107 protein-coding genes, 2 tRNA genes and 1 riboswitch are annotated in these 115,343 nt (G+C 37.5%); of the genes, 55 read left to right on the top strand and 54 right to left on the bottom strand.

Annotated features, from left to right (window positions below):
• Positions 1–86: 86 nt before the first annotated feature.
• The gene (gene grxD, locus HX124_RS02010; protein ID WP_107007778.1) at positions 87–428 is read right to left on the bottom strand and encodes a Grx4 family monothiol glutaredoxin; all 342 of its coding nucleotides are present in this window, start codon (positions 426–428) and stop codon (positions 87–89) included.
• A gap of 167 nt (positions 429–595) precedes the next feature.
• On the opposite strand from grxD, the gene HX124_RS02005 reads away from it, so the two are divergent.
• A complete protein-coding gene (locus HX124_RS02005) occupies positions 596–1,807 on the top strand; it encodes an aspartate aminotransferase family protein (protein WP_286381784.1) in 1,212 nt (403 codons plus the stop codon).
• 134 nt (positions 1,808–1,941) lie between these two features.
• On the opposite strand, the gene HX124_RS02000 is transcribed toward HX124_RS02005, so the two are convergent.
• From HX124_RS02000 to surE, 3 genes are all read right to left on the bottom strand, one after another.
• Positions 1,942–2,874: a LysR family transcriptional regulator gene (locus tag HX124_RS02000; RefSeq protein WP_107007780.1), complete on the bottom strand. Its 933-nt coding sequence runs from the start codon at positions 2,872–2,874 to the stop codon at positions 1,942–1,944.
• A gap of 94 nt (positions 2,875–2,968) precedes the next feature.
• Positions 2,969–3,823: a peptidoglycan DD-metalloendopeptidase family protein gene (locus HX124_RS01995; RefSeq protein WP_286381783.1), complete on the bottom strand. Its 855-nt coding sequence runs from the start codon at positions 3,821–3,823 to the stop codon at positions 2,969–2,971.
• A gap of 107 nt (positions 3,824–3,930) precedes the next feature.
• A complete protein-coding gene (gene surE / locus HX124_RS01990) occupies positions 3,931–4,713 on the bottom strand; it encodes a 5'/3'-nucleotidase SurE (protein ID WP_286381782.1) in 783 nt (260 codons plus the stop codon).
• 220 nt (positions 4,714–4,933) lie between these two features.
• Between surE and HX124_RS01985 the strand changes: the two genes are divergently transcribed.
• From HX124_RS01985 to pal, 5 genes are all read left to right on the top strand, one after another.
• Positions 4,934–5,437 (top strand): MCR_0457 family protein, encoded by a 504-nt coding sequence (locus tag HX124_RS01985; RefSeq protein WP_286381781.1) that lies wholly within the window; start codon positions 4,934–4,936, stop codon positions 5,435–5,437.
• A 135-nt stretch (positions 5,438–5,572) separates the two neighbouring features.
• Positions 5,573–6,721 carry a D-alanyl-D-alanine carboxypeptidase PBP5/6 gene (gene dacC / locus HX124_RS01980; RefSeq protein ID WP_107007784.1) on the top strand — a complete coding sequence of 383 codons (1,149 nt, stop codon included), beginning with the start codon at positions 5,573–5,575 and terminating at the stop codon, positions 6,719–6,721.
• Between the two features lie 99 nt (positions 6,722–6,820).
• Positions 6,821–7,369 carry a gamma carbonic anhydrase family protein gene (locus HX124_RS01975; protein ID WP_286381780.1) on the top strand — a complete coding sequence of 183 codons (549 nt, stop codon included), beginning with the start codon at positions 6,821–6,823 and terminating at the stop codon, positions 7,367–7,369.
• Positions 7,370–7,507: 138 nt separating this feature from the next.
• Positions 7,508–8,791: a Tol-Pal system beta propeller repeat protein TolB gene (tolB, locus tag HX124_RS01970; RefSeq protein WP_107007786.1), complete on the top strand. Its 1,284-nt coding sequence runs from the start codon at positions 7,508–7,510 to the stop codon at positions 8,789–8,791.
• Between the two features lie 65 nt (positions 8,792–8,856).
• Positions 8,857–9,417, top strand: coding sequence for a peptidoglycan-associated lipoprotein Pal (gene pal, locus HX124_RS01965; RefSeq protein WP_107007787.1), 561 nt, complete (start codon positions 8,857–8,859; stop codon positions 9,415–9,417).
• A gap of 71 nt (positions 9,418–9,488) precedes the next feature.
• Here pal and HX124_RS01960 read toward each other — a convergent pair whose 3' ends face one another.
• Positions 9,489–9,674, bottom strand: coding sequence for an NF038105 family protein (locus HX124_RS01960; protein WP_107007788.1), 186 nt, complete (start codon positions 9,672–9,674; stop codon positions 9,489–9,491).
• 179 nt (positions 9,675–9,853) lie between these two features.
• On the opposite strand from HX124_RS01960, the gene HX124_RS01955 reads away from it, so the two are divergent.
• From HX124_RS01955 to HX124_RS01925, 7 genes are all read left to right on the top strand, one after another.
• Positions 9,854–10,828: a class 1 fructose-bisphosphatase gene (locus HX124_RS01955; protein ID WP_286377735.1), complete on the top strand. Its 975-nt coding sequence runs from the start codon at positions 9,854–9,856 to the stop codon at positions 10,826–10,828.
• Positions 10,829–10,923: 95 nt separating this feature from the next.
• Positions 10,924–11,700 carry a TrmH family RNA methyltransferase gene (locus HX124_RS01950; protein ID WP_107007789.1) on the top strand — a complete coding sequence of 259 codons (777 nt, stop codon included), beginning with the start codon at positions 10,924–10,926 and terminating at the stop codon, positions 11,698–11,700.
• A gap of 160 nt (positions 11,701–11,860) precedes the next feature.
• The gene (locus HX124_RS01945) at positions 11,861–12,475 is read left to right on the top strand and encodes an RNA polymerase sigma factor (protein ID WP_171405105.1); all 615 of its coding nucleotides are present in this window, start codon (positions 11,861–11,863) and stop codon (positions 12,473–12,475) included.
• Positions 12,468–12,794, top strand: a complete 327-nt coding sequence (locus tag HX124_RS01940; RefSeq protein WP_107007791.1) for a hypothetical protein — start codon at positions 12,468–12,470, stop codon at positions 12,792–12,794. The genes HX124_RS01945 and HX124_RS01940 overlap by 8 nt, the downstream gene beginning before the upstream one ends.
• Positions 12,784–13,194: a DUF3106 domain-containing protein gene (locus HX124_RS01935; RefSeq protein ID WP_107007792.1), complete on the top strand. Its 411-nt coding sequence runs from the start codon at positions 12,784–12,786 to the stop codon at positions 13,192–13,194. Before HX124_RS01940 ends, HX124_RS01935 begins: the two co-directional genes overlap by 11 nt.
• Before the next feature lie 121 nt (positions 13,195–13,315).
• Positions 13,316–14,869 carry a DUF4139 domain-containing protein gene (locus tag HX124_RS01930; protein ID WP_286381779.1) on the top strand — a complete coding sequence of 518 codons (1,554 nt, stop codon included), beginning with the start codon at positions 13,316–13,318 and terminating at the stop codon, positions 14,867–14,869.
• The gene (locus HX124_RS01925) at positions 14,869–15,600 is read left to right on the top strand and encodes a hypothetical protein (RefSeq protein WP_286381778.1); all 732 of its coding nucleotides are present in this window, start codon (positions 14,869–14,871) and stop codon (positions 15,598–15,600) included. Before HX124_RS01930 ends, HX124_RS01925 begins: the two co-directional genes overlap by 1 nt.
• A gap of 57 nt (positions 15,601–15,657) precedes the next feature.
• On the opposite strand, the gene cysN is transcribed toward HX124_RS01925, so the two are convergent.
• Both cysN and cysD read right to left on the bottom strand, forming a co-directional pair.
• Positions 15,658–17,271 (bottom strand): sulfate adenylyltransferase subunit CysN, encoded by a 1,614-nt coding sequence (cysN, locus tag HX124_RS01920; protein ID WP_286381777.1) that lies wholly within the window; start codon positions 17,269–17,271, stop codon positions 15,658–15,660.
• A gap of 114 nt (positions 17,272–17,385) precedes the next feature.
• A complete protein-coding gene (gene cysD / locus HX124_RS01915; protein ID WP_286381948.1) occupies positions 17,386–18,294 on the bottom strand; it encodes a sulfate adenylyltransferase subunit CysD in 909 nt (302 codons plus the stop codon).
• A gap of 148 nt (positions 18,295–18,442) precedes the next feature.
• Between cysD and HX124_RS01910 the strand changes: the two genes are divergently transcribed.
• On the top strand, positions 18,443–18,886 hold the full coding sequence (locus tag HX124_RS01910) for a GNAT family N-acetyltransferase (protein ID WP_286381776.1): 444 nt from the start codon (positions 18,443–18,445) through the stop codon (positions 18,884–18,886).
• Between the two features lie 407 nt (positions 18,887–19,293).
• Here the strand turns inward: HX124_RS01910 and HX124_RS01905 are convergent, their stop codons facing one another.
• A complete protein-coding gene (locus HX124_RS01905) occupies positions 19,294–20,751 on the bottom strand; it encodes a capsule assembly Wzi family protein (RefSeq protein ID WP_286381947.1) in 1,458 nt (485 codons plus the stop codon).
• Positions 20,752–20,933: 182 nt separating this feature from the next.
• Here HX124_RS01905 and HX124_RS01900 point away from each other — a divergent pair, with 182 nt between their 5' ends.
• Positions 20,934–21,449 (top strand): DUF2059 domain-containing protein, encoded by a 516-nt coding sequence (locus tag HX124_RS01900; RefSeq protein WP_286381775.1) that lies wholly within the window; start codon positions 20,934–20,936, stop codon positions 21,447–21,449.
• Positions 21,450–21,501: 52 nt separating this feature from the next.
• On the opposite strand, the gene lysS is transcribed toward HX124_RS01900, so the two are convergent.
• Complete coding sequence (gene lysS, locus HX124_RS01895) at positions 21,502–23,028, bottom strand: lysine--tRNA ligase (protein WP_286381774.1); 1,527 nt, start codon at positions 23,026–23,028, stop codon at positions 21,502–21,504.
• A gap of 119 nt (positions 23,029–23,147) precedes the next feature.
• Between lysS and HX124_RS01890 the strand changes: the two genes are divergently transcribed.
• A complete protein-coding gene (locus HX124_RS01890; RefSeq protein ID WP_286381773.1) occupies positions 23,148–23,852 on the top strand; it encodes a hypothetical protein in 705 nt (234 codons plus the stop codon).
• Positions 23,853–24,033: 181 nt separating this feature from the next.
• On the top strand, positions 24,034–24,525 hold the full coding sequence (locus HX124_RS01885) for a YqiA/YcfP family alpha/beta fold hydrolase (RefSeq protein ID WP_107007802.1): 492 nt from the start codon (positions 24,034–24,036) through the stop codon (positions 24,523–24,525).
• 50 nt (positions 24,526–24,575) lie between these two features.
• Here the strand turns inward: HX124_RS01885 and HX124_RS01880 are convergent, their stop codons facing one another.
• Positions 24,576–25,112, bottom strand: a complete 537-nt coding sequence (locus HX124_RS01880; protein WP_107007803.1) for an adenine phosphoribosyltransferase — start codon at positions 25,110–25,112, stop codon at positions 24,576–24,578.
• A gap of 585 nt (positions 25,113–25,697) precedes the next feature.
• Here HX124_RS01880 and rubA point away from each other — a divergent pair.
• The 4 genes from rubA (at position 25,698) to oxyR (ending at position 29,044) form a co-directional block, all read left to right on the top strand.
• A complete protein-coding gene (rubA, locus tag HX124_RS01875) occupies positions 25,698–25,862 on the top strand; it encodes a rubredoxin RubA (protein WP_065994895.1) in 165 nt (54 codons plus the stop codon).
• Positions 25,863–25,937: 75 nt separating this feature from the next.
• Entirely contained in the window at positions 25,938–27,128 is a 1,191-nt protein-coding gene (locus HX124_RS01870; RefSeq protein ID WP_286381772.1) for an NAD(P)/FAD-dependent oxidoreductase, read from the top strand.
• 55 nt (positions 27,129–27,183) lie between these two features.
• Positions 27,184–28,122, top strand: a complete 939-nt coding sequence (gene estB / locus HX124_RS01865; protein ID WP_107007805.1) for an esterase EstB — start codon at positions 27,184–27,186, stop codon at positions 28,120–28,122.
• 13 nt (positions 28,123–28,135) lie between these two features.
• The gene (gene oxyR / locus HX124_RS01860) at positions 28,136–29,044 is read left to right on the top strand and encodes a LysR family transcriptional regulator OxyR (RefSeq protein WP_107007806.1); all 909 of its coding nucleotides are present in this window, start codon (positions 28,136–28,138) and stop codon (positions 29,042–29,044) included.
• Between the two features lie 82 nt (positions 29,045–29,126).
• Here oxyR and ppk1 read toward each other — a convergent pair whose 3' ends face one another.
• Positions 29,127–31,202: a polyphosphate kinase 1 gene (gene ppk1 / locus HX124_RS01855; protein WP_286381771.1), complete on the bottom strand. Its 2,076-nt coding sequence runs from the start codon at positions 31,200–31,202 to the stop codon at positions 29,127–29,129.
• 125 nt (positions 31,203–31,327) lie between these two features.
• On the bottom strand, positions 31,328–32,002 hold the full coding sequence (gene mtgA, locus HX124_RS01850) for a monofunctional biosynthetic peptidoglycan transglycosylase (RefSeq protein ID WP_286381770.1): 675 nt from the start codon (positions 32,000–32,002) through the stop codon (positions 31,328–31,330).
• Positions 32,003–32,077: 75 nt separating this feature from the next.
• On the opposite strand from mtgA, the gene HX124_RS01845 reads away from it, so the two are divergent.
• Entirely contained in the window at positions 32,078–32,887 is an 810-nt protein-coding gene (locus tag HX124_RS01845) for a rhomboid family intramembrane serine protease (protein WP_107007809.1), read from the top strand.
• Between the two features lie 84 nt (positions 32,888–32,971).
• On the opposite strand, the gene HX124_RS01840 is transcribed toward HX124_RS01845, so the two are convergent.
• Positions 32,972–35,491 (bottom strand): ABC transporter permease, encoded by a 2,520-nt coding sequence (locus tag HX124_RS01840; protein WP_286381769.1) that lies wholly within the window; start codon positions 35,489–35,491, stop codon positions 32,972–32,974.
• Positions 35,485–36,237, bottom strand: a complete 753-nt coding sequence (locus HX124_RS01835; RefSeq protein WP_286381768.1) for an ABC transporter ATP-binding protein — start codon at positions 36,235–36,237, stop codon at positions 35,485–35,487. Before HX124_RS01835 ends, HX124_RS01840 begins: the two co-directional genes overlap by 7 nt.
• A gap of 72 nt (positions 36,238–36,309) precedes the next feature.
• Between HX124_RS01835 and HX124_RS01830 the strand changes: the two genes are divergently transcribed.
• Positions 36,310–36,897 (top strand): arylesterase, encoded by a 588-nt coding sequence (locus HX124_RS01830; RefSeq protein ID WP_502872802.1) that lies wholly within the window; start codon positions 36,310–36,312, stop codon positions 36,895–36,897.
• A gap of 49 nt (positions 36,898–36,946) precedes the next feature.
• Here the strand turns inward: HX124_RS01830 and HX124_RS01825 are convergent, their stop codons facing one another.
• On the bottom strand, positions 36,947–37,534 hold the full coding sequence (locus tag HX124_RS01825; protein ID WP_286381767.1) for a TetR/AcrR family transcriptional regulator: 588 nt from the start codon (positions 37,532–37,534) through the stop codon (positions 36,947–36,949).
• A gap of 150 nt (positions 37,535–37,684) precedes the next feature.
• Here HX124_RS01825 and HX124_RS01820 point away from each other — a divergent pair, with 150 nt between their 5' ends.
• The gene (locus HX124_RS01820) at positions 37,685–38,887 is read left to right on the top strand and encodes an MFS transporter (protein WP_286381766.1); all 1,203 of its coding nucleotides are present in this window, start codon (positions 37,685–37,687) and stop codon (positions 38,885–38,887) included.
• A gap of 65 nt (positions 38,888–38,952) precedes the next feature.
• On the opposite strand, the gene thrH is transcribed toward HX124_RS01820, so the two are convergent.
• Positions 38,953–39,570, bottom strand: coding sequence for a bifunctional phosphoserine phosphatase/homoserine phosphotransferase ThrH (thrH, locus tag HX124_RS01815; RefSeq protein ID WP_107007815.1), 618 nt, complete (start codon positions 39,568–39,570; stop codon positions 38,953–38,955).
• A gap of 198 nt (positions 39,571–39,768) precedes the next feature.
• Between thrH and HX124_RS01810 the strand changes: the two genes are divergently transcribed.
• Together HX124_RS01810 and HX124_RS01805 are read left to right on the top strand one after the other, a co-directional pair.
• The gene (locus HX124_RS01810; RefSeq protein ID WP_286381765.1) at positions 39,769–40,500 is read left to right on the top strand and encodes a phosphoadenylyl-sulfate reductase; all 732 of its coding nucleotides are present in this window, start codon (positions 39,769–39,771) and stop codon (positions 40,498–40,500) included.
• Between the two features lie 183 nt (positions 40,501–40,683).
• Positions 40,684–42,075, top strand: a complete 1,392-nt coding sequence (locus HX124_RS01805) for a WS/DGAT/MGAT family O-acyltransferase (protein ID WP_107007817.1) — start codon at positions 40,684–40,686, stop codon at positions 42,073–42,075.
• Between the two features lie 66 nt (positions 42,076–42,141).
• Here the strand turns inward: HX124_RS01805 and HX124_RS01800 are convergent, their stop codons facing one another.
• The 6 genes from HX124_RS01800 to HX124_RS01775 all read right to left on the bottom strand — a co-directional run bounded on the left by HX124_RS01800 (position 42,142) and on the right by HX124_RS01775 (position 46,906).
• Positions 42,142–42,315, bottom strand: coding sequence for a PA1571 family protein (locus HX124_RS01800; protein WP_171405102.1), 174 nt, complete (start codon positions 42,313–42,315; stop codon positions 42,142–42,144).
• A gap of 128 nt (positions 42,316–42,443) precedes the next feature.
• Positions 42,444–43,898, bottom strand: coding sequence for a ribonuclease G (gene rng / locus HX124_RS01795; protein ID WP_107007819.1), 1,455 nt, complete (start codon positions 43,896–43,898; stop codon positions 42,444–42,446).
• Positions 43,899–43,938: 40 nt separating this feature from the next.
• Positions 43,939–44,505 (bottom strand): Maf family nucleotide pyrophosphatase, encoded by a 567-nt coding sequence (locus HX124_RS01790; RefSeq protein WP_286381764.1) that lies wholly within the window; start codon positions 44,503–44,505, stop codon positions 43,939–43,941.
• Entirely contained in the window at positions 44,493–44,990 is a 498-nt protein-coding gene (gene mreD, locus HX124_RS01785) for a rod shape-determining protein MreD (protein WP_286381763.1), read from the bottom strand. The genes HX124_RS01790 and mreD overlap by 13 nt, the downstream gene beginning before the upstream one ends.
• Positions 44,977–45,834, bottom strand: a complete 858-nt coding sequence (gene mreC / locus HX124_RS01780) for a rod shape-determining protein MreC (RefSeq protein ID WP_107007822.1) — start codon at positions 45,832–45,834, stop codon at positions 44,977–44,979. Before mreC ends, mreD begins: the two co-directional genes overlap by 14 nt.
• A gap of 31 nt (positions 45,835–45,865) precedes the next feature.
• Positions 45,866–46,906, bottom strand: coding sequence for a rod shape-determining protein (locus tag HX124_RS01775; RefSeq protein ID WP_107007823.1), 1,041 nt, complete (start codon positions 46,904–46,906; stop codon positions 45,866–45,868).
• Between the two features lie 134 nt (positions 46,907–47,040).
• Here HX124_RS01775 and gatC point away from each other — a divergent pair, with 134 nt between their 5' ends.
• From gatC to HX124_RS01750, 5 genes are all read left to right on the top strand, one after another.
• A complete protein-coding gene (gene gatC / locus HX124_RS01770; protein ID WP_107007824.1) occupies positions 47,041–47,355 on the top strand; it encodes an Asp-tRNA(Asn)/Glu-tRNA(Gln) amidotransferase subunit GatC in 315 nt (104 codons plus the stop codon).
• Positions 47,356–47,405: 50 nt separating this feature from the next.
• Positions 47,406–48,884, top strand: a complete 1,479-nt coding sequence (gene gatA, locus HX124_RS01765) for an Asp-tRNA(Asn)/Glu-tRNA(Gln) amidotransferase subunit GatA (RefSeq protein WP_286381762.1) — start codon at positions 47,406–47,408, stop codon at positions 48,882–48,884.
• Positions 48,884–50,359 (top strand): Asp-tRNA(Asn)/Glu-tRNA(Gln) amidotransferase subunit GatB, encoded by a 1,476-nt coding sequence (gatB, locus tag HX124_RS01760; RefSeq protein WP_286381761.1) that lies wholly within the window; start codon positions 48,884–48,886, stop codon positions 50,357–50,359. The genes gatA and gatB overlap by 1 nt, the downstream gene beginning before the upstream one ends.
• A 73-nt stretch (positions 50,360–50,432) precedes the next feature.
• A complete protein-coding gene (locus HX124_RS01755; protein ID WP_286381760.1) occupies positions 50,433–51,281 on the top strand; it encodes a hypothetical protein in 849 nt (282 codons plus the stop codon).
• A 392-nt stretch (positions 51,282–51,673) separates the two neighbouring features.
• On the top strand, positions 51,674–52,405 hold the full coding sequence (locus tag HX124_RS01750; RefSeq protein ID WP_286381759.1) for a carbonic anhydrase: 732 nt from the start codon (positions 51,674–51,676) through the stop codon (positions 52,403–52,405).
• 61 nt (positions 52,406–52,466) lie between these two features.
• Here the strand turns inward: HX124_RS01750 and HX124_RS01745 are convergent, their stop codons facing one another.
• The 8 genes from HX124_RS01745 to HX124_RS01710 all read right to left on the bottom strand — a co-directional run bounded on the left by HX124_RS01745 (position 52,467) and on the right by HX124_RS01710 (position 57,957).
• Positions 52,467–52,850, bottom strand: a complete 384-nt coding sequence (locus HX124_RS01745; protein ID WP_286376182.1) for a lysozyme inhibitor LprI family protein — start codon at positions 52,848–52,850, stop codon at positions 52,467–52,469.
• Positions 52,850–53,374 carry a hypothetical protein gene (locus HX124_RS01740; protein ID WP_286381758.1) on the bottom strand — a complete coding sequence of 175 codons (525 nt, stop codon included), beginning with the start codon at positions 53,372–53,374 and terminating at the stop codon, positions 52,850–52,852. The genes HX124_RS01745 and HX124_RS01740 overlap by 1 nt, the downstream gene beginning before the upstream one ends.
• A gap of 104 nt (positions 53,375–53,478) precedes the next feature.
• Entirely contained in the window at positions 53,479–53,931 is a 453-nt protein-coding gene (locus HX124_RS01735; RefSeq protein ID WP_286381757.1) for a DUF6985 domain-containing protein, read from the bottom strand.
• Positions 53,909–54,427 carry a tetratricopeptide repeat protein gene (locus tag HX124_RS01730; protein ID WP_286381756.1) on the bottom strand — a complete coding sequence of 173 codons (519 nt, stop codon included), beginning with the start codon at positions 54,425–54,427 and terminating at the stop codon, positions 53,909–53,911. The genes HX124_RS01735 and HX124_RS01730 overlap by 23 nt, the downstream gene beginning before the upstream one ends.
• Positions 54,428–54,549: 122 nt before the next feature.
• Positions 54,550–55,572 carry an ABC transporter substrate-binding protein gene (locus HX124_RS01725; protein WP_286381755.1) on the bottom strand — a complete coding sequence of 341 codons (1,023 nt, stop codon included), beginning with the start codon at positions 55,570–55,572 and terminating at the stop codon, positions 54,550–54,552.
• Positions 55,569–57,377: an allophanate hydrolase gene (gene atzF / locus HX124_RS01720; RefSeq protein WP_286381754.1), complete on the bottom strand. Its 1,809-nt coding sequence runs from the start codon at positions 57,375–57,377 to the stop codon at positions 55,569–55,571. The genes HX124_RS01725 and atzF overlap by 4 nt, the downstream gene beginning before the upstream one ends.
• A gap of 15 nt (positions 57,378–57,392) precedes the next feature.
• Positions 57,393–57,827, bottom strand: a complete 435-nt coding sequence (locus HX124_RS01715) for a CopG family ribbon-helix-helix protein (RefSeq protein ID WP_286376188.1) — start codon at positions 57,825–57,827, stop codon at positions 57,393–57,395.
• The gene (locus HX124_RS01710; protein WP_286381753.1) at positions 57,820–57,957 is read right to left on the bottom strand and encodes a hypothetical protein; all 138 of its coding nucleotides are present in this window, start codon (positions 57,955–57,957) and stop codon (positions 57,820–57,822) included. Before HX124_RS01710 ends, HX124_RS01715 begins: the two co-directional genes overlap by 8 nt.
• A gap of 328 nt (positions 57,958–58,285) precedes the next feature.
• Between HX124_RS01710 and HX124_RS01705 the strand changes: the two genes are divergently transcribed.
• Together HX124_RS01705 and HX124_RS01700 are read left to right on the top strand one after the other, a co-directional pair.
• Positions 58,286–59,017, top strand: a complete 732-nt coding sequence (locus tag HX124_RS01705) for a sulfite exporter TauE/SafE family protein (protein WP_286381752.1) — start codon at positions 58,286–58,288, stop codon at positions 59,015–59,017.
• Positions 59,018–59,142: 125 nt separating this feature from the next.
• Complete coding sequence (locus HX124_RS01700) at positions 59,143–59,502, top strand: hypothetical protein (protein WP_107007837.1); 360 nt, start codon at positions 59,143–59,145, stop codon at positions 59,500–59,502.
• A gap of 48 nt (positions 59,503–59,550) precedes the next feature.
• On the opposite strand, the gene HX124_RS01695 is transcribed toward HX124_RS01700, so the two are convergent.
• The gene (locus HX124_RS01695) at positions 59,551–60,141 is read right to left on the bottom strand and encodes a 1-acyl-sn-glycerol-3-phosphate acyltransferase (protein WP_286381751.1); all 591 of its coding nucleotides are present in this window, start codon (positions 60,139–60,141) and stop codon (positions 59,551–59,553) included.
• Between the two features lie 402 nt (positions 60,142–60,543).
• Between HX124_RS01695 and HX124_RS01690 the strand changes: the two genes are divergently transcribed.
• Positions 60,544–61,026, top strand: coding sequence for a copper resistance protein NlpE (locus HX124_RS01690; RefSeq protein ID WP_286381750.1), 483 nt, complete (start codon positions 60,544–60,546; stop codon positions 61,024–61,026).
• 94 nt (positions 61,027–61,120) lie between these two features.
• On the opposite strand, the gene HX124_RS01685 is transcribed toward HX124_RS01690, so the two are convergent.
• Entirely contained in the window at positions 61,121–62,725 is a 1,605-nt protein-coding gene (locus HX124_RS01685) for an isocitrate lyase (RefSeq protein WP_286376193.1), read from the bottom strand.
• Between the two features lie 633 nt (positions 62,726–63,358).
• On the opposite strand from HX124_RS01685, the gene HX124_RS01680 reads away from it, so the two are divergent.
• Positions 63,359–64,348: a LysR family transcriptional regulator gene (locus HX124_RS01680; protein ID WP_107007841.1), complete on the top strand. Its 990-nt coding sequence runs from the start codon at positions 63,359–63,361 to the stop codon at positions 64,346–64,348.
• A 127-nt stretch (positions 64,349–64,475) separates the two neighbouring features.
• Positions 64,476–65,798, top strand: a complete 1,323-nt coding sequence (gene paeA / locus HX124_RS01675; RefSeq protein ID WP_107007842.1) for a polyamine export protein PaeA — start codon at positions 64,476–64,478, stop codon at positions 65,796–65,798.
• Positions 65,799–65,858: 60 nt separating this feature from the next.
• On the opposite strand, the gene HX124_RS01670 is transcribed toward paeA, so the two are convergent.
• Both HX124_RS01670 and HX124_RS01665 read right to left on the bottom strand, forming a co-directional pair.
• The gene (locus HX124_RS01670; protein WP_107007843.1) at positions 65,859–66,362 is read right to left on the bottom strand and encodes a hypothetical protein; all 504 of its coding nucleotides are present in this window, start codon (positions 66,360–66,362) and stop codon (positions 65,859–65,861) included.
• Between the two features lie 293 nt (positions 66,363–66,655).
• Positions 66,656–67,648 carry an NAD(P)H-quinone oxidoreductase gene (locus HX124_RS01665; RefSeq protein WP_286381749.1) on the bottom strand — a complete coding sequence of 331 codons (993 nt, stop codon included), beginning with the start codon at positions 67,646–67,648 and terminating at the stop codon, positions 66,656–66,658.
• Between the two features lie 122 nt (positions 67,649–67,770).
• Between HX124_RS01665 and HX124_RS01660 the strand changes: the two genes are divergently transcribed.
• On the top strand, positions 67,771–68,100 hold the full coding sequence (locus HX124_RS01660; RefSeq protein WP_107007845.1) for a thioredoxin family protein: 330 nt from the start codon (positions 67,771–67,773) through the stop codon (positions 68,098–68,100).
• Positions 68,101–68,104: 4 nt separating this feature from the next.
• On the opposite strand, the gene HX124_RS01655 is transcribed toward HX124_RS01660, so the two are convergent.
• The 3 genes from HX124_RS01655 to glyA all read right to left on the bottom strand — a co-directional run bounded on the left by HX124_RS01655 (position 68,105) and on the right by glyA (position 70,355).
• Complete coding sequence (locus HX124_RS01655) at positions 68,105–68,377, bottom strand: hypothetical protein (protein ID WP_286381748.1); 273 nt, start codon at positions 68,375–68,377, stop codon at positions 68,105–68,107.
• Between the two features lie 154 nt (positions 68,378–68,531).
• The gene (gene rnk / locus HX124_RS01650; protein WP_107007847.1) at positions 68,532–68,936 is read right to left on the bottom strand and encodes a nucleoside diphosphate kinase regulator; all 405 of its coding nucleotides are present in this window, start codon (positions 68,934–68,936) and stop codon (positions 68,532–68,534) included.
• A 165-nt stretch (positions 68,937–69,101) separates the two neighbouring features.
• Positions 69,102–70,355, bottom strand: coding sequence for a serine hydroxymethyltransferase (gene glyA / locus HX124_RS01645; protein ID WP_107007848.1), 1,254 nt, complete (start codon positions 70,353–70,355; stop codon positions 69,102–69,104).
• Between the two features lie 715 nt (positions 70,356–71,070).
• Here glyA and HX124_RS01640 point away from each other — a divergent pair.
• Both HX124_RS01640 and HX124_RS01635 read left to right on the top strand, forming a co-directional pair.
• Positions 71,071–71,772, top strand: coding sequence for a 3'-5' exonuclease (locus HX124_RS01640; protein WP_286381747.1), 702 nt, complete (start codon positions 71,071–71,073; stop codon positions 71,770–71,772).
• Positions 71,773–72,028: 256 nt separating this feature from the next.
• Entirely contained in the window at positions 72,029–72,382 is a 354-nt protein-coding gene (locus HX124_RS01635) for a hypothetical protein (RefSeq protein WP_286381746.1), read from the top strand.
• Between the two features lie 458 nt (positions 72,383–72,840).
• On the opposite strand, the gene HX124_RS01630 is transcribed toward HX124_RS01635, so the two are convergent.
• A tRNA-Arg gene (locus tag HX124_RS01630) sits at positions 72,841–72,913 on the bottom strand.
• Between the two features lie 187 nt (positions 72,914–73,100).
• On the opposite strand from HX124_RS01630, the gene HX124_RS01625 reads away from it, so the two are divergent.
• The 9 genes from HX124_RS01625 to HX124_RS01585 all read left to right on the top strand — a co-directional run bounded on the left by HX124_RS01625 (position 73,101) and on the right by HX124_RS01585 (position 81,375).
• Positions 73,101–74,036, top strand: a complete 936-nt coding sequence (locus HX124_RS01625; protein WP_286376199.1) for an ABC transporter ATP-binding protein — start codon at positions 73,101–73,103, stop codon at positions 74,034–74,036.
• Positions 74,033–74,806, top strand: coding sequence for an ABC transporter permease (locus HX124_RS01620; protein WP_107009557.1), 774 nt, complete (start codon positions 74,033–74,035; stop codon positions 74,804–74,806). Before HX124_RS01625 ends, HX124_RS01620 begins: the two co-directional genes overlap by 4 nt.
• A complete protein-coding gene (gene queF / locus HX124_RS01615) occupies positions 74,806–75,630 on the top strand; it encodes an NADPH-dependent 7-cyano-7-deazaguanine reductase QueF (protein ID WP_286381745.1) in 825 nt (274 codons plus the stop codon). Before HX124_RS01620 ends, queF begins: the two co-directional genes overlap by 1 nt.
• Positions 75,631–75,653: 23 nt before the next feature.
• Positions 75,654–76,304 (top strand): hypothetical protein, encoded by a 651-nt coding sequence (locus tag HX124_RS01610; RefSeq protein WP_107009559.1) that lies wholly within the window; start codon positions 75,654–75,656, stop codon positions 76,302–76,304.
• Positions 76,305–76,523: 219 nt separating this feature from the next.
• The gene (locus HX124_RS01605; RefSeq protein ID WP_107009560.1) at positions 76,524–77,372 is read left to right on the top strand and encodes a metal-dependent hydrolase; all 849 of its coding nucleotides are present in this window, start codon (positions 76,524–76,526) and stop codon (positions 77,370–77,372) included.
• 229 nt (positions 77,373–77,601) lie between these two features.
• A complete protein-coding gene (gene rodA, locus HX124_RS01600) occupies positions 77,602–78,744 on the top strand; it encodes a rod shape-determining protein RodA (protein ID WP_286376203.1) in 1,143 nt (380 codons plus the stop codon).
• Positions 78,745–78,814: 70 nt separating this feature from the next.
• The gene (gene mltB / locus HX124_RS01595) at positions 78,815–79,780 is read left to right on the top strand and encodes a lytic murein transglycosylase B (protein ID WP_373431838.1); all 966 of its coding nucleotides are present in this window, start codon (positions 78,815–78,817) and stop codon (positions 79,778–79,780) included.
• Positions 79,781–80,063: 283 nt separating this feature from the next.
• Positions 80,064–80,675, top strand: a complete 612-nt coding sequence (locus HX124_RS01590; RefSeq protein WP_286381744.1) for a septal ring lytic transglycosylase RlpA family protein — start codon at positions 80,064–80,066, stop codon at positions 80,673–80,675.
• 253 nt (positions 80,676–80,928) lie between these two features.
• A complete protein-coding gene (locus HX124_RS01585) occupies positions 80,929–81,375 on the top strand; it encodes an Mpo1 family 2-hydroxy fatty acid dioxygenase (RefSeq protein WP_107009564.1) in 447 nt (148 codons plus the stop codon).
• A 246-nt stretch (positions 81,376–81,621) separates the two neighbouring features.
• On the opposite strand, the gene HX124_RS01580 is transcribed toward HX124_RS01585, so the two are convergent.
• Entirely contained in the window at positions 81,622–82,170 is a 549-nt protein-coding gene (locus tag HX124_RS01580) for a DUF3465 domain-containing protein (RefSeq protein ID WP_286381743.1), read from the bottom strand.
• A 69-nt stretch (positions 82,171–82,239) separates the two neighbouring features.
• Here HX124_RS01580 and HX124_RS01575 point away from each other — a divergent pair, with 69 nt between their 5' ends.
• A complete protein-coding gene (locus HX124_RS01575; protein ID WP_286381742.1) occupies positions 82,240–82,845 on the top strand; it encodes a hypothetical protein in 606 nt (201 codons plus the stop codon).
• 58 nt (positions 82,846–82,903) lie between these two features.
• Here HX124_RS01575 and tsf read toward each other — a convergent pair whose 3' ends face one another.
• Together tsf and rpsB are read right to left on the bottom strand one after the other, a co-directional pair.
• Entirely contained in the window at positions 82,904–83,782 is an 879-nt protein-coding gene (gene tsf / locus HX124_RS01570; protein WP_286376206.1) for a translation elongation factor Ts, read from the bottom strand.
• Between the two features lie 142 nt (positions 83,783–83,924).
• Entirely contained in the window at positions 83,925–84,677 is a 753-nt protein-coding gene (gene rpsB, locus HX124_RS01565; protein ID WP_107009568.1) for a 30S ribosomal protein S2, read from the bottom strand.
• A 218-nt stretch (positions 84,678–84,895) separates the two neighbouring features.
• Between rpsB and map the strand changes: the two genes are divergently transcribed.
• The 3 genes from map (at position 84,896) to HX124_RS01550 (ending at position 87,408) form a co-directional block, all read left to right on the top strand.
• Positions 84,896–85,723 (top strand): type I methionyl aminopeptidase, encoded by an 828-nt coding sequence (gene map / locus HX124_RS01560; RefSeq protein ID WP_286381741.1) that lies wholly within the window; start codon positions 84,896–84,898, stop codon positions 85,721–85,723.
• Positions 85,724–86,057: 334 nt separating this feature from the next.
• Entirely contained in the window at positions 86,058–87,284 is a 1,227-nt protein-coding gene (locus HX124_RS01555) for an MFS transporter (protein WP_107009570.1), read from the top strand.
• Positions 87,277–87,408 carry a hypothetical protein gene (locus tag HX124_RS01550; RefSeq protein WP_286381740.1) on the top strand — a complete coding sequence of 44 codons (132 nt, stop codon included), beginning with the start codon at positions 87,277–87,279 and terminating at the stop codon, positions 87,406–87,408. Before HX124_RS01555 ends, HX124_RS01550 begins: the two co-directional genes overlap by 8 nt.
• Positions 87,409–87,480: 72 nt before the next feature.
• Here HX124_RS01550 and HX124_RS01545 read toward each other — a convergent pair whose 3' ends face one another.
• Together HX124_RS01545 and sthA are read right to left on the bottom strand one after the other, a co-directional pair.
• Positions 87,481–88,578, bottom strand: a complete 1,098-nt coding sequence (locus tag HX124_RS01545) for an AAA family ATPase (protein ID WP_286381739.1) — start codon at positions 88,576–88,578, stop codon at positions 87,481–87,483.
• A 121-nt stretch (positions 88,579–88,699) separates the two neighbouring features.
• Positions 88,700–90,115: a Si-specific NAD(P)(+) transhydrogenase gene (gene sthA, locus HX124_RS01540; RefSeq protein ID WP_107009572.1), complete on the bottom strand. Its 1,416-nt coding sequence runs from the start codon at positions 90,113–90,115 to the stop codon at positions 88,700–88,702.
• 255 nt (positions 90,116–90,370) lie between these two features.
• Between sthA and lipA the strand changes: the two genes are divergently transcribed.
• Positions 90,371–91,384 carry a lipoyl synthase gene (gene lipA / locus HX124_RS01535; RefSeq protein ID WP_286376209.1) on the top strand — a complete coding sequence of 338 codons (1,014 nt, stop codon included), beginning with the start codon at positions 90,371–90,373 and terminating at the stop codon, positions 91,382–91,384.
• A 79-nt stretch (positions 91,385–91,463) separates the two neighbouring features.
• Here lipA and uca read toward each other — a convergent pair whose 3' ends face one another.
• The 5 genes from uca to HX124_RS01510 all read right to left on the bottom strand — a co-directional run bounded on the left by uca (position 91,464) and on the right by HX124_RS01510 (position 99,210).
• Positions 91,464–95,081: an urea carboxylase gene (uca, locus tag HX124_RS01530; RefSeq protein ID WP_286381738.1), complete on the bottom strand. Its 3,618-nt coding sequence runs from the start codon at positions 95,079–95,081 to the stop codon at positions 91,464–91,466.
• 2 nt (positions 95,082–95,083) lie between these two features.
• The gene (locus HX124_RS01525) at positions 95,084–95,737 is read right to left on the bottom strand and encodes an urea amidolyase associated protein UAAP2 (RefSeq protein ID WP_286381737.1); all 654 of its coding nucleotides are present in this window, start codon (positions 95,735–95,737) and stop codon (positions 95,084–95,086) included.
• Between the two features lie 18 nt (positions 95,738–95,755).
• Positions 95,756–96,505, bottom strand: coding sequence for an urea amidolyase associated protein UAAP1 (locus HX124_RS01520; RefSeq protein ID WP_286381736.1), 750 nt, complete (start codon positions 96,503–96,505; stop codon positions 95,756–95,758).
• Between the two features lie 26 nt (positions 96,506–96,531).
• Positions 96,532–96,629, bottom strand: a riboswitch (guanidine-I (ykkC/yxkD leader).
• A 359-nt stretch (positions 96,630–96,988) separates the two neighbouring features.
• A tRNA-Ser gene (locus tag HX124_RS01515) sits at positions 96,989–97,078 on the bottom strand.
• Between the two features lie 98 nt (positions 97,079–97,176).
• Positions 97,177–99,210 carry an NADPH-dependent 2,4-dienoyl-CoA reductase gene (locus tag HX124_RS01510; RefSeq protein WP_286376386.1) on the bottom strand — a complete coding sequence of 678 codons (2,034 nt, stop codon included), beginning with the start codon at positions 99,208–99,210 and terminating at the stop codon, positions 97,177–97,179.
• A gap of 241 nt (positions 99,211–99,451) precedes the next feature.
• On the opposite strand from HX124_RS01510, the gene HX124_RS01505 reads away from it, so the two are divergent.
• Complete coding sequence (locus HX124_RS01505) at positions 99,452–100,279, top strand: hypothetical protein (protein ID WP_286381735.1); 828 nt, start codon at positions 99,452–99,454, stop codon at positions 100,277–100,279.
• A gap of 50 nt (positions 100,280–100,329) precedes the next feature.
• On the opposite strand, the gene dld is transcribed toward HX124_RS01505, so the two are convergent.
• From dld to HX124_RS01480, 5 genes are all read right to left on the bottom strand, one after another.
• Positions 100,330–102,021, bottom strand: coding sequence for a D-lactate dehydrogenase (dld, locus tag HX124_RS01500; RefSeq protein ID WP_286381734.1), 1,692 nt, complete (start codon positions 102,019–102,021; stop codon positions 100,330–100,332).
• A 153-nt stretch (positions 102,022–102,174) separates the two neighbouring features.
• A complete protein-coding gene (gene lldD / locus HX124_RS01495; RefSeq protein ID WP_286381733.1) occupies positions 102,175–103,329 on the bottom strand; it encodes an FMN-dependent L-lactate dehydrogenase LldD in 1,155 nt (384 codons plus the stop codon).
• Positions 103,330–103,332: 3 nt separating this feature from the next.
• On the bottom strand, positions 103,333–104,076 hold the full coding sequence (gene lldR / locus HX124_RS01490) for a transcriptional regulator LldR (RefSeq protein ID WP_286381732.1): 744 nt from the start codon (positions 104,074–104,076) through the stop codon (positions 103,333–103,335).
• A 31-nt stretch (positions 104,077–104,107) separates the two neighbouring features.
• The gene (lldP, locus tag HX124_RS01485) at positions 104,108–105,778 is read right to left on the bottom strand and encodes an L-lactate permease (protein WP_286381731.1); all 1,671 of its coding nucleotides are present in this window, start codon (positions 105,776–105,778) and stop codon (positions 104,108–104,110) included.
• Positions 105,779–106,259: 481 nt separating this feature from the next.
• Positions 106,260–107,171 (bottom strand): DMT family transporter, encoded by a 912-nt coding sequence (locus HX124_RS01480; RefSeq protein ID WP_286381730.1) that lies wholly within the window; start codon positions 107,169–107,171, stop codon positions 106,260–106,262.
• A gap of 166 nt (positions 107,172–107,337) precedes the next feature.
• Between HX124_RS01480 and HX124_RS01475 the strand changes: the two genes are divergently transcribed.
• Positions 107,338–108,189, top strand: coding sequence for a LysR family transcriptional regulator (locus tag HX124_RS01475; protein ID WP_286381729.1), 852 nt, complete (start codon positions 107,338–107,340; stop codon positions 108,187–108,189).
• A gap of 46 nt (positions 108,190–108,235) precedes the next feature.
• Here HX124_RS01475 and HX124_RS01470 read toward each other — a convergent pair whose 3' ends face one another.
• Complete coding sequence (locus HX124_RS01470; RefSeq protein ID WP_286418648.1) at positions 108,236–115,339, bottom strand: Ig-like domain-containing protein; 7,104 nt, start codon at positions 115,337–115,339, stop codon at positions 108,236–108,238.
• Positions 115,340–115,343 lie beyond the last annotated feature (4 nt).

The raw sequence follows: 115,343 nt of genomic DNA, 5'->3' as shown, positions 1-115,343 counted from the left end.
ATCCAATTGAATATGATCATTATATTGACATCAAAATACATATTATAAAAAAAGCACCTTACGGTGCTTATTCACATCTTCAGCAATTAAGCTTCTGGTGCTGGGCTATACTGTTCAACAAGTGCTTTTAACTCACCATTTTGGAACATTTCTAGCATAATATCGCTTCCACCGATCAACTCGCCATTGATCCATAATTGTGGAAATGTAGGCCAATTTGCAATTTGTGGCAAAGTTGCGCGAATATCTTGATTTTCCAAGATGTTTACATAAGCAAATGGACGACCAATTTGGCTAAGTGCTTCTACTGCACGTGCAGAGAAACCACATTGTGGGAATTGTGGTGTACCTTTCATGTAAAGTAACACTGCATGTTTAGCAATTTGATCGCGAATTAACGCTTCTGTATCACGTACTTGTTCAGTCATTGATTAAATCCTCAACTCATCTGCCTGCATTATACCTAAATCCATCATAAAGAGTATGACTTCAAGATTATTTCCAATTTTATTTGTATTTGGGCTTTAAATCTGTGTCATATTTTGCTTATATAAACTTTTATTTTTTACTTCTCAGACAAAGAAAAGAGTTCGTCATGAATAACGTTACGCTCGCTCCAATACAACCTGATCAACCTTCACATTTGATGCCTGTATTTAGCCGTCAACCGATCAGCTTTGTGCGAGGACGAGGCTCTTATCTATATACAGAAGATGGCACAGAATATTTAGATGCGCTTACAGGTATTGCTGTATGTGGTTTAGGTCACGCACATCCTGTACTTGCAGAAGCAATTGCAGAACAAGCGGCAATCTTGATTCATACCAGTAATATTTACGAAGTGCCTTGGCAAACGGCTGCTGCACAAAAACTTGCTGAAGTTTCAGGCATGGAAGAAATTTTCTTCTCAAATAGTGGTGCAGAATCAAATGAAGGTGCAATTAAAATTGCGCGTAAATTTGGTCATTTACAAGGGATTGCCAATCCTAAAATTATTGTTGCTGATCACTCTTTTCATGGTCGTACTTTAGCAACACTTTCTGCAACAGGTAACAAAAAAGTTCAAGAAGGCTTTGCTCCTTTGGTTGAAGGTTTTATTCGTGTTCCATTTGGTGATGTAGAAGCGATTGAAGAAGCTGCAATCAACAATCCTGACATCGTGGCTATTTTAGTTGAACCGATTCAAGGTGAAGGTGGTGTCAATACAGCACCTCAAGGTTTTAGCTATTTAGAAGATATTCGCCAGATCTGTAATCAACACAACTGGTTAATGATGCTCGATGAAGTGCAAACAGGTAATGGTCGTACGGGTCAGTATTTTGCGTATCAACACACAAATATTATTCCAGATGTTCTCACCACTGCTAAAGGTTTAGGGAATGGCTTCCCGATTGGCGCTGTGATGACTCAAGGGCGTGGCGTTGGTGTACTGACAGCAGGTAATCATGGTTCAACTTATAGTGGTACACATTTAGGTTCACGTATTGTTTATACTGTGATTGATTTGATCCAAAAAGAAAATATTGTGGCAAATGCTGCTGAAATTGGTCAGTATTTAGTGGAACAATTCCGCACTCAGCTTGCAGAACAACAAGTCACTGTGCGTGGTTTTGGTATGATGATTGGTATTGAATTACCAAAAGACTGTGGTGATCTGGTCAATATTGCACGCGATGAACACAAGCTGATCATCAATGTCACTTCTGGCAATGTTGTCCGTTTACTGCCTGCGCTCAACATGAATAAAGAACAAGCGGATGATCTTATTCAACGCTTAGTGCCTGCAATTAAAGCATTTCTTGCCTAAATAAAATCAGATAAATCAATGAGTATCTTCGTGATACTCATTTTTTATGCCTAAAAAAACCGAGCTATTTAAATAACTCGGTTAATTTGCTAATGAGTGATGCACTTATAAAAAATAAAACTTAATTATAATAATCAAGAAGCTTCTTGATAAATACGCCCACCGGGTAATTGACTAAAATACTGTTTTAAAGCATCTAAACAACGATGAATTTTCATTGGTTGTTGTTCACGTTTCAATGTCATTGCATTTAAAGTAAAGGTTGGTAATTTCCAATCTGGTAATACTTCAACCAATGTCCCATTCATTAACTCTTTTTGTACATCTAAATATAAAATTCGCGCAATACCATGTCCATTTTGACATAAAGATTTCGCAACAAATACATTATTGGTTTGTAAACGATTCTGCATTTCTACATGAATGTTTTCACCCGATACTGCATGCTGAAAAGCAAAACTTTGGTAATTTTTCATGATATTAACAGGAATTAAATCATGATTAATTAAATCTTCAGGACGTGCAATTGGTGCAGTTTGATTCAAATAACTTGGTGATGCCACCAACACTTGGTCAACACGTGCCAATGGTATTGCAGTTAAATTATTCGAATCTTCTTCTTTTGCACACATGCGAATTGCAATATCAATACGCTCTTGAATTAAATCAATAAATTGATTATCTGCTTCAAAATGTACCATCAATCCGCGATGTGCAGACATCCAATGAGACAAAGCAGGAACAACATGCGTCGCACCTAATTCAGGTGTGGTTGCAATACGTAATTCACCGACTAAATCATCTCTCAATTCATTAATACGAATTTTACCGCGCTCTGCTGCTGCGAGCATTTCTTGGCAACTATGAAAAAAGGCTTGACCAGCTTCTGTTAAACTCAGTTTACGTGTAGAACGATGAAGCAGAGTTACTTCCATTTCTTGTTCTAGGGATCGAACTTGCTGACTAACGGCACTGGTTGTGATGCCAAGCTCGCGCGCAGCACCACTGAATGAGCTTTTTTCAACGACACAAGCAAATACACCCATCGCTCGAAGTTGATCTAACATAAATTTCCCTCTGAAATTATGAGATGCTTCACACTTTTTGTTAAAAGCAACTCATTGTATTATACGAAGAAAATATATATTTGCATTAAATAAATTAGACAGATGGTAAAATATTTGCTGGATTAATCGGTTTTCCATCTAAACGAATTTGAAACTCTAGCATAGTTTGGGTAGCACCAGATGAGCCCATTTCCGCAATTTTCTGACCAACCGTGACATTATCGCCACTTTTCACTAAAATTTTACTGTTATGAGCGTAGGCTGTTATATAACCATTAATATGTTTAACTAAGACTAAATTACCATATTCTTTTAGACCATCGGCAGCATAAACCACCTGCCCAGCCGCAGCAGCAACAACTGGATCACCGACATTGCCACCAAAACGAATACCTTTAATATTTTGAGCTAAATTATAGTTAGCAATCACAGCACCATTAGATGGTTTAACCCAAACCAAACCATTTGATGCTACAGTTGTTGGCGTTGTGGTGCTTGGAACTGTTGGTGTTACAGGAATAACTGGTGTTGGCGTTACAGGCTTAGCTGTTGTTGTGGTCTGGTTACCTGGTAGAGTAATTGTTTGACGTTGAATACCTGTATCAGTATTACTTAATGCTTGTGTAGCTGGTCGATTATTATTTGTACTATTTGATTTTTTTAGACGAATAGATTGATTCACATAAATACGATATGGCGGTGCAATATCATTCATTTCAGCAACACTGATATAACTTAAGCCATAACGTGCAGCAATACCACTCAATGTATCACCTGAACGCACAGTATAATAATCAGGTGCATTCGCATAGCGAACAGGGTTATTAATTTGTGGTTTTGACGCACAACCTGTCATGACTAAAGTAGTAATCACAGCGGAAGATAAAACGATGGCATTTATCCAGCTTTTAGGTGATAGATAAAGTTGCTGTGATCGTAACGAAAGCATTGATTTCTTTCTCCAGAAATAGTGTTAAGTTGTATAAGATTAGCAAAAAAGCCAAGCTTTTTAAGGTTTAGCTCAGCTTTTTCACAAACTTATAACATAGAGCTCATTTAGCGCTTTTCAGGGTGTAATAACTGTTGTTGTAAGTGATTTAAAACACTGTAATTGGTTGCATCCATTTGGATGGGTGTAATACTGACATAGCCATTTGCGACTGCGAAAAAATCAGATTGAATATCTAAGTCATTTTTCTTAGGATCAGTAACCGCTTCCCCTGCTAAACCAATCCAATACACTTGACGCCCACGTGGGTCAACCTGACTGGTGATTGGTTTAGACTGGATACGTCTTCCTTGATATGTAACTTGAGCACCTTTTAATTGTTGTACATCAGGAATATTAATATTTAAAATGTGACGTTCTGGCAAAACAGGAATACCTTGAGCAATAAAGTCGTGTACCCACTGTGCTGCAACTGCATAATCTTCTGGGTTGAGATAAGAACGGACATTACTGCCTGCTAATGACACTGCAATTGCTGCTTGCTTCATTAAACGACCTTCAAATGCAGCTCCCACTGTACCTGAATATAAAACATCATCACCAAGATTCGCGCCACTATTAATCCCACTGACAACCAAATCAAATTCAAAATCAAATAAACCATTCATTGCCAAGTAAACACAATCTGCTGGCGTACCATTTACTGCCCAAACATCTTGTGTGACCTGTACAGGTCGCAGTGGTCGATCTAAAGTCAATGCGCTAGAAAATCCACTACGTTCACTTTCAGGAGCCACAATAACAACACGTCCTAAAGGTCGTAAAGCTTGTGCTAAGGCTTGGATTCCGGGTGCAAACACACCATCATCATTGGCAATTAAAATATTCACTCAATTTCTCTTCAATTTAAACGGACAATATTGCTGATTCATCTTAGCAAAATATGACCGATTATTTTGATTTACACAGATTTAAGCGAGTTAAAACTTCGCTGTTATTACTAATACTACTAAAAACGTTACTAAATAAGCATTCGCTAAAAAATGGGATCTAATTTGTATACTGTGTTGTATTCATGTACCCAAGCTGATGTCAAATTTTCACCAAAAGATGTTATTTTATTTAAATCCAACATCTTCAATACATTTTCTCTATTTTATTTTCATAGAATACGTTTATTCTAGTCAAATCATTAAGTTAACAAGGCTCATTATGCGTACTCTTTTTAAAACTTTTGCTCTGGGGATTTTATCTACTTCTATTGCTATGCCTTATGCATTTGCAGCCGATCAAACAAAAGAAGACGCTCATGATGAAAAAATTGAAGTCACACAGGTCAATGTGACAGATCAAGAATTAGCAGCAATCTATGTACTTTCAGATATTTGCTCAAAATTAGTGAAAGATAAAGATGCCTTTGATGCAGGCTATCAACGCCTTTTAAAAGACTTTATTCCTGATGCTGCTGACCCAGAAGCAACAATTAAAAAATTAGTGAAAGAAAAATCTTTTAAAAGCATCTTAAAAGAAGCTCAAGGTGATGCTAAAAAAGCTGGAAAAGAAGCAAACACAGGTGTTTGTGAAGATGTGCTCAACTATCAACCACAAAACTAATTGACCCAATCGACAAGCAACGAATTAGTTACAAATCCTATGAAATAAGCCGACTTACCCCATAGAAGTCGGCTTTGCTTTGTCCTAAAATGCTAGGCTCTTTTCGTGCTCGTACAAAGATTGGAACTACCTAGAATGACCCCAAAAAGCGCCCTCGCTGCATTGTTACTCTTTCCTTCATTTTCCTATGCAGCAACTGTTTTATCCAATCCACCAGAATTAAATAATAAATCCTATGTTTTGATGGACTATGAGACAGGGCAAATCCTTGCATCTAAGAATGAAAATGAAAAACTCGCTCCTGCATCAATGACAAAAATGATGACGAGTTACATTATTGAACAAAAACTACTCAAAGGTGACCTTACAGAAGACGAAAAGGTTCGTATGAACGAATCGGCTTGGTGTCGTGGTAGCAGCACAGAGTCATGTATGTATGTTCCTTTAAATGGCACAGCAACTGTACTTGAAATGCTGCGTGGCATTATTATCCAATCAGGTAATGATGCATCAAAAGCAATGGCTGAGCATATTTCTGGTAATGAAGGTACATTTGTACATGAAATGAACCAAGAAGCTAAACGTATTGGCATGAGCAATACAAGTTTTATTAATGCAACAGGTATGCCAGCTGAAGGTCATTATTCAACTGCAAAAGACATGGCAATGCTTGCCAAACATATTATTCACGATAGTTCAAAATATTATCCAATTTATTCAGAAAAAGAATTTACTTTTAACGGCATTAAACAAGGTAACCGTAATGCCCTTTTATATACTGACCCAAGTGTAGATGGCTTAAAAACAGGTCATACCAATGAAGCAGGTTTCTGCTTAACGACTTCAGCAAAACGCGGTCCAATGCGATTAATTTCAGTGATTTTTGGCGCACCATCAATGAATGAACGCGCATCACAAACACGCGAATTACTCTCTTGGGGTTATTCAAACTTTGAAACTGTTAATGTACAACCTGCAAACCAAGTCATGGCAAAAGCCAAAGTCTATTTTGGTAAAGAAAGTGAAGTACAAGTAGGTTTACCTGAAGCATTTAATGTCACTATGCCAAAAGGTCAAGCCAATGCCATTAAAACGCAAATCTCAGTTCAACCGAACTTAAATGCACCACTGCAAAAAGGACAAGTGATTGGTAAATTGACTGCTACGCTCAATGGCAAAGTCATTACTGAAAAACCTTTAGTTGCAATAAATGCGGTTGAAGAAGCAGGCTTTTTTGCACGTATGATTGACCATATTAAAATGTTCTTTAGCAACTTATTTTAATTTTGTTTAAATGTCATCAAAAAGAAGCATTCATGTCTAGGATATGAATGCTTTTCTTTTATACTGCACTTGGTAAATTTTACGCGTGTAAAAAATCTTATGAAAAAAAATATTCGTGGTTATTTAGAACATCATCCTAAGATTGACTCAACCTGTTATATCGATGACTTAAGCGTGGTTATAGGTGAAGTAAGCTTAGCAAAAAATGTATCCGTTTGGCCATTTGCTGTGATTCGTGGTGATGTCAATGCCATTAAAATTGGACAAAATAGCAATGTTCAAGATCATTGCATGTTACATGTAAGCCATAAAAAAGACAGCAAGCCAAATGGTTCGCCTTTAATTATTGGTGAAGATGTTACTGTTGGGCATCATGTCACTTTACATGGTTGTAAAATTGGTGATCGTGTATTAATCGGTATTAATACCGTCGTACTTGATGATGTGATCATTGAAGATGATGTCATGATCGGTGCGGGTAGTTTAGTTCCTCCACGTAAAGTTCTAAAAAGTGGCTATCTTTATGTAGGCAGTCCAGTCCAACAAATACGACCACTGACTGAAGCAGAAAAAGAATTTTTACCCTATTCAGCTCGACATTATGTCAAAGTTGCACAAAATTACTTAGATCAGGAAAATGAAAAATAAAGTCTATAATTTTCAAAGTTCCTAGTAATATTTCATTGAACATTCATAATTACATGCTTTATATAGATTAAAATCATGTCTTTATGCTACAAAGCTATTCATAGTTAAAATATCAATATTTTGAGTACATGAACACCCATGAAAATGACGCCTAAACACTTACTCGGTTTGGCAGTAATAATGGCTTTTAGCCCTGCCTTTGTCACCACGACATATGCACAATTGCATTTAGAAATTGCTAAAGCACCAGAAGAAGCACCCAAAATTGCTATTCTGCCATTTGGTAATGATCAAACAATTTATCCTATTGTAGAAAATGACTTAAACCGCTCTGGGCGTTTTAGTAGTGCATCAAAAAACCTTCCTGCAACAGCAAGCTTAAATAATATTAATGCAGAAGCATGGAAAGCGAGTGGCGTTCCTTATGTGGTTGTGGGCGATACTAAAACCAACCCTGATGGTTCATTAGCAGTACACTACCAACTCTACGATGTCGAAAAACAACAATTCTTACTCAATGAATTATTAACTGTGCCTGCATCACGTTTACGCTCCGCAGCACATATGATCTCTGATGCGATTTATCAAGCTCTGACAGGTATCAAAGGTGATTTTAGTGGACGTATTGCCTATGTGCTACGTAACCCTGCCACACCTGAGCAACGCTATACCTTACAAATCGCTGACACAGATGGCGAACAACCAAAAACTATTTTGACATCACGTGATCCAATTTTATCACCTGCTTGGACACCTGATGCACAAAAAATTGCGTATGTTTCTTTTGAAACTAAACGCCCTGCGATTTATGTACAAGACCTTGCTACAGGGCAACGTGAAAAATTTGCAAGCTTCCGTGGTTTAAATGGTGCTCCAAGCTTCTCACCAGATGGTAAATTCATGCTCTTTACTGCGTCTATGCATGACAATCCTGAAATTTATCAAATGGATTTAGAAACTCGTCAAGTTAAACGCATGACCAATGATAGTGCGATTGATACCGAAGCACGCTATGCCCCAGATGGTAAATCATTTATCTTTACCTCTGACCGCGGTGGCTCAGCACAAATTTATCGCTATAACTTAGCAGATGGTACAACCAAACGCTTAACGTTCCGTGGTGCATTTAATGCACGAGGTTCTTTAAGTGCGGATGGTAAATATGTTGCACTTGTACACCGACCATCTGGTAGTAACTATAAAGTTGCGATTCAAGAAATCTCAACAGGTATCACAAACATCTTGACGCCTACCAGTCTAGATGAATCACCAAGTTTTTCTCCAAATGGACAAATGGTGGTTTATGCAACACGTGAAGGCTCACGTGGATTATTATCGATCATGTCAACAGATGGTCGTTTCCGCATGAACTTACCAAGTGAACAAGGTGAAGTTCGCGAACCTGCATGGGCACCTAAATAATTCAAATATAGATGTTTTTATTTCAATAATGCGGTAAATTTTAAAATAACTTTATGGAGTTAACAATGAATACGATTAAATATTTAGCACTACCTTTACTTGCAGTAAGCTTAGTCATGACAGGTTGTGCAAACCGCAAACCAACCACTGACGCCAATGCAACAACAAACCCAAATAGCGTCAATACAAGTGGTTTAAGTGAAGATGCTGCATTAAATGCTCAAAACTTAGCAGGTGCATCTTCAAAAGGTGTTACTGAAGCAAATAAAGCTTTTCTTGCAAAACGTGTGGTTCATTTTGACTATGACAGCAGTGATCTTTCAAATGAAGACTATCAAACACTTCAAGCACATGCTCAATTTTTAGTTGCAAATGCAAACTCTAAAATTGCTTTGACAGGTCATACAGATGAGCGTGGTACACGTGAATATAACATGGCACTCGGTGAGCGCCGTGCAAAAGCAGTACAAAGCTATTTAATTACCAATGGTGTTAATGCAAGCCAATTAGAAGCTGTAAGTTATGGTAAAGAAATGCCAATCAATGCAGGTCATAATGAAGCAGCTTGGAAAGAAAACCGTCGTGTAGAATTAAACTATGAAGCGGTTCCTCCACTTTTAAAATAATTTTAAATCTCATTTAGAATTATTTATTCCCAATTAAAAATGCCCATTATGATCATGGGCATTTTTATAAGCTACGCTTTTGATTCCTCAGGCTTGGGGCTTTGCATGGACTCGATAAGATCATGCTTATTGAACTTTTTATATTCAGGTTTTGCTTCGTAATCCTTCCAAGCGTCCTTCACATTTTCGGCACTAATTTCATTTAAATCAATACCATCAGTTGGCGTTGGAGTCGCTTCAAACTTTTGTACGGTCATATGAGTGCTCCTTTACTCTATTCTTCTGTATCTTCAACATAACAGTTTATAAAATACTTGCAAGCGTAAAAATATGACAAATAATGCAGGATAATTTTTATTTTGAGTCAAACTCATCTAAAATAGCCGAATTGTTTAATTTGTTAGAAAATTATCGCTTTTATTGGAGCAGCTTTGCTATGTCAAATCGTACTTTATCCCAGTACTTAGAACAACAACAAGGGAATTTAACACCTGAACTTGCTGATGTTATCGAAACTATTGCTAACACTTGTAAATCTATTGACCAACTTCTTCAAAAAGGTGCATTGGCAGGTGTTTTAGGTAGTGCACAACACGAAAATGTACAAGGCGAAGAGCAAAAGAAACTCGATGTTATTTCTAACGATTATTTAATTGATGCGTTAAAAAATAACAAAAATGTGGGCGGTTTAGCTTCTGAAGAACTTGATGAATTTACCCCTGCACAAGATAATGGTCAATATTTAGTCTTATTTGACCCACTTGATGGTTCAAGTAATATTGATATCAACATGTGCGTAGGTACAATTTTTTCTATTTTACCCGCTAAAAATGCCGTAACCCAAGCCGAAGATTTCATGCAAGCAGGTACACAACAAGTTGCTGCAGGTTATGTGCTCTATGGTCCATCTACCATGATGGCATTAACTGTAGGTGCTGGTACTGTATTCTTTACATTTAACCCTGAAACTCAACAATTCCTCTTAACATCTGAAAATATTCAAGTTGCAGAAGAGACTAAAGAATATGCGATTAATGCATCAAATCAACGCCACTGGGAAGCACCAGTAAAACGTTATATTGAAGAATTACAAGCAGGTAAAACATCTGTTCGTGAAAAAGATTTCAATATGCGTTGGGTTGCATGTATGGTAGGTGACATTCATCGTATTCTTTGCCGTAGTGGTATTTTCTTATATCCATACGATACTAAAGATCCGAAAAAAGCAGGTCGTTTACGTTTAATGTATGAAGCAAACCCGATGAGTATGCTTGTAGAGCAAGCAGGTGGCGCATCTACAACAGGTCGTGTTCGTATTTTAGAGATTCAGCCAACTGAACTCCATCAACGTGTACCTGTCGTGATTGGTTCAAAAAATGAAGTCGATTTAGTGACTCATTACCACAACTGATTTTTATATTTTACTCTCTTACTTTAAGGGAGTAAGTCCATTCAGGGGTTGTCGCAATTGCACAACCCCTACTTACATTTATTGGATGCACTCCCATGCCAACCATTTTTCTAGAATCTCGTGACAATCCCAAAATCAAACACTTACGTGGATTAATCGAACAGAATACTTACCGTAAGAAACAAGGTCAGACTGTACTTGAAGGCACCCATTTGTGTCTTTCTTGGCTAGAAAAAAACCGTAAAATCAAATCAATTTTCACCACTGAACATGCACTTGAACACGAAGATTTTGTAAAGATTACAGAATATTATCAAGGTGTTATTTTTGTAGTCAGCGAAGTTTTATATAAAGATTTAAGTACTTTAGGTACCACTTTAGCATGTTTAGCTATTGTAGATTTACCGACATCTACACAAGCTTTAAATTTTACTGAAGACACCCTCATTTTGGAAAATGTACAAGACCCTGGAAATGTCGGTACATTACTACGCTCTGCCGCAGCAGCAGGTATTGAACAAATCGTATGTACCAAAGGTTCAGCTTCACTCTGGTCACCACGTGTTTTACGTGCAGGAATGGGTGCTCATTTCTCCTTACACACCTATGAAAATATTGTCTTAGAAGACATTCTAAAACAATTTAAAATTCCCGTTTATGTCACAAGCTCTCACGAGTCAGAAAGCTTATACAGCAAAAACTTACGCTCACAATGCGTGTGGATTTTAGGAAATGAAGGTCAAGGTGTTTCAGAATTTGCCTTGCAACATGCTCAAGCTGTCACCATCCCACAACCAGGTGGACAAGAATCACTCAATGTTGCCATTGCAGGTTCGGTATGTTTCTTTGAAATGGTACGTCAACGACTTTAATTCGTTAATTTATTTTATTGATTTGCCTTTCATCTTCAAAAATCCTTTAAACTGATAAAAATAATTGTTTTTATGTGTCAACCCATCAGAGTTTTTAAACGTTATATAGATAGGTTTATAAAATAATGGTGGGTACCCAATGACGGGATTTTCCATCTCTATGGATTTAGCGCCAAAGAAGTCACAGTCTGAAACAGCCGCTGCTCTAAAGAGTACTGCTGAACAACGCCTGAAGTTTTTTATGCAGGATGTGACAGGTCGTGCCTTAGTAATGATGGAAAGTGCAACACAGGGGCATAATGGCATCGCGATGGACTTAGTCCAAGAAGCTTTTATTTCACTGCACAAATCTTATGCTGAAAAATCCACTGAAGAATGGTATCCCCTATTTTATACGATTTTAAACAACAAGTTACAGGATTGGCGTCGTAAAGAAGCTCGTCGTGCTTCACCTTTTTCATTATTTCGTAAAGTCAGCTTAGACAATGATGATGAAGAAGCAATGGACATCGTCGATGAGTCAACACCAAATCCATTACAGTTTTTAGATCAAGACCTTACGATTGAAGAAATTCAGGAAGCGATTAGTCGCTTACCTGTGCGTCAGCAACAAGCATTTATGTTACGTGCATGGGAAGGTTTTGATACCCAAACCACAGCATCTATCATGAATTGCACAGAAGGTAGCGTTAAGACCCATTACCATAGGGCGATTCAAGGATTGAGAACTACGTTATCGCATTTAAATCCTTATGGAGGATCATCGGATGAATAATGATGATTTTACAAAACAAGTCACATCCAAGTTAGACGGGCTTGCACATAATCATCGCAATAAAGCAGTTGTGATGAACAATGTCCTTGATCATATTCAAGACAAATCAACGTCTCGTTATGACAACTGGAAAATGACAGGTTTTGCTCTAGCAGCAGCATTGACAGGTATTATTGTTTTACCAAATGCGTTCGATACTAAACCAACAAGCCCAACTCAACAGCATGTTGCTGTGAGTCCTAAACTTTCACCGCAAATGATGGAAGATTTAGAAATGTTATCAGTTTTTGGTGAGGATAAAAATTCCCATGGCAGCTAAAAAATTAGTTTTGGCTTTTTGTGCTATCGGTTTTTTGCAAACAAGTTTTGCTGGCTTAGAGCGTTTTTGGATTTTTTCCAAAGATACGACCACTCAAGCCAATGATACATGGGACTCTCTTTCTGATGATGAGCAACGTGCATTAATTAAACGCTATCAAAACCTCAAGGAAATTCCTGAAGAGCAAAGTATTGCCTTACAACAAAAAATGGATTGGTTTACGCAACTTCCAGATGAAGAAAAACAAAAAATGCGTGAAGTATGGCAACAAATGAGCAGTACTGAACGCAATGAAATGCGTCAAAAAATGCAAAAAGCCGAAACAGCAGGACAACGTAATGAATTACGAACTGAATATATTCAAAAATACCTTTCTGCCGTAAATTCAACTGCACACTAATTCTAAGCCTCATTTTGAGGCTTTTTCATTTTTTTGTATAATCTAATTCAAAAGTAACGTGCTTATTATATTTTATAGGCTATTTAGCTAATTTTAATTTATTCCTATATAGAGATAAAACATGAAAATTAAACCAATAGTCTATTTCAGCCTATTAAATTTACCTATTTCTATGGTTTTTGCTTTAACGCTTACTGATGCACCCATTTCCAATGTCACGCTTTATCCAAACACAGCAAAAATTGAGCGTAACATTCCCGTAAAATCTGGGGAAAATATTGTCACACTACAAGGTCTTGCTGCAAATTTTGATATTTCTCAATTACAATATCAAACTGAAAATAATATTGAGGTAAATGCTGTTTCTCACCAAGACAGTGCCTTAGATAAGCCTTCAGGTGCTGAGTCTCGTGAATTAAAAACTCAAATAGAACAGATTGAAAATAAAATCGCAGAACAAAACTCTATTATTCAAGCAGCCGAGTTACAAAATAATTTCTTAACAAATCTAACAAAAGGCTCTGCCAATAAAGTACGAAAACAGGCTTATGACGCTTTTATTGCGATTGACCAAGCCAAAGCTGAAAAAGTGAAACTTGAGCAACGACTACAGGAATTAAGACAAGATTTAGCAGCCGTTGGAGATCATCAATTTAAACAACGCAGCCTTAAGTTTTATGTCAAAGCACCACAAAATGGTGTAATTAAAATGAGTTATTTAGTACCTTATGCGCGCTGGCAACCCATCTATAAAGCTGAACTTGATACACAGACCAAACAAGTAAAACTCACACGCATGGCTATGATTGCACAAAAAACAGGAGAGGATTGGTCAAATGTCAAATTAACGCTTTCTACCGCCACACCACAAGGCTATGTACAGCAATTAACACCACAAAACTGGTGGGTAGATTATTATGAGCCTCAGCCCATTCGTGTCACGCCTTTCAATGCAGGATATTCATTTCAAGAAGCTGCCATGCCTGCACCTGTTGCTAAACTTTCCAACACTCAAGACTCTTTAGCGCAAGAACCACTATTTCCGCAATTTCAGGCAAACAATTTAAACCTGAGCACCGAGTTTCGTTCCGATACGCAAACTACAATTTATAGCAGTCAGCAACAAATTTATTTACCTTTAAGTAGTGAAAGCTTTCCTGCCAAACTTTCTCTTTGGGTCATTCCAAAACAAAGCCAAAAAGCTTCTATGATTGCTAGTATTGCAAAACTTGATGATCATTTACCTCATGGTTTAGTCAAATTATATCGTGATGGTGATTTTGTTGGTGAACGCCAATGGCAAAATGGGACTTCTGATCATTTAGAAATAAGCTTTGGTACAGATGATCAAATTAAAATTCATGTGATTGATTTATCAGATCAAAAAAGACCTGTTGCAGATGCTAAGTTTCAAACCGTTCAAAAGCAACAATATAGCATTGAGAACTTACACCCTTACCCTGTTCAACTGACTATATTTGAAGCTGAACCGCAAAGTCGCAATGGAAAATTAATGACGCATTCAACCTATCAACCACAGCCAAATCATACAACGTGGCAAGGTCAACCCAATATTAACCAATGGAATGTTGAATTAGCTTCAAAACAAAAATTTAATTTAGACCTACAACACCAGTTCACTTATCCAAATAAAGGGAATATATCGGGGTTTTAATGGTTAATCAGATATCAGAAGACCCCAAAACAGAAAAAGAATTTTCGATTGAGATAATGTTTATTATTTTTCTCATTTTTATTGGGTTTTTCTTTCAAAATCTTGCCTTTAACGAACTAAAACAAGCGATGTTTATATATGAATATCATCAGGTTAAAGATTGGAAAACAGTTAAACTGTCTGATGATTTATTTGAGTTAAAATATAATCATTCAGGAATGAATGCACGTAAAGAAACCCCAACATTTTCAATTTATGACCCTCAACTCAAAAAATATGTCATAAAAAAACAATATTCATATCTTCAGGCAAATCTTATCTATGATGCTCAATCTATATACCCTTTAAATAGTAAGACAACATATAAGTTAGATCATGCGCTATTTATAACCACCGATCAAAAAAGTGTAGTTGATCCAACCAGACCTATTATACTTTTTGTACGAGGAGAATTATTACTTGAAGATGGTCATGTTTTAACAGTTCAGGCGAATGATTATTTGCCATCATCAAAAGCCAAAGCTAAAATTCAATTGCAACGTCAATTATTCTTCTTTTTTATACCAACAAATATTTTATTCGCAACACTTTCAGTGTTTTTTTGTTTATACCAAAATTTCAAGGAAGATGGGGTGGATATCATCTGCTTTGCAATGACAGGTATTGCACTTTTTTATCTAGGATTTATCTCTATTTCTAAAGTCATTATTCCATGGATGAAGTTGACTTAATCATTTATGAAAATAAAAAACCCGCCTAAGCGGGTTTTCTTAACTCAATTCAAGCTATTACAGACGAACCAATTCCACAATTTTCTCAGCCAATTCTTCTGCTGTGTCCTGAGCAAAAGTAACATCCGTACCTTGCTCAACATCTGTTACAACCACGACACCTGTCTGACGCAACAAAGCAACCTGTTCAACTGTTAAACCTGCTTTAGCGATTGCCACTACACCTTGTTGAATCAACAAACTTTCAAGTGCTTGTGCTTGCTCCAATGCTTTAGTAGTCACCGTTACAGCAGCAGGTTTCTGACCTAAACGTGCAGCACGTGCTTCCGCAGTCACAGGCTCATCATGTGCAGCCCATTCCACTGCCGCCTCAACCATACCTGCGCCAACCGTCACGTTGCTTAAACGATCAATGAAGATAAAAGAACCTGTATAACGGCTGTCCTGATAACGGTCAAACAATACGGGTGCATCAAACTCGATTTCAACATCTGCAATTGCATTTAGATCAAGTTGATCGACCTGAGTTTTTTCCAAAGTATTCACATTGGTACGGTAGTTAATTTTCTCAACTTTCGCAGGCACAGTTTGTGTACCAATTTTGATGTTATATAACTTACCGACCACCAAAGGCTGGTCTGCCATCCACACCACGGTTGCACGTACAGAACGTGATAAAGATGGTTGCTCACCTGCTTTCACCAAGACATTACCACGTGAAACGTCGATTTCATCATTCAACGTTAAGGTTACTGCTTGACCTGCAATCGCATGATCCAGATTGCCATCAAAGGTCACTATTTCTTTTACCGTCGATTTCTTACCTGAAGGTAAGGCAACGATTTCATCACCCACTTTCACAGAACCCAAAGCAATCGTACCGCAGAAACCACGGAAGTCGAGATTTGGACGGTTGACATATTGCACAGGAAAACGGAATTCATGTGCGCTGGTATCACGCGAAATTTCAACAGTTTCCAAAGTTTCCATCAAGGTTTGACCCTTGTACCATGGTGTATTTGCAGACTTGTTGACGACGTTATCACCGTTCAACGCCGAAATTGGCGAGAAAATGATATTGGCAGGCTTACGATCGCCCAATTGGTTGACGAAAGTATTGTATTCGTCCTGAATTTCGTTGAAACGTGCTTCAGAGAATTCAACCAGATCCATTTTATTGATCGCAACCACAATATTACGAATACCGAGCAGGCTCGCAATATACGTATGGCGACGGGTCTGGGTTTGTACGCCATATCGCGCATCAATCAAAATAATCGCAAGGTCAGCCGTAGATGCACCAGTCGCCATGTTGCGGGTATATTGCTCATGCCCCGGAGTATCGGCAATAATGAACTTACGTTTTTCTGTGGAGAAATAACGATACGCAACATCAATGGTAATCCCCTGCTCACGTTCAGCTTGCAGACCATCTACAAGTAACGCCAAGTCAGGTGCATCACCTGTCGTACCGACTTTTTTAGAGTCACGCGTCACGGCTTGTAATTGATCTTCATAGATCAATTTTGAATCGTAAAGCAAACGACCAATTAAAGTCGATTTACCATCATCCACATTACCGCAAGTTAAGAAGCGTAATAAGTCTTTATTTTCGTGCTGTTTTAAATACGCCAAGATATCTTGGCTAATCAATTCTGATTGATGAGACATTGCTCAAAGCTCCACATATTCTTTAGAAATCGGTTTCTTTTAATCCCCCTGTATCCCCCTTTTTCAAAGGGGGAAATTCTCCTCTCTTTTCTAAAGAGAGGTCGGGAGAGATTCTTAGAAATAACCTTCCTGCTTTTTCTTTTCCATCGAGCCAGCTTCATCATGGTCGATCATACGACCTTGACGCTCAGAACTCGTTGCCAAAAGCATTTCCTGGATAATTTCAGGCAATGTGTCTGCTGTAGACTCCACCGCACCTGTCAATGGATAACAGCCTAAAGTACGGAAACGTACCGATTTCATTTGTGGAACTTCACCTTCTTTCAGGCGCATACGTTCATCATCCACCATGATCAGCGTGCCATCACGTTCAACCACAGGACGTTCAGCAGCCAAATACAATGGCACTAAAGGAATGCTCTCTTGGTAAATATATTGCCAGATATCCAGCTCGGTCCAGTTCGACAATGGGAATACGCGAATGCTTTCGCCTTTGTTCACTTTACCGTTATAAAGATTCCAAAGTTCAGGACGTTGATTTTTTGGATCCCAACGATGTTTTGAGTCACGGAAAGAGTAAACACGCTCTTTGGCACGAGACTTTTCCTCGTCACGACGCGCACCACCAAATGCAGCATCAAACTGATATTTATCAAGTGCTTGTTTTAAGCCTTGAGTTTTCATAATGTCGGTATATTTTGAGCTACCATAATCAAATGGGTTTACATTGGCATCTTTACCTTCTTTATTTTGATGCACAATCAAATCAAATCCGTGTTGTTTTGCCATATTGTCACGGAATGCAATCATGTCTTTGAACTTCCAGCCTGTGTCGACATGCAACAGTGGGAATGGAAGTTTAGCAGGATAGAATGCTTTTAAAGCAAGATGCAGCATAACCGCTGAGTCTTTCCCGATCGAGTAAAGCATGACTGGGTTTTCAAACTCAGCAGCAACTTCACGGATAATATGAATACTCTCAGCTTCAAGCTGTTTGAGATGAGTAAGTCTTTCCTCAGATATAGACATTGACAGCACCAGCTCACAAAAAGGTGTACTTATTACACATATTAAAATTTATATTCATTATAATGATTTACACTTGAGTTCTTTTGCTTGTTTTTTTATATTGATATATAAAAACATCATAAACAAAATACTTGAGTTCATTATGACCGCACAGATTATACCTCTAGAAGAAATTAATTTCGAACAATGGCTTCCACTTTGGCAAGGTTATTTAAACTTTTATAAATCACAACTGACAGATGAACAAATAAGATTATCTTGGAAGCGCATCACAAATCCTGAACAAGCAGATATGTTTGGTTATGCGATTCAAATTGAGGGTCAAGTGGCAGGTTTTGTGCACTTAATTTCCCATATGAGTATGTGGACAGATTTACCTTATTGCTATTTACAAGATTTGTATGTCAATGAGCAGTTTAGAAATCAAGGTTTAGCACGTCAACTGATTGAACATAGTTATAGCGTCTGTGCTGGAAAATTTGATCGTATTTATTGGCTGACTCAAGAATCCAATATCACAGCTCAATATCTATATGATCGTATCGCCAACAAAACAGGGTTTATTCAATATAAAAAGGCATTATAAAAATGATTTTGAATTTTTTATCTATAAATTCTTGCTTTTATACGGCTAAATCAAAATAAAAAAAGCTTATCTCTGGAGATAAGCTATAAAAACGATTAGAAATATAATTTAGCGATTATATTCCTAATGGTAGGAATACTTCTTTATGGTCAGAAAGAAGTCTTTTCATATTAAGCGATCTATTTTTTTCATCTACTCCCTAAATAGGGATATAAATTCAAAATATTAAAAAAAAGCCTATTTTTTCAAATAGGCTATAAAACGATTAAAAATATAATATTTAAATTATATCTTTAATGGTAGGAATTACTTCTTTATGGTCATTTAAAGAAGTCTTCACAGTTTAAATGACTTTAGCTCTGCCAAGTATCCCTGAGTTCAGGTATTTCTTGGCATTTAATGAACAATTAATAACCAAAAATTGCTTTATCTAAAGGAATTTCCACACCAACCGATGCACCTGCATCATTCCCTTGATGATCTGAATCACTTACCCAAGCATTAATTTTTAAAGGCACAGTCGGTTTTAAATAATGTGTCCAAGTTAAATCAAGTGCTTTAATTTTATCATCTTCTGGGAAAGCGACATTGGTTAAACGATTTGATTGATTTACTTTAGCAAAAATCGCACGACCACTTAGACGATTCATAAGATCAAAGCGAATGTCACCACCGACTGAGACCATTTCACCATCGCCACCCATCGCATGACCTAAAGAAAAACCATGCTGATAATATCCATCTTTATAAATGTGATGGTTATAAGAAATGCCTTTTGCATCACCATTTGTTTCGGTGTTCGCCCATTCAGCATAAACTTGGAATGGCATATCTTTATAAGATGAAGAATAATCTGCACCCGCTAAATACATTTTTTTAGAGGGTAATAAACCAGCTTCATCTTCACCAATAAATTGCCCATACAAGCTCATCGGAACATTAGCCAATTGTTGTAAATTCAAACGAGCATCAAAACCTGCCAATTGGTTTGATGCATTTCCTTCTCCTGAACAGCCTTGTGCATTACATTCGTTATCTTTACCAACAAAAGCATTCCAGTAAGCTTTTGCACTCCCAGGCTGACCTTCACCATCAATTTGGAAAGTACGTGATGCACCTAACTCTAAATAAGGTAAAGGCTGTGCAGTTAAACGTAAACCCACTAAATTCGTATCTGGTACTGCTTTATAATCATCTAAGCGACCTACAAATGCTTGATATTGCCAAGGTCCAATCCAAGACAACCATTTCGATTCAAAGGCATTTTGTTCCGCACGTTGTGCAGTAAAGCCATAAACAGGACGACTGGCATCACCACGAATCAAACTACCATCATGTCCAGGTCCCCAATACGTTGGAATTTGACCTGCAATGACCCATTGGTTGAATAATTTTCCTGCAAGATAAGAACCTTCAACGTTCACATCTTGTCCATTATCAATTTGCGGGTCTTTCTCACCAGTTACACGTAATTTCGCATCCCAGTTTTCACCACCTGCATTCAACTCCAATGAAGCAGCATATTGTGCTTTTTGGTTATCACCAAAAGCTTGTGGAATATTTTTTTGATCTGTTTCAGCAAATAAACCAACTTTTGCCATTTGGTTATCTGCTTTTAATGCATTTTGAATCGAGTCAATCACTTTTTGTTGTGTATTGTCAGAAACTTTTGCTTGAGATAAAGCGCGCTGAATTTCATCACCACTCATTGGCCAAGTTGATGTGCTAATTTGAATCACACCTTGTTGATTTAACCAGTTTAAATCTGTACGAATATCTTCATTATTGAGCACTAAACCTTGTGCAAAAACGGGCAAAGACAAACTTGCTAACACGGCAGCATATAAGGATTTCTTTAAAAACATGCGCATTTATTCTCTAGACATTGCTGCGCTCCACCTTAGTTTTTTTCACATTTTTTTTCAATGGTGAAACTGTTTTATTACAATATTTTAACAAGTATCATAAAAAGCTCAATTAATATTGAGTTCTCTACGCTCAATCTATAAATCTAATTGAGTAAAATATAATGATAGGTATAAAAATAATGTTAACCGAGAAATTTAAAATGAAGAAGAAAATGCACCTTTGGGTACTATTTTTAATTTTACTGACAACGCAACAAAGCTTCGCTGTGCCAGCTTCTAATGCGTCTATTGAAGAACTCTTAAAAATCACAAAAACGGAACAACTTATTGAGCAAACTCAAAGCCAAGTTCTCCCTGTCATGCAAGAAAGTATGAATCAATCTCTTGAAGCACAAGGTGTCAAAATAACAGATAAGGAAAAAACTAAAATAGACCAGTATTTAAAAGAAAGTAATACATTGATCTTAAATGAACTGAACTGGAAAACGCTGAAAGGCGATTTTATTCAAATTTATGCAGACACATTTGACCAAGAAGAAGTCGATGGCTTGATCGCTTTTTATAAAACACCTGTGGGACAATCAACAATTGAGAAAATGCCTTTAGTGATGAATAAATCAATGCAACTCATGCAAGTTAAAATACAACAATTAATACCTAAAATTATGAATAATTTAGATAAAAACCTAAAATAGACCTCATAAAAAAGCCGCTGAGTTCAGCGGCTTTTTCTTGCATAGCAAAAAATTAGTTTTTGTGACGCATATGTGGGAACAAAATCACATCACGAATACTCGGTGCATTAGCAAATAACATCACCAAACGGTCAATCCCGATGCCTTCACCTGCTGTCGGTGGCAGACCATATTCAAGTGCTTCAACGAAGTCTGCATCATAATGCATCGCTTCATCATCACCTGCATCTTTTTCAGCAACCTGTGCTTGGAAACGTTCCGCTTGATCAATCGGGTCATTTAACTCAGAGAAACCATTTGCCAACTCACGACCGCCAATGAAGAATTCAAAACGATCTGTGATATGTGGATTGTCATCATTACGACGTGCTAATGGTGAAGTTTCCGCAGGATATTCAGTAATGAAAGTCGGTTGACGAAGTTTAGTTTCAACAGTTTCTTCAAATACGATGGTTTGCAACTTACCTAAACCAAAACCAGGTTTCACTTGCTCTTTCAGTTCATTTTTAACGAAGTCTGCAAGAAAATCACGATCACCGACATTTTCAGAAGTGAACTGTGGATTGTTCTCAAGAATGGCATCAAACATTGAAATTTTCTTGAATGGACCTTTGAAGCTATATACTTCTTCGCCATAAGGAACATCGGTTGAACCCAAAATATCAATTGCCAGTTTTTCCAGCATATTTTCAGTCAATTCCATCAAATCTTTATAATCTGCATAAGCTTGATAGAATTCGATCATGGTAAATTCTGGATTATGACGTGTTGAAACCCCTTCATTACGGAAGTTACGGTTAATTTCAAATACACGTTCAAAACCACCAACAACCAAACGTTTTAAGTAAAGCTCAGGTGCAATACGTAAAAATAATGGCATATCCAATGCATTATGATGTGTTTCAAATGGACGTGCAGACGCACCACCTGGAATCACATGCATCATTGGCGTTTCGACTTCCATATAGCGTTCATTGGTCAAAAATGCACGAATACCTGCAACCACTTTGGCACGGATTTCAAAGGTTTTACGTGTTTCTTCATTCACAATTAAGTCTAAATAACGTTTACGATATTTTGCTTCTGTGTCAGATAAACCATGAAACTTGTCTGGAAGAGGACGTAAAGACTTAGTTAATAACTCAAAATGTTCGATATGAACATATAAGTCACCCTTACCAGAACGACCAATATACCCTTCTACAGCAATAATATCGCCAAGGTCTAAGCTCTTAATCGTTTCTAATACTTCTGGTGCAAGCTCTTTACGTGCAACATAAAGTTGAATACGCCCAGTCATGTCTTGGATCACAATAAATGACCCACGATTCAACATTACACGTCCTGCAACTTTTACATATACATGTTCGCCAGCTTCGATTTGTTCTTTAGTTTGATCAGCGAATTGATCTTGTAAGTCTTGTGCGTAATGCTCACGCTTAAAGGTATTTGGCCATGGGCTAACACCTGTTTCCTTGGCGTGATCTTGAATTTGCTTTAACTTGGCATGACGCTGTGCAATTAAATCGTTTTCGGAAATGTGTTGTTCAGAAGTCGATTGAGCGTTATGTTGCGTCATCTCTGCCTCAAATTTTAATCAATAAACGGAAGTTGCATAGCATAGCAGATTTACAACATAATAAGCAGCATACAATCACAGCTATTTCTAATTAAAGCCAAATTAAGCATCAAAACTCTATGTTAAAATTCAATTTTATTCTTATTTTACTCTTTTCTTTTTGTCCATTTAGTTTTGCTACTGAACACGATAACCACATTCAAACACTTTCTTCTGAGCCGAATATACGTACTTTAAAAATCATTGAACATACCAATTTAGATACACAAAATTATATTTGGCAATTTGAACTCACGCTAAATACTCAGGAAAAAACGATTACTTATACTTTATTGAACCCTAGCCCCAAATGGACAGTTTTAAATCAACGAGCTTCCGAACTTGCTCAAAACTATACTTATGAAAAACTCGAAAACTTAAATCAAAGCGAAAATAAAAATGCAAATAATGACCCAACAATTCAATCTTTGCCTGTTTATCACCTGAATATACGTTTTCCTCAAGGCATTGCTTGGAAAAAACAACCCCGTTTTCAACGCTTAGCAGATGCCTCAGCAAGACTGTGCAAACTTCAGCCAAATGATGCAAACTATGAAAGTGCAGTTATTCATAAAAATCGTAGTTATACCTTTAACACACAGCTTTATATGCATGCGAATGGTCAAGTAAATTATGTTGATTTACTCAATCCATCTTCTAACCCACAGCTAAATCAACTGATTTACAAAGAATTAATTTCTTCACAATTTCAACCTTTTAATGAAAATGGAGTTCCAGCAAGCTTTAAAGCAGAACAACCTATATTATTAGTATGCCCAGATTAATAAACAACCAAGAATTCTGCAAAATAGAAAGTTTTGAACATCTGTCTTAGACCAAAATCTAACTATTTTTTTTAAACATGATGCGTACAATAATTCAAGAAATAGTTGAAAAGTAAACTATCCATATAATCCACCTATCTTTGCGAATAAAGACAGTTTTAACTGATAAAAGAATATGTATATGTCAAAAATATTATTTATGCATGGATTGGATTCTTCACGAGATTCAACCAAATTCCATGCTTTAGATGCAGCACAAAAATACTGTATTGATATTGATTATCGTAATTTAAATTACGATACCGTGGCACATTTATATCAAGATATTATTCAAAAAATTCAACCTAAAATTATTATTGGTCATAGTTTAGGTGGCTATTGGGCTTTGAAAATGTCACAGTTATTTCGTATTCCTGCCATTATTGCCAATCCAAGTCTACGACCTGACTTTCGTACAGACTATCATCCAATTACAGAACATGATTTAGAACATGACATTCCACAAACAGCTTATATTGAATTAGGCGATGAAATTTTAGATATGTATCAAACATCAAGCATACTTGAATCCTATATGCACGTTGAAATGATGCAAGGTGGACATCATCGTTTGGCACTACCCGAAAACTTAAATCGCATGCTTGAATATATGCAAAAAACATTTTCTATATAAAAAAAGCCTTGTAAAACAATCTTTACAAGGCTTTTTTTTGATTTTTTTACTTAAGCAGCAACTTCTGGCTTAGATTGCTCATCTAAAACAGACCAAATATTTAAACCTAAATCACCATGTAAACCTTTTAGATCAAGGAAAATACTGGCACCTAACACCGTATGATTACATTTTGTCATCAGTTGTTTTACAGCTTTTAGTGTTCCGCCAGTTGCTAAAACGTCATCAACAATCATCACTTTTTGTGGCTGAATATCTGCTGACATTTCCAAGCGATCTAAACCATATTCTAAGCTATAGCCCACTCCAACCACAGGAGGTGGTAATTTTCCAGCTTTACGTACCAATAACAAACCTTTGCCTGTACGTTGTGCCAATAAACTTGCCAATACAAACCCACGTGCTTCTACAGCAACAAAGCTATCTACTTCAGCCAATTGTGCTTCTGGAATACTTGCAACTAATGCATCAGTCAAAGCTTCAAGATTTTTCATGAATAGTGGTGTTAAATCATAAAAACAAATTCCAGGTTTTGGAAAATCTTGGACAGTACGAATGTGAGACCACAAAGCTGTAGACTTGTTCATAAAGGGAGACTGTAAAATGAAATAATGCTGATATTCTAGCCTGAACCCTACTTTTTTAAAAGCAACTAACACAATGAAAATAAAATCTATTTTTGTAAGTTATTGAATTTACTCATACCATTTATTTAATAAATATTAGCTATATTTTAGTTGAATATTATTATAATAAAAAATACAGAAAAACACTCTTAGACCTTGGTCTAAAATGAGAATTTTCCAATTTTTTATAGACATACTTAGGCTATTTACAAATCCAATTTTTTAAATAGATATTTATTATCTTTAAAAAAATTAAATTAAAACAAAAAATGATTAAAAAAATATTAAAAATCTGATGCTCATAAGTATTTTGTCAGACAATCATGCTATAAATTTGCCCAAACAACATTGCTTTTGTCCTACTCTGCCATTCAGCTTTGCAATTAGTTGGGTAAACTCCAATATTTACTTTACATTCGTTATTGAACTGCGTAAAAATTTATTTGAATATGTACCTATTGCAATGCATATCACTAGAGTCAATGTAGTAGCAAGATTTTTGACTGACAGCATACATACGCCATCTGTCAGATTTTGGAGAGTTAGATGAAAAAATATCAATGCATCGTTTGCGGTTGGATTTATGACGAAGCAGAAGGATGGCCGCAAGATGGCATCGCAGCAGGTACAAAATGGGAAGACATTCCTGATGATTGGACATGCCCTGACTGTGGTGTTTCTAAAGCTGACTTCGAAATGGTAGAAGTATAATCGTTACATGAAAAGACCATGTCCACATGGTCTTTTTTACATTATTGATAATATTAAAATAGGATGGAGAATCATATGCAACCAGTCGTCATCGTAGGTTCAGGAATGGCAGGTTATACCCTAGCAAGAGAATTCCGTAAATTAAGCACAGAACAAGAGCTTGTGATGATTTGCGCAGATGATGCGGTGAATTATGCAAAACCCACCCTTTCCAATGCGCTTGTTGGAAAAAAAGCACCTGATCAAATTGGTTTAGGTGATGCTGAAAAAATGGCAACACAACTCAATATGCGGATCGAAAAAGAAACGTGGGTTAAATCAATTGATGCAGAAAAACACCAACTCACGCTTGAAAAAGATGGAGAAACCTCTATTCAAGCGTACTCAAAGCTCATTTTAGCTGTCGGTGCAAATCCTATTCGTCTTGCGATTGCAGGTGATGGCAGTGATGATATTCATGTTGTAAACTCTTTGATTGATTATCGTGCATTCCGTGAAAGCTTAGACAATTGTGCAACAGGTGACTGTGCTGATAAACGTGTCGTTATTTTAGGTGCGGGCTTAATTGGCTGTGAATTTGCCAATGACTTACAAAATACAGGGCATCAAGTTACAGTGATTGACTTAGCTGCTCAACCTTTAGGTCGTTTATTGCCAAGTCATGTAGCAAACGCATTTAAACAAAATCTTGAAGAATCAGGCATCAAATTTGCATTAGGCACGACGGTTGAAAAAGTTTCAAAAGCTGATCGTGGTTATGTTATTTCTTTAGCAAATGGTCAATCTCTTGCTGCTGATGTCGTGTTATCTGCAATTGGCTTACAACCTAATCTAAATCTTGCTCAAACTGCCAATATTGCAACCAGTCGTGGCGTGATTACCAACACACTTCTTGAAACCAATCAAGCTGATATCTATGCAATTGGTGACTGTGCAGAAGTCAATGGTAGCTTACTTCCATATGTCATGCCATTAATGCAACAAGCACGTGCATTAGCAAAAACCTTAAGCGGTCAAACAACCAATGTACATTATCCAGCGATGCCTGTGGCTGTAAAAACGCCTACTGCACCGCTTACTGTTTTACCTGCACCTGTAGATGTTGAAGTCACTTGGGAGAATGAAGAGTTTGATGATGGTATGTTATCAAAAGCTACAGATACTGAGGGTACTTTACGTGGCTTTGTGCTTTTAGGCGCAACTGCGGGTAAACAACGTTTAGCATTAACCAAACTCGTACCTGACCTGATCCCAGCTTCAGTTTAAAAACGCTTAAATACAAAAGGATATTTTTCAAATATCCTTTTTAGGAAAATAAAAAATGAATAGCGCACTCCAACTACAAAGCTCTCCTTACACATCCTTTATGCAAGAAACCAAAGTCGACTTAGGCAATGGAATACAGTTGCATGTCGAAATGGGGGGAAATCCAGAGCATCCCACAATTTTGCTGATTATGGGTTTGGGTGCGCAAATGCTATTTTGGCCTGATTTTTTTTGTAAATCACTGATTGATCAAGGTTATCAAGTGATTCGTTTTGATAATCGAGATATTGGCTTATCCTCTAAAGTTCGCCATAAAGGTCCACGTTTAAATACCATGAAAATGATGGGGCGTTTTGCTTTTGGTTTACAAAATCAAGGAGCACCCTATAATTTATTTGATATGGCAGACGATGCTGCTTTACTCATTGAGCGCTTAGGACTGGAAAAAATCAACATTATTGGCGCTTCGATGGGCGGGATGATTGCACAAATTTTAGCAGCAAAATATCCTGAAAAAATTGAAAAAATTGGTTTATTATTTACCAGCAATAATCAGCCTTTACTTCCGCCACCATTTCCAAAGCAACTCTTTAGTCTAATAGGTAAACCTGAATCACATGATGAAGAAGGTATTATTAATCACTCTCTGAAAGTTTTTAAGACGATTGGTTCACCTGGTTATTTAAATCAAGTCGAAGCAATGCAGACAGCTCGTAAATTATATCAACGTAGTTATCACCCTGCGGGTGTACTTCAACAGTTTTTAGCAATATTATGTACAGGTTCATTGCTTAAATTGGATAAACAAATCCAAAAGCCAACACTCGTTGTACATGGTTCATGTGACCGTTTACTTCCTCCAAGTCATGGACGAGCAGTAGCAAAAGCAATTGAAGGCGCTAAGTTTGAATTAATTCAAGGAATGGGGCATGATATACCACCGCACTTTATTCCCCAGCTTAGTGGTTTATTTGCGCATCACTTTAAATCATAAACATTAGGACACTATGGCTGCATTACCATCCCTAAGACAGCTGTCATATCTAGTAACACTGTCTGAGACGTTGCACTTTACTGAAGCAGCGCGCCGTTCGTTTGTAACTCAATCTACCCTTTCAGGTGGAATCATGGAGTTAGAGCGTTTATTGGGTGGCGTACTCGTTGAACGTGATCGCCAAAATGTACGTTTAACCCCTCTAGGTGAACAAGTTGTCGCTCGAGCCCGTGTTCTACTCGCCGATGCTCAAGACTTAATGCGTTTGAGTCGTGAAATGAGTGAGCCTCTCACAGGTGATTTGCATCTTGGCATTATTCCAACAATTGCGCCTTTTATTCTTTCACAATTGTTAGAGGAAGTGCATAAGCAACTACCAAAAATTCAATTGCATTTGCATGAAGCTCAGAGTGAAAAAATTGTAGAAAAACTTGAACATGGTAATTTGGACATGATCATGTTGGCTCTCCCTTTTGATACTCGCGGTTTAAAAGTCGCAGAGATTGCAAAAGAGAGTTTATTTTTAGTTTGCAACAAAGCAGATCAAAATGCTCTCAATGCACGCTCATTAGACGATTTAGATCTCTCTCACTTGATGCTTTTAGAGGAAGGTCATTGTTTACGTGACCATACTTTAAGTGCCTGCCCGATTGGCGAGCGTAAAAATGATCATCGTTTAAAAGCGAGCTCATTACCTACACTCGTAGAAATGGTCAATTCAAACTTAGGTTTTACGTTATTGCCTGAAATTGCTGTACATACGCATATGTTAAAAAGCAATGATCAGTTAGTCACCAGACCTATTGAGAATGCCCCTGCTCGTACACTTGCTTTAGTCACACGTAAAAGCACGCCATTACAAAGTGAGTTTGATGTATTGGTGCAAATTTTACAGAAAATCATTGCTGTTGAATTGCACTGATTTTAAATTGATTTTTATGTTAAAAATACAATATCAGTAATAAAAATGGAGCCTTATGACTCCATTTTTTTATGCTTTAATTTTATTTAAAAGCATCAATCAAAACTTGTTGTGCATTATGTAAGGCTTCACCTTCTTTCGGTTCAGCACGCACCCATGTCCCATCCCCTTGCAATAACCATGCTTGTTGATTGTCTTGCAAATAGTTCAGTAAGCCCTGTTGATAAATTCGTTTTTTCAAAGCAGGATCTTCGATTGGGAAGCAAACTTCAACGCGATTAAATAAGTTGCGATCCATCCAATCCGCACTTGAACAATAAATACGTGGGTTGCCATTATTACCAAAGCAATAAACACGCGTATGCTCTAAGAAACGCCCTACAATTGAACGTACACGGATATTTTCAGATAAATTTGGTAAGCCCGGACGCAGACAACAAATTGAACGAATAATTAAATCAACTTGTACCCCAGCTTGCGATGCTTCATAAAGTTTGTTAATGAGTTGAACTTCAGTTAATGCATTCACTTTGACAATAATCTGTGCAGGCTTTCCTACTTTTGCATTGGCAATTTCTTCATCAATATAAGCAACGAGTTGCGCATGTAACGTAAATGGCGCATGTAAAAGTTTCTTCAACTTTGCCATTTTACCCATTCCAGTTAACTCTTGGAAAATACGATGTACATCTTCACACAGCTCTTTATCTGTAGTGAGTAAGCCATAATCTGTATAAATACGTGCATTGGTCGCATGATAGTTTCCTGTGCCTAAATGCACATAACGAACGAGTTTATTATTTTCACGGCGTACCACCAAAATCATTTTGGCATGGGTTTTATAACCCACAATACCATAAACCACCACTGCCCCAGCTTCTTGCAAAACATTTGCAACGGCAATATTTGACTCTTCATCAAAACGTGCACGTAACTCAATTACAGCGGTCACTTCTTTACCATTACGAGCAGCTTCGGCAAGTACTTGTACAATTTCAGAGTCTGCACCACTACGGTATAAGGTTTGTTTAATTGCAAGGACTTGTGGATCACGTGCAGCTTCACGTAATAAATTGATCACAGGTGCAAAAGATTCAAAAGGATGATGTAGTAGAATGTCTTGCTTTTGCATTGCTGCAAAAATATTTTCTGTCTTTTTTAATACTTTAGGAATCGCAGGAATATGTGCATCATAGCGCATATGTGGGCGTTTAAAATTTGAAACCAAACGCGCCAAATTGACAGGTCCATCAACTTTATAAAGTTGTTCTTCTTCTAAATCAAACTCATCTAGCAAATATTCGTAAATATGTTTTGGGCAATTTTCAGTGACTTCCAGACGCACTGCACGACCAAAACGACGAGAGCTTAATTCACCTTTTAATGCTTTTGCTAAGTCTTCGACATCCTCATTTAATGCCAAATCAGCATTTCGTGTGACACGAAATTGATAACAACCCGTTGCCGTCATCCCAGGAAAAAGGTCAGAGACATGTTCATGAATAATGGCAGACAACATGACAAAATGCTCTTTGCCACCTGTTAACTCATCAGGCAAACGCACTACACGTGGTAAAGAGCGTGGTGCAGGAACAACAGCAAGATCAATTTGACGTCCAAAAGCATCTTTTCCTTCAAGTGTCACAATAAAGTTTAAACTTTTATTGACTAAGCGTGGAAATGGATGCGCAGGATCGAGACTAATTGGAGTTAAAACAGGTGCTACTTGTTCTTGGAAGTATTTTTTAATCCATGCTGATTGGGCTGGTGTTAACTCGCCACGGCGTAGAAAACAAATATCTTCTTCACGTAATTTTGGAAAAATTTCTTCATTTAAAATACGATATTGACGCTCAATCGCAGCATGTGCAGTTTTAGAAATAGATTCTAAAACTTGTTTTGGTGTTAAGCCATCAGGACTACGACTTTCATTGCCTAATGTTAACTGTTCCATCACCCCAGCAACACGAATCTCAAAAAACTCATCCATATTACGTGAAAAAATTAATAGAAAATTCATCCGATCCAATAAAGGATGTAAAGGGTCAACCGCTTGTTCTAATACACGTAAATGAAAATCTAAAATAGATAATTCACGGTTAATATAGCGTTCATTATAAGTATATTCAGCTGGAGTATTATTTACTGCGCTATTCATGCAATTCGCCTGCATTTAAAAATCTTTCTATTAGTATGCTTCAATTTTGTGACAATTTCATAAAAAAAAGTGCAAAAAATGCACTTTCCTCTCATAAAAAATACTTTATTTACATATTTTTATCTTTAGTCAGGAATCCGTGTTGCGCGCATATATTTCAAAATAAGTCCTTTACGATAATTGAGCTTACGATCTTCAGGATGTTCTTGATAATACTTCGGGTTCGTCAAGATAGCAGCTAAAAATGCAGCTTGTTCACGTGTTAAGCTTTTTGCACTTTTGCCATAATAATGTCGTGTTGCAGCTTCAACCCCATAAATATGATCGCCAAATTCAACCGAATTCATATAGACTTCTAAAATCCGTTGTTTCGACCACATGCGCTCCATCATAATGGTTGCAATGGTTTCTTGTCCTTTTCGAATATATGAACGGCGATTATAAAAGAATAAGTTTTTTGCGAGTTGTTGTGAAATGGTTGAGCCACCTGCAACAACTTTTTCTTTTTTTATATTGCGTTCTAGTGCGTTTTCAATACCATCCCAGTCAAAACCATGATGGTCTACAAATTTTGCATCTTCCGCAGCAACAATGGCATGTTTAAAATTATCACTAATTTCATCATAATTTTGCCACTGATGTTGAATCGGTTTAAAATCTGATAAATAAGTCCAACGCATAAACATGGTCGTCTCAACATCATGCGTACGCCAATAGACCAAACTCGAGAAAATCCAAAGTTGAATCATGATAAGAATACTGACAATGATTAACAAAGTTCGAACAATAAAGGCTTTCATGTCAGTACCTTACTCCTGAATTTTTTAAAATTCATGCTAAGCTTAAATAAATAAGAATGCACAGAATATAATGTTATGTCAGAAATGCAACAACCTTTCCAAGTTGAACCCCGTCAGCCGATCGGAAAAATCACCTTATTCCTGATTATCATCAATGTGAGCTTGTTTGCTTGGCAAATTCTTTCAGGTGTGAGTATTACTGACCCCACAACTTTAGATGCCTTACGTTGGGGTGCGGATTATGCACCTTTAACCTTTTTAGAAGAACCCTACCGTTTATTTAGCAGCATGTTTTTTCATTTTGGCTTAATGCATTTAGGCTTTAATATGTGGGCATTATATATTTTTGGCGATGTCGCAGAAAAAACCTTTGGCAAATTTTATTTTCTTGGGCTATATCTACTTGCTGGCTTGATGGGTAGTTTGCTCAGTGGCTATCTGGATATTCGCAATAGTTATGCTTTGTTGCAACATGCTGACCCAAGCTTAATTCCTCGTGTTTCTGCGGGTGCATCTGGCGCAGTGATGGGATTAGGAGGAGCTTTAACCTTACTGTCTCTTTTCCCCCCTACAGCAACGCAAAGATTTATTTTAGATAAAAAATCGCTGTTAACAATTTTAGCTGTCAACCTTGCCTTTGGTTTCTTTACGTCTGGCATCAACAATGCTGCACATATTGGCGGCATGATCATGGGTGCTGTTTTGGCATTGTTATGGTATTTCACTCAGCGTCAGCAAGCCAAGCCAATGTTGAATTTCGTCATTTTAATTATTGGACTCGTGATGACTTATAGCTTCTATTTATATTGTCAACACTTGGTTGAGCCACTGACTCCTCTTTGGCAAGAAGCTGTAGCACAAATGCGTAGTCAGTTAAATTTTTAAATTCATTAGACAAAATACGCATTCCCATTTAAAAACCCATTTTACTAAACAGCAAAATGGGTTTTATTTGATTAAAAAAATTTATTAGCTTAATTCTCGCAAACTTTGTAAAGGTGGAATCTCTGATAAATAACTCAAACGATAACGCCCAATCAAAGCACACAACACAGCCATGACGAGCGGTAGCATTAACCAGATCTCCCAATGCAACTGCACAGCCATCTCCATACGATAACTCACAATCGCACTGATCACTTCTGCAAAAATACAAGCAACAAGTCCTGACAATAAACCAATCAAGCCGATCTCTAAACTCATCATATTTTTCAGTTGTCGTTTAGAACTTCCAAAAGAACGTAACAAAGCCACTTCTCTTTTTCGTTCATCCATCAACAAGTTGATACAAGCAATCAGAACCAAAAAACCTGAAAGACTGACTAAAGCTGCCAGTACCGTGACAATTTGCACCAAAACAGAAACTAAGCGTTTAATTTCATCAAAAATCAAAGAAACATCAATAAAAACAGTATTGGAAAACTGTTGAATTAAACTGACCATTTTAGTTTTTTCAGTGGGTGGCACATAAAAACTTCCTAAATAACTACCTGCATTTTCATCCAAAGTTTTTGGTGTAAAAATAAAGAAAAAATTTGGGCTGAAGCTTTGCCATTCAACTGTACGTAAGTTCACAACTTGTGCTTGTAAACGTCCTTCAGGCAAAGTAAAGGTCAGACGATCACCAATTTTAATACCTAATTCTTCAGCCAGTTTTGCTTCAACAGACACTTGTCCAACTTGACTCAGTTTTGCCTCACCTGAAACAATCACATTATCTTGTGGATATTGATCTGTCTGCGTAAGGTTTAACTCTCGTCGCAATGAATTACTTTTTTTCACCAATTCTTCAGAAAAAGCCTGATCATTTTTGGCAACCAAACGTCCTTTCACATTGGGATATAAAGGGGTACTTTTCCAGTGCTGTTGCGCTAATTGCTGCTTAAATGCGTCAAGCTCAAAAGGCGGCAAACCATAAATAAATTGATTAGGTGTACCTTCTGGCAATTGTTGTTGCCAACGCTCTAACAAATCGGTTCTAAGTACTGCTAAAACGGTAATCAGGCTTAGACCTAAAGCTAAAGCAGTAATTTGTAATGCAGTTTGTGACGGCGAGCGTACATAAGCAGACAGTTGATTCCGCATTGATTTTATGGCTTTTAGCGTCATCCAAACCACTGCATATAAAACAGCAGTCAAGCTAATTACCGCTCCCATCACTAGCCCAGTCAGCATGATATTTTCTGTTAGAACTAGACTGAAAATAATTAAACTGATGATGCCAAATGACATCATCAAAGCAATAGAGCGAGCGGATTTTTCTTGTTGGCGAATCACACGAATCGGTGGTGTATTAAGCAACTGCCATAGACTTGGCAAAATAAAACCAATTAAAACAATCGCACTGGTAAAAATCGCAATCGGCAATGGACCAATTAACATTTGTAGCAACGAAAATTGCAACTCCAAACTTGGGATCATCTGCAACATCAATTGCAATAATGAATAGCCCAAAACCAACCCCAAAGCACTACCAATCAACATTGCAATCAAAATCACAACTGCAAGTAAAGCCAAGTAAGTTCGGAAAATTTGCCCCTTACTCGCACCAACACAACGTAACAAAGCAATATGATCTTGGTTTTGTTGCACATAACGTTGACTGGTCAAAGCGATGGCTAAACCACACAGTAAAATTGTTAAAATGTTAGCAAGTTGTAGAAAAGTATCTAAATTTTCAATCGGTTTAAGCAGTCGCGTATTACCCTCTTCTGCACTACGCAGTCTTAAATTACTTTGATCTTCAGTCTCATTTGCATTGTTTTGCAGCACTTGAGCAGACTGGTTGGTTTGTGTATCACTTTGTGAACTTGTATCTTGTTTTTCTTGAGCTTTAAATTGTTTAAACCGCTGTTGATATTGAGCAATTGCAGATTCATCACCACTGAGCAAAAGCCGATATTCAATTCGACTGCCAATTTGAACTGCATTGGTTTGTGCAATGTCAGCTTGGTGAATGATAACCGTCGGTGAAAATGCAGAAAAACCGAGTTCTTGATTCGAGTCATGCGCAATGATGCCTGTGACTTTAAAATGCCCATCTGCGATTTGTACTGAATCGCCCACATTGACCTTAAGTAATTCTTGCGCACGTTTACTCAGCCAGATCCCGCCTTTCTGTAATTGTTTGGCAGGCTGAATTTTTAAATCACCACGCAAAGGAAATGCACCATCAATCGCCTTGACATTGACCATGACAAATTGATCATGCGTTGAAGCCATTGAACCAAACATCGTGACATGTGACTTCTTTAATTTTAATTCATTTGCCGACTCAAGCCACTTCGACTCAATTGGATTTGTATCACTTAATACCAAATCTGCGGCTTGCATTTTTGCCGCTTGTAACGTCACTGCCTGTTGCACTTGATCATTGCTAAACTTTAAAGCAGTCGTTGCACTGATTGCCAAACTCAAAGCAATTATTAACAAGTAAATCCCTGAATTGGCAAAACTCTGTCGCAATAAAGGCTTAAATAAACTCAACATGAGACAGCCTCAACGTGTGAAGGCTGCTGATGCTCAATCAATTGCCCATCTTTAAGTTCAAAGTGACGTTGGCATTGCTTGGCTAAATCAGCATCATGCGTGACCAAAACTAAAGTTGTTCCCATTTCTTGATTTAATTCAAACAATAACTGTTCAATTTCTTGTGCGGTATGTGCATCTAAGTTGCCTGTCGGTTCATCTGCAAAAATAATTTTAGGTGCTGAAATCAACGCTCGTGCAATCGCAATGCGTTGCTGTTCTCCACCTGACAACACTTTAGGTGTTTGCTGACTTTGTCGTTCCAAACCGACTTTTGCCAATAGTTTCAGTGCTTTTTGTTCAGCATCGGCATAGTGAAAATCTGGCTGTAAACGCAAAGGCAACATGACATTTTCAAGTGCAGACAAATGTGGTAATAATTGAAAAGACTGGAAAACAAAACCTATATGTTTTAAACGTACCAATGCGCGTTGTTCTTCATTTAAATGCGTGACTGATTCACCACAAACGGTTAATTGCCCTGAACTGGCTTGGTCTAGAGTGGCAAGGATTCCCAATAATGTTGATTTACCTGAACCTGAACGCCCAGTAATCGCAACTTGCTCGCCTGCTTGAATATTGAGATTTAAATTTTCAAAAATTGTAAGTGTTTGATGTGGAAGTTCAATCTTTTGTGTAAGTTGCTGTGCAGAAATGATCCCTTGTGGCATGATGGGAGAAGTTGAATTATCTTGAACCTTAGACATCATAAAGTACCCTATATGCATATCAAAAAATTGTTAAATTTGAAAATGATGAAAAAATTAACTCATTGTTTAATGTTTAGCATGATCTGTCTGTTACCTGTTAGTAGTTTTGCAAAAAGCATCATGATTTTGGGTGATAGTTTGAGTGCAGGCTATGGCATCAACCCGCAACAAGGTTGGGTCACTTTATTGCAACAGCGTCTTAATCAACAATTTCCAAAGCAACATAAGGTGATCAATGCCAGTGTCAGTGGAGAAACCACCAGTGGTGCTTTGGCTCGTCTACCTAAATTATTGCAAACACATCAACCGAATATTGTAGTGATTGAACTGGGTGGAAATGATGGTTTACGCGGTCAGCCACCACAAATGATTCAGAAAAACTTGGCACAAATGATTCAACAAAGTCAAAAAACCAAAGCCACTGTGATTTTATTGGGCATGAAAATCCCACCAAATTATGGCACTGCGTATAGCACCGCATTTGAAAATAATTACAAAGTATTAAGTCAGCAATACAAAGTAAAAATGCATCCTTTCTTTATGAATGGAATCGCAGGAAATAAAAGTTTGATGCAAAAAGATTTGATTCATCCTAATGCAGTTGCTCAGAAAATTTTACTTGATAATGCCTACCCACTGATAAAAGCTGCGCTGTGATTATTGTTATTTTTGAATAATTCTTCGCTATCTATTGGCTTTATTGAAATCACATCTGATCCTGAGTTTGTAACAATGTTGAAAATGTAAATAAACGTGCCAATAACTGATGAACATAAGCTAATTCAACGTCTTGTTCTGTAAATAAAATTCGATGTAACAAAGGTGCAATCACAATTTCAACAATCAATGAATTATCAATGGTTAACTCATCACGTTGCAACGCACGTACTTGAATCACATCCAATTGCTGAATTAAAAAGCCATAACATTTTCTCGCCAAAGGTGAATCAGTTGAAGCTAAAATATCACTCAACATACTACGCCCAACCGCAGAAGCATATTCTTCAATATATTGCTCAACCCAAGCATAGAGATCTTGTTTAAAACTGCCCAAATCTTCAGGCATGCTGTCTGGATGTAAATGATTAAAAGCAACATCAGCAAGCAATTGGGATAAATCACCCCAACGCCGATAAATCGTTGAAGGTGTCACGCCTGCATGAGCAGCAATCATTGGCACGGTCAATTCTGATGAATCATGCTCCTTCAATAAAGTCTGAACAGCCTCATGTACTGCTGTTTGAATCCGAGCACTTCGCCCACCAGAACGTAAACCTGTAACAACTTTTGTCATATGCAAATCACTACAAATTTATAAATAAAATCAGATCAAATACTTAGACGTTTTTGCAATTATTTAAAAAAAACACTAAAGCTAAATATTTGCGTTTAAGCCAAAATACGTTATAAAAGCAAATAAATTGCTTTTGTATGTGGCTTGATTATGAACAATTCCAATTTTAATCGTCAAGTGACTTCCTTTCAGCTCTCACCGCAAACTGCACTATACACACATACTTTTACGCTTATGCTTTTTATGGCTGCATCAAGTGCGCCAACGCCTTTGTATCGCCTTTATCAGCAATATTTTCATTTTTCTCCTGTTTTGCTTACTTTAATTTTTGCCACTTATGCTTTTACTTTATTGGCTACATTATTGATCGCAGGCTCACTCTCAGACTATATCGGACGTAAGCCTGTTATTTTTCTTGCATTGATTTTAGAAATCATTGCAATGATTATTTTTTATTCAGCTTTTAATATTGAAATGCTGTTCTTTGCACGTGCAATACAAGGCATCGCGACAGCTCTCGCAGCCTCAACATTTGGAGCAGCACTGCTCGACTTAAGTAAAATCCATGGTGCTCTGATCAATAGTATTTCACCAATGCTTGGTATGGCAGCTGGCATGTTTCTCTCGTGTCTAATGCTTCAATTTTCAACATATCCGCTTTTACTGATTTTTGAAATTTTCATTTTGCTATTTGCATCAAGTCTTTGTATCGCATATTTTAGCCCTGAAACCGTTGAACGCCGCATTGGTGCATTGACATCACTAAAACCTAAACTCACGCTTCCACCACAAGCAAAAAAAGCGCTATTCATCGTCAGCCCTGTAAATATTGCAATTTGGATGGTTAGTGGCTTTTTCTTATCCTTAATGCCTTCTTTATTGGCACTTTCTTTTAAAAACCCAAGTGTTTGGTTAAATGGCACAATGTTTATCACGCTTACTGTTTCAGGTGCCATTGGAATTTTATGTTTACGGCAAGCCAGAAATTTATCTATTCTTCTTACAGGTGCATTTAGCCTTATTTTGGGTGCCAGTATCATCCTCATCGGTATCCATCAAACTCAAGCCAGTTTATTATTTTTAGGTGCATGCATTACAGGAATTGGTTTTGGTACAGGTTTTATGGGGGCAATCCGTACTGTGATGCCACTCGCCCAACCTGAACAGCGTGCAGGTTTAATGGCAACTTTTTTTGTCGAAAGTTATTTGGCATTTAGCATTCCTGCAATCATTGCAGGCTACTTTGTAAACCATATCGGTTTGTTGTCGACTGCGAGTATTTATATTGCACTGATTATTTTCTTGTCGAGTATTGCCATGATTTTTAGTATAAAAAATAAAAAACATATATGAAAATCAAAGATATAAAAAAGACGCCGAAACGCCTTTTTTATTTTCCACTTAAATTTAAAAAATAATTAAGCTGGAATGTCACGTACTGAAGCACTACGAATCGCTTCTTTTAATGCTGCATAACCATGAATTGGTGGGAATTGTGGGAATTCACGAATCACATTTTCAGGCGCATCAAATAAGAAACCTTTGTCTGCTTCACCGAGCATCGTGGTATCGTTATAAGAATCACCTGCTGCGATCACACGATAATTCAAACCATGTAATGCTTTTACAGCTTCACGTTTTTGGTCTGGTTGACGTAGTTTATACGCTGTAATCATGCCATTTTCGTCAGTTTCTAATTTATGACAGAAAATTGTAGGCCAACCCAATTGTTGCATTAAGGGATGAGCAAACTCATAGAAAGTATCTGACAAAATGATCAGTTGAAAATGTGTACGCACCCATTCAACAAACTCTTTTGCACCTTCAAATGGTCCCATGTCTGCGATCACAGCTTGAATATCATTCAAACCTAAACCATGTTGTTTAAGAATATTTAAACGTTGTGTCATTAACACATCGTAGTCTGGAATATCACGAGTGGTTGCTTCTAATTCTTTAATGCCCGTTTTTTTAGCAAAATTGATCCAGATTTCTGGAACCAAAACACCCTCAAGATCAAGACAAACGATTTCCATGAGTTTTCCCTAATTTCAGTTTAAAATTTTGGCAGTATCATAGCATTAAAGTTTGACGATTTTGCTGAAAGTTTATAAATCTATTTTCTTCATAACCATAGGAATTAAATTGCTAAGTGAGCTAAACTATTTACATTAAAATGAAAACATTCTGAAAAATTTATATATATAGCTTCAAGCTAAAGCCAGAGGCACATCATGACCGTTATTCCTAGCATTGACCATGTCGATGCACTTGCCGCAGAATATGCAGATAAATCACCTTCTGAAATCCTTGCACTTGCCCTTGCCCAAGAAGGTGAAATCGCGATCTCCTTCTCAGGTGCTGAAGATGTCATATTGATTGACATGGCACATAACCTAGGTAAACCTTTTCGTGTCTTTAGCTTAGATACAGGACGTTTACACGCCGAAACTTATCAATTCCTTGAAACTGTACGTAAGCATTATGGTATTCAAATTGAAATCTGTTTTCCTGAAGCTGAAGTTGTACAAAAGTTAGTGAATGAAAAAGGCTTATTTAGCTTTTATCAAGATGACCATAAAGAGTGTTGCGGTATCCGTAAAGTTCAGCCATTGCGCAAAAAACTTGCAACTTTAGATGGTTGGATCACAGGACAACGTAAAGACCAAAGTCCAGGTACACGTACTGAAATTCCAGTGATTCAAGCTGATGCAGGATTTTCTGGCGAAGGTAAACAACTGATCAAATACAACCCTTTGGCAAATTGGTCGAGTGCAGATGTTTGGAATTATATTCGCATGATGGAAATTCCATATAATCCATTGCATGAAAAAGGCTTTACTTCAATTGGTTGTGAGCCATGTACTCGTGCAGTTTTACCCAACCAACATGAACGTGAAGGTCGTTGGTGGTGGGAAGAAGCAACCCATAAGGAATGTGGTTTACATGCAGGTAACTTAAAATAAGCCGCATGCATATTGGTAAAAAAAAGTCACTCTATTTAGTGGCTTTTTTATTCACTAATCATTCATTAAAATGCTTGGATTTTATCCATTAAATCGTTCTATACTTACTTCTAGGTTATAATTCTAAAACTCAACACTCATGTGCGAGTTGTTGTAAAAATTGCAGTGAGGCAATCCAGAATCATGCGTCCTTTACATCCAATCGATTTTATTTTTTTAAATTTAGAAAAACGTCAACAACCTATGCATGTGGGTGGATTGTTTTTATTTGAAATCCCAGAACATGCACCCTCTACATTTATTCAAGATTTAGTTGCAGATATTCGTAACTCTAAATCTATTCCTGTTCCCCCTTTTAATAACCGTTTAAGTGGATTATTTTGGGATGAAGACGAAGAGTTTGATATTGACCATCATTTTCGCCATATTGCCTTGCCACATCCTGGACGTATCCGTGAACTTTTAGTATACATTTCACAGGAACATAGTGCCTTAATTGATCGTGCAAAGCCGCTTTGGACGTGTCATATCATCGAAGGTATTGAAGGCAATCGTTTCGCGATGTATTTTAAAATCCATCACGCCATGATTGATGGCGTTGCGGGTATGCGTTTATTAGAAAAATCTTTTTCTAAAGATCCAAACTCTAAAACGATTGTACCGCCTTGGTGTATTGAAGGAAAACGTGCCAAACGCTTAAAAGCACCTAAAGTCAGTAAAATTAAAAATATTTTATCAACAATTAAAGGGCAAATTGAGGTCACGCCTAAAGTTACCCAAGAACTGTGTCAAACTATTTTTAAAGAAATGGGAAAAAACCCAGATTATGTTTCTAGCTTTCAAGCACCAAGTAGTTTATTTAATCAACGGGTAAGTTCTTCTCGCCGTTTTGCTGCCCAATCTTTTGAGCTTAATCGTTTTAGAGATATTTCTAAAGCACTCAATGTCACCATTAATGATGTGGTTTTAGCCGTCTGTTCTGGTGCATTACGTGAATATTTAACCACACAAAACGCTTTACCTAGAAAACCATTAATTGCGATGGTACCTGCTTCGCTACGTGATGATGATTCTGATATGAGCAATCGCATTACCATGATTTTAGCAAATCTTGGTACACATAAAGAAAATCCTTTAGAGCGCTTAGATATTATTAAACGCAGTGTACAAAACGCAAAAAATCGTTTTAAACGCATGAATGCAAATCAAATTTTAAATTATAGTGCTTTTGTTTATGGTGCGGCAGGTTTAAATATCGCTTCAGGTATTTTACCTCGACATCAAGCCTTCAATGTCATTATTTCAAATGTCCCTGGACCGCGAGAGCCACTCTATTGGAATGGTGCAAAACTCGATGCCATGTATCCTGCTTCTATTGTCTTAGATGGTCAGGCTTTAAATATCACCATGACCAGTTATTTGGATAAACTAGAGGTTGGCTTAACAGGTTGTCGTAGAGCTTTGCCAAAAATGCAAAATTTATTGACACATTTAGAAGATGAAATTCAAAGGTTTGAACATTTAATTGATCGAACAGATCATTTGGAAGATATTGCCAATTCTGAATTAGCTTAAATCATTTTGAGATCAATATTTTTTAACAAATACCAAGAAAAGAATTAAGGGGCGATAATCTGCCCCTTAATTTTTAACATTTCGACACTGATTTAACAGCTCATGACACATATTAACCACCATATCTTTGGTGATTTTTACTTCTTGACCATTATCATCCAACATCACACATGTATTTTTCGGTTGATTTTCTAATACATGATTCATGTTACGTGTAATTACTTGTTCAGTTGCGCTCATTTTAACCTCACTTGCTAAGACCATAAAGGGAGAAAGTCTTTGGCTACCTTTAAATCTAGTATTGTAAAATCAGCGCAAAAAGTAAAATTTTAGATGTAACAACTGTTTAACGATATCCTGTTACAAAATTAGCTCAAAATGATATCGTATTGCTCTTGCGTGTATAAATTTTCGACTTGGAACTTGATGACACGACTAATAAAATGCTCCAAATCCGCCACAGCTGGTGCTTCCGCCGTCAGTAAACGATCAATTACCGATGGATGTGCAATCACAGTAAAACCACTTTGTGACTCATAGGCACGTGCATATCTCAAAATTTCCCGAAAAATTTCGTAACACACTGTCTCTGCAGTTTTGACATAACCACGACCTTGACAAGTTGGGCAAGATTCACAAAGTAAATGTTCAAGCGATTCACGTGTACGTTTACGTGTCATTTCAACCAAACCCAGTTCTGATACTTGGGTAATTTTGGTTTTAGCATGATCACGTTCAAGCATTTTCTCGAATTGTGTCATGACCTCATCACGGTGCTGTACTTCTTGCATGTCGATGAAATCAATAATAATAATACCACCCAAATTACGCAGTCTAAGCTGACGTGCAATAACTTGTGTGGCTTCCATATTGGTTTTAAAAACAGTGTCCTCAAGTGTGCGCCCACCCACATAAGAACCCGTGTTGATATCTATTGTGGTCATCGCCTCGGTCTGATCTATCATCAGATAACCACCAGACTTCAATGCAACCCGTGTTTGCAATGCCTTTTGAATATCTTCTTCGACATTATATAAATCAAATAATGGACGTTCGCCTGGATAATGCAATAAGCGACTTTGCATGGTAGGCACAAATTCATTGACAAATTCTTGTAACTTCCCATGAATCTCACGTGAATCTACATAAATTTTTGCAGTATTTTCATTTGCCAAATCACGAATCACACGCTGCGGTAATGGAAGCTCTTCAAAAATCAGTGAAGGTACAGCAATAATTTTTTGTTTTTTCTGAATATATTCCCAAAGCTTTGCTAAATAAGCCATATCTTGTGCAATTTCTGCTTCATCCACACCTTCTGCTGCGGTACGCACAATAACGGAACCAGGAAGTTTATGCTCAGCTTGAATACGCTCAATCATCGAACGTAAACGATCACGCTCACCTTCTGACTCAATGCGCTGTGATACACCAATATGATGCCCATACGGCATTAAAACCAAGTAACGGGATGGAATTGAAAGATCAGTGCTCAGCCGTGCACCTTTTGTCCCCAACATATCTTTCATTACTTGAACAGTCAGAATTTGCCCTGTGTGTAATAACTCAAAGACATTGGGTGTAGGTTGGTTGCGTTGCCAAACCATATCATTAATATGTAAAAATGCTGTACGAGACAGTCCAATATCGACAAAAGCGGCTTGCATTCCGGGTAAAACACGTACCACTTTTCCCTTATAAATATTGCCTACAAGACCACGTTTTACTGTACGCTCAACAAATAACTCATTGACTGTACCATTTTGGATTAGCGCCACCCGACATTCCATAGGGGTGACGTTAATCAATAACTCGTCAGACATAACACAACTCAAAACATTATAAAAATTCTTGTTGAAGCAGCTAATTTAATGCCTTAACTGCTTTTAATAACTGTACCGTCTCATGTAAAGGAAGCCCAACAACATTGGTATAACTGCCTTCAATGCGGGTAACATATTGTGCAGCGATTCCTTGAATTGCATAAGCACCTGCTTTGCCTAAAGGCTCTCCTGTTGCCCAATAATATTCCATATCTGCTAGGCTTAATTTTTGTAATTTAACACGTGTTCTTACCACTTGCGTTTCTGATCTTCCAGCCATCGCAACAGAAATGCCCGTTAACACTTCATGTTCATTATTGGACAATAATGACCAAATTTCAAATGCATGCTGTTTAGATTCAGGCTTGCCAATAATTTGACCATTGAATACTAAACTTGTATCGGCTGCAAGTACGATTGCATGAGGCTCATGCATTAAAACAGCTTGTGCTTTGCAAGCTGCTAAACGACTCACATAATTTTCAATGGTTTCATTTTCTAATACGGACTCATCAATATCTGGGCTAAAAATCGTAAATTCCAAGCCCAATTGTTGTAATAGTTCTTTACGTCTAGGGGAACTAGACGCCAGTATTAGATTCGCCATCTTTTTAATAAATAGTAAAGAATTGGCCAGCTAAAAATACTCGCCAGTAAAGGCTGCCAATGTCGAGTTAAAGAAAAACGTACACCAAGCATGGTCTGCGCCATGAGTGTTAACACCAAATGAGCCACAAGGGATAATGTAATAATCACCCATAAATTACTAAAAGTGAGTACGCGCCGTTCACGAATAAAATAACGAGTCAGAAATGCAAGTACAACATAACTGAGCGCATTCATCCCCAAAGGAGCATCTAATAGCAAATCTGTGAATAAGCCCATTGAAAAGGCAAACCACACTCCACACCATGTTGGCTGACACAACACCCAAAACAGTGTAATCAGCAACATAAATAATGGTCGCCATCCAGCATAGGCATAGGAAAGCGGATAAACGACTAAAATTGATCCAATGATTATTGAAATAACAATAATCATAAATGGATCTTTACGCTGTTTATCTGAAGGGAAACTTTTAGCGATCAACATGTGGCTGCTCCATCGCTAGAGAATCTGAAAATAACACCACGACATGATGACCACCCGCAAGTTGTGCCGCTGGTGCAACATCAATGCTGGCAAATTCACCTGAATTATGACGCATGACTTTGGTCACAGAACCCACTAAATATCCTGCTGGAAAATGTTGTCCTAAACCTGAACTATACACTTTATCCCCAACTTTGATATTGGCACTGGTTGGAACATATTCCATTTTTAGGCGACCTAAATCTCCTGTACCCGTCACAATTGCACGCATACCTGAGCGCTCTAAACGTACAGATAATGAATGATCTTTATCTGAAAGCAGCATGACACGGCTACTATGAGGATAGACATTAACAATCTGCCCCATAATCCCTTTATCATCTAGCACAGTTTGCCCAACTCGCAGTTGGCTTGAAGCACCACGATTAATAATAATGATATGACGTAAAGGATCAGCATCAGTTCCAATCACTTCAGCAATTTCCATTCGTCCATCAATAATTAAAGGCGTATCTAATAAGCCACGTAAACGCGTATTTTCCGCAGAAAGTTCTGATAGTTTCTGTAGGCGCACCTGAGCCTGAAGCAATTCCGCTTGCATCGCTGTATTTTCTCGACGCAATTGGGCTTCAGACTTGGTTTGTTGATTCAGCCATTCTTTCGACAAAACGGGATAGCTTGCGAGTGCATAAATAGGATTATATGCTGCATACAAGACATCTCTTGCAGGTTGAATCACATGAGGCATGCGCCAATTAAAAAATAGCACAACCAAACATGTAATCACCGCAATGATAAATGAACGAAAAGATGGCGGTTGTCTTGAAAAAAGATTCGGTTGCACCGCCTCGTCCTTAAACTGAGTCTACTAAAGTTTAGCCTACAAAAAGCATATCATGGTTTGGATTATCAAAGAATTCTAAGACTTTTCCACCGCCACGAGTAACGCAAGTTAGAGGGTCTTCTGCAACAACGACAGGTAAACCTGTTTCTTGTGCAAGTAACTTATCTAAATTACGTAATAATGCACCACCACCCGTCAACACGATACCGCGCTCTGCAATATCTGAAGATAATTCAGGTGGTGTTTGCTCTAATGCAGATTTTACTGCTGAAACAATACTTTGTAGTGGATCTGCAATGGCTTGGCTAATTTCATCTGAAGTCACTGTAATCGCACGCGGTACACCTTCAGCTAAATTACGACCACGTACTTCGATTTCTAAAGTCGCAGCATCAGCAATTGCCATACCTACTTCTTTTTTAATCGTTTCAGCAGTAGTTTCACCGATCACACAGCCATGTGCTTTACGAACATAGTTAATGATTTGTTCATCAAAGACATCACCACCGATACGTAATGAATCTGCGTAAACACAACCTTGCAAAGAAATGATTGCAATTTCAGTGGTACCACCACCGACATCAACAACCATAGAACCACAGGCTTGTTCAACTGGCATCCCCGCGCCAATCGCCGCAGCCATAGGCTCTTCAATTAAACGTACATCTCGCGCACCTGCATTAAATACAGCTTCACGAATCGCACGGCGCTCTACAAGTGTAGATTTGCATGGAACACATACAACTACACGTGGTGCAGGTGGAAATAAACGTTTTTCGTGCACTTTACCAATAAATTGATTTAACATAGTTTCAGTGACTTCAAAATCTGCGATCACACCATCCTTCATTGGACGAATCGCAGAAATATTTGCAGGGGTACGGCCAAGCATTTGCTTAGCATCTAAGCCTACAGCCGCTACAATTTTTTGTGAGCCACTGTGGCGAATCGCCACAACTGTCGGCTCATTTAATATAATGCCCCGTCCTGGTGCATAAATAAGTGTATTAGCAGTACCTAAATCAATGGCAAGATCTGGCGAAAACAAGCCAATTAGTCGTTTTAGAATCACGGGTCGTTCTCAGTTAAACTTTAGTATGGACGCAAGATGGCAACTTTAACTAAATGTGATGCTTTGGACAAGTCAATCGCTTATTATAACGCACGATATTTTAACTTTTTTTAAAACTGATTAGGTGAGACATCATGTCAACTTCAGATGCACAGCAATCTGCAGAGTTAAATGCACAAACTGTTTCAGCAATCGCCAAGCTGGCTCGACTGGAGCTAAATGATGCGCAATCTGCTGAATATGCTCAAAGTTTAAATAAAATTCTTGGAATGATGGAAACGCTCAAAGGTATTGATACCGAAGGTGTTGAGCCTTTAAAAAGCCCTTTTGACAACCCTCAGCCACTACGCGAAGACCAAGTATCTGAAAGTAATCATCGTGAAGAATATCAAGCTGTCGCGCCTGCTGTTCAAGATGGTTTGTATCTTGTTCCTCGTGTGATTGAATAATATTTAATCAGATCAATCTATTTTTAAATTAATCGTAAAGAATTGTTCCCATGACTGATTTACACCGCTTATCTATTCGTGAAATGGCTGAAGGCTTAAAAACCGCTCAGTTTTCATCACGCGAATTGACCCAACACTATTTAAACCGTATCGCAAAAATTGATACCCAAGTTAAATCATATATTACAGTAACGGCTGAACAAGCTTTAGCCCAAGCTGATGCAGCAGATACTGCGATTAAAACAGGCAATGCAACTGTTTTAACGGGTGTACCGATTGCCCACAAAGATATTTTTTGTACCCAAGGCATTAAAACCTCTGCGGGTTCCAAAATGCTCGACAACTTCATTTCACCTTATGATGCAACTGTGGTTGCCAAAGGTAAAACCGCAGGTCTAATCACTTTAGGTAAAGTGAATATGGACGAGTTTGCCATGGGTTCAACTTCTGAAAACCCATTTTATGGCGCAACCAAAAACCCTTGGAACCTGGAACATGTTCCGGGTGGTTCTTCTGGTGGTTCTGCTGCGGTGGTTGCTGCTGATCTTGCCCCTTTTTCTACAGGTACAGATACAGGCGGTTCGATCCGTCAGCCTGCGTCATTCTGTGGTTTAACCGGTTTAAAACCAACCTATGGTCGTGTTTCACGTTTTGGTATGATCGCTTATGCATCATCTATGGATCAAGGTGGTCCAATGGCACGTTCTGCTGAAGACTGTGCTTATTTGATGAATGTCATGGCAGGTCATGATGCCAAAGACTCAACCTCAGTTGAAAAAGACGTTGATGACTATGTTGCCAATTTAAATGCTACAGCAGTTAAAGGTCTGCGTATTGGTATTCCAAAGCAATACTTCAATGTTGCAGGTTTGGATGCAGACGTAAAAGCACGTGTTGAAGAATCTCTTAAAAAATTAGAAGACATGGGCGCAGTTCTGGTTGAGATTGATCTCAACATGACAGAAGCTTATGTTCCAACGTATTACTTAATCGCACCTGCGGAAGCATCTTCAAACTTGTCACGTTTTGATGGTGTGCGTTATGGCTACCGTGCAGAAAATCCTGTTGATTTGATGGATTTATATAAACGCTCACGTTCTGAAGGTTTTGGTACAGAAGTTCAACGCCGTATCTTGATTGGTACTTATGCGTTATCTGCTGGATACTACGATGCGTACTATGTCAAAGCACAAAAAGTTCGTCGTTTAATCCAACAAGACTTCTTAAAAGCATTTGAATCTGTGGATGTGATTGCTGCCCCTTCTGCGCCAACCACAGCCTATAAAATTGGTGCGAACCTCAGCCCAACTGAAATGTACTTAGGCGACATTTATACACTTGCTGTGAACTTAGCAGGTCTACCTGCCATCAATGCACCTGTTGGTTTTGATGCGAACCAACTTCCTGTTGGCTTACAATTGATTGGTCATTATTGGTCAGAATCTCAACTGCTTTCTGTTGTGCATCAGTATCAACAAGCGACTGATTGGCATAGCAAACGTGCGGCAATTGCGGAGGAGAATGCATAATGTCAAAGAATGCAGCTAAACCAAAATCACTCTTGATTCATGGTTGGGAAGTCGTTATTGGGATCGAAATCCATACGCAACTTGCAACAAATTCTAAAATCTTCTCAGGTTCTTCAACCACTTTCGGTCAAGACCCAAATACTCAAGCAAGCCTTGTTGATTTGGCAATGCCGGGTGTATTGCCTGTATTGAATAAAGAAGTGGTTGATCTTGCCATTCGTTTTGGTTTGGGAATCGATGCATACATTGACCAAGCTTCTGTCTTTGCACGTAAGAACTATTTCTACCCTGACTCTCCAAAAGGCTATCAAATCAGCCAAATGGATAACCCGATTGTGGGCTTGGGTCATATCGACATTCAGCTTGAAGATGGCACTGTAAAACGCATAGGCGTAACACGTGCGCACCTTGAGGAAGATGCAGGTAAATCTGTGCATGACCAATTTGACGGTCAATCAGGTATCGACTTAAACCGTGCAGGTACGCCACTGTTAGAAATCGTGTCTGAACCTGATATGCGTTCGGTTGAAGAAGCTGTGGCGTATATTAAAGCGATTCATACGCTTGTGCGCTGGTTAGGTATTTCTGATGGTAACATGGCGGAAGGTTCTTTCCGTGCTGACTGTAACGTGTCTTTGCGTCAACCGGGTGATGAGTTTGGTACACGTTGTGAGTTGAAAAACCTCAACTCGTTCCGTTTCATTGAGCAAGCGATCAATGTTGAAATTGAACGTCAAATGGATATTTTGGAAGATGGCGGTAAGATCGACCAAGAAACTCGTTTGTTTGATCCTGTGAAGATGGAAACACGTTCGATGCGCTCGAAAGAAGAAGCGAACGATTACCGTTATTTCCCTGATCCTGACTTGTTACCTGTGATCATTGCTGATGCACAAATTAAAGCGGCTCGTGCTGAGTTGCCTGAGTTACCTAAAGCTCGTCGTGCTCGTTTTATCGCTGACTTTGGTGTGACTGAGTATGATGCCCACGTTCTGACTTTGACTCGTGAAATGTCTGAATTTTATGAAGATGTGGTGAACGCTGCTGGTGGTGCTGCACAAGGTAAAGTGGCGGCAAACTGGGTGATGGGTGAATTCTCTGCTGCTTTGAACAAAGCGAGCTTAGAACTTGCTGACTCGCCTGTTTCTGCTGAGAAATTGGGCGGTATGGTTGCTCGTATAGTCGATAACACCATTAACGGTAAGATTGCGAAGCAAGTGTTTGGCTTTATGTGGGATGAAGGCAAAACTGCGGATGAGATTATTGCTGAAAAAGGCTTGAAACAGGAAACTGATACAGGTGCGATTGAAGCGATGATTCAGGAAGTACTTGCTGCTAACGAGAAGATGGTTGAAGAATATAAATCTGGTAAAGATAAAGCCTTCAATGGTCTTGTTGGTCAGGTGATGAAAGCCGCAAAAGGTAAAGCTAACCCTGCGCAAGTCAATGAATTAATGAAGAAATTGATTGGTTAATTTATTCTCTAATTAATTGATTTCATGTTATAAAAACCTCACAATTGTGGGGTTTTTATTTTTAGAGAAAATAATGTCTTATTCAATTGTTCCTGAACAACTTAATATTGAATTAATAATTAGTAAAATTAGACTCTTTCGAAATAATTTTCATGAATATGAAAAGACTTTTATTCAATGTAAGTCTGAACAGTATTATTTAACTATACAAGAACGTGTACCACAGCATAGATTTGAATTAGAAGAAATATATGCTAAAGGACGAGATGTCGCTATAGCCGTAAATTCAGATATATATGATATGACTGAGCCTACTATAACTCCTACTCTAAAAAGTTTAGTCGATAATCTAATATATAGTTTAAGCATAAGAAAAAAGCTATCTAAAGATACATATGAAAAGGTAGAAGATCTCTGTCAAAAAATTGATTTTTATGATTGGGCTATTCAAACAATGATTAATACAAATAAAAACATGTGCATTGATATTGATCATATAATTCAAATGTTAGAATTACTCAAACAAACTAAAACTTATCAATTAGAGTCAGGATCACTTGCAATGTCCGATTTAGATAAACAACAAATAGTACCTCAAACCATTCATAATTACTCAGGCTCATTCCAACAAAGTCAGTTTCAAAGTGGTTCAAATAGCACAATGAATATTAATCAAATTAATAATCAAGCATTACAACAAGTGTGTAATCAAATGCGTGAAATTATTGATCAATCAAGTGAAACTCCTGAGACAAAGCAAAATTTAAAAAATATAGTTGCTGAAGTTGAAACAACTAATAATCCATCAACATTTAAAGATGCTTACACAAAATTAACTAGTGCATTATCAAACCACCTAACAATTCTTGGAGCTTTTGGGTCAGCTGGAATTTTAACGGAACTAACCAAATATCTTGGTTAAATATTAATGCATAATCAATTTAATACACGTTGTTCCCTCTCCTTTTAGGAGAGGGTTAGGGAGAGGTGTAAGTCAAATTTTCAGACAATATAAAGACTAAACTCTTATCAAACCAAAACCACCTTAAACACCACACCCTTTTCTTTATTCTCAACCTCGACCCAACCACCATCCCGATATTGCCATTATAAAAAGAAAAATCACGTTATAAATCATAAAACTTTTTCGACTAAATACTCACTTTTAAAATGATGTCTAAAATACCAACATATAAATAAGAAAGTTTTTTAACTCGGTTCTAGCTGACGATTTAAACCACAATTATTTTTGCAGTCATTGCATAAATTTTGCACCATAGACATTCTTATTTTCACTATAATTTCGAGCTAGAAATGAAATTTAAAACTTTAGCGGTTATGACGCTCTTTGCGACTCAAACAATATTTGCTGGTGCAAACTTAGATTGGGGCTATGCAGACCAACAAGCTCCTGCACATTGGGCAAGCCTCAATACAAAATACGCAGCTTGTTCAGGTGTCAACCAATCTCCGATTAATATTGATCAAACTGTAGATGCAGAATTGCCTCCATTGAAATTCAATTATGTCACCACTGCTAAAAGTATTATCAATAATGCACGCACAGTACAAATTAATTTCAACGAAGGCAATTTTTTATCTTTAGACAATAAACAATTTGAACTTAAACAATTCCATTTACATAGCCCAAGTGAAAATACGATTCATGGCAAATCTTATCCAATGGAAATGCATCTCGTACATGCCACTAAAGAAGGCGAATTGACCGTTGTTGCAGTGATGTTTGAAGAAGGTAAAGAAAACAAAAAACTTGCTCAACTTTGGAAAGAACTTCCGAAAAAAGCAGGTGATGTCACAGCATTAAAACATCAAGATATTGCCACTGCATTTTTACCTGAAAATTTAACGTATTATCGTTTTAATGGCTCACTCACTACACCGCCATGTTCTGAAGGTGTGCGTTGGATTGTGCTCAAAGATGTTCAACAAGCCTCTGCAAAACAAATCAAAGCATTTGCTCAACTTATGGAACATCCAAATAATCGACCTGTTCAAGCACAAAATGCTCGACTTGTTTTAGAATAAAAATATAATCTGATTCAACAAAAAGACCTGATCAATTCAGGTCTTTTACGCTTATTTCCGATCAAAGTGCAGCCAAATTCTCTAACTCAGTCGCCCGTTTTGCAGTTTCATTCATGACACAATTCGCACCCTTAACTTGAGCAATCGAGCCACCATTCGGATCTACATAAAACTTACAATTGGCATCACGATATTTGATCCATAAACGCTGCGCTGTTTGTAACTCTTGCTTACGGGTTTTACTTAGCTTTGACATTAAACCATTATAGGCTTTGTTTAAACGCGCATCCTGACGAGCAGTTTCAGCCGAAGTACACTGTACCATGCTAACTGTACTGCTTGCTTTATTCATACACGCTGTGTATTGCTGACTGATTTTAGAATCTGCATAGCTTGCTTGTAAGCCAAGCATGAATAATGAAGTTGCTATGAGTAGTTTTTTCATCATTTATCTCTCACCACACCCAATTTATTCCAAATATCAGGGGTCAAAAACGTCACCACTAACTTATTCAAATCAATATATTTCACCACACCATTTAACTGCTGTTTAATTTCAGGGGTTTTTAAAATTTCCTCACCCGTAATACTCCCTAGCTCTTGAAAACTCTCCCCCACCGCTTGCAAACCTTCAGCCTTAATCACAGCTTGTGCTTGCGTAGAACATTGTTCCGTTAAAATGCGTTGTAGCGTCTGCGCCAAATTTTTATCTAGAGCTGTTTTTTGTTCATCTGTTACATGTGCAAAAGTTTTTAAATCGGGATGCTGTGCCAATGCAGTAAATGTCCATTGCAACACCGTGGTTTTATCGGCTGCGGTGGTCGATTTCACCAAACATTCACTTAGTTGATCTACTGCCTGCCCTGCAACTGCAAATTGAGTCGTTCCCAATAAAGTACAGACCAATAATGCAGGTTTTGCATAGTGTGAAATTGTTTGGTTTAAATGAGAAAAAACAAACTGTGACATAGATCAAATTCCAGTAAAATATGCTTTCTTTTTAGCATAATTTATTAAAATAGACCTGTTAGAACTATGTAACCAATGTGAATAATATGTTGAGTAGCAAAAACTTAAGTACCTGACAGCACTTCAACATATTGCCCATTTTTTATCTCAATCGCAGGACAAAACTCGCTTTCCCATAAAGACTGAAAAATCAAAAGAATCGCAATATGATGATCTTTTTCACCATAATAATGTTGATCTGTGATTTCAATTTGAATAAGTTTTAAAAATTTCCAAATATCCTCTGCCGCCTGCAAATTTTCATACATCAGTTCGATGTCTTCATGAAGTGTGAACATCGCATCGGTTGCTTGTTGTTTAATTTGATCTTGCATATCGAGTAACAATTGCATGGCATCAATCTGCTCTGGCAAGATTCCTGTCCGTTTTGCCCGAACAATGACTTCAGCTTTTTCAGAAAAACTAGATAAAGTAAGATCACCTAACCAATACCCACGATATTTCATTGTTCCAAATACAGGAAAAGTCTCTATATTATTTTGTCCGAATACGCTCATAAGACTCTTCAAACTCTTGTATAAATTGGGTTAAATCTGCTGTATCTGATTGTTTTACTTTTATATACCATTGATGCGCTAACTCGACATTTTGAGGTGTTCCCTCAGCATATAAATAACGTAATGCAAGCTGAATTTGTGCATCTGTATGTCCTTGTTCAGCAGCTTGTTGATAATAGTGAAACGCTTTTTCAAGATTTTGTTTTACGCCCATTCCTCTAAAATACATAATGGCAAGATTATATTGAGAACTGGCATCGCCTTGTTGTGCTGCACGTTCAGACCAATATGCTGCCTTTTTATAATTGGTTTCCTGATCATAATCACCAAATAGATAAGCACTACCTAAATTTGCTTGAGCTTCAATTTCACCCTGTTTTGCAGCTTTAATTAATGTATTAATTTCAATATTATTCGCACTACTCCATGAACTGGTAAATAACAAAACCGCCATAAAGATCAATTTTTTCTTTTTCAGCAATGATTCATACATCATTTTTTAACTTTATCAACTCAGATGCTCAACAAATATATATATCATAAAAAATGAGTTTTATAAAAAAAGGAGCTTAGATTTAAACTCCTTTTTTACATCACATACTTTTTTAGATATTTAATTTATTTCAATTCTTCAATTAATTTAGGATAAATCAAACCATCAACTGCAACTTCGGTTTTATAAATACCATTTTCCACATTAAATTTATTCACATGGTAGGTCGAGCCATAAATTGAATCAAATCCATTATTTTTAATAAATACTTTTTTATTGGCAGATAAGTCCAATAAATGTGTACCCTCAAGAAATTGTGCATATTGCGCAGGAGCAACACCGACTTTATTTGCCATAATTTGAATCGCATCATCACGGGTCGCAGGATCATTAATATATTTCACTGTTTTATCCCACACTTGAATAATTTTTTTCCATTCTTCTTGGTGTGTAGACAAATGACTCATATTGACTGTCAAAGTGTCATAAATCAGTCCTGCTTTATCTTTTGAACTATAAATGACTTTAGAACCCGCCACAGATTTTAATGCTTGATTGGCGACAGGTTGCCAAACAGCGATCGCAGCCACTTCTGGACTCGCAAAAACTTGAGGTAATTCATTGGTGACTGAATTAACCAATTTAACATCGTCTGTTTTAAATTGAGCATCTTTTAATGCAGTTGATAACAGTAAATGGTCGACCAAACCTTTTTCAACAGCAACCGATTTACCTTTTAAATCCTGCAATGTATTCACTCCTGCTTTCGCAATAATGACATCATTCCCTGCTGAATAGTCTGTTGCCATAACAACAACACCTTGCGTCCCACCAGAAGCGATCACCAAACTATCACCATTTGAAACAGAGACTGCATCAAGTTGATTGGCTGAAAATGCATTGATTGAGGCAGAATAATCAAACCATTTAAAATCAACATTCAGTCCTGCTTCTTTGAACCAGCCCTTTTCAATCGCTACTTGCCAAGCAACCCACCCCGGCCAATCACTATAACCAATCGTAATTGGATGGGTATCAACTTGATGGCTTGAATTGGTCTGCTTTTCTGGCGTTTTTGCAGTATTATCACACCCGCTTAATAACAATGTTGTCATGACTGAAATCACGATATAACTTTTTTTAATCATGAAACTTCCCCCATAGAATGATCTTGAGCACGATGCTGTGTTGTTTGTAAAGATTGAATATAGGCTCGCCATCCACCAAAATGACTAATATTGATTGCCTCTGTTAAAGCGTAATTCTCACAAATAAAACCTTTGACCCAAGTACCATCTTGTAATAACACATTACCGATACCTAACGGTGCTGGTACTTCTGCCACGATTTCACCAAATGTTGCCAGTGGAATATCCCAAACTTCTAATTCAATTTTTTGCCCATCTTGTTGGATATATTGCAAAGCTGGTTTAGGCGGATGGGTATTTTTTAAAGCAAATAACTGATAATGCGCTGCTGATAAGGTTTTTTTCCGTAGCGTTCCACCTCGTGTTGTTAGTTGGAAGTTGAGTGGCATCCCTGTTAAATGTGCGCCAATGACTGCCAACTGAACTGAATGCTGTGATTCGATCTGTTGGATTTTTTGATATTGTTGCGTTGATGTACCCAAATAGACTTCAGTATTTTCTTGCCAAGTTTGTGCAAAGTGAGCTAAGGCTTGATCCATCCATGCTTGTGCAATGAATGTCACCCCACTAGGTAAACCATCAGCACGTATTACATTGGGTAATGCAATCGCTGATAAATCAGCAAAATTCACAAAGTTGGTATACGCTCCCATATGACTATTTTTAATGAATGGATCTGCTTCTACTTCTGAAATTTTATAAATAGTCGGTGCTGTCGGCACCATTAAGGCATCAAACTTTGCCAATACAAGATTAATTTTTCGTGCTAATTCCGCTCGTTGATATTCTGCTTTTAAAGCATCTACTGCGGTAAATTGATCTGCTTGCGCAATAATTTCAGCAATCACAGGATGAGTTTGCACACGATTGACCATTTTCTCTACAGCAATCGTACGTTCTGCTACCCATGCATCGTTATATAATGCTTTTGCCAATAAATTAAAAATAGAAAAATCTATTGATTCAATCTGATAACCTAATTTTTCAGCACGTTTTATGGCGCTTTGAAATGCCTTTTCAGCTTCAATATCACCATAAAATTCGAGTTGTTCTGGTATGGCTATTTTCCCTTTTGTAAATCGGGTTGCAACATTTTCAGGATGCTGCCGTGAATAAATATCTGTTTCATCATAAGCCTGCATAAGCTGTGCGACTTGCCATGCATCATCTACAGTTAATGCAAAAATAGAAATAACATCTAAGGTGCGACATGCTGGAATCAATCCTGTATTTGAAAACCAGCCTTTCGTTGGCTTTAAACCAACAATATTATTATGCCCCGCAGGCACTCGCCCCGAACCTGCTGTATCTGTGCCTAAACTAAACGGAACAACGCCATTTGCCACGAGCACTGCTGAGCCAGAACTTGAACCACCACTGATATATTCAGGATTAAAGCTATTTTTCACAGCACCATAAGGTGAACGCACTCCAACGAGACCTGTCGCAAATTGATCCAAATTCGTTTTGCCCACAACAACCGCACCCGCTTGTTTTAATTGAGCAATCACCACAGCATCTGTAGTCGCTAAATACTGAGCAGATTGACATGCAGCAGTTGTATGAAAATCAGCAACATCAATATTATCTTTTACTGCAAATGGCACACCATACAAAGCTAAATCATTCATATCTTTATTTTTTAGAATTTCGATTTGTGCCTGTATCTGTTCATGAGATGCGATTTCAATCCAAGCATGATCATCATTTTTGAGATGATCAACGTAACTGATCAAGTCATCAAGCTGAATCTGTTGTTGAGCGTATGCTGTTTTCCAATCTTGGATTGTCCATAAATTTTTCACACTATCACCCTTAGCTTAACTATTCTGTGGTATTGGCGGCATTACCGCATCCATTAATTCAAGATGCCCTTTGATCACGCCTTTTAATGCAATAAATTTCTGACTGATCTGCTGAAGTTCGATGCTTGCACCTTGCATTAACATCACTTGTAAAATTTTTTGTTGATCAAGCTGAATATGTAATGAACTCACCACCTGATCTAAAAATTGTTGCTGTAAATCAATAAGTTGATTCCTTAATGAATACTGAGCCACATCGTATAAAAGGGTTAATGTTCCCACCATGACTGCATTAGAGTTTTCTTGTTCAGCAATAAGATGTTTATGAATCATATCCACAATCGCTTGTGACCGACTTTCATAATGCTGATCAACAATTTTTTGATCGAGTGCAGTCAGTGTCGCTTCTGGCACAGTAATACTGATACGAGCTAACTTTGTTTTAAGCACTGTTTTGTTCTTCCTGTATCGAATGAGAAGAAAGATTCTGTTTGATATGCAAACCTGCACGTGCACTGAATAAGTCAATGAGAAATTTTTTAAATAGATGCAAATGCTTTTGTCTGACAGTTGTACTCATGTGCTGCTCCTTAGGTATTACCAATTTACGATTTAGTAATACCTAGAGAAATGCAGAAAGTGTGCCAATTTTTTAGACAATTTAAAGCGGAAAACTCAGCAAATGTGCTTATTTTTTGGGCAAAAATATTTTTATGTTCTAAAATGCGTAATCAAAGTGCAAAAAAGTCATCAACGGTTTATTTTAATTATGGGTTTAGATATGACTTATACAGCATAAAGTTTTTAACTTAGCGCTACAAAATACTTTAAAATAAATGCATTAACTTTTAATGATAATAATGTTTGGATATGCTTGTTTGTTTTTTCCATCGTGACTTTTCCTTGATATGACTTGGCTGATCTTTGCTTTAGGTGCAATTGTTGCGGGTTTTGTACAAGGGTTAACAGGTTTTGCTTTTGCCTTAATCGCAATGTCTTTTTGGATCTGGGTTTTACCTCCACAAATTGCAGCACCTTTAGTCGTTTTTGCTTCACTTTGGAGTCATTTTATTTCTTTTGCCAAAGAGCCGAAACAACATTTACCTTTTTCATTAGTTAAGCCTTATCTTATTGCAGGTATAATAGGTGTACCTCTAGGCACAGCCTTATTACATTATATTCATCAAGATATTTTCAAAATCGTATTAGGTTTATTTCTTATCATTTGGTGCCCTATTATTTATTTTGCGCCGACTTTTCCATCTATTATTACAATGGGAAAATTAGCAGACAGTCTCGTTGGTTTTATTGGTGGAATTTTAGGTGGATTAGGTGGTTTTTGTGGCGCCTTACCTTCAGCATGGGTCATGCTCAAACAATTATCTAAAGAACAACAACGTTATATTTTACGCCATTTTAATTTTGCGATTCAAATGTTTACAATTTTGATTTACATCTGGAAAGAAACAATAAATTTCAGTCATTTACCCTATATCTTTGTATTAGTTTTAACAGTAAGTATTCCTGCGATTTTAGGTGCTCAACTATTTTATAAAATCTCAGAAAAACAGTTTAAACATATTGTACTGAGTTTATTATTTTGTTCTGGTTTATTTTTAACCATTTCATCCTTATTTTAAGCGCTGATTTACAATGATATAAGACAATCAAAATACAATTATTTTTAATTTTTTCAAAAATCCATCTATTTAATTCAATATATTAGGCATATAATTTTGATCCTCATTTTTATACTGTTTTTGTGATGAAACGCTCATTTTTATTAAGTTTATTTCTTCTGCTCACGGGTTGTGCACTTGGTACATCTAAAGAAATAAAATCAGCAGAAAAGTTACTTAGTCAATTTGAATGTAAAAATATTGAAAGCACACAATTAGCACATAGTCCAATCACATCTTATCATGAACGTGCTTTAGCATTAAGTCGTGAAAAAGCAAGTGCTTATATCGACAGTTACAAATCGGGTGATGTGTTATTTAAAATTCCCTTAGACCATGTTGTGCAGCAACAATATGATGTTTATAAATCTGCATGCGAAGCTTTAGGCGGCGTACAAAATAATGAAAGCTCGAGTATGATTGACCCTGAGTCTACCCCGCTTTAAAACACATAAAAAAGACAGCATATTTGCTGTCTTTTTATTTTCTAAGCTCTATTTTTTTTCAGAAAAATAGCGTGTATCGACACTAAATAATTCAGGAAATTTAGGATTAATTTGTGCATAAAATCCCATGATTTCTGCCATATCTCGCTCATAATCACCTGATGGATAAACAATTTTTCCAATACCTGTTTTTTTCTTTTCATAGTCCATATAAGCCAAGGCTATCGGTACACCTGCATTTACAGCAACATGATAAAAACCCGTTTTCCATTTTTCTTGTTTTGCGCGAGTACCTTCTGGCGTTACCAACATCACCAGTTTTGGATGCGTTTTAAATAAATCTGTCATCAACTCAACCATACTTGGACGAGCCTCACCTTCTTTTTTAGGTCGACGATCAATCCCGATCCCTCCCATTGCACGGACAAAAGGTCCAAAAGGCAATTTCATATAACTGTCTTTAATGGTCAGACGTACATTAACACCCAATGCTTTCAATGCCAAACGTGCATACAATGCATCCCAATTACTGGTATGCGGCGCTGCGATCATGACACATTGATCAATCGTTAAGTCCCAATGATTATCAATTTCCCACCCCATTGCCCCAAGACTTTGTTCTGCCAACTTCTCGAACATAAATACACCACAATTATAAATATAAAAATTTTGCGAATTGTAGCAACAGTTTATGTAGAAAAAACTAGCCCTAGCTCAAATTAAAAGCAGTTAAACTACAACTGTAAATTATTATTTTTAAAGATGATTATTTATGAAAGCTTATTAAAAAATATCCAAATATTTTATATTTACTTTTTCATATAGAGATAATTTAGTAATAAAAAATATCTTTTCATAGATTTGTAATAAATCATTAAAACTACGATAAATTAAATAAAAAAATCAAAATAGAGATATCTATCACATTAAAAATATTGCACTTTTTTACAGGAGTTCATCCTTTTCACAACATGTTTTATGGTTTTTTGATTTACGCTTAAATGATTCAAATCCAACTTAATACTCAATATCAGGTGTACAATGAAAAAAACTCTTCTTATCCTTAGTCTTTCAAGTTTTATATTAACTGCCTGTAATAAACCTAATGAAGATAGCACAAACCATACCAACAATGCGGCTTCTCAAGCAACCAATACTCAAGTTGTTTCCCCTGCTGATACAGCTCATAACGCACAAAATAGTCTTGATTGGGATGGGACATATAAAGGGCTACTTCCTTGTGCAGATTGCGAAGGTATTGAGACAGAGCTAAAACTAAATGCTGACCATACTTTTGAATTAGAAGAAGAATACAAAGGCGGCAAAGGTGACGAGAAAAAATTTGAATCTAAAGGCAAATTCACTTTTGATTCGACAGGCTCAATCATTACTTTAGATAAAAATGCAGATGAACGAAAATTCTTTGTAGGAGAAAATTTTCTTGAGGCACGCAATCTTGAAACAGGTACAAAAATTGAAGGTCCTATCGCTGAACATTATAAATTAGCAAAAGAATTAAACTAATCCATCATAGTCGAATCATCACCACTTATTTACAATGATGAGATCACAATAAAAAACCCAGCTTTCGCTGGGTTTTTTCGAATCAGTTCGCGACTTAGTGAGCAGCGAATTGGTTCATTGTGTTTTTAGCATCGTCATGCGCTTTAAGAGCATTGTCACCAGAGAAGATTTCTTTGTGATCATCACCGATGTCCGAACCAGCCATTGCTTGGTGTTTAACACAAGCGATACCGCCACGGATTTCTTTACGTTGTACACCAGCAACATAAGCCAACATACCTTCAGAACCGAAGTAACCTTGAGCAAGCTCATGCGTAGAAAGAGCAGCTGTGTGGTAAGTCGGAAGTGTGATCAAGTGATGGAACACACCCGCTTCACGAGAAGCATCCGCTTGGAATGTACGTACTTTTTCATCAGCATCAGCAGCTAATTCAGTCGCATCATACTCAGCGCTCATTAATTTAGCACGGTCGTAAGCAGAAACGTCTTTACCTTCAGCAACCCAACGGTCATACGCTTGTTGACGGAAGTTTAAAGTCCAGTTGAACGATGGAGAGTTGTTATAAACAAGTTTCGCATTTGGAACTGTTTCTTTAACACGGTTAACCATGTGAGCGATTTCTTCAACGTTTGGAGTCGCAGTTTCGATCCAAAGAAGATCCGCACCATTTTGAAGGCTAGATACACAGTCAAGTACAACACGGTCAATTTGAGTGTCAGCACGGAACTGATACAAACCAGAAGCTAAACGCTTAGGACGGTGTAACTTACCATCACGTTTGATCAAGATTTCGTCTTCTTGAGCTTCTTCGATGCTGATTTCAGTTGTGTCTAAGTAGCTGATATATTGAGAAGCGATGTCGCCTGGCTCTTTAACCACTGGGATTTTTTGAGTCAAGTCAGCGCCTTCAGAGTCAGTACGCGCAACGATGATACCGTCATCAAGACCCATTTCTAAGAATGCATAACGTAATGCATGGATTTTAGCGATGAAGTCTTCGTGTGGAACAGTTACTTTACCAGCTTGGTGACCACATTGTTTAGCGTCAGATACTTGGTTTTCGATTTGAAGTGCACAAGCACCAGCTTCGATCATTTTACGAGCAAGTAAGTAAGTCGCTTCTTCGTTACCGAAACCAGCATCGATGTCCGCAATAATTGGCACAACGTGAGTTTGGAAACCGTCGATTTGAGCAGTGATTTCAGCAGCTTTAGCAGTGTCGCCAGCTTCTTGTGCTTTTTTCAATGCACGGAATAAATCGTTTAATTCTTTTGCATCAGCTTGACGAAGGAAAGTATAGATTTCTTCGATTAACGCTGGAACTGAAGTTTTTTCGTGCATAGATTGGTCAGGAAGTGGACCAAATTCTGAACGAAGTGCAGCAACCATCCAACCAGAAAGGTAGATATAGCGACGTTCAGTTGTACCGAAATATTTTTTGTTCGCAATCATTTTTTGTTGTGCGATGAAACCGTGCCAGCAACCTAATGATTGAGTATATTTGCTAGAGTCAGCATCATACGCAGCCATATCACGACGCATAATTGCAGCAGTGTATTTTGCAATGTCTAAACCAGTTTTGAAACGGTTTTGCATTTGCATACGTGCAGCATCTTCTGGGCTAATATCGCGCCAAGTGCTTCCGAATTTTGCTTTTAATTCACGGATTGCATCAATCGCTGTTAAGTATGTAGACATGATATGTTCCTGTAATAATATTAGGATTTCATCCATCGAATCGCTAAATCTAGTACTATCTATTTGTTCAGATTTAGTACGCTTCGTTGTTATGGACTTAGCTTAGATTGACTCCTAAAATTAATCCAATATTTTGCGTTAATTCTCAGTATTTATTTAAAAAATATATAGATCAAAGTCGTATTATAATTATGTTTCAATTTATTAAGATATTGATTTTAAATCAATTAAATTAAAACTCATATTGACTTTTTTGCTTACAAATAATACAAGTTTAAAATTTACAGCTTATTAGACTTAAGTCGAGCCTTACTATTTTTTTGTCATATCATGCTCATTTAATTTTTCAACGCATATATTTTAGTCTAAATAAACAATGTAAATGCCTTTTTGTATGCTTAAAAAGAAAGCTAAAAATTTATAACTCTTTCTCAATGCGTTAAGTTCTATGATTTAAGGCAATTTGCAATATCAAACCTGTTCGCTAAAACAATTTGAAAATAGATGAAAACAAATTTTTAATTTTCTTGATGCGGCTTAGAATGATGTTTTTTTATCATGATTTAACACAAAACTATTTGCTTATGGCATAATTCAATGTGATTTCAAAAATTTATTTTCGGTATTTTTTATATGAATCTTGAGCGGGTTGACCTCAATCTATTAATTTACCTTGATGTACTTTTGCGTGAAAAGAACGTTACCCGTGCCGCAGAACAGCTTGGTGTTACCCAACCTGCTATGAGTAATATTTTACGACGTTTGCGTAATTTATTTAATGATCCGCTTTTGATTCGTTCTTCTGAAGGGATGACTCCCACAGAACGTGCTTTAGAATTACAACCGCGTATTCGAGATGCATTGTCAGATTTGTCAATGATTTTGGAACCACGCACAGAGTTTCGACCTTATACTTCAAATCGTGTTTTTCGTATCATGACTTCTGACTATGCTGAGGCAACCCTTGTTCCTCGCTTAGTCAAAGCCTTACGTTCTGAAGCACCCAATGTGGTTTTAGACTTTTTAACGCCAAGTGATGTGTCCTATCGTGATATGGAACAAGGTAAAGTTGATTTAGCCATCAATCGTTTTAATGAAATTCCACAAAGCTTTCATCAAGTTCTGGTTTGGCGTGACAGCTTTTCTTGCTTACTCAATGGTAAACACCCTGCTGCAAGTAATTTAAATTTAAAAAGTTATTTAGATGCACAGCATATTTGGGTTTCTAAAACGGGTATGGGTGTTGGTTTCGGTGTAAATCCAGAGAAACAAGCAGGATTAGGTTGGATTGATCAAGCTTTAGAACGTATTGGTCAAAAACGTAAAATTTCTGTCTTTACCCGTCATTATCAAATGCCAGCACTTTTAGCTTCTAATGTTGACTTGGTGGCAACATTGCCAACACGTATTGCACGTTTACAAGCCAAAAGTCAAAATCTTTTAATTAAAGACCCACCTTTTTATATTCCTGAATTTGAGTTAAAAATGGCATGGTGTCCTTTACTCCATCATCATCCTGCTCATCGTTGGTTACGCCAACTGATTTTATATGTAGCACGACAAATGATAGAAGAAGAAAACCGTGAATTTTTAATTAACAATTCTCAATTTTCACACTATTAAAGCATAATATTTCTTAAATTCTTCGCTTATCAATATTATACTTTTCAAAGTGCTTAGGGTGGTTACTACTCCCTAAGCTGTTTTTGTGTTAAAAACATTCATAATAACGACGATCCACAGGTGATTCGTGAGCCTTCTTCAGAATATTATTATCATCATCTTGCTGATTGCAGGTGCAGGTTTTTTATCTTTAACAGAAATTGCCCTTGCTGGTGCACGTAAAGTTAAACTTAAAATCCTTGCAGAATCGGGTGATGAACGTGCGCAGAAAGTCCTAGACTTGCAAGAAAATTCTGCTGATTTCTTTGCTGCTTCCCAAATTGGACTGAACGCTGTTGCCATTTTAGGTGGTATTTTGGGTGAAGGGGCTTTTCGTCCTTATTTTCTTGATTTTGTTTCACGCTTTTATATAGGTCCTTGGGCAGAAACCATTAGTTTTGCATTATCATTTACATTAGTTACATCACTCTTTATTTTATTTGCAGACTTAATGCCAAAACGTATGGCAATGATTGCACCTGAAAAAATTGCTGTTTCTGTTATTAATCCGATTCAAATATTTATTGTGGTATGTAAACCTTTGGCTTGGTGTATCAATGCCATTGCAAACCTGTTATTTCGCTTATTTAAGGTCAATACAACACGTGAAGATAATATTACATTTGATGATATTTCTGCCGTGATGGATGCAGGTGCGCAAGCAGGTGTCTTACAAAAACAAGAACATCATTTTATTGAAAATGTATTTGAGCTTGAAGAACGTAATGTTCCTTCGAGTATGACGACTCGTGAAAATGTTGTATTTTTCACACTAAAAGAGTCAGAAGAAAGCATTCGCCAAAAACTCGCTGAATATCCATACTCTAAGTTTTTGGTGTGTAATAATAATATTGATGATGTCATTGGTTATGTAGATGCCAAAGATATTTTAGTACGAATTTTAAATAATCAATCTCTTCTGCAACTCAATGAAAATACAATTCGTAATGTTTTAACGATTCCTGACACTTTAACCTTATCAGAACTACTTGATCGTTTTCGCTCAACTAAAGAAAAATTCGCTGTGGTTATTAATGAATATGCTTTGGTTGTTGGTGTGATTACTTTGTCAGATATTATGATTACGGTCATGGGCGACTGGGTTACCCCAATTGAAGCAGATCAACAAATTATCAAACGTGATAATAATTCATGGCTGATCGATGGTAGTACACCTATTGAAGATCTCAAGCATGCGCTTGCTCTAGATGAAATGCCTGATGATGAAAACTATGAAACGCTTGCAGGATTTATGATGTATAAATTACGAAAAATCCCTCGCCCTGCTGATACTGTGATTTTTGATGGTTATAAATTTGAAGTTGTGGATGTTGATCATTTTAAAATTGACCAATTACTTGTGACACGTTTACTTGAAAGAAATGAAGCTGAGCCACCAACAGAAGAATAAAACGATCATTTTCAACTAAAAAGCACCAATACATGGTGCTTTTTATATGACTGTTTTTTATTATTTCTTTTCGATTAAACGATCAAGTACAGCTTGATAGTGAATCATAATATCTTCATCTAACAATTTAAACGCATTGTCAAATTGCACCATTGGCCAACCTTCTTTCCAAAAAGAAAAGATATTATGTAAATCATGAGTTACTGTTGCATCTTCACGTAAAATAGCTTGAGCGACTTGTGATAAAACTTGTGCAGTTTCTGCACCATCAATCTCTAAATATTCAATCCCTTTTGCTTTTAAAATACGAATACGGTCTTTTTTATAGCGAATTTTTTTTGCTTGAGCTTCATTTAAATGCAATGCCAAAGTGACAGCTTCAACAAATTTTTCTTCAAAACTATGATGTAAAGCGACCAAAGCTTGCTTATGTGCTTCTTGACGCCCTGCTTTTCCGCCATCACGAATGATTTTTTTTGCTTCGACATTTAATTCGTCAGATTTCATTGACTGTAAAATATCTAAAATTTCAATATCACTTAATGATGCAGAAGAATCTGTCATGGGAGTCCTAAATATAAAATAGAATGTTATATTTTCGCATAATTTTAAAATTAAATCAGAGATAAAATACCGAAATATAAAATACCTTGAGAAAAATAGAAAATTGACTCTTAAAAATGTCGTTAAAGCGTTTTATTGTTCAAAATGAATCTTCTTTCTAACTTCTAAAAAAATCATCAAGTTTGCTCAATAAATCCGTACAAGCCTAAATTCCTATCTGCATCTAAGTCTAAGGTTTTTATTCAGCTTAATGATGCCCTCTTCTTATAAAATAAAAAGAGGGTTTTCATCATTTAAATAACTTCTACCACAACCTTACCAATGTGTTCACCTGTATCCATCACCGCATGAGCATCTTGAATTTGGTCAAACTTAAAAGTCCGATAAATCATTGGCAAACATTCACCTTTTCCCCAAAGTGGAACAACATGTTGCTCTAAACCTTGAGCAATCTCAGCTTTTTCTGCGCTATTTCTTGCTCGCATTGTTGAGCCTGTGATCGTCAAACGCTTCATCATAATTTGACCTAGTTTCACATCTTTGGCTTTTGCCCCACCTAAAAAGGCGATATACACTAAACGACCATCACGACGTAATAAATTTAAATTTTTATCTAAATAAGGTGCACCGACCATATCTAAAATAACATCTACACCCGCATTATCCGTTTTATCTTGAATAACCTGTTCAAAATCTTGAGTTTTATAATTAATTGCATCAGTTAAACTTGCCAATGCCTGTACTTTTTCATCTGTGCCGACAGTTGCAAAAGTTTTTATTCCTAAAGACTGACATAGCATCAAAGCTGTTGTTCCAATACCACTTGCTCCACCATGAACAAGTACCGTTTCACCTGCTTTGGCTCTTGCCATTTGAAAAACATTTGCCCAAACAGTAAAGAATGTTTCAGGAATCGCGGCTGCTTGTACAAAGCTTACACCTTGTGGAATATGCAAAGTTTGGCTATCAGGCACCACACAATACTGTGCATATCCTCCACCATTAGTTAAACCACATACACGATCACCCACTTTAAAGTTGGTCACATCAGCACCAACCTCAATGACCTCTCCCGCAACCTCTAAGCCTGGTACAGGTGTCACTCCTTTTGGCATAGGATATAAACCTTGACGCTGTAAAATATCTGGTCGATTAATTCCAAATGCGTGTACTTTAACTAAAACTTCATTTGTACTTGCTGTTGGTGTTGAAACAGTTTCGTATGCTAATTTTTCAATACCGCCTGGCTCAGTAATAATGATCTGTTGCATGGTTGCTTGTGACATTCACTTTCCTTATTCATGAATTTTCATATGATTTGTATTTGAACATAAAGTTTGTTGAGAATGAAGAACTGTGGACTTATGTATAATCAACTTTCTATTTCAAAATTTGATCGTCATCACTTATGAATAATATGTTTGAATATAATGAAGATAACTATCACGAGTTTGAATGGTTTGATGGTCTGGCAGTTATTCGCTTTTATGCAGAATGGTGTGCGCCATGTACACAAAATTTTCCAGTATTTGAGCAACTCGCTCAAAACTTTGCAAAATCACATCCCGAAATTAAGTTCGGTATTATTAATATTGATCAATCCCCTATTTTAACCTTACGTTATAATGTCTATGGTTTACCTTCGACCCTGATTTTTCAACAAGGGCAAATTATACAACGTATAGCTGGCGTTAAAACTTTAATGGAATATAGCAAAATTCTGCAAGCGCACACCTAAGACTTTATTTTCTAGCTTTATAAGCTTGTATCATTTTAGTGGTGACATCTTCTGGATAACATAATGGCGCATATCCACCCGCTCGATGATAAGCACTCCGTTTACCACAACGACTTCCATTTGATGCTGTGTTATATGGGCAAGGACAATTACCAGAATAAGCCTCAATTGATTGTTGAATAATTTTCTGTTTAATCGCTTCTACACTTTCATTATTTTGTTTAGCATTCACAGAAAATGTTAAAAGCAACCCCATTAAAAATAATATTTTTTTCATAAATCCCTCTCTTTTAAATATTATATAGAGAAAGATTTATATGAAACATCACAAAAATAATCAAATGTTATTTTATTCACTAATTTATGATTTTTATCATTTTATTTTTAGATGATCTATTAAAAACAAAGCCATCAAATGATGGCTTTAAAACTTATAAGAAGTCACCTTCACGCTCAGGTTGATAAATCACTTTTTCAATTTTTACCTTCATCGTATGACCATCGGGCTGTGGCCATTCAATTTCTTGTCCCTCAGCTAAACCTAAAATCGCAGCACCAATTGGAGCAACAACATTGACTTGCCCTTTTTCACCACGAAAGTCATGTGGATAGACCAACGTAATTTCCGTTGCTTCTTTTGCAGGAGCAATGGTGATTAATACTTTTGCATTCATCGTTACAATGTTCGTTGGAATATCTTGTGGAGTAACAACTTCAGCACGAGCCAGTTCTTCTTCTAAATGTTCCATAGTTGGAGTCAATTTAGCCTGATTCTCTAACATCGTTTCTAAACGATGTAAGTCTTGTTCTGAAATAATAATATTAGGCTGAGCCATCTAGCTAATTTCCTTTAATTTAGATGCTATTTTAAAAGCAATAAAAACAAAAAATATTCAAAATCTCTTCATCAAGTTATATCAGAAAATTGAGCAATTGAATAATACTGGATTTTTTAAAGCTATAAAAAAAGCCCCTTTGAGGGGCTTTTCTCAAGTCGAAACTTATTTTGCGTAAACTGGGAATTTAGCACATACCGCTTCAACTTTCGCTTTCACGGTATTGATAACAGCTTCATCACCTTTTGCATCAAGAATGTCTGCAATCCAACCTGCAAGATCACGTACTTCAGCTTCGCCAAAACCACGAGTCGTCACTGCTGGTGTACCAATACGGATACCAGAAGTCACAAATGGTGAACGTGGATCATTTGGTACAGAGTTTTTGTTCACAGTAATGTGAGCTGCACCTAACCAAGCATCAGCTTCTTTACCTGTAATATCTTGTTTAATCAAAGATAATAAGAATAAATGGTTTTCAGTACCACCAGATACAACATCATAACCACGTGCAATCAACACTTCAGCCATTGCTTTAGCATTAACTACAACTTGTTTTTGATATTCTTTATATTCTGGCAACATTGCTTCTTTAAAGCAGATTGCTTTAGCTGCAACAGCATGAACCAATGGACCACCTTGGTTACCAGGGAATACTGCTGATTGTAATTTTTTCTCGATTTCTTCATTTGCTTTCGCAAGGATTAAACCAGAACGTGGACCACGTAAAGTTTTATGTGTCGTCGTTGTTGTTACGTCAGCAATTTGTACTGGGCTTGGGTAAACACCCGCAGCAACTAAACCAGCAACGTGAGCCATATCGACAAAAAGGTAAGCACCTACTTTATCTGCGATTTCACGGAAACGCTGCCAATCAACGATTTGGCTATAAGCAGAGAAACCAGCCACAATCATACGTGGTTTATGTTCTACAGCTAAACGCTCAACTTCTTCATAATCGATTTCACCAGTTTCTGGGTTTAAACCGTATTGAATTGCATTATACGTTTTACCAGAGAAGCTTACTTTCGCACCATGTGTCAAGTGACCACCATGCGCTAAGCTCATACCTAATACTGTATCACCAGGATTAAGAAGCGCTAAGTAAACTGCTGAGTTCGCTTGAGAACCTGCATGTGGTTGAACGTTAGCATAGTCAGCGCCAAATAATTCTTTAGCACGATCAATTGCCAATTGTTCAATCACGTCTACATATTCACAACCGCCATAGTAGCGTTTGCCTGGGTAGCCTTCTGCATATTTGTTAGTGAGCTTTGAACCTTGAGCTTCCATAACTGCTGGTGAGCAATAGTTTTCAGAAGCGATTAGCTCAATATGAGCTTCTTGACGCACATCTTCGTTCGAGATAGCTTGAGCTAATTCTGGGTCAAATTCAGCAATAGAGATATTGGCAAACATTAGCGAGGTCCTATGAAATGTAGGGCTTTTAAGCCGTGCTAAGATTGGCGCATATTGTAGCATGAAGTTTTTAAATAAAGAGAATGAACTTTGCTCAGTTTGTCATAAAAATATCGTCTGATTGAAACAAATATCTTATATAAGGGTCAAATTAACTTATTGGATTCAAAGTAAACTGTTTTTAATGCTTAAAATAAAGAAAACAAACGCTTTACTGTGTTTATTTTTTGATAAACAATTTGGTAGTGTTCTAAAATGTTTGCTGATTTGTCCATTGAATAAATCAGTAAAATATATTTTGTACTATCCCCATTTATATTGCAAAATTCAAACTCATTTGCGTAGGCAATGCCTTGCTTTTTAAGGATGAGGAATATATTCCGCAAGGTAACAAAAATCCTTTATTGGCTAAAGGGGATGTCCCTATCACCCTTACCCAACGGCGACATCCATGTCGCCTGCGATAGCATCACTCCGTTAAGTTTACTTTTATAGATTGAATGAGAATTTAATATCAAATGTCATCAGCATAATTTTAAAACACTACCAAAAAGAATACTTAGGCTATATTTTACGCTTACTTTGATATGGTGATGATCATTTTACTCAATCATTTAAAATAATAAATATCCATTAAATTGATCAATAATATTTGTAACAACGAAAAATCCAGTGCTAAAGTAGGGATATTCTCCTGATTCTTTTGGAATATGTCATGCAAGCTATTATTCTTGATACAGAAACACATACCTTAAATGGCTTGCCCATTGAAATTGCTTATGCACCGATCCAACTTGATCAAGGAAAATTAAGTTTAGATCGTGAACAAATTTTTGATCAACTTTATAGTATTGGTGAGGAAAAAATTTCTTATGCCTCTATGGCTGTTCATCATATTTTAGAATCTGACTTAGTAGGTCAACCCGATTTTTCTACATTTAAACTTCCTACAGATACGATCTATATGATTGGTCATAATATTGACTATGATATTCGTGCTATTCAGCAATGCGGTGTAGATACATCTCATATTAAAGCGATTTGTACACTTGCTCTTGCTCGCCTAGTTTGGCCTGATGCCGAAGCACATAATATTTCAGCATTGATTTATCAGATCAGTAAAGGCAGTGAAAAAGCACGTACCATGTTAAAAGGCGCTCATCGTGCAGATGCTGATATTATTTTAACTGCAAATATTTTAATGCATATTATTCATCATCTTAAAATTCAAAATATTGAAGAATTATTTGCAGCGTCTGAAGATGCACGTATTCCTCGTAGTATCAATTTTGGTAAACATCGCGGTACAGCAATTGCTGACTTACCACCTGATTATACGAAATGGTTACTCAAACAAGATGACCTTGACCCTTATTTACGTAAAGCACTGGAAAATAGTGCAATGATTACCCTTTAAAAACTTTACCTTAATGTAAATCAGAATGGCATGCTATATGTCATTTTGATAACTAAAATAGCCCCTAAATAATTGTATTTTTATGTTGATTTAGCGTTTTTAACGCTAAGTCATTTTTTATTTAACTCAATAATTCAACAACTTAAAAACAAAAACATTCAAAAATATATTTTAACTCATTATTTCAGCACTTTAGCTGCATCTACATTTTACTGCTGAACATGTATAACTTTTTTGATTCAAGGGGATATACCATATGAATCAAATACATTTTTTACGTTTTTCAGCTTGTGATAATCCAATGCAACTGAATAAAATTGGCAATTGGGTCATTACTTTTCGTGATATTACTGAATGTATGCCTATTCAACTTGCAATCACACATGTGATTCCTTCTCAAATTTCAGATCATTTACAATTACGCAGTCTATATCTGCAACAAATGCAAAATTCTTTAGATTGGCAAATGATTCAATTAGAATACACCGAAAATACCCAAGCAAAAATTATAAGCAGTGATTTTAATTCATCACTTACATTAAACTTCATCAAACAACTCATTCATGAATTTAAACGATATGATGTTGAATTATCTTATTTTTCAGAGTGATTTAAGTTCAAATTAACTTTGTTTTATATTGTTTTTAAACATGAAAAAGCTCACATTTCTGTGAGCTCTTTAGGTTGGAAAGCTAGTGCTTATTTCTCATCTGAACATCTGTTGCAAATTCAATAAGCTGTCATTGATCTGTCCAACTATTTTGTAGCATCTTAACGATCTACTATGATTTAAATATAAATGAAGAAACCAAACAGAGCAATATTGCTTAACATTTCAGCACAAGTTCATAAAGAAATTCTCATTGTAATCATCATTTTTCAGCTATAAAATATTGTCTGTTTAAAATACGAGCTATAACTTATATTGACTATTTTTAGCTTATTGTAAATAAACACGATGAAATTTCATTTTATAAAAGATTAAAACGATGAAATGTAAACATTCAAAAAAATAATATTTAATAGAAAAACAATAAGATATAGACTAAAAATGAAATAAAAATATAGTGCGCCCAGCGAGACTCGAACTCACTCCACAGGCTTCGGAAACCCGTACTCTATCCTGTTAAGCTATGGGCGCTTAAAAGAAGTGCGCACATCATATCAAAAATTTAACTTAGGTAAAGCATATATCGTGCATTCGCACACTTTGCTGCTCAAGCTTTATCCAACGTTCTATATCAGCAACGCACTATTCCTAGCATTACACTTGGTTTATTTATCAAGTTCGCTCACAATATACGCTCCTACATTCACGTGAGAATTTCATGGCTGATGCATTGACGTTAAGAGATTTATCTAAAACTTATCGAAATGGCTTTCAAGCACTTAAAGGGATCAATTTAACTGTTCCTGAAGGTGAGTTTTATGCTCTTTTGGGTCCAAATGGTGCAGGAAAATCAACAACGATTGGGATCATCAGTTCACTTACACGTAAAACTTCAGGTCGTGTAGAAATTTTTGGGCATGATTTAGATACACATCCATCCAAAGCAAAACAGTGTTTAGGTATTGTTCCACAAGAATTTAACTTTGGGCATTTTGAGAAAACTTTTGATATTTTAGTCACGCAAGCAGGCTATTACGGGATTCCTAAAAAACTTGCTGAACAACGTGCAGAAGAATATTTAGAAAAATTAGGGCTTTGGGAAAAGCGTGACGTCCAAGCTCGTATGCTTTCAGGCGGTATGAAACGTCGCTTAATGATTGCTCGCGCTATGATGCATGAACCTAAATTATTAATTTTAGATGAGCCTACCGCAGGTGTAGATATTGAACTACGCCGTTCAATGTGGGATTTTCTGACTGAAATGAATGAGAAAGGCACAGCAATTATTCTAACCACGCATTACTTAGAAGAAGCTGAAATGTTGTGTCGTCAAATTGCGATTATTGATCGTGGCGTGATTAAAGAAGACACTTCCATGAAAGCTTTTCTCAGTCAACTCAATGAAGAATCTTTTATTTTTGATTTAGAACATCCAATTGAACCTTTTCATATTGAAATCTTTGGTTTGACATTTAACCTCATTGATCCAATGACCTTAGAAGTAACCATGGATAAAGCACATTCACTCAATGATTTATTTCAACTTTTAGAAGCACAAGGCATTCGTGTGCGCAGTATGCGTAACAAATCAAATCGCTTAGAAGAACTCTTTGTGAAAATGGTCGAAAAAAATCTAGAAGGAGATGCGCAATGAATTTTACCCAACTTAAAATTGCGCTTTTTACCCTTGTACATAAAGAAATCCGCCGTTTTATGCGGATTTGGCCTCAAACCTTATTACCCCCTGCAATCACAATGAGTTTGTACTTCGTGATTTTTGGAAATTTAGTTGGTTCACGTATTGGGCAAATGGGTGGTTTTAGTTATATGCAATTCATCGTGCCAGGTCTGGTCATGATGGCAGTGATTACAAATAGCTATGCTAACGTTTCTTCAAGTTTTTTTAGTGCAAAATTTCAAAAAAGTATTGAAGAACTCATTATGAGTCCTGTTCCACTGCATTTAGTACTTTGTGGTTATGTGATTGGTGGCGTATGTCGTGGCATCTTAGTCGGAACGATTGTGACATTAATGAGTCTGTTTTTCACTGACTTAGCGATTCATAATATTTTTGTGACAATCTATACCGTTATTATTACTTCTTTATTGTTTTCTTTGGGCGGCTTTATTAATGCTGTCTATGCAAAATCATTTGATGATATTTCAATCATTCCAACCTTTGTATTAACTCCACTTACTTATTTAGGTGGTGTATTTTACTCAATTAGTGCTTTAAGCCCTTTTTGGCAAAATCTCTCTTTAGTGAACCCGATTGTATATATGGTCAATGCTTTCCGTTATGGTATTTTAGGTCATAGTGATGTTAATGTGACCTTATCCTTAATTGTAGTGACATTATTTTGTGCTGTACTTTATGGAGTCGCTTACTATTTACTTTCTCGTGGTTCAGGAATGCGTGAATAATGACTGTTGAACAATCTCTTTTGGGTAAAGATACCGATTACCCAACCACCTATCAGCCTGATATTTTATTTCCAATTTCACGTACTCAAGCACGTGAAAATTACAAACATGTAGAAGGTATATATAAAGGAAAGGACTGGTGGCATATTTTTGAAATCTCTTGGTTAAATCTTCAAGGGATTCCTCAAGTTGCAATTGGTCGCATGACTTTACCTGCTTCATCTGAGTTTTTACTCGAATCCAAATCATTAAAGCTCTATTTTAATAGCATGAACTTTACTCAATTTGAGTCTAAAGAAGCATTTATTCAAAGAGCTGAAAAGGATTTGTCGCACGCTGCTCAAGCCGAAGTAACGCTGACTTTATTTCATGTTGATGATTTAGAAATTTCAAAACCTGAAGGGATTTGTATTGATGACCAACAACCTGACTGCCTAGTCAATCACCCTGATGCACGTCTTTTGGCTTTTGATAAAACAGTCAATGATGCTGAAAAAAATGTTGAAATTCAATTATATTCACATTTATTAAGAAGCAATTGCCCTGTGACAGGTCAACCTGACTGGGGCACGATTTTTATTCGATATCAAGGTAAAAAACCTTGTTATCGCAGCATTTTAGCTTATATTATCTCTTATCGTCAGCATAATGGCTTCCATGAGCAATGCGTGGAGCAAGTTTTTGCAGATCTTTGGCAAAATTTACAGCCAGAAAAGCTGATGGTCTATGCAACATATACGCGCCGTGGTGGTTTAGACATTAACCCTTGTCGTGTATCAGATGAATCATGGATGCCAAGCCCTATTCGATTGGCGAGACAATAAGACAAAACATTGAGGTTTTAACAATGCCCTTTTTTGGTTTTGTACCATCAGATGAGCTTTTAAAGAACATCCAGACTGGTATTGAGAAAAAAAATTCTAATGAACCACTGTACCCATTACGTGACCAAACAGCACTTTTAATTAATGATGAAATTATTGATGCTTTATTGGTTCAACTTGTGCAGCGTTTTCCAGCAAGTGAAAAACGCGATACAGCTGAAAAGTTAGCGGGTTATGTAAAATCAACTGTTGCTGTGCTACTAAAGCAACTTCTCAGCAAAGCAGACAATAATGTTGTGCGCCAATCTGTAGAGTTTTCTGAACGTAGTTTATTTAAAGATCCAACAGGTGAAAATCGTGTAGGAACAACTTTAGATGCAAATTTAGTTACAAGCCTTAAATATAATTTTGCTGAAATTAAAGCAGGAAATAAAATTGATAAAGAAGCTCTAGCTGAACTATATAAACAGTTTGCTGATGCTGCAATTCGTCATTTTATGATTGATTTTAATAAAACTTTAGATTTAGGCATGATTAAACGTAAAGCATCTGATATCGGTGCTGCTGCTGTGACTAAAGCAGTGCATATTGCGATCAATAAACTGATTCCAAATCTAAGTCGTGAAGAGCTTAAAGCTGTTGCTGAATATCACGATTCGTTGTTCTTCTCTTAATCATTTGTTGTTGTCATATAAAATGCTCTTTTAAAAAGGGCATTTTTTATCTCTTATTTTATTGCGTCTAAATCTCAGCATTTAATATAAAGCTGTTTCATTCACCCAATTAAAGATATAAAAAAATTTAAAGCCAATGTTTCATCAATCCACTCTGGCACATTAATAAAAGCCGCACTCTTACTCACCTTTTCACAAAACAAAAAGATAGGTAAAGCCATGTTGAAAAATCTTTCAAAAAATGCCAAGCAATATCAACGACATTTACAATCTACTATTTCAATACGTAAAACACGTTTTGATGCGCAATACACTGAACGCCACTACACTCATGCAACTTTAATTTCGCATTTTCTCACTGCCTTATCGATCACTTTCCCACAAGGTGAACGTTTTTTTGTAGAAACTGTACGCAATGTGAGAGATCAAATTGAAAACCCTCGCCTGCAAGCTGATATTTCGGGTTTTATTGGTCAAGAAGCGCATCATGCTCAAGCGCATGAACAGTTTAATCAAGCAGTACAATCGCCACATTATAATTTGATGCACTACAATGCTGCTTTTGAAAAAGAAATGAAACGTTTGAGAACCTTAACTCAGCGTCGGCAACTTGCTGCAACTGTGGCTTTGGAGCATTTTACTGCACTCATGGCAGGTTATATGTTGAAATATCCTGAGTTTATGTTTAAAGGTCTTTCACCAAACATGAAACAACTATGGCTCTGGCATGCTATTGAGGAAATTGAACATAAACATGTTGCATTTGAAGTCTATCAAACGATTTTTAACCATTTACCACAACGACGTAGAAGTATGCGCACCATCACGATTGGTTTTATTAGCAGCACCACGTTTATGACCGCAGACTTACTCTGGCAAGATCGCAAAAATAGCTTATATTCACCACAACAGCTCTTTAAAAACATCAAAGCACTTTATGGATTAGGTTTAATGATGCTACGTTTAAGTCCTGAATATTTTGCTTTTTATCGCGCAGACTTCCATCCTGAACAATTAGATCAACAAGAATTACTTGAACAAGGACGACAACTTTTAAATCCAAGTTAATTGGTATTGAGTCAAATCATTTTCTCAAAGCTTAAGAAACAACTCAAAGTGATCTTATTCATGAAAAAATTCTCTTTGTCTAAAATGGAGTGACATCCTATTATTATTTTTGAATTTTTAAACTTTGCTGTATTTTTAAACTTAATATGAATAGATCAGCCCATAGATTGCCTTCAAGTCTTATTGTGATAGCATTCACAAAAGCTATTTCCCCACACGCTCATTTGCCATGTCACCAAATTCACAATACAAATTTTTACGCCAATCACCTCGTGATGGCTTAAGTACACGCTCCAGTATTTCGCGTTGGCAACGCTTACATATCGATCCTTGGCTGAGCTTATTTTTAATTCTCAATGCAATACTCGGGCTTGTGGTTTTATATAGTGCTTCAGCACAAGATTTGGGTTTGGTTTCAAAACAAGCAATGAGTTTTGGAATTGGCTGTCTGATTATGTTTGGACTCGCACAAATCCCACCAAAAGTATATCAAGCCTTTGCACCCTACTTTTATCTATTTGCTGTGCTGTGTTTGGTTGCTGTGGTTATTTTTGGTGAAATTCGAATGGGTGCTCAACGCTGGATCGCAATTCCTGGAGTTGGCAGTGTACAACCCAGTGAATTTATGAAAATTGCTATGCCACTTATGGTGGCTTGGTTTTTAACACGTCAACCACTTCCTCCTCGCTTTGGTCATGTTTTGCTCTCTCTGGTTTTAATTGGTGTTCCATTTTTACTGATTGCAGAACAACCTGATTTAGGTACATCCTTACTGATTTTAGCCAGTGGAATTTTTGTTTTATTTTTAAGTGGATTATCTTGGAAAATGATTACTGCCGCATTTGCAGCGGCTGCCGTTATACTTCCTGTTGCATGGCAATTTTTACTCCATGATTACCAACGTCAACGTGTCATGACTTTGCTGAATCCTGAAGCCGATGCTTTAGGTACAGGTTGGAATATTATTCAATCAAAAACAGCCATTGGTTCAGGTGGATTTACAGGTAAAGGCTTTCTTGAAGGCACACAATCTCATCTACATTTTTTACCAGAAGGTCATACAGACTTCATTATTGCTGCATTTTCTGAAGAATTTGGTCTGATTGGTATCATTATTTTGATTTTAATTTATTTTGCAATTATCTTCAGAACCTTCCAAATCAGTTTGCAATGCTTTCATAATTTTGGACGATTGGTTGCAGGCGCCTTTGCTTTGTCATTTTTTGTGTATGTATTTGTAAATGCAGGCATGGTCAGTGGTATTTTACCTGTAGTCGGCGTGCCATTACCATTTATGAGTTATGGCGGTACTGCAATTATTACATTAATGGCAACTTTTGGTATTGTGATGTCCATTCATACGCATCGCTAATTTACCCCCATAGAAAATTAGGAAAATATACTTTATGTTAAATTTTAGGCTTTTTCAAAAAGTAAGAAACATGGGTTTTTGTGCTGTGGCACTGTCTATTACCAGTTTTTGCCAAGCAAATGATTTTGCGAATGATCCGCAATATAACAATTTCAAACTAAAAACAATGCAAACATATGGGCTAAGCAGCGATCAAGTGGATTGGGCAATGAATGGCTCTCGCAATTTACCTAATATTATTAATATTATGAATCGCCCTGGTGAAAGTAAGCCTTGGTATCAATACAAAACTAACTTTTTAGCAGAAGGTACAATTCAGCGTGGTGTACGCTTTAAAAATCAATACGCAGATACGCTAAATCGAGCAGAACAACAATATGGTGTTCCTCAAGCGATTATCTTGGGTATTTTAGGGGTTGAAACAGGTTATGGTGCAAATAAAGGCTCTTTCGTTACACGTGATGCTTTAGCAACTTTAGGTTTCGGTTATGAACGCCGAGCACAATATTTCCAAGATGAACTTTCGGCGCTGATCGCATGGTCATATAAAGACGGTGTACCTACAAATTCAATTGTAGGTTCTTATGCTGGGGCTGTAGGCTACCCACAATTTATGCCAAGTAATATTCCATTATATGGTGTGGATTATGATGGCAATGGTCATGTCGATTTGAGAAACTCGGCTGTAGATGCGATAGGTTCGATTGCAAATTATTTAGCACAAAAAGGTTGGCAACGTAATCAACCAATTGCTTTTCAAGCACGATATACAGGTAATAATCCTGATGCTGTCATCGCCAAAGATTTAACACAACCAACCCCCTTTGGCGTACTTAAAAATCAAGGAATTAGTGCTCTCAATCCAATTGTTAAAATTGATGATTTAGATATGGTAAATGTCATTCAATTACAAGAAAGTTATGGACCGACTTACTACATCACTTACCCGAACTTTCAAGTAATTACCACCTATAACAAAAGCAGAATGTATGCCACTGCACTCTGGCTTTTAGGGACTGAAATTGTGAGTCGTTAAAACTTATTTTTCCTCCCGATTAAATAAGTCAAGATTTTTCTCATCAAAAATGATTACTATTTAATCTTTTTAAATGATTAGTTACAATTACGGTTATTTTTTATACTGATTCTGTAAGTTTTTGTCCTTTTTGTAACTAATCATCAAATATTACTAGACACATTCGTTACTGCATGAATATTATCCCCTACCGTTAAATGTGGTTGCAAAAGTAAATTTACAGACCTGAATGATGAATTTTCACGTTTTGAAAATTTGGTTTTAGGTTCCCAGGAGTTAAACAATGCATGCTTCACTAAAATATATGATCGCCCTGACCATGGGCTTGAGTATGACGCAAGTCAACTCAGAAATGGTACAGTCGTCATACTTAAACAACGATTCAGATAGTTCAAGTCTTGCTTCACGTGTTGTAAACAAAGACTCAACTAACTTTAATTCACACTTTTCAAACCTAAACAGTTTGTCAATTACTGAACGTTCAAGCGATAAAATCCGCCATGACACCCTTGCTGCAAAAGTTCAAGTGCAAGACAATGAGCCTTCAGTCATTGATAAATTAAATGCTGTTGCATCAAATACTGTACGTAAGTTCAGCCAAACAGGTGTTGCCTCTTGGTATGGTCGTCAATTCCACGGTCGTAAAACAGCGAGTGGCGAAACATTTGATATGAATGAACTTACCGCAGCTCATCGCAGCCTGCCACTGAATTGCTACATTCGTGTAACAAATAAAAATAATGGCAAAAGCGTTGTGGTCAAAGTCAATGATCGTGGTCCATTCCATGGCAACCGTGTACTTGATTTATCTTATGGTGCAGCAAAACGTCTTGGCATTACCAACTCAGGCACTGCTAGCGTGAATATTGAACGTGTAGACGGTCCTAACTCTTAAAATTTAGCTCCCATTTAACGTGAAAAGCCACTTTAAACGTGGCTTTTTTAATTCAATGGGATTTTAATATTCACTTTATCTTTCATCTTTTATTACTCACTTTAAATTATTAATAAAACTACTTTTTAAAATACATTGGCTTAAAATCTCAAAACTCTCAATATTTAGTCTTTGACCATTATTAATTTCTCGTTTATATTTGCCAAAAGTGCTTAAACAATAAATGAAATAAATCTAGCGCACGGAGTGCAATATGAAATCTATAACTGAATGGTTCGATGAATATAGCGAAAGCCATCAGAATCCAACCAATAAAGTCATCCACTGGGCATGTGTTCCTGCAATTTTATTTTCAATTCTTGGGATTTTGGCACACTTTAGTGCTTTGCTTACTGCTTTAGTGATTGTATTAACCTTAGTATTTTATACTCGCCTTGATCTTGTTCTTGCGGTTGCGATGACTGCTCTGATTGCAGTAATGGCTTGGGTCATTTATTTCCTTCCCGTCGGTGTTGGTTTTTATATTGGTGTCTTTATTATTGCTTGGATTGGGCAATTTTATGGTCACAAAATTGAAGGTAAAAAACCTTCTTTCTTCAAAGATCTACAATTCCTCCTGATTGGTCCTGTATGGTGCATGGATGCCTACCTAGGAAAAGTACTACCAAAATGGAAATCGCGCCAAAAACTCGCATTTTAGCGCAAATAAATAAGGGTTAAATTTCACTGTTAAATTTAACCCTTATTTTCTGATATAAAACGAGTCAAAAGATATCAAAAATTACATTTACTCAAATTTATTATTTCTGTTTTACGCTCTAAAATATGCTGAGAAAATTATATTGATTTAAGATCAAAACAAGATAAAAAGTTACATTTTTACTCAAATATTTTATTCTTTTTTAAACGCTCATTATATCTAGCAAGCTGTTACTTCATTTACAGATTAACGAGAAATTTGACCATTATGTTTTAGCCAACCATCTTCATGATGCCGATTTGGATCATGATGTGTCCAATGAATCACACCTCCTTGCTCGCTATATTCATATTCACCAAAAAACTCCACCAAATCACCCTTCTGTAAATTTTCTAGCCTAGGTGCTAAATCAATATTATGTGCCACTAACACGGTCAGACCATTTTCTAACGCTAAAATAAATTTTTGATGACGTGAACCTTCACGATCATCTTTTAATATTGCCTTAACTTTGCCCGAAGACTGAACTTGTATATTACTCAATTTAGTCTCATAAGCTTGACGAATAGTATCTAAACCTTGCTGATTCTGATGATTTAGTGAGGAGTTTTTTGGTTGAATGATTTGCTTTTGTTCTGTTGAATTTTCAATATTTTCTACATCTGAAGATGTTGTAGTAGTGAATGATTGATCAACTTGTTCAAGACTTTTTTCTTGTTTTAAATCTATACCTAAATAAGCAGCGACAAGTATAACAATAATTGCACCTATGCTTAGGTTGGTCTTATTTGCCATCGGTATTCATTCTATGCTAAACATTAGTTGCTTAAATTATATAAATTTTTCTAACAACGAGAAAGCCAAATGTCTGAACAAGAACAATTAAGAAACGTATTTATAGAAATTTTTCCTGAACTGGGGATTCAAGATTTTCCTGAAATCAATACTAAAGACAATAGCAATATATGGCTGATGGATTGGAAAACTAATTACGAATGTTCTCAGAAAATCATTGCAAGCTGTGAATTTTCAAATTTCAGTTGGCTTTTAGAACAACATTTTAAAGCATTAACTATAGTAAAATCATCAGGATATAATGTTTCAAATATTTTAAAAGACATATTTTCCTATATTGAACAGTTTGAAGATCAGACTGATCATACATTAATTGACTTGAATAAATTAGAATATGATGCTTCATTTTTTGACGATGATGAGCTGAGTTTTGAAGAACAATATGTGCTTGCAATCGATAATATTACATCAGATATTCTTCAACATAACTTAAGCGTTATTGTGATAGAACATGGTGAAAATATTGATTTTATTTTAAGTCAGGCAACTTTTGAAGCTTTATCCAAATTAGAAAAAATACTCAAAATGATCTATGACAATAGCGATGTCACACTTTACCACCATACACATCAGCAAGATTATTCATTTGAATTTTTATTAGAAAACCGAATATAAATGCTGAAAAAAACCCCTCAATAATGAGGGGTCTTTTCATTTTACTGAAATAGTAAAATTATTGTGCAGCAGCAGCTTGAGCAGCAGCAACTTCGTCAGCGAAGCTCATTTCTGCTTTTTTCTCAATACCTTCACCTACTTGGAAGCGAACAAATTGAGCTACTGTAGTACCTGTTGCTTTCAATACGTCAGCAACTTTTTTCTCATTGTCAATCACGTACATTTGACGCTCAAGAACAACTTCGTTCAAGTATTTTTCAACTGAACCAGTAACCATTTTTTCAACGATATTTGCTGGTTTACCAGATTCAATCGCTTTTGCTTCTGCAATTTCTTTCTCTTTAGCGATAAGATCAGCAGATACGCCTTCAGCATTTACAGCAACTGGGTTGAACGCAGCAACGTGCATTGCAATACCTTTACCAGTTTCAGCATCACCTGTGTAAGCTACAACAACACCGATTTTTAAACCGTGTTTGTAAACTGCAAGGTTTTCGCCTTCAACAATTGTTGCACGACGAACTTGGATGTTCTCACCGATTTTTTGAACAAGTGCGATACGTGCTTCTTCAACAGTCGCACCATCTTCAAGTTTCAATTCAGCAATTTTCGCAGCATCAGTTTCGTTTGCAGCTAAAGCAGCAGCAGCAACTTTTGCAGAGAAACCAGCAAAGTTTTCATCTTTTGCAACGAAGTCAGTTTGGCAGTTTACTTCTAAAAGAAGTGCTTTGTTGCCTTCTTGAGCAATTGTGATTGCGCCATCAGCAGCAATGTTACCCGCTTTTTTAGCTGCTTTTGCTTGACCAGATTTACGAAGGTTATCAATCGCTAACTCGATGTCACCGTCTGCTTCTGTTAATGCTTTTTTGCATTCCATCATTGCAAGACCAGTACGGTCACGTAATTCTTTTACCATGCTCGCAGTAACTGCAGTCATGTTGTTCTCCTAAATACGGTAGAAAATTGAATTCTGTTAACAAAAACGGCCCAAACATGAAATCTGGGCCGTTTTGCTGTTTCGACGCTTAATTTGCCACCATTACATGTCGCAAAAATGACAAGCCTGCGTCAAAAACGCATTAAGCCTCAGGAGCTTCTTTAGCAGCTTCTTCGCCTTTAGCTTGTGCATTTGCTTGAGTTTGAGCGTATTCTTTACCAGCAATAATCGCATCAGCCATAGCAGAAGCATAAAGCGTTACAGCACGGATCGCATCATCGTTACCAGGAATAACGAAATCTACGTTATCTGGGTTAGAGTTTGTATCAACGATACCGATTACAGGAATACCAAGGTTCTTAGCTTCTTTAATTGCAATCGCTTCGTGGTCAACGTCAATGATGAACAATGCGTCAGGTAAACCACCCATGTTCTTAACACCGCCAAGACCACGTTCAAGTTTTTCCATTTCACGAGTACGTTCTAAAGCTTCACGTTTAGTAAGTTTAGCAAAAGTACCATCTTGTGATTGAGTTTGAAGATCTTTTAAACGGTTGATTGACTGACGAAGAGTTTTCCAGTTAGTCAACATACCGCCTAACCAGCGATGATCTACATATGGTTGACCAGCGCGTTGAGCTTGTTCACGGATGATGTTAGAAGCAGCACGTTTAGTACCAACGAATAATACTTTGTTCTTTTTGCTAGCTAGGTTGTTAACAAAGTTCAAAGCATCGTTTAACGCAGGAACAGTATGCTCAAGGTTAATGATGTGAATTTTGTTACGCGCACCAAAAATGTATTGACGCATTTTTGGGTTCCAGAAGCGAGTTTGGTGACCAAAGTGCGCGCCAGCTTGAAGAAGGTCGCGCATACTTACGTTGTAATCTGCCATTTTCTTTACCTTAAAGTTTGGGTTAAGCCTCCATATGTCCGCATTCTCCACCCTTACGGGCACCCAGAGGAATGTGTCGACATATGTGCGGATTTTTAAATTTCCAATATCAAAATCTTCAATGAAGTCTCAAAGAGAAATTCACGAAAAGCATTTGATAAATTGGGCGGCTATTTATACCATAGTCACATACAAATTTCCAAAAGTTTTTAAAGATCATGAACAGTACTTACGAAGCTCCCCGTCGATTAATCAAAACCCCAGAAGAAATTGAGAAAATGCGTATAGCGGGCAAACTGGCGGCAGAAGTTTTGGATATGATCAAACCGCATATCAAACCAGGTGTTTCCACACTTGAATTGGACACGATTTGCCATGATTATATTGTTAATAAACAAGATGCTATCCCTGCTTGCTTAGGCTATGGTGCAGCACCAGGTCGTCCCGCTTTTCAACATGTGATTTGTACTTCAGTCAACCATGTGGTTTGTCATGGCATCCCTTCTGAAGCAAAAATTTTGAAAAAAGGCGATATTCTTAATATCGATGTCACTGTGATTAAAGATGGCTATCACGGTGATACCAATATGATGTATATCGTGGGTGGCGAAACCTCTATTCTTGCTGATCGTTTATGTAAAGTTGCACAAGAAGCAATGTATAAAGGCATAGAAACTGTTAAACCAGGTTCAACCATTGGTGATATTGGTGCAGCAATCCAAAAATATGTAGAGTCAGAACGTTTTGGTGTAGTCCGTGAATATTGCGGTCATGGCATTGGTACTGTTTTCCATGATGAGCCTCAAGTATTACACTATGGTCAACCTAACTCAGGTATGATTTTAGAAGAAGGCATGACCTTTACGATTGAGCCTATGGTCAATGGCGGTGATTGGAAAACCAAACTGCTTGGCGACAAATGGACAGTGGTTACTAAGGATCATAGCTTATCTGCTCAATATGAACATACATTATTGGTTACTAAAACAGGTGTGGAAGTACTTACAGCTCGCCCTGAAGAAGATCTTTCTCGTTTTGGTCAATAAGTGTTGATGATTTATTGGTTTATTGAATGTTTTTATTATTCAGTAAATAAAAGGTTATCTATCAGTTCTTAGACCAATCCCCCCCCTTCTTAAGCAGTATGACTGTTTATCTAAAAAAGAAGGGGGAATATTATGATAGTTAAAATAAAAATTAGGCTTAAAAATAAATCATTTTTTATTTCTGTTTGAATTTCATTACAATATAGCCTTGTTATTGTTAAAATTTTATATAAAACCTTATCACTTTATTTTATCAATAAGTAAATTTTTATTCTGTCGTTTTGATGATTTTATTGCTATACAATCCTAAAAGTATACATTCAATGGATTGATTATGTCTCGCTCTTTAGATGATACCCAATTTTCTAAATCCCTCATTTATATGCTGATTGGTAGTGCATTTATTTTAGCGCTATCTTTAGGTATCCGTCATGGTTTTGGCTTGTATTTAGTACCAATGAGCCATGAGTTTGGCTGGAGTCATCAAGTTTTTAGTCTAGCAATTGCAACTCAAAATTTGCTTTGGGGTGCAGTGCAGCCATTTACTGGGGCTTTAGCTGATAAATATGGCAGTAAAATTGTGGTTGCTGTTGGTGGGGTTTTGTATTGCATTGGCTTATTGTTAATGTCGATCAGTTCGCAAGCTTGGATGCTCAACCTAAGTGCAGGTTTGATTATTGGTCTTGCCCTCTCTGCAACATCATTTTCAGTGTTGCTTTCTGCGGTTGGTCGAGCAGCGCATCCAAGTAAACGTAGTATGGCAATGGGGATTGCCAGTGCTGCGGGTTCTTTTGGTCAATTTATCATGTTGCCAACAACATTATTAATGATCAAAAGTGTGGGGTGGTCAGCAGCCTTAATCATCAGCGCCATTTTAGTGGCTCTCGTTGTTCCTTTAGCTTGGATGCTCAAAGCGCCCGCTTATGTTGCCCCAAAAGCCGTTACACAGTCCACTCAAGCCAATTTAAGTTTTAAACAAATTTTAAAAATTGCATTTACACATAAACCTTTTTTATTTTTGGCACTTGGATTTTTAGTTTGTGGTTTTCAGGTGGTATTTTTAGGTATTCATTTACCAGGTTACTTAGTTGATCATGGTTTTGATGCTTCGAGTGGAACTATTTTTCTCGCTTTAGTCGGGCTATTTAATATTGTTGGCACTTATGCTGCAGGTTATTTAGGAGATAAATTTTCTAAACCTCATCTCCTCATGGGTATCTATGGGTTACGAGGTATTGCGATTGTAAGTTTCCTTGTCATTCCTTTAAGCACATGGACTATTTATACCTTTGGCATTGTGATGGGTATTTTATGGTTATCTACGGTACCATTAACCAATGGAATTGTTGCCAATATGTTTGGTATTAAATATCTCACTATGCTGAGCGGTATTGTATTTTTTACCCATCAAATCGGCTCATTTTTTGGTGGCTGGCTCGGTGGTTTAAATCATGATCTCACAGGAAATTATAATTTAATGTGGATCGGTTCTATTGCTTTGAGTATTTTTGGTGTAATCGTTCATTTTTTTGTTAATGAAAAGGCGGTAGTGAATGACTGATCTTGACTGGCTTAAAATATCGATTGTATTTGGTGTCGTAGCTCTGTTTACACTCGCTGCGATTCTATGGAGTCATACACCTGAATTATTTGAATATTTCAATATGGCATTTTGCGCGCATTAAACCTTACAAACGTTTCTTATGTGATAAGCGCGCATCGTTCAAATCAGAAGTCTATTGCACTGATCAAGCTTTTCAAGATATTGCCACAATGACGGTTTCACCTTGTTTTTGATCTAATTGAATATGATTGACTTCACGATAAGTTTGAATCATTTTTGCTAAATCAGGAGAATGTGTGGTGACCAAAATCTGAGTATATTGACTCGCTTCTGCGATCAGCATTGCAAGTGTAGGTAATAAATCAGGGTGTAAACTATTTTCAGGCTCATTGAGCGCCATAAAATATGGCGGTCTTGGGCTGAGTAAGGCAACCACCAAACATAAAAATCTTAAGGTTCCATCTGAAAATTCAGCACTTTCCAAAGGTCGCAAAACGCCTTCTTTTTTCATCATCATTTGAAAGCGCCCTCCCAATTCTTCAACATAAAATTGCGTATGTGGAAATGCCTTTTGCAAAATAGTCAACAACGTTTCAGTTTGCCCACGTTCGCGCAAAGTTTCAAAAGCAGCAGCTAAGTTTGCACCATCATGGCTTAAAACAGGTGAGCGAATGCCCACTTGAGGAACACGCATAGATGAAGATGAGCTGACAGAAAATTCATGATAAAAACGCCAATTTTTCATGGTTTCACGAATATGTGAAATTTCAGGATATAAATGTGGATCTGCCAATTGTCCAAACAACGAATCTTCCTGCGTTAACAACATTGGATAACTGACACGTTCACCATCGACATTTTTAAGAAAGGCGGCTTGATTAACACGCTCCATTAATTCACTCATGCGCCGACGTTGATAACCGCTCAGCCAAAGATTTTCTTTTTTGACCAATGGATCTAATGCAAACAAACTGATTAGAGGTTCAGGAAAACCGATTTCCATTTGATAATCATAATGTTGCATTTCTACTGACAAGATCATTCGCTTTGGGTCTTTGGCTCGATCTCCTGCACGATGCCCACCTGCCCACATCACTTTTTGAATGCCACCCTCTTCTGCAATCGCCTGTGATAAACGTCCATTGGCTGCTTCATGCAATAACCGCACAGCCTTGTAAAGATTGGATTTACCGCAACCATTCGCCCCACTGATAATATTGAGTTGTTGCAGGGGTAAAGTGATATTCCGAACTGAACGAAAGCCTTTGATGGTGACAGATTGAATGCTCATGCCATTTTCCAGATTTTATTTTTTGAATATAAAGGTTGTACAGAATCCATAAAAAACCCGCAAGCCTAAACTTACGGGTTTAAAAGTCACATTGATCTAATCTAGATAAGATCGGACGCTTTTAGAATAAACGATTCATACCATTTAAGGTTGCCACACGGTAAGCTTCAGCCATCGTTGGATAGTTAAATGTCGTTTCAACAAAATACTTAATGGTGTTGTTACCACTCTGCATCACTGCCTGACCAATGTGAATAATTTCAGCCGCATTATTACCAAAACAATGCACGCCTAAAAGTTCTAAGGTATCACGATGGAACAAAATTTTAAGCTCGCCGACCGTATCACCCGTAATTTGTGCACGAGCCAAATGGCGGAATGATGCTTGTCCCACTTCATATGGAATTTTTTCAGCAGTCAACTGACTTTCAGTTTTACCAAAGAAAGAAATTTCTGGAATGGTGTAAATCCCTGTTGGAATATCCGTTACAGGTTTAACATTTTCTTCACCGCTCATGTTCGCACCAGCACAGCGCCCTTGGTCATACGCAGCCGAAGCCAGCGAAGGCCAACCGACAACATCACCTGCCGCATAGATATTTTCTACTTCAGTTTGATATTGCTCATTTACAGCGATTTGACCACGACCATTAGGATGAATACCCACATTTTCCAAACCTAAACCATCTGTATTTCCTGAACGACCATTACACCACAAAATAGCATCAGCTTTGATTTTCTTACCACTTTGTAAATGTAGTACAACATGGTCATCAAAGGTTTCAAGATGATCAATTTGTTCATTATGACGAATCAATACACCTTGCTCACGTAAGTGATAAGACAAGGCATCCGCAATTTCATCATCTAGATAACTTAAAAGCTGATGCTGGGTATTGATCAAATCAACTTTATGATCTAAACCAATGAAAATGGATGCATATTCACAACCAATTACACCTGCACCATAAATGATAATTTTATGAATGGTATAATCTAGGTCTAAAATTTTATCTGAATCAAATACACGTGGATGATTAAAATCTAAACCTTGTGGACGGTATGGTCGACTGCCTGTTGCCACAACAATTTGCTGACAAATTAGGCTCTCTTTAACACCGTCTTCATTAAAAATTAAGACTGTATTTTTATCTTGAATATATGCACGACCATGGAACACATCAATATTGTTACGATCATAGAAACGTGAATGCGTATCAACTTGTTGCTGAATCACTTTATGTGCGTTACGTAATACTTGTTTCATCGTAAATTGTTTCCAATCTCCGACTTTTTTAAACAATGGATCACGTTGGTAACGAATAATACTAGATACTGTTTGACGCAATGCTTTACTTGGAATAGTACCGACATGTGTACAATTACCACCAAGCTGTTCACGTACATCTATGATTGCAACACGCTTACCTGATTTTGCAAGCTTCATTGCCGCGCCTTCACCCGCAGGACCAGAACCGAGTACAACTGCATCATATTTTGAAAAATTCCCGCTCACCAGTTCTTTTTTACGTGGCATTCAAAGCTCCTCATACTTTATTGGTACACTCGTCTTGTTGCATATTATGACTTAAAGTTGGTTGTTTTGCTGTATTTACCTAGCATATATTCTGTGATGAGCACATTTAGTAAATGAATAGTGTTTTTACCCCATCATTTCGCATTTCCGTTATAATGTAAAAATCAGTTTGAATGACAACTTATATACATTCCTTAAATGAATGTTCAGTTAACGTGTCAGATCTCCTCGTCAAAAACAGTGGAAAAGTTGAATATGTCAGAAAACCGTAAACCAGAACAGGGTGTAAAATTACGTGGTGCAGAAAAGGTTGCTCGTATTCCTGTAAAAGTTATACCAACGGTTGAAACACCTCGAAAGCCTGATTGGATTCGAGTGAAAATGGCTGCGCCTGATGAAGTTCAACGCATCAAAACAACATTGCGTGCACAAAAACTACATACCGTTTGTGAAGAAGCCGCTTGCCCAAATCTACCTGAATGTTTCGGTGGTGGTACTGCAACCTTTATGATTATGGGTGATATTTGTACACGTCGTTGTCCATTCTGCGATGTAGCACATGGTCGTCCAAATGCACTTGACGCTGATGAACCACGCCATATGGCTGAAACGATTGCAAATCTAGGTCTAAAATACGCTGTTATTACTTCTGTAGACCGTGATGATTTACTCGATGGTGGTGCACAACATTTTGTTGATTGTATTAAAGAAGCTCGATCTTTAAGCCCTAAAACTTTACTCGAAATTTTAGTGCCAGACTTCCGCGGTCGTATGGATGTCGCTTTACGTATTATGACTGAATGCCCACCTGATGTATTCAATCACAATATTGAAACTGTACCGCGTTTATATAAAGCGATGCGTCCAGGTTCAGATTATCAACATTCTTTAAATTTATTAAAAATGTTTAAAGAATACTGCCCAGATGTACCAACCAAATGTGGTTTGATGGTGGGTATTGGTGAAACTGAAGAAGAAGTGATTGCATTACTTGATGACTTACATGCGCATGGTGTTGACTATGTCACCATTGGTCAATATTTACAGCCATCCAAAGAACACGCGCCAATTGACCGTTTTGTAACGCCTGAAGAATTTGAGCGCTATACTGCACATGGTCAAAAGCTTGGTTTTAGAAATATTTGGGCTGCGCCTATGGTGCGTTCAAGCTATTTTGCAGACCGTCAATATTATGGCGAACCTGTTCCAGCAGTGCGTCGTAAAACTGATCCTGCCAAAAAAATTGCTGTTCAAGCCATTGAAGCTTAAGCTCATATAAAGCCTCAAAACAAAAAGCCAATCATAAATGATTGGCTTTTTTTATAATAAAATATCCTTATAAATAGAATTAAGCCACAGGCGCCAAAGTAAACAACACTTGCCCTGTTTTCACCGTTTGCCCTTTTTCAATCACAATTTCCTCAACTTTCATCCGTTCAGGTGCAATGATGGGAATCTCTATTTTCATCGCTTCAATCACAGCTAATGTTGCGCCTTCTTCCACAATATCACCCGAAGCACATTCAATTTTCCAGATTGAACCCGGCATGTGAGATTCAACTGCACAACCACCTTCAGGAATCGCAACTGCTTCGCCATCATCCACAGCATCCAGACTTTCAGAAATATATTCTGCAAGCCCTGCCTCATGCCAACGACGGCGTTCAGCATCAAAATTATTTTGTTGAATGGATTTGAATGCAGCAATCGATTCAGCATGATCATGCAAAAAGTCGTTATATTGTTTGAGGTTCAACATTCCCTCTTCAATACGAAGTTTTAAACGTCCTGCCTTAAAATCTTCACGCATTTGCAAAAGTTCAGTTTCAGAAACTTCATAAAACTTCACTTGGTCAAAGAAACGTAACAACCATGGCATGCCTTCGGAAAAATCAGGATTTTGACGATAACGACTCCACATTTGCGTGGTACGCCCCACAAATTGGTACCCCCCGGGACCTTCCATGCCATAAACACACATATATGCGCCACCAATACCCACTGCATTTTCAGGTGTCCATGTCCGTGCAGGATTGTATTTTGTGGTCACTAAACGCTGACGTGGATCAAGCGGTGTCGCTACTGGTGCGCCAAGATAAACATCACCTAAACCCATGACTAAATAGTTGGCGTTATACACTACATCTTTAACTGCTTGCTTATCTTTTAAACCATTGATACGACGAATAAACTCAATATTATCAGGGCACCACGGTGCATCATGGCGAACTGTTTGCGTATAGCGTTCAGTAGCGAGTTGAGTTTGTGAGTCCTCCCAAGCCAATGGTAAATAAACGGTGCGTGACGGAACTTCCATAGTCGTCACATCTGGCAATTGCGTTTCAGCGACTTGAAGTAAACGTAATAAATCCAATTGATCCAGTTTGATCGAATCAAAATGAATTTGCAGTGAGCGGATACCCGGTGTTAGGTCAATAATACCTTGAATATTTTGCTCTTTTACCCATTGCATCAGCGCATGGATACGAAAGCGTAAATTGAGATCAAGTACCAATTCACCATATTCAACCAACATATAGTTGTTGCCTGCCGGACGATAAACCACATCAGGCGAACCATTTTGACCTTTTAAAGTATCCAAAACTGCATTTTGTAGTGTTGCCAGTTCAGGATAAAATGGCTCATCAAATGTTGCTTCTAAGCTATCCGATGCTTTCAATTGTGCATGATATTTTTCATTTAATACTTTGGCTTGCGCATAACTGACTGGAACAAATTTTACCTTGTCACCTGCTTTCAACTGACCTAATTTCCAAAGTTCAGAATGAATCACCACGGCAGGACAAACAAAACCACCTAAACTTGGACCATCTGGACCCAAAATAATTGGCATATCGCCTGTAAAATCAATTGCGCCAATCGCATAGGCATTGTCATGAATATTGGAAGGATGTAGACCTGCTTCACCTCCATCCATACGTGCCCATTCAGGTTTTTCACCAATCAACCGTACACCTGTACGGCTTGAGTTAAAATGAATTTCAAATGTTTGGGCAAAAAATCGTTCAATATCTTTTTTTGTGAAAAAATCAGGGGCGCCATGGGGTCCATACATCACGGCAATTTCCCATGTATTGCTGAATGTTGGTCTTTGCGTTGGTGCTAATGCCCTGATTTCTGCTGATGGATCTGTTGCGTGATATGCCGTAATCGGCAACATATCACCGACCAACAAATTACGCCCTGCATGTCCACCAAACTGCCCTAAAGTAAAAGTTGCCTGAGAACCCAAATACTTAGGTACTTTCAACCCACCTTTGATGCCAATATAACTGCGGCAGCCTGTTTTGATTTGACCTGTTTTCAGGATTTGACCTTTTCTGACAGTGATACTTTGCCACATAGCAACAGCTTCACCATCCAAGGTTGCAACCATGTCACCACCTGTGATGACAATCTGACTGTCACAGTGAAATTTTAATGTCGGACCCTGCAAAGTACATTCCAGACCTGCACTATTATGCGGATTGTCGAGCAGTTGATTGGCAATATTCAATGATAAGGGATCAATTGCACCCGATGGCGGCACCCCAACATCCCAATAGCCCACCCGCCCCGTAACGTCTTGCACAGCAGTCTGAATCCCTGCCTGTAAGACTTCAATTTTTTGTATAGTCCATTCAAACGTATTTAAAAAGCGTGTGGTCTGTGTACCTTGATGAAACACATCACAGGCAATAATATTTTCCAGATACTCAAGGTTGGTTTCAATGCCTGCAATTGAGGTGTTTGCCAATGTATCTGTCATAGCTTGAATCGCATCATCACGATTTTTTGCAGTGACAATGATTTTCGCAATCATCGGATCATAAAATGATGACACATTGGAACCTGTTTCCACCCAGGTTTCTACTCGTGCATTATCATCAAATTTCACAGAGGTCAGCAAACCTGCACTCGGTTGAAATTGTTTGACAGGATCTTCAGCATATAAACGAACCTGTATAGAATGCCCTTGCGACTGTAACTTTTCAGTTGGTGCAGTCCAATCACCACTTGCAAGGGTCACCATCCATTCCACAAGGTCTACACCAAAAACCTGTTCAGTCACACCATGCTCTACCTGTAAACGGGTATTGACTTCAAGAAAATAAAATTGCTGTGTTTCTGTGTCCATCACAAATTCGACAGTCCCTGCCGAACGATAGTTGACAGACTGCATCAGTTGAATCGCAACGTCTTGTAAATAATCACGTTGCTCATCATTCAGGTGCGGCGCAGGTGTTTCTTCAATGACTTTCTGATTACGGCGTTGTACGGAACAATCACGTTCACCTAAAGCCAATACTTGCCCTTTGCCATCACCAAAAATTTGTACTTCAATATGTCGGGCATGCTCTACAAATTTTTCTAAATACAATCCTGCATCTTTAAAGTTTGCTTGTGCAAGATAAGAAACGGTTTGATAAGCCTCTTTAAGCTCCGTTTCATTCCACACCAGACGCATACCAATACCGCCCCCCCCTGCAGTACTTTTTAACATAACAGGATAGCCAATCCGTGAAGCTTCCCGTAATGCTTCTGCCTCATCTGCCAATAAGGAACTTCCCGGAAGCAATGGGACTTGGCTTTTAATTGCCAACTCACGTGCGGTATGTTTTAAACCAAAGTCTTTCATTTGACTTGAAGTGGGTCCAATAAATGCGATGCCTTGATTCTCACAAAGATCACAAAATTCGGCATTTTCAGACAAAAAACCATAACCGGGATGAATCGCTTCTGCCCCTGTCTGCTTGGCGACTTCAAGTATTTTTTCAATATTTAAATAGCTTTGACTTGCAGATGAATCCCCAATAAAGACCGCTTCATCCGCCAAAGTCACATGCAAAGAGTCACGATCTGCTTCGGAATACACTGCAACAGAAGCGATTCCTAATTTTTTTAATGTACGAATCACACGGCAAGCAATCGCACCACGGTTGGCAATCAGGACTTTATTCAACATTTTTATGCCTCCTCACCATGATGGACAATCAGTTGAATAGGGGTTGGGTTATAAGCATTGCAAGGATTGTTGAGTTGCGGACAATTTGAAATCAGCACAATTAAATCCATTGCAGCCAGTATTTCCACATATTTTCCTGGTGCTGAAATACCATCTTCAAATTTCAATGCACCTTCTGCGGTGACAGGTACATTCATAAAAAAGTTAATATTGGGTCCAATATGGCGTACATTTAGGTGATGTTTAAGCGCAATAGGATGCTGTGATAAAGCTGTCATAAAATTATTGCGGCAACTGTGCATTGGAAAAGTGTCATGTGCATAGCGCACCGTATTACTTTCACAGGAACATGCCCCGCCCAAAGTGTCATGACGTCCGCAGTTATCATCGTGAATGGTGGCGATTGGACGAGCAAAATTACTATATAAAGTTGTGCCTTTTTCTAAATAAATCTGCTGGTTAATAGCTAAGGTATCGGTTGCACTGTATCGTTCGTTTGGATCATTTGCGCTGATGAATAAGGTATCTACTGCTTGGTTGCCTTCAAGATCAATGATGCGGAAAAACTGTCCTTTTTTAACTTCGCACATCCATGCTTCACCTGCAGGACAAACTTCACTTAACACTGTTTTTTCAAAAGATTGTAAAATCGTCATGGTCATTCTCCTGCTGAATTAGATCGTGCTTTCAAGTGCGTAGTAGCGTGCATTATTGGCAAATGCACGTTGATTTTGTGGACATGAGTCACGACAAATATCATGATCACTTAAAGGCAAGGCTTTGAATAATTGGATATTCACATCGGCAGGTTGATAAGTTTCATGATTATCAAGTGCATGTGGTGCAGAGGATAAGAACACCAAACAATCCATTTCAAAGCGAAGTTCAATGACTTGGTTGCTATTATCTGAATGGATATAAGACAACTCACCTGCATCATTTGGTTTAACTTTGGAAAATAAATTGACGGTTGCACTTAAATCACTGCACCCCAAAGCATATTTGCTCATTTCAAGGACTAAACTGTCCTTGCCATTGCGGTACATTTCATTACGTGCATCCTGAAAAGTCTGTTTGCCAAATTGCTTTTCAATTTGTGTAGCACTGCTTGCACCACAAAAAACATCATTCCAACCATGATCATCTCTGACGATGGAAGCCATGACCCGCCCCAGATCGGACATCAGAATATGCCCTGTACTTAAAAATGCAGTATGTTGTGCTTTTAAACTGTCAGGCATATTAAAACGCTCAAGTTTATCTTCAGCATTTACACAAAATAAGGACACATTGGCTTGTGCGCCTAATGCCTGAAATTGCAACAATGTGCCCCGCCGAATACGCCCCGACCAATGATGTCCGCCCGGTAAAAGTTCTGTCCATAATGGAGTCTGATCGTGAAAGATGCTGTCTGATCTGCTCATTTGCCTGACCTCTGCTGATTAGTTCAACCTCCCGGGCTTTTATCCCTCCGTGTAGCTCAAGCGAGCCGTGAACTCTCGGTCTCAGACATACAATTGAAGTATCGGAACCCTAGATCACTTTTTCATGACAGAAGAAATGCAAATGACGTGCCAGTTTAATATTACGATTTATTGCATTCATCATACTCAATGGCAGCAAAAATGAGCAATGATTGCGCACAACCCTATGATGGCGTATAAAAATGCACTGAAATATTCAACAATGCTTTAAATTCAGTGGTAACTATAGATTGAATAGTGCTATTGAAATTTTATAAAAAGTTAAATATGGCAGTCTTGATTCGACCAATAAAACAATTGGAATATCTTTCTATAGCAAAGAACTTATAAGCTGATGAAATTTATTTTTATTCAATAAGCAGCTCTAATCAAAAATAAAAAGCAAAAAAAGACCCTTGAATGATCAAGGGTCTTTTAAATATTTGGCGGAAGCGGTGAGATTCGAACTCACGGAGGACTCGCACCCTCGTCGGTTTTCAAGACCGGTGCATTAAACCGCTCTGCCACGCTTCCATGTGCGCAAGAATACTAAGCTTTTTAAATTATGACAAGTAAAATATAAGCTTAAAGCATTCAAGTGCATAATGTTTCACCAAAATCAAAGATTTTGTTTAAAGTTTGGCTGCAATTTCAGCACCTTCACGGATTGCACGTTTAGCATCTAACTCACCTGCGAGCTTGGCACCACCAATCACATGATAATTTGCCAAGGTATTTTCACCCTCTTTTGGCACTAAATCTTTCACAGACTCCTGACCTGCGCAGACTACAATGGTATCCACACGCAATAATTGGTCATGACCATTGACCTCAACCCATAAACCTTCGTTGGTCACAGCCTTATATTGCACACCACGCATCATACGCACTGCGTGTTTTTTCAATTGTGCACGATGAACCCAACCAGACGTTTTACCCAAGCCTATGCCCAACGGGGTTGTTTTACGTTGCATCAGATAAATCCGACGAATCGGTGCTTCAACCTCAGCAGGAACAGCACCACCTTCGGTCATATAGTTTGGATTTGAGTCGACCCCCCATTCACGTTGCCAGTCTGCCAAAGGTTGTGGCTGTGGCTGATGCTCTGGTTTAAGTAAATATTCCGATACGTCAAAACCAATCCCCCCTGCACCAATGACCGCAACACTATGCCCCACAGGTGCACCACGTAACACTTCCGCATAAGACAACACTTGCGGTGCATCACTGCCTTCAATCTTTAATGCACGAGGTACTACACCTGTAGCAATTACGACTTCGTCAAAGCCTTCACGTTCAAGCTGCTCACGATTGACTTTGGTATTTAAACGTAAATCTACCCCTGTTTTTTCAATCTGAACTTTGAAATAACGAATAGTTTCATGGAACTCTTCTTTACCTGGAACCACTTTTGCCAGATTAAATTGCCCACCCACTTCATTCGCTGCTTCAAATAAAGTCACTTGATGTCCACGCTCAGCCGCAACCGTTGCTGCAGACATGCCTGCCACACCACCACCGACAACCGCAATTTTTTTCGGTTTTTTCGCTTTTAGATACACGAGTTCTGTTTCATGTGCTGCACGTGGGTTGACCAAACAACTTGCACGTTTATTTTGAAAGCTATGATCTAAACAAGCTTGGTTACACGCAATACAAGTATTAATTTCATCAACACGATTGGTTGCGGTTTTATTGACCCAAAATGCATCGGCAAGTAATGGACGAGCCATCTGCACCATATCTGCTTTGCCTGCTGCCAGAATTTCTTCAGCTGTATCGGGCATATTGATTCGGTTTGATGCAATAACAGGTACAGAAACGTGTTTTTTGACTTCAGCGGTATAATCGACAAAAGCTGCACGTGGGACCGAAGTAACAATGGTAGGAACACGAGCTTCATGCCAGCCGATGCCTGTATTTAACAGCGTAATTCCTGCTTTTTCCAATGCTTGTGCCACAGTAATAACTTCATCCATGGTATTGCCATCATGAACCAAATCCAGCAAAGACAAACGGAAACAAATAATAAATTTTTCACCGACTTGTTCACGAATCGCTTTGACAATTTCCACGGCAAAACGCATACGGTTTTCAATTGGACCACCCCAACGGTCTTCACGCTGATTGACATGGCGGCTTAAAAACTGATTCAGCAAATAGCCTTCTGAACCCATGATTTCCACACCATCATAACCTGCTTTTTTTGCCAAACTTGCAGTTTTGGCATAATCCTGAATAGTGTCTAAAATCAGACGATCACTCATTTGACGTGGTTTAAAAGGTGAAATCGGTGATTTGATTGGACTTGATGAAACCACAAAAGGTTGATAGCCATAACGACCTGCATGCAGGATTTGCATGAGAATTTTGGCACCATGCTTATGTACTGCATGGGTGACCAAGCGGTGAGGTGCAATATCTCCCAAGGTATTCATAGTACCGCCAGCAGGCAATAACCAGCCTTGACGGTTAGGTGAAATCCCACCCGTAATAATCAGCCCTACACCACCTTTGGCACGCTCACCAAAATAAGCAGCGAGTTTTGGATAATTATAAAAACGGTCTTCTAAACCTGTATGCATTGATCCCATAACCACACGGTTTTTAATGGTCGTAAATCCTAAATGCAACGGTTTTAAAATATTGGCATAGCGAGTTGTCATGGCACATCCTTTTTTAATATTTGGCTTTGCAACTTGTTGCATACTACTGTATCGAAATTTAGAAATTTTAGGATGACTACTTCTATTTTTTTCCATGTTGATAATGTCAATTTCATCAATATATAAAAATAAAACTGATTCTTGCATACTGAACCCTACAGCTTTACAACAATTCTTATCATAAAGTTAGGCTAGGCTAAATCACATCATCATAAAACTTAAAAATAGAGCATCGAAGATCATGAGCCATCCTGTATTTTTAACCAGTTCAACCTTTAGTCATATGCCTTTGGGCAGCCAAAATCAATGGCAAGATTTTTTTCAGACTGCTTCTTTTGAACTTGAAGCAAATGCTTTTATTCCAATTTTATGGTTCATGCTGTTTAAACAGGACAATCTTCATTGGGCAAAATATATTGAAGATTTAGATTTTAACGATATTCATCACCAAAATGATTTTGAAGAATATCAACAGGAATGTGCTGATGAACATTATGCCTATTTAGTCATTGATCAACAACAGGCTTTGGTCAATTTAGCACAGCAAAAATCTGTTTTTATTGAGATTTTTGGTGCGGAGCATGTAGGCTATTTTGCAGATTTTCAAGCGATGATCGAACAGCATTTTCCTCAATATATTTTGCTTAGAACCAATGGCTTACCTTTAGATCCTGATGATGCTGAATTTTTACTGCATCCCTTACAACAACTTGAAAATTATCGGTTAAATACAGTACAAAACTCAGATTTCGCAAAATTTCAGCGTGAAGACTTTGCCCGTTTTGAAGATCATAGTTACTTTTTTTATGGTGAAACTCCACAGATCGTATTAGAATCAAAGCTTAAAGATCAGACCGATCCCTTTGAAAATTCAGAAAGTTTTACCTCTATGACAACACAAGATACACAATCTTCAAGTTTAGCAATTTGGCTATGTACTGCCATTGTCGTTTTAGCAACTTTAGCCGTTTATTTTAGCAGTCACTCTGTACTGTATTCAGCGATTGTATTTTTTGTCAGTGCATTTGTTTTGGGGTTTATTTCTTCTAAAATCGGTCAACACAAATAAAAAAGCCATGTCTTTACATAGCTTAATGCATCATTTTTAAAATTAAAGCATTATTTCCAATGCTTTAACTTACTCGTTTGCCCAATTCCCACATTAAAACTGTTGGTTGGATCAAGTTTTTGATAATGATTTTTCAATGCAGGTTTTGCCACATATAAATGCCCAACATTATGTTCAGCAGGATATTCCGCGCCACGATCATCAAGCAAATGCCACATTGCATGCTCCATTGCCAAAGGATCTACACCTTTTTTAACAATATAATCCTGATGGAACACATGACATAAAAAATGCCCATAATAAAGTTTATGAATGATTTGCTCATCCATCGCTTTTGGCAAGGTTTCTACCCATTCACGGTCATTTCGACGTAGTGCAATATCGAGTGCGACAATATCTTCCACTTCTGAACGATGGGTATCTCGGTAACGAATTGCCGCACCTGCCACCGCAAAACGATGTAAAAAAGCCTTGCGACCCTCTTCATCGGTACAACGGAAATAATTACCTGAATCTTTGTTGCCAAAATAATCTTTCAGGAAATTTTCGACCTGATCCACATCCTGATTTTCAATGCGAATCACCAAATGATGTTCATATAAATCACGAAATTCATTCATACGTTTCGGTAAATGATTCGGCATGAATTTGGTCACAAGCTGCAAAAATTTATCAGATAAACCACGTAAATGCAGTTTTTCCAGATAACCATCGACTTTGTCTTTCATGGCAAATGCGGCAGGCACTTTTGCCGTACCAAACTTTTCAATGAACATAAACGTGTCTTTGCCATATTCCGCACCAATGTCATAAGCAACACGGTGAATGTATTCCCCTGCAATCGGCAGACGTGGCAAATCTTTGAGCAAGAAATGGCGAATTTCAGTCAAATCATCATGTGAATTGGTACCGACATAAAACACCTGACTTGGAATTTTTTCAAAGGTATCCAAACGTACTGCAAAAACACAGACTTTGCCTGCCGAACCAGATGCTTCAAATAAACGTGTCGGGTCGGCATTAAAACGTGCAGGGGTATTTTCATCGACCTGCTTCACATCATGTGAATAACGCTGATCTGATGCACAGCAACTTGCATTGTTAATAATGTCTTTGATTTGATAATTTTTATTTTCAAGATTCGATAGAATTTCTTCAGGTGTTTGCCCTAAATTCATCCCGAGATGATTGACTAACTCTAACTCGCCCGAAGTATTGACCTGTGCATATAACGCAAGTTCCGTATAGGCAGGACCACGGCGCACCAGTGCACCACCTGAGTTATTGCACACACCACCCAAAACCGATGCACCTATACAAGAAGAGCCAATCACCGAATGTGGTTCTCGGTTAAATTGTGCCAAATCTTTTTCAAGCCGATCTAAAGTTGCACCCGGTAAGCAAATCACTTGCTGACCTTCATTAATCACCTGAATACCTGCCAGACGACGGGTACTCAGTAGAACTACAGGACGATCATAATCATCACCAAAAGGTGTCGAACCACCGGTCAAACCTGTATTTGCCGCCTGCATAATCACAATACAATCGGCATTCACCGCTGCCTGTAATACTTGCCATTGTTCAAGCAAAGTCCCCGGCACCACCACAGCCAATACCTGCCCCGAACCATAGCGACGACCTTGGCGGTAGAGGCGTGTGTCGTTATCACTCGTTAGAACGTGTTGTTGACCAACGATGTTGATGAGGTTTTGGATGGTGTTTGATGATTGAGTTTGCATTTTATACCGTCTTCCATTTTTAATATTCCCTCTCCTCTCAGGAGAGGGTTAGGGAGAGGTGCTTTTCAATTAAATGAAGGAGATAAATTCTTCCCCTCATCCTAACCTTCTCCCAAAGGGAGAAGGAACTTCAATGCATCTGAAATGACGTATTTAACCCGCCAACTCTTTCTCTAATTTCACCAAACAATCAGAGGTAATATCTGCAATGGTTTTAGCACCTGTTAAAGTCATTGCCACACGCATTTCTTTATCAATTAAATCAAGCAGATTGGAAACACCATCACCACCTGCTGCACCCAATGCATATACAAAGGCACGTCCCAACATACAAGTATCTGCGCCTAAAGCCAACATACGCACCACATCCAGACCGTTGCGAATACCCGAATCCGCTAAGATTTTAATATCGCCTTTTACTGCATCTGCAATTGGAGGCAGCGCACGAGCAGAAGATAAAACACCATCGAGCTGACGACCACCATGATTCGATACCACAATACCATCTGCACCGAAACGCACAGCATCCTTAGCATCTTCAGGGTCTAAAATGCCTTTGATGACCATTGGACCATCCCAGAATTCACGAATCCACTCTAGGTCTTTCCATGAAATGGATGGGTCAAAGTTATTGCCCAACCAGCCGATATAATCTTCCAGACCTGTAGGCTTGCCTAGGTATTTAGAAATATTGCCCAAGTCATGCGGACGACCCAACAAGCCGACATTCCAAGCCCAGTGCGGGTGGAAGCAAGACTGCATATAACGACGCATTGCTGCATTTGGACCACTCATACCTGAGTGTGCATCACGGTAACGTGCGCCGGGAACAGGCATATCCACAGTAAAGACCAAAGTTGAACAACCTGCGGCTTTGGCACGTTCCAAGGCATTTTTCATAAAACCACGGTCACGCAGCACATACAACTGAAACCACATTGGACGGTTAATCGCAGGTGCAACTTCTTCAATCGGACAAACGGAAACTGTCGATAATGTAAAAGGAATACCTTTTTTGTCAGCAGCAACCGCTGCCTGCACTTCACCACGGCGTGCATACATCCCTGTTAAACCTACAGGCGACAGCGCAACAGGCATCGACAAGGTTTCATCAAACAGCTTCGTTTCTAAACTCAGTTGCGACATGTCATTTAAAACACGCTGTCTTAAAGCAATTTTTGATAAATCTTCCACATTGCGTTTTAGGGTATATTCCGCATACGCACCACCATCAATATAATGAAATAAAAATGGCGGTAGACGACGTCGCGCGGCTTCACGGTAGTCATTTGCAGAAGAAATAATCATGTTCTATATCCTGTTTAATCGACTTGCACGTTGACGACGGGCTTCTTCCTCATCAATCAGCCGTACTTGCTGAACTACAAACTCAATATGTCCACAGACTGCACTTCGCGCAGCTTCTGGATCCTGTCGCTCAATTGCATCCATCACCTGAAAGTGCTGGTCACGCAACTGATCGTAACGTTTGGCTTCGGTATAGACTTTGCGTCTGCCCAAAACCACGTTGTATTGCAACAAATCAAATAAACCCCGCATCATCTGAATCAAGACCAGATTGTGCGAGGCTTCAGCAATAGCAAGATGAAACTTTGCATCGGCAATGGCTGCCTGATGATCATCTCCCAATGCCTGAAAATGGGTGATCTGGTCATAACACTGACGGATATTTTCCAGATCCTTTGGTGTGGCACGCTGGGCGGCATACCATGCTGTACCACCTTCCAAAATAATTCGGGCTTCCTGCACATCAAAACGATAGGCAGGATCTTCATCGATCAGATTACTGAGCGGTTCAACAATCTGATATTTCGACCAATTACTTGGCAGTTGCTGTAAAAAAGTACCCGCTCCGACTTTGCTGACCAGCATGCCCGTACTGGTCAGTTGTTGAATGGCTTCACGCAAAGAGGAACGGGAAACTGCGAGTTGTTCACATAGCTTACGTTCCGCAGGTAAACGGTCTCCGACTTGCATATTGTTGTCTTCAATCAACAACTTTAAATTTTGTACAATCTTGTCAGAGACTTTCATCTGCTTTCCTCAGCTCACACTCAATATCGTGTTATGGAATCATCCATGGGAACACATAGGCTTGTAATGTGATAATAATACCAATCATCACCGTAAAGGTAATACTGTGCTTGACGGTAAAACGGAACAAATCAGATTCTTTACCCACCAAACCAACTGCCGCACAGGCAATGGCGATAGATTGTGGTGAAATCATTTTACCTGTCACACCACCACTGGTATTGGCGGCAACAAGTAAAACTTCAGGTACACCAATTTGTTGTGCTGTGGTTGCCTGCAATGCAGAGAACAATGCATTTGCCGATGTATCTGAACCTGTCAGGAACACGCCCAGCCATCCCAAAAATGGTGAGAAGAAGGTAAATGCCTGACCTGTATGCGCAAGTGCAAGTGCAAGCGTTGCAGACATACCTGAATAGTTGGCAATAAATGCAAAAGCCAACACCATCCCAATTGAATAAATTGGAATTTTCAGTTCATTCACTGTTTCAGTAAAAGTCACTACTGCATCTTTTGGCTTCATTTTTAAATAAATGATGGTAATGATTGCAGCAATAAAAATCGCGGTACCTGTTGCAGACAACCAGTCAAATTTATAAATGGCATCGTAGTCTTTGATTTCATTGACCACAGGTGGCATTTTTTGAATCATTTGATGTAAAAATGGCACCTTGATCGAAATGACCAAATCACTGAGCGCACCATCTTTGGCAAATAATGCTTTAAACGGTTGAATACTCCAGATCGTGACCATTGCGGTTAAAATGGCAAACGGTGACCATGCTTTGGCAATCTGAGCAATACTGTATTTTTGCTGTTTTTGTGCAGCAAGATTTTCATCAATCGAGCTGTCTTCATTGGCAAAACGGAAAATATGTTTTGGCTTCCAGAATTTCAATAAAATGGTCAGCGAAACCAATGCCGCAATTGCCGCTGTAATATCAGGCAGTTCAGGACCAACAAAGTTCGAAGTCAAGTATTGTGCCAAAGCAAAAGAACCACCACCGACAATTACCGCAGGCCATGTTTCTTTCACACCACGCCAACCATCCATGATGGCCATGATCCAGAACAACACAATAATCACCATAAATGGCAACTGACGACCGACCATCTGGCTGATTTCCATGGTTTCAACACCTGAAACCTGCCCTGCCACAATAATTGGAATCCCCATTGCACCAAAGGCAACAGGCGCTGTATTTACAATCAGACACAGACCTGCTGCATACAATGGTTTAAAACCTAAGCCAACCAATAATGCTGCGGTAATCGCTACAGGCGCACCAAAACCTGCTGCTCCCTCAAGGAACGTACCAAAGGCAAAACCCACAAACAGCATTTGTAAACGCTGATCTTCAGTAATCGACAAAATCGAAGAACGAATAATGTCGAACTGACCCGTTTTAACCGAAATTTTATAAAGGAATACTGCACCGATAATGATCCATGCGATTGGCCATAGACCATATAAAAAACCATAGACCATTGAGGCAAATGCCATTGCAGTTGGCATTTGGTAGGCAAATAAAGAAACTAAAAGTGCCAGTACAACGGTAATTGTACCTGCGACACTACCCTTCATTCTGAACACAGCCAATGCCAGAAAGAAGAAAATAATTGGGATCAAGGCAACTAAACTGGAAATCCAGATATTGCCCATCGGATCATAAATTTGTTGCCATTGTTGAAGCATTGTCATCTCCTTGAAATGCTTTCAGGAAAGTTGAATTTGGTCAGATCAGATATTTAAATTAAGTTAAAATTGGTCATACCAATTTTACAATAAAACCTAAATACCCGCCTATTTAGCGCAAAATTGTAGAATTATTCCATTAAATAAGCAATTGAAAACCAGAATACAAATATTGGTCATACCAATTTATTTGAAAATATGTGAATTGGTTCAAGTATTTTTGCTGATTAATTTAAAAATAAGTAAAGAAAATTTGCTGTTTTTATTTATATTTTTCCTAAAAATAACATTTATAAAAAAACACCTACAACTTTAGTCTTAGATTTAAATTTTCGATTTTTTTAAATCAACTTTTTGCTTTTTTCTCTTAAAAATTAAAAAATCTCTCTACAAAAACTCAGCATTTTTACTGAATTGTAAAGAGATTTCCTGTCAAAATTACAACAACACTTGTCTATAAAATAAAGTTTTTATTGGTTTTTCTCTATCAAGATATACTTTTTTGCTCAGCACTTCGTGATTGAGCTTTTATTTTTAATGAACTAAAAATAATTCCCAAACAAATAAAAGCAGCACCGATCAAAATATTAACTGTCAAAGGTTCATGCCATAAAACATAACCAAAAAATAAACTTAAAATTGGAATACACATAATCGAGATAGAAGCCACAAAAGTATCCACCTGACTCACGATCCAATTCCAAAGTACAAAGGCAAACCCTGTTCCGATGACAGCAATATAAAACAAAATCGAACTATTTAAAGGATTTTTCCACACACTCAAATTGATCGGTTCAAATACCACAGCCCCGATTAAAATAACACTTCCACCTAAAAGTAACTGCCAAATGGTCAATTTCATTTTGTCGTATGTTGCAAAATTCTTTTTCATATACACTGTGGTTAAAGCCCAGAAAAAGCCAGAAAGAATCAGGAAAAATTGTCCAATTAAAGCCACATTGACATGAATATGTTGTAACTGAGGCCACAGAATCGCAACCAGACCCAATGTTCCCAAAATGAGCCCAATGATTTTTTGCGAATTTAAACGCTCATTTAAAAAGTAATGTGCCAATACGCCAATAAAAATAGGCATTGTAAACACCAAAACCGCAGACAGTCCTGAGTCTACAAACTGCATCGCAAAAACTTGCGTTGCATAAAAACCAAAACAAATCATTAAACTAGAAATAATCAACGCTTTCCAATCACCTTGATTTGGTAAAATCGATTTTCTAAGTACAGCTTGTACAATCATCAACGTCAATGCAGCCAAAATCAGGCGCATTGAAACAAATAAAAAAGGCGGAAAGATCGAAAGACTATGTTTGACCAGTCCCCATAATGATCCCCACACTAAACACAGCAACGCAATGGCACTCACAACTTTAATATTCATTTGCTGTACTCAAAAATAGAAAGTTTGTTCAGTATAAAAAATAAATGACATCATGAATAATGCTATGTTTTAATAGATACATCATTTTTTTTGATGTGTATTGCCAAACATCCCGACTCTTCTTTGCTTTTTTCTACAGTCAGTTGACTAAATCTTGAGGTTTTATATGAATATTGACATTAATGATATTAAATCTTTTGTCACAGTTGCTGAACTTAAAAGCATCACAGCCGCGGCAAATAAGCTGAATTATTTACAGTCTAATATGACCGCAAAAATCAAAAAAATTGAAAATCACTATAAACGTCAACTCTTTATTCGTAAGCCCAAAGGCGTTGAACTGACTGAATCAGGCATTCATTTGTATGATCAATATAAAAAAATGCTGTTTACTTGGGAAGAAACTGAAAATAAGATTTATCAACAAGAAAAAAAGCTGCGTTTTGGTACCAATACAAGTATGGGAGGCATGCGTTTTTATCCCTCGTTTCATCAACTTTATGAAACTTATCCCGACCTTTCCATCACCATGAAAACGGGGGCTACAGGTTTTATTGAAGATGAAATTTTGCAGGGAAATTTAGATATTGCTTATGTGCTTGGGCACTCAAAACAGAAAAATTTACAATATATTCATAAAGCTGATGATGAACTTGTGATCATTGGAAAAAATATAATTAATCATGATCATTTTGCTGATTGTCTGCATCATCAAAATATTTTATTGGCTTCTGAACAATGTTGTTATTCAACGACATTAGATCAAATTTTTACTGATTATCACATTAAAAAAGGTGAAATGACTCATATTTTTGATCATGAGGCATTGATTCAATTTACTCAACTTGGTATGGGTATTTCCATGATTGCAAAGTCGCTCATTGAGAAGTTTAAAATCCAATATTATATGGAAGTACCTGAACAATATCGTGAAATTGGCTTGTATCTCATTGCTCGAAATGACCATGTATTTACCCCAATTGAGAAGCAATTTGTTGGGTTAAATGAAAGCCTTTAAAATAAAAAAGAGCCTTCGAAAAGGCTCCTTTAGATCATATTAAAACTTAATATACAATCTGTTGATTATTCAATAAGTCATCTAATGTAGTATTCACATTTTCAAGAATTAAAAGCTGTGTCATTTCATAATTTGTTCCACTGCCATCTCGGTCAATACTAATCACGGTGTTATTATTTGCCTCATCGAATTCAACAAGAATGTGATCCAACACTGAATTTAAATCATTCCAAGTCGCAGTATCATCAACAAATAACTCACTCAAATTAATTTTATCTGCGGCTGTATCATTGCTTGTATCACCAACATGGAAGTTCGTCCAAGTATCAAGACCATTCCCTCCTGTCGCACTACTTTCCTCAAGCACTTTGAAAATAACATTGTCACTTTCATTGAGATAGCCAACAAATATGTCATCTTGTGCACGACTTTCTGCTTCATGAGTTGGCATAAGAACAAAATCATTAGTATCAAGGCTTACAGCGACACTTTCACCATACTCTGTATGTGCTGCGATGACATTTACAATCCCTTGATATCCACCTAAATCTATTTTAAATGATCCAGCATTGTCATTAGTAAACTGATTAATCACATTTCCTTGACCATCCTCAACTCTTATCTCACGTTGAGCCTCTGCATTACCTATTAAATATCCTGTTTCATCTAAACTTAAATCAGTCACAGCATTTGGTACAGGGTGGACATAAACATAGCTCACATTCATTGCATATTGAGTACTTTCAACATTTGCGCTACTTATAGCAACAAAATGTACTTCTTGGTCTAGTGCAGTATACCCTCCTAAACTACCTGTTATTTGACCTTGAGCATTTGAGCGCCCATCTCCAATTTGATTACCGTCACTATCTCTAACAATAATTTGACTATTCGGCGTTGCATTGCCTGTAAACTGCCCTGTCGCATTGTCTACTTGAATCTCTTTCACCACAGGTGCTTTACTATAATTTTCTGCTAACTCCGCTGTTGCCAATGTGATCGCTTGACTCTCATTACCAGCACGATCAATCACGGTCAAAGTCACGTCTACAACATATAGAGGAAGACCAAGTAAGAAATTACCCTCTTGATCAGCTATTGCTGTATAGGTATTTTGAGTATGTTCACCTGAGATATATTCAATACGTATCGAACTCCATGGTTCAGAAATACCTGTTAATGTGCCTTCGTTTAATTTTAATTCAGTAGCAACCGATGGTGCTAAATGATCAATTGGTGCTGTCACTAATGTCATTGGACTTGTATTACCATTTGCATCAGTCACTTGGACTTGTATCGTCTCACCATTCCAATAACCAGAACCTGATAAACCCGCTACATATAATGAAAAATCACCATCAACATCCGCTTGAGTGGTATAACCTAGACTTTCACCTTTATCATTAAAAGCTTCCACTTTTGCAAAAGCTTCTGTTTGCCCAGTGATATATTGAGCTTGTTGTTCTAGATCAATCGCTAAATCACTTGGGGCTTCTGGTGCAATTGTATCTAGAGGTGCGGTAATTTCTGTATAGTTACTTGGATAATTATTATAAGCAACTACCCTTAACACCTGTCCACTGGTATAAGGTTGGTTGAACTGTATAGCAAATTGCCCATATTCACCACTATATCCAGATGCAACCATGTTTCCATTTTTTTCATAAACAACGATTTGTGTCGATGCATCCGCTTGCCCTGTCAGCGTTAAGCCATTTTCAGTAAGCACAATATTGCTTGGAGCCGCTGGTGCTTGAGTACTCGCTTGTACAATATAGGTTACAGCCTCACTTTCATTCTTTGCCAAGTCTGTTGCTGTAATCGTCAGTACTTCTCCTGGTAGGAAAAATGCTCCTATACCTACATTAATTTGACCATTTTCATCTGAAATTAAAGTCATATTTTGATAAATATCACCATCTTGATCAACAATTTTCAACGTACTATTTTTTTCAGTTGTTGCTGTTATATAACCATCTTCAGAAATATTAAAATCCTGAACCACTGGTACAACATTATCTAATGGTGCTGCGATCTCTGTAACTTGACTGTATTGGCTTCCATCATAAACACGAACATGTAAGCTTTGACCCTGTAAATAATAACCATTTAATTCAACAGTAAAAGCTGCTTCATTGATATAAGATTGAGCAATTACCTGCCCTGTACTACTATCAATAACCTCAATAGACTTACCAGCTTCTGCATTTCCTGTAATGGTATTACCTAGTTCATTTATTTTGACATCTGTAGCAGCAGCAAGACCATTTTCAACCAATGGAATATTGACTACAGCCTCTTCACTACGGTTACCTGCACGATCCACAGCAACAACTCTTAAATCTTCTCCTTGATATTTGCTTAAATTAAAATAAAAATAAGATGAAAAATCTCCATCAGAATTTGTATTAACTGAATGAACCAGTTGATTATATGGATCTAAAACCTCAATCAATATATTTTCTTCAGATTGTCCTGAAATAATATTATTTTCAGTATCCAAAACAAGCTGCTCTACTTTATTTGGTGGTACATCATCAACCAAAGCAGTAACCACCGTTTCAGGACTTGGATTTTTCGCACGGTCAAGTACAACAAAGTGTAACTCTTCACCATGTAAATAAACTTGATTCAAAGAACCTGCCACTTGACCTGTTTCATTGGTAAAGCCCTGACCTATTTCAATACCATCTTTATCATAAACTTTGATGGTCGAGTTTGCTTCAGCAGTTGCTGTAAACTCTTGCCCATTCTCATTTAAAACAATATCTTTTAACGCTTCAGGTGCAACATCATCTGACGGTGCTATGATTTTTGCTTCTGGGCTTGTATTACCTGCCGCATCTACCACAACAATGCTAAGTTCTTGTGCCTTGAGCAAGTAATCATAGAATTCTAAGTTAAAAGTACCATCTGCATTGACGTTATATGATCCCCAACGTACAGAGAGTTCGTTACCTTCTTGATCATAAACTTTGATGGTTGTATTTGGTTCAGCCTTACCTGTAAGAATTGAACCGTAATAACCTTCTGTAAGATTTAAATCTGTTGCAGCCGATGGTGCAATATTATCCAATAAAGCATTTATAACTGTTTCAGCACTTGAGTTTTCAGCACGATCAAGCACAACAAAATGCAATTTTTCTTCATTTAAATAGACATTATAAAAATATCCAGTCGCTTGACCAGTTTCGTTGGTAGAACCCAGACCGATTTCAATACCATTTTCATCATAAACTTTGATGGTCGTATTTGCTTCAGCAGTTGCTGTAAAATTACGTCCATCTTCATTTAAAACAATATCTTTTAACGCCTCAGGTGCAATATCATCAAGTGGTGCAATGATTTTTGCTTCTGGACTTATATTTCCTGCTGCATCCACCACAACAATGCTAAGTTCTTGTGCTTTGAGCAAGTAATTATAAAATTCTAAGCTAAAAACACCATCTGCATTGACGTTATATGATCCCCAACGTACAGAGAGTTCGTTACCTTCTTGATCATAAACTTTGATGGTTGTATTTGGTTCAGCCTTACCTGTAAGAATTGAACCGTAATAACCTTCTGTAAGATTTAAATCTGTTGCAGCCGATGGTGCAATATTATCCAATAAAGCATTTATAACTGTTTCAGCACTTGAGTTTTCAGCACGATCAAGCACAACAAAATGCAATTTTTCTTCATTTAAATAGACATTATAAAAATATCCAGTCGCTTGACCAGTTTCGTTGGTAGAACCCAGACCGATTTCAATACCATTTTCATCATAAACTTTGATGGTCGAGTTTGCTTCAGCAGTTGCTGTAAAATTACGTCCATCTTCATTTAAAACAATATCTTTTAACGCCTCAGGTGCAACATCATCAAGTGGAGCTTTAATAGTGACAGGATTACTTTCATTGCCAGCATAATCTACTACCACTACCTTAAACTCTTCATTATGAAGATAATGCTTTCCAAGACTGACAATAAAACTACCATCAGCACCCACCGCATCAGACCAAATATTAATCAATTGACCTGAACTATCCAATACTTTGATCCTTGCATTAGGCTCAGCAATTCCTTTTAATACAGAGCCTTCTTCTACAAACTCAAGGTGAGTTGCAACTTCTGGTGCAACCGCATCAATTAATGCAGATTTATGCGTAGCTACACTTTCATTACCTGCACGATCTACCACAATAAAAGTCAGACTTTGACCATTCAGATAGTAATTATAAAATGACCCTATGACTTGTCCATTTGAATCTGTATAACCTGAACCAATCTCCTGATTATTTGTATCCAATACTTTTACTAAACTATTTGCTTCAGCTTTAGCCGTAAAGTTAAGTCCATTTTCATCTAAGACAATGTCTAAAATTGGCTCAGGTGCTATTACATCGTTGTGTGCATGAGCAATAACTTCTGTACTTCTATTCCCTGCTCCATCAATCACTACAAATTTAAGTTCTTGTCCATTTAATAAGTAATCACGAAAGTTACCCTCTACCTGCTCACTATTATATGATGTATACCCATATCCAACTACATTATTATCCTTATCAAGAACTTCAATCCAACTCCCAATTTCAGCTATTCCTGTAAAATGAATACCATTTGGATCAAGTACCAAATCTGTAATTGCTGGCGGTGCAGTATAATCAACAATAGCACTAGATTTTTGACTTTGATTACCACGTATATCTGTAATCTCTGCAAATAATTCTTCACCATCAATTAGTGGACGTTTACTTACAAGCTCAAAATCCCCATAATTTGTTGCTACACCTGTAGCAACCTCTACGCCATTGATATCTGTGATAATGACTGTACTTAATGCTTCAGCGCTTCCTGAAATAGTTCCATCTTGAGCAATTTTATAGATATACGGTTCTTTCGCATAATCTGGAGCAATAATAGATGCTGCAACACTTTCATTTTTATTTGCATCTACAACAATAACATTGATTTTTTGAGCATCGTGTAGATCAGTATAAATTGTAAAATGACCTTGTTCATCCACTGTATTCGATGAACCTGTATTGATCACATTGCCAAATTCATCTTGGAGAATGATTGTTGCCCATGGCTCTGCTGTTCCTGTCAATACTGAACCTTCTTGATCAAATAATAAATCAGTAGCAGGTTCTGGCGCAGTCCAATCTACAAGGACAAGTTCATCTTCACTGGTTACGCCATGTTGATCAATAATACTCAAATAAAGTGTTTCTCCTTCAATCAATGCACGATTAGCAACTAAAGAAAACGCACTCACAGATGAATGATCATCATCAGCAACACTCACACGCCCTAACTCATTTCCCTGAGCATCTTTTACAATGACAACACTTAAGTCTTCAGCAAAACCTTGAATAGTATTATCTTTTCCAACAAGTGTCACTTGCGGTGGATAAGCAACATTTGGTGCTACAATCGTAGTTTCAGTAATATTATTATTTTTATCCGTCAATTTAACTTTAAGCGCTTCTGCTTCATTGACTTGTGCTATTAACTGAACAGTAAACGTTCCATCTGCCAATGTTGCTGCATGCCCAAGAAAATTATCATTTACATCATAAATATCAATTGAAACATTGCTTGCATCTAAAATTTTACCTGAAATACTTGTTCCATATTGATCAAATTCAATCTGCCCATCTATTTGAGGTGCGGTATAATCTGCCAGAACAGCATTTTCATATCCTGATATTTCATTCTTTTTAGCAACAATAACAACCGTTTCACCTTCTGGAATCGCATTGCCTAATTGTGCTGTAAATTCAACTGTTCCTGTTTGAGCAAGTTTCGCTGATGAATTCTCAGTGACTTGTATCGTTTCTATGACCTTTCCAGTAGTGTCATAGATAATAAGCTCACTACCTGAAGTAATTAGACCTGTAATTTCTCCTGTTTCACTCATATGTTGAACAGTTAAAATAGGAACTTCAACAACAGATAAAACAGCTGGTGGGCTTGTATAACCATTATATGTTGCTGTTAGCGTTAAATCTTGATTTTGATAACCTGCTGGTAAATGTGCTTCAAAGTTTCCTGCCGCATCAGTGCCCACAGTTGCAATGAGCACAGAGTTTGAATCAAAAATTTCAATTGTACTACCAGCATAAGCAAAGCCTTCAATGGTTGTACCATCTTGATCATTAGCAATTGCTTTTGTAATACCAGGTAAATCAGGCTGTGGATCTATAAAGTATTCATGTGTAATTTGCTGAGTTTGAATATTCCCTGCAACATCCTGAAAACTCAAATTAACAATTAACTGTGCAGAAGGTGCATCTACCCATAAATCAGCGGTAGGGATCTGAGCAACCCATTCATTTGTTCCTGCATGATAAGTGAAAGTATAGTTCTTCCCTAAAACCTCTGTTTCAATGACTGAGGTTGAAACATCTAAATCACTCGGTAAATCGTTCAAACTTAATACAAAATCAGTGATTTTACTTGGTTCTTGTAAGCGAATAACATTATCACTACTGACCGATAAATCAGCAACTGTATTAGCCGAAATCTGAATCAGATTATCGACCACCACCGTTTGTACCGCTGTCGTCGCAGTGTTTCCTGCAAGATCTGTTACAACTGCTTTAAACTGATAAGTTCCATCGACTAGATCAACTTGCTTCGCATCTGTATCTACCCATGTCTTACCACCATCTTTAGAAACTTGGTAAATAACGCTTGAGCCTGCTTCTTGCCCTGTTAGGCTAAGGTCAAATGTTTTATCTTGACTGACAAAGTCATCCGCTTTCACACCTGTATCTTCATACGCAGTTAAGCTAATTACCCCTGCTTTTGGCACAGTTGTATCAACAGTCACTTTTTGAATATTTGTGCTTTGTGTATTTCCTGCAACATCCGTCACGACTGCTTTAAACTGATAAGTTCCATCGACTAGATCTGTTTGCTTCGCATCTGTATCTACCCATGTCTTACCGCCATCTTTGGAAACTTGGTAAATAACAGTTGAGCCTGCTTCTTGCCCAGTCAAAGTTAAGTCAAAGCTACGATATTGGCTGACGAAATCATCCGCTTTAGCACCTGTATCTTCATATGCAGTTAGATTAATTACTCCTACTTTTGGTGCAGTTGTATCGACTACTATCGTTTGTACTGCTGTTGTTGCGGTGTTACCTGCGGCATCACTCACCACT

The sequence above is a fragment of the Acinetobacter sp. 226-1 genome (assembly GCF_030329325.1).
In the GTDB taxonomy this organism is placed as follows: Bacteria; Pseudomonadota; Gammaproteobacteria; order Pseudomonadales; family Moraxellaceae; genus Acinetobacter; species Acinetobacter sichuanensis.
The sequence above is the reverse complement of the archived record's forward strand: the minus strand, read 5'-3'. Positions and strand labels throughout refer to the sequence as shown.

What these genes read in the sequence shown, in the direction of transcription:
- grxD (WP_107007778.1), bottom strand. Translation starts at nt 428, where the DNA reads ATGACTGAACAAGTACGTGATACAGAAGCGTTAATTCGCGATCAAATT.
- HX124_RS02005 (WP_286381784.1), top strand. Translation starts at nt 596, where the DNA reads ATGAATAACGTTACGCTCGCTCCAATACAACCTGATCAACCTTCACAT.
- HX124_RS02000 (WP_107007780.1), bottom strand. Translation starts at nt 2,874, where the DNA reads ATGTTAGATCAACTTCGAGCGATGGGTGTATTTGCTTGTGTCGTTGAA.
- HX124_RS01995 (WP_286381783.1), bottom strand. Translation starts at nt 3,823, where the DNA reads ATGCTTTCGTTACGATCACAGCAACTTTATCTATCACCTAAAAGCTGG.
- HX124_RS01985 (WP_286381781.1), top strand. Translation starts at nt 4,934, where the DNA reads ATGTTATTTTATTTAAATCCAACATCTTCAATACATTTTCTCTATTTT.
- dacC (WP_107007784.1), top strand. Translation starts at nt 5,573, where the DNA reads ATGACCCCAAAAAGCGCCCTCGCTGCATTGTTACTCTTTCCTTCATTT.
- HX124_RS01975 (WP_286381780.1), top strand. Translation starts at nt 6,821, where the DNA reads ATGAAAAAAAATATTCGTGGTTATTTAGAACATCATCCTAAGATTGAC.
- tolB (WP_107007786.1), top strand. Translation starts at nt 7,508, where the DNA reads ATGAAAATGACGCCTAAACACTTACTCGGTTTGGCAGTAATAATGGCT.
- pal (WP_107007787.1), top strand. Translation starts at nt 8,857, where the DNA reads ATGAATACGATTAAATATTTAGCACTACCTTTACTTGCAGTAAGCTTA.
- HX124_RS01960 (WP_107007788.1), bottom strand. Translation starts at nt 9,674, where the DNA reads ATGACCGTACAAAAGTTTGAAGCGACTCCAACGCCAACTGATGGTATT.
- HX124_RS01955 (WP_286377735.1), top strand. Translation starts at nt 9,854, where the DNA reads ATGTCAAATCGTACTTTATCCCAGTACTTAGAACAACAACAAGGGAAT.
- HX124_RS01950 (WP_107007789.1), top strand. Translation starts at nt 10,924, where the DNA reads ATGCCAACCATTTTTCTAGAATCTCGTGACAATCCCAAAATCAAACAC.
- HX124_RS01945 (WP_171405105.1), top strand. Translation starts at nt 11,861, where the DNA reads ATGGATTTAGCGCCAAAGAAGTCACAGTCTGAAACAGCCGCTGCTCTA.
- HX124_RS01940 (WP_107007791.1), top strand. Translation starts at nt 12,468, where the DNA reads ATGAATAATGATGATTTTACAAAACAAGTCACATCCAAGTTAGACGGG.
- HX124_RS01935 (WP_107007792.1), top strand. Translation starts at nt 12,784, where the DNA reads ATGGCAGCTAAAAAATTAGTTTTGGCTTTTTGTGCTATCGGTTTTTTG.
- HX124_RS01930 (WP_286381779.1), top strand. Translation starts at nt 13,316, where the DNA reads ATGAAAATTAAACCAATAGTCTATTTCAGCCTATTAAATTTACCTATT.
- HX124_RS01925 (WP_286381778.1), top strand. Translation starts at nt 14,869, where the DNA reads ATGGTTAATCAGATATCAGAAGACCCCAAAACAGAAAAAGAATTTTCG.
- cysN (WP_286381777.1), bottom strand. Translation starts at nt 17,271, where the DNA reads ATGTCTCATCAATCAGAATTGATTAGCCAAGATATCTTGGCGTATTTA.
- HX124_RS01910 (WP_286381776.1), top strand. Translation starts at nt 18,443, where the DNA reads ATGACCGCACAGATTATACCTCTAGAAGAAATTAATTTCGAACAATGG.
- HX124_RS01905 (WP_286381947.1), bottom strand. Translation starts at nt 20,751, where the DNA reads ATGTTTTTAAAGAAATCCTTATATGCTGCCGTGTTAGCAAGTTTGTCT.
- HX124_RS01900 (WP_286381775.1), top strand. Translation starts at nt 20,934, where the DNA reads ATGTTAACCGAGAAATTTAAAATGAAGAAGAAAATGCACCTTTGGGTA.
- lysS (WP_286381774.1), bottom strand. Translation starts at nt 23,028, where the DNA reads ATGACGCAACATAACGCTCAATCGACTTCTGAACAACACATTTCCGAA.
- HX124_RS01890 (WP_286381773.1), top strand. Translation starts at nt 23,148, where the DNA reads ATGTTAAAATTCAATTTTATTCTTATTTTACTCTTTTCTTTTTGTCCA.
- HX124_RS01885 (WP_107007802.1), top strand. Translation starts at nt 24,034, where the DNA reads ATGTCAAAAATATTATTTATGCATGGATTGGATTCTTCACGAGATTCA.
- HX124_RS01880 (WP_107007803.1), bottom strand. Translation starts at nt 25,112, where the DNA reads ATGAACAAGTCTACAGCTTTGTGGTCTCACATTCGTACTGTCCAAGAT.
- rubA (WP_065994895.1), top strand. Translation starts at nt 25,698, where the DNA reads ATGAAAAAATATCAATGCATCGTTTGCGGTTGGATTTATGACGAAGCA.
- HX124_RS01870 (WP_286381772.1), top strand. Translation starts at nt 25,938, where the DNA reads ATGCAACCAGTCGTCATCGTAGGTTCAGGAATGGCAGGTTATACCCTA.
- estB (WP_107007805.1), top strand. Translation starts at nt 27,184, where the DNA reads ATGAATAGCGCACTCCAACTACAAAGCTCTCCTTACACATCCTTTATG.
- oxyR (WP_107007806.1), top strand. Translation starts at nt 28,136, where the DNA reads ATGGCTGCATTACCATCCCTAAGACAGCTGTCATATCTAGTAACACTG.
- ppk1 (WP_286381771.1), bottom strand. Translation starts at nt 31,202, where the DNA reads ATGAATAGCGCAGTAAATAATACTCCAGCTGAATATACTTATAATGAA.
- mtgA (WP_286381770.1), bottom strand. Translation starts at nt 32,002, where the DNA reads ATGAAAGCCTTTATTGTTCGAACTTTGTTAATCATTGTCAGTATTCTT.
- HX124_RS01845 (WP_107007809.1), top strand. Translation starts at nt 32,078, where the DNA reads ATGTCAGAAATGCAACAACCTTTCCAAGTTGAACCCCGTCAGCCGATC.
- HX124_RS01840 (WP_286381769.1), bottom strand. Translation starts at nt 35,491, where the DNA reads ATGTTGAGTTTATTTAAGCCTTTATTGCGACAGAGTTTTGCCAATTCA.
- HX124_RS01835 (WP_286381768.1), bottom strand. Translation starts at nt 36,237, where the DNA reads ATGTCTAAGGTTCAAGATAATTCAACTTCTCCCATCATGCCACAAGGG.
- HX124_RS01830 (WP_502872802.1), top strand. Translation starts at nt 36,310, where the DNA reads ATGTTTAGCATGATCTGTCTGTTACCTGTTAGTAGTTTTGCAAAAAGC.
- HX124_RS01825 (WP_286381767.1), bottom strand. Translation starts at nt 37,534, where the DNA reads ATGACAAAAGTTGTTACAGGTTTACGTTCTGGTGGGCGAAGTGCTCGG.
- HX124_RS01820 (WP_286381766.1), top strand. Translation starts at nt 37,685, where the DNA reads ATGAACAATTCCAATTTTAATCGTCAAGTGACTTCCTTTCAGCTCTCA.
- thrH (WP_107007815.1), bottom strand. Translation starts at nt 39,570, where the DNA reads ATGGAAATCGTTTGTCTTGATCTTGAGGGTGTTTTGGTTCCAGAAATC.
- HX124_RS01810 (WP_286381765.1), top strand. Translation starts at nt 39,769, where the DNA reads ATGACCGTTATTCCTAGCATTGACCATGTCGATGCACTTGCCGCAGAA.
- HX124_RS01805 (WP_107007817.1), top strand. Translation starts at nt 40,684, where the DNA reads ATGCGTCCTTTACATCCAATCGATTTTATTTTTTTAAATTTAGAAAAA.
- HX124_RS01800 (WP_171405102.1), bottom strand. Translation starts at nt 42,315, where the DNA reads ATGAGCGCAACTGAACAAGTAATTACACGTAACATGAATCATGTATTA.
- rng (WP_107007819.1), bottom strand. Translation starts at nt 43,898, where the DNA reads ATGTCTGACGAGTTATTGATTAACGTCACCCCTATGGAATGTCGGGTG.
- HX124_RS01790 (WP_286381764.1), bottom strand. Translation starts at nt 44,505, where the DNA reads ATGGCGAATCTAATACTGGCGTCTAGTTCCCCTAGACGTAAAGAACTA.
- mreD (WP_286381763.1), bottom strand. Translation starts at nt 44,990, where the DNA reads ATGTTGATCGCTAAAAGTTTCCCTTCAGATAAACAGCGTAAAGATCCA.
- gatC (WP_107007824.1), top strand. Translation starts at nt 47,041, where the DNA reads ATGTCAACTTCAGATGCACAGCAATCTGCAGAGTTAAATGCACAAACT.
- gatA (WP_286381762.1), top strand. Translation starts at nt 47,406, where the DNA reads ATGACTGATTTACACCGCTTATCTATTCGTGAAATGGCTGAAGGCTTA.
- gatB (WP_286381761.1), top strand. Translation starts at nt 48,884, where the DNA reads ATGTCAAAGAATGCAGCTAAACCAAAATCACTCTTGATTCATGGTTGG.
- HX124_RS01755 (WP_286381760.1), top strand. Translation starts at nt 50,433, where the DNA reads ATGTCTTATTCAATTGTTCCTGAACAACTTAATATTGAATTAATAATT.
- HX124_RS01750 (WP_286381759.1), top strand. Translation starts at nt 51,674, where the DNA reads ATGAAATTTAAAACTTTAGCGGTTATGACGCTCTTTGCGACTCAAACA.
- HX124_RS01745 (WP_286376182.1), bottom strand. Translation starts at nt 52,850, where the DNA reads ATGAAAAAACTACTCATAGCAACTTCATTATTCATGCTTGGCTTACAA.
- HX124_RS01740 (WP_286381758.1), bottom strand. Translation starts at nt 53,374, where the DNA reads ATGTCACAGTTTGTTTTTTCTCATTTAAACCAAACAATTTCACACTAT.
- HX124_RS01735 (WP_286381757.1), bottom strand. Translation starts at nt 53,931, where the DNA reads ATGAGCGTATTCGGACAAAATAATATAGAGACTTTTCCTGTATTTGGA.
- HX124_RS01730 (WP_286381756.1), bottom strand. Translation starts at nt 54,427, where the DNA reads ATGATGTATGAATCATTGCTGAAAAAGAAAAAATTGATCTTTATGGCG.
- HX124_RS01725 (WP_286381755.1), bottom strand. Translation starts at nt 55,572, where the DNA reads ATGATTAAAAAAAGTTATATCGTGATTTCAGTCATGACAACATTGTTA.
- HX124_RS01710 (WP_286381753.1), bottom strand. Translation starts at nt 57,957, where the DNA reads ATGAGTACAACTGTCAGACAAAAGCATTTGCATCTATTTAAAAAATTT.
- HX124_RS01705 (WP_286381752.1), top strand. Translation starts at nt 58,286, where the DNA reads ATGACTTGGCTGATCTTTGCTTTAGGTGCAATTGTTGCGGGTTTTGTA.
- HX124_RS01700 (WP_107007837.1), top strand. Translation starts at nt 59,143, where the DNA reads ATGAAACGCTCATTTTTATTAAGTTTATTTCTTCTGCTCACGGGTTGT.
- HX124_RS01695 (WP_286381751.1), bottom strand. Translation starts at nt 60,141, where the DNA reads ATGTTCGAGAAGTTGGCAGAACAAAGTCTTGGGGCAATGGGGTGGGAA.
- HX124_RS01690 (WP_286381750.1), top strand. Translation starts at nt 60,544, where the DNA reads ATGAAAAAAACTCTTCTTATCCTTAGTCTTTCAAGTTTTATATTAACT.
- HX124_RS01685 (WP_286376193.1), bottom strand. Translation starts at nt 62,725, where the DNA reads ATGTCTACATACTTAACAGCGATTGATGCAATCCGTGAATTAAAAGCA.
- HX124_RS01680 (WP_107007841.1), top strand. Translation starts at nt 63,359, where the DNA reads ATGAATCTTGAGCGGGTTGACCTCAATCTATTAATTTACCTTGATGTA.
- HX124_RS01670 (WP_107007843.1), bottom strand. Translation starts at nt 66,362, where the DNA reads ATGACAGATTCTTCTGCATCATTAAGTGATATTGAAATTTTAGATATT.
- HX124_RS01665 (WP_286381749.1), bottom strand. Translation starts at nt 67,648, where the DNA reads ATGTCACAAGCAACCATGCAACAGATCATTATTACTGAGCCAGGCGGT.
- HX124_RS01660 (WP_107007845.1), top strand. Translation starts at nt 67,771, where the DNA reads ATGAATAATATGTTTGAATATAATGAAGATAACTATCACGAGTTTGAA.
- HX124_RS01655 (WP_286381748.1), bottom strand. Translation starts at nt 68,377, where the DNA reads ATGAAAAAAATATTATTTTTAATGGGGTTGCTTTTAACATTTTCTGTG.
- rnk (WP_107007847.1), bottom strand. Translation starts at nt 68,936, where the DNA reads ATGGCTCAGCCTAATATTATTATTTCAGAACAAGACTTACATCGTTTA.
- glyA (WP_107007848.1), bottom strand. Translation starts at nt 70,355, where the DNA reads ATGTTTGCCAATATCTCTATTGCTGAATTTGACCCAGAATTAGCTCAA.
- HX124_RS01640 (WP_286381747.1), top strand. Translation starts at nt 71,071, where the DNA reads ATGCAAGCTATTATTCTTGATACAGAAACACATACCTTAAATGGCTTG.
- HX124_RS01635 (WP_286381746.1), top strand. Translation starts at nt 72,029, where the DNA reads ATGAATCAAATACATTTTTTACGTTTTTCAGCTTGTGATAATCCAATG.
- HX124_RS01625 (WP_286376199.1), top strand. Translation starts at nt 73,101, where the DNA reads ATGGCTGATGCATTGACGTTAAGAGATTTATCTAAAACTTATCGAAAT.
- HX124_RS01620 (WP_107009557.1), top strand. Translation starts at nt 74,033, where the DNA reads ATGAATTTTACCCAACTTAAAATTGCGCTTTTTACCCTTGTACATAAA.
- queF (WP_286381745.1), top strand. Translation starts at nt 74,806, where the DNA reads ATGACTGTTGAACAATCTCTTTTGGGTAAAGATACCGATTACCCAACC.
- HX124_RS01610 (WP_107009559.1), top strand. Translation starts at nt 75,654, where the DNA reads ATGCCCTTTTTTGGTTTTGTACCATCAGATGAGCTTTTAAAGAACATC.
- HX124_RS01605 (WP_107009560.1), top strand. Translation starts at nt 76,524, where the DNA reads ATGTTGAAAAATCTTTCAAAAAATGCCAAGCAATATCAACGACATTTA.
- rodA (WP_286376203.1), top strand. Translation starts at nt 77,602, where the DNA reads ATGTCACCAAATTCACAATACAAATTTTTACGCCAATCACCTCGTGAT.
- mltB (WP_373431838.1), top strand. Translation starts at nt 78,815, where the DNA reads ATGGGTTTTTGTGCTGTGGCACTGTCTATTACCAGTTTTTGCCAAGCA.
- HX124_RS01590 (WP_286381744.1), top strand. Translation starts at nt 80,064, where the DNA reads ATGCATGCTTCACTAAAATATATGATCGCCCTGACCATGGGCTTGAGT.
- HX124_RS01585 (WP_107009564.1), top strand. Translation starts at nt 80,929, where the DNA reads ATGAAATCTATAACTGAATGGTTCGATGAATATAGCGAAAGCCATCAG.
- HX124_RS01580 (WP_286381743.1), bottom strand. Translation starts at nt 82,170, where the DNA reads ATGGCAAATAAGACCAACCTAAGCATAGGTGCAATTATTGTTATACTT.
- HX124_RS01575 (WP_286381742.1), top strand. Translation starts at nt 82,240, where the DNA reads ATGTCTGAACAAGAACAATTAAGAAACGTATTTATAGAAATTTTTCCT.
- tsf (WP_286376206.1), bottom strand. Translation starts at nt 83,782, where the DNA reads ATGACTGCAGTTACTGCGAGCATGGTAAAAGAATTACGTGACCGTACT.
- rpsB (WP_107009568.1), bottom strand. Translation starts at nt 84,677, where the DNA reads ATGGCAGATTACAACGTAAGTATGCGCGACCTTCTTCAAGCTGGCGCG.
- map (WP_286381741.1), top strand. Translation starts at nt 84,896, where the DNA reads ATGAACAGTACTTACGAAGCTCCCCGTCGATTAATCAAAACCCCAGAA.
- HX124_RS01555 (WP_107009570.1), top strand. Translation starts at nt 86,058, where the DNA reads ATGTCTCGCTCTTTAGATGATACCCAATTTTCTAAATCCCTCATTTAT.
- HX124_RS01550 (WP_286381740.1), top strand. Translation starts at nt 87,277, where the DNA reads ATGACTGATCTTGACTGGCTTAAAATATCGATTGTATTTGGTGTCGTA.
- HX124_RS01545 (WP_286381739.1), bottom strand. Translation starts at nt 88,578, where the DNA reads ATGAGCATTCAATCTGTCACCATCAAAGGCTTTCGTTCAGTTCGGAAT.
- sthA (WP_107009572.1), bottom strand. Translation starts at nt 90,115, where the DNA reads ATGCCACGTAAAAAAGAACTGGTGAGCGGGAATTTTTCAAAATATGAT.
- lipA (WP_286376209.1), top strand. Translation starts at nt 90,371, where the DNA reads ATGTCAGAAAACCGTAAACCAGAACAGGGTGTAAAATTACGTGGTGCA.
- uca (WP_286381738.1), bottom strand. Translation starts at nt 95,081, where the DNA reads ATGTTGAATAAAGTCCTGATTGCCAACCGTGGTGCGATTGCTTGCCGT.
- HX124_RS01525 (WP_286381737.1), bottom strand. Translation starts at nt 95,737, where the DNA reads ATGACGATTTTACAATCTTTTGAAAAAACAGTGTTAAGTGAAGTTTGT.
- HX124_RS01520 (WP_286381736.1), bottom strand. Translation starts at nt 96,505, where the DNA reads ATGAGCAGATCAGACAGCATCTTTCACGATCAGACTCCATTATGGACA.
- HX124_RS01510 (WP_286376386.1), bottom strand. Translation starts at nt 99,210, where the DNA reads ATGACAACTCGCTATGCCAATATTTTAAAACCGTTGCATTTAGGATTT.
- HX124_RS01505 (WP_286381735.1), top strand. Translation starts at nt 99,452, where the DNA reads ATGAGCCATCCTGTATTTTTAACCAGTTCAACCTTTAGTCATATGCCT.
- dld (WP_286381734.1), bottom strand. Translation starts at nt 102,021, where the DNA reads ATGCAAACTCAATCATCAAACACCATCCAAAACCTCATCAACATCGTT.
- lldD (WP_286381733.1), bottom strand. Translation starts at nt 103,329, where the DNA reads ATGATTATTTCTTCTGCAAATGACTACCGTGAAGCCGCGCGACGTCGT.
- lldR (WP_286381732.1), bottom strand. Translation starts at nt 104,076, where the DNA reads ATGAAAGTCTCTGACAAGATTGTACAAAATTTAAAGTTGTTGATTGAA.
- lldP (WP_286381731.1), bottom strand. Translation starts at nt 105,778, where the DNA reads ATGACAATGCTTCAACAATGGCAACAAATTTATGATCCGATGGGCAAT.
- HX124_RS01480 (WP_286381730.1), bottom strand. Translation starts at nt 107,171, where the DNA reads ATGAATATTAAAGTTGTGAGTGCCATTGCGTTGCTGTGTTTAGTGTGG.
- HX124_RS01475 (WP_286381729.1), top strand. Translation starts at nt 107,338, where the DNA reads ATGAATATTGACATTAATGATATTAAATCTTTTGTCACAGTTGCTGAA.